The organism is Aurantiacibacter suaedae (assembly GCF_005434915.1).
GTDB lineage: Bacteria > Pseudomonadota > Alphaproteobacteria > Sphingomonadales > Sphingomonadaceae > Alteraurantiacibacter > Alteraurantiacibacter suaedae.
This window is the reverse complement of sequence record NZ_SKCG01000004.1, coordinates 1-112,224: the sequence shown is the minus strand read 5'-3', so window position 1 is coordinate 112,224 and position 112,224 is coordinate 1. Positions and strand designations below refer to the sequence as shown.

The 112,224-nt window shown below is 64.6% G+C and carries 108 protein-coding genes and 1 tRNA gene (1 of these 109 only partly in view); 50 read left to right on the top strand and 59 right to left on the bottom strand.

The window, feature by feature from the left end; translation table 11 throughout:
• Positions 1-712 carry the 5' end (the start) of an EAL domain-containing protein gene (locus E0473_RS14530; protein ID WP_137681640.1) on the bottom strand. Its footprint begins 1,679 nt before the window's first position, so 712 of the gene's 2,391 nt are visible here — the first part of the coding sequence; it begins with the start codon at positions 710-712; the stop codon falls past the left edge of the window.
• 152 nt (positions 713-864) lie between these two features.
• On the opposite strand from E0473_RS14530, the gene E0473_RS14525 reads away from it, so the two are divergent.
• The 3 genes from E0473_RS14525 to E0473_RS14515 are packed head-to-tail and all read left to right on the top strand — an operon-like array spanning position 865 to position 3,925.
• On the top strand, positions 865-1,530 hold the full coding sequence (locus tag E0473_RS14525) for a glutathione S-transferase family protein (RefSeq protein WP_137681639.1): 666 nt from the start codon (positions 865-867) through the stop codon (positions 1,528-1,530).
• A complete protein-coding gene (gene dapE, locus E0473_RS14520; protein ID WP_137681638.1) occupies positions 1,527-2,678 on the top strand; it encodes a succinyl-diaminopimelate desuccinylase in 1,152 nt (383 codons plus the stop codon). Before E0473_RS14525 ends, dapE begins: the two co-directional genes overlap by 4 nt.
• Positions 2,679-2,689: 11 nt before the next feature.
• Entirely contained in the window at positions 2,690-3,925 is a 1,236-nt protein-coding gene (locus E0473_RS14515; protein ID WP_137681637.1) for a dicarboxylate/amino acid:cation symporter, read from the top strand.
• Positions 3,926-3,952: 27 nt separating this feature from the next.
• Here E0473_RS14515 and E0473_RS14510 read toward each other — a convergent pair whose 3' ends face one another.
• Genes E0473_RS14510 through dapB form a run of 3 tightly spaced genes read right to left on the bottom strand, consistent with a single transcriptional unit; the run spans position 3,953 to position 5,861 of the window.
• Positions 3,953-4,528, bottom strand: coding sequence for a hypothetical protein (locus E0473_RS14510; protein WP_206663453.1), 576 nt, complete (start codon positions 4,526-4,528; stop codon positions 3,953-3,955).
• Entirely contained in the window at positions 4,483-5,133 is a 651-nt protein-coding gene (nth, locus tag E0473_RS14505) for an endonuclease III (protein WP_137681635.1), read from the bottom strand. The genes E0473_RS14510 and nth overlap by 46 nt, the downstream gene beginning before the upstream one ends.
• The gene (gene dapB, locus E0473_RS14500) at positions 5,130-5,861 is read right to left on the bottom strand and encodes a 4-hydroxy-tetrahydrodipicolinate reductase (protein WP_137681634.1); all 732 of its coding nucleotides are present in this window, start codon (positions 5,859-5,861) and stop codon (positions 5,130-5,132) included. The genes nth and dapB overlap by 4 nt, the downstream gene beginning before the upstream one ends.
• A 108-nt stretch (positions 5,862-5,969) precedes the next feature.
• Between dapB and E0473_RS14495 the strand changes: the two genes are divergently transcribed.
• Positions 5,970-6,677, top strand: coding sequence for an NAD-dependent deacylase (locus E0473_RS14495; RefSeq protein ID WP_137681633.1), 708 nt, complete (start codon positions 5,970-5,972; stop codon positions 6,675-6,677).
• Between the two features lie 81 nt (positions 6,678-6,758).
• Here E0473_RS14495 and E0473_RS14490 read toward each other — a convergent pair whose 3' ends face one another.
• From E0473_RS14490 to mutM, 7 genes are all read right to left on the bottom strand, one after another.
• Positions 6,759-7,082: a hypothetical protein gene (locus E0473_RS14490; RefSeq protein ID WP_137681632.1), complete on the bottom strand. Its 324-nt coding sequence runs from the start codon at positions 7,080-7,082 to the stop codon at positions 6,759-6,761.
• 26 nt (positions 7,083-7,108) lie between these two features.
• A complete protein-coding gene (locus E0473_RS14485) occupies positions 7,109-8,188 on the bottom strand; it encodes a calcium:cation antiporter (protein WP_137681631.1) in 1,080 nt (359 codons plus the stop codon).
• A 52-nt stretch (positions 8,189-8,240) separates the two neighbouring features.
• Complete coding sequence (locus tag E0473_RS14480) at positions 8,241-9,200, bottom strand: isoaspartyl peptidase/L-asparaginase family protein (RefSeq protein ID WP_241657542.1); 960 nt, start codon at positions 9,198-9,200, stop codon at positions 8,241-8,243.
• A gap of 1 nt (position 9,201) precedes the next feature.
• Entirely contained in the window at positions 9,202-9,984 is a 783-nt protein-coding gene (locus E0473_RS14475; RefSeq protein ID WP_137681630.1) for a HesA/MoeB/ThiF family protein, read from the bottom strand.
• A gap of 461 nt (positions 9,985-10,445) precedes the next feature.
• Positions 10,446-11,906, bottom strand: a complete 1,461-nt coding sequence (dnaA, locus tag E0473_RS14470) for a chromosomal replication initiator protein DnaA (protein WP_137681764.1) — start codon at positions 11,904-11,906, stop codon at positions 10,446-10,448.
• Positions 11,907-12,357: 451 nt separating this feature from the next.
• A complete protein-coding gene (rpsT, locus tag E0473_RS14465) occupies positions 12,358-12,618 on the bottom strand; it encodes a 30S ribosomal protein S20 (protein ID WP_137681629.1) in 261 nt (86 codons plus the stop codon).
• A 139-nt stretch (positions 12,619-12,757) separates the two neighbouring features.
• On the bottom strand, positions 12,758-13,573 hold the full coding sequence (gene mutM / locus E0473_RS14460; RefSeq protein ID WP_137681628.1) for a bifunctional DNA-formamidopyrimidine glycosylase/DNA-(apurinic or apyrimidinic site) lyase: 816 nt from the start codon (positions 13,571-13,573) through the stop codon (positions 12,758-12,760).
• Positions 13,574-13,643: 70 nt separating this feature from the next.
• Between mutM and E0473_RS14455 the strand changes: the two genes are divergently transcribed.
• The 7 genes from E0473_RS14455 (at position 13,644) to dut (ending at position 21,379) form a co-directional block, all read left to right on the top strand.
• The gene (locus E0473_RS14455) at positions 13,644-14,585 is read left to right on the top strand and encodes a DMT family transporter (RefSeq protein ID WP_137681627.1); all 942 of its coding nucleotides are present in this window, start codon (positions 13,644-13,646) and stop codon (positions 14,583-14,585) included.
• A complete protein-coding gene (locus E0473_RS14450) occupies positions 14,582-15,313 on the top strand; it encodes a class I SAM-dependent methyltransferase (RefSeq protein WP_137681626.1) in 732 nt (243 codons plus the stop codon). Before E0473_RS14455 ends, E0473_RS14450 begins: the two co-directional genes overlap by 4 nt.
• Before the next feature lie 46 nt (positions 15,314-15,359).
• Positions 15,360-16,919 (top strand): 2-polyprenylphenol 6-hydroxylase, encoded by a 1,560-nt coding sequence (ubiB, locus tag E0473_RS14445; RefSeq protein WP_170308149.1) that lies wholly within the window; start codon positions 15,360-15,362, stop codon positions 16,917-16,919.
• Positions 16,907-18,031, top strand: coding sequence for a hypothetical protein (locus E0473_RS14440; protein WP_137681624.1), 1,125 nt, complete (start codon positions 16,907-16,909; stop codon positions 18,029-18,031). Before ubiB ends, E0473_RS14440 begins: the two co-directional genes overlap by 13 nt.
• Positions 18,028-19,158, top strand: a complete 1,131-nt coding sequence (locus E0473_RS14435) for a hypothetical protein (protein ID WP_137681623.1) — start codon at positions 18,028-18,030, stop codon at positions 19,156-19,158. The genes E0473_RS14440 and E0473_RS14435 overlap by 4 nt, the downstream gene beginning before the upstream one ends.
• Positions 19,159-19,245: 87 nt before the next feature.
• Positions 19,246-20,892: a bifunctional phosphopantothenoylcysteine decarboxylase/phosphopantothenate synthase gene (locus E0473_RS14430; RefSeq protein ID WP_137681763.1), complete on the top strand. Its 1,647-nt coding sequence runs from the start codon at positions 19,246-19,248 to the stop codon at positions 20,890-20,892.
• Positions 20,885-21,379 (top strand): dUTP diphosphatase, encoded by a 495-nt coding sequence (gene dut / locus E0473_RS14425; protein ID WP_137681622.1) that lies wholly within the window; start codon positions 20,885-20,887, stop codon positions 21,377-21,379. Before E0473_RS14430 ends, dut begins: the two co-directional genes overlap by 8 nt.
• A gap of 7 nt (positions 21,380-21,386) precedes the next feature.
• On the opposite strand, the gene E0473_RS14420 is transcribed toward dut, so the two are convergent.
• The 5 genes from E0473_RS14420 to secB all read right to left on the bottom strand — a co-directional run bounded on the left by E0473_RS14420 (position 21,387) and on the right by secB (position 26,672).
• Positions 21,387-22,349 (bottom strand): carboxylesterase family protein, encoded by a 963-nt coding sequence (locus E0473_RS14420; protein WP_161981623.1) that lies wholly within the window; start codon positions 22,347-22,349, stop codon positions 21,387-21,389.
• A gap of 82 nt (positions 22,350-22,431) precedes the next feature.
• A complete protein-coding gene (locus E0473_RS14415; RefSeq protein ID WP_137681620.1) occupies positions 22,432-23,142 on the bottom strand; it encodes a DUF4136 domain-containing protein in 711 nt (236 codons plus the stop codon).
• 149 nt (positions 23,143-23,291) lie between these two features.
• Positions 23,292-24,320, bottom strand: coding sequence for a tryptophan--tRNA ligase (gene trpS / locus E0473_RS14410; protein WP_137681619.1), 1,029 nt, complete (start codon positions 24,318-24,320; stop codon positions 23,292-23,294).
• Between the two features lie 191 nt (positions 24,321-24,511).
• A complete protein-coding gene (gene murJ / locus E0473_RS14405; RefSeq protein ID WP_137681618.1) occupies positions 24,512-26,119 on the bottom strand; it encodes a murein biosynthesis integral membrane protein MurJ in 1,608 nt (535 codons plus the stop codon).
• Positions 26,120-26,144: 25 nt separating this feature from the next.
• Positions 26,145-26,672, bottom strand: a complete 528-nt coding sequence (secB, locus tag E0473_RS14400; protein WP_137681617.1) for a protein-export chaperone SecB — start codon at positions 26,670-26,672, stop codon at positions 26,145-26,147.
• 268 nt (positions 26,673-26,940) lie between these two features.
• On the opposite strand from secB, the gene E0473_RS14395 reads away from it, so the two are divergent.
• From E0473_RS14395 to E0473_RS14385, 3 genes are read left to right on the top strand one after another with little or no spacing between them, the layout of a single operon-like run.
• Positions 26,941-27,597, top strand: coding sequence for a Tim44/TimA family putative adaptor protein (locus E0473_RS14395; RefSeq protein ID WP_170308148.1), 657 nt, complete (start codon positions 26,941-26,943; stop codon positions 27,595-27,597).
• Between the two features lie 13 nt (positions 27,598-27,610).
• Positions 27,611-28,786, top strand: a complete 1,176-nt coding sequence (gene mltA, locus E0473_RS14390; RefSeq protein WP_241657541.1) for a murein transglycosylase A — start codon at positions 27,611-27,613, stop codon at positions 28,784-28,786.
• Positions 28,783-29,340, top strand: coding sequence for a Smr/MutS family protein (locus E0473_RS14385; protein WP_137681615.1), 558 nt, complete (start codon positions 28,783-28,785; stop codon positions 29,338-29,340). The genes mltA and E0473_RS14385 overlap by 4 nt, the downstream gene beginning before the upstream one ends.
• Positions 29,341-29,346: 6 nt before the next feature.
• Here E0473_RS14385 and E0473_RS14380 read toward each other — a convergent pair whose 3' ends face one another.
• From E0473_RS14380 to aroC, 5 genes are all read right to left on the bottom strand, one after another.
• Positions 29,347-30,918, bottom strand: coding sequence for a catalase (locus E0473_RS14380; protein ID WP_137681614.1), 1,572 nt, complete (start codon positions 30,916-30,918; stop codon positions 29,347-29,349).
• A gap of 146 nt (positions 30,919-31,064) precedes the next feature.
• Positions 31,065-33,287, bottom strand: a complete 2,223-nt coding sequence (gene katG / locus E0473_RS14375) for a catalase/peroxidase HPI (RefSeq protein ID WP_137681613.1) — start codon at positions 33,285-33,287, stop codon at positions 31,065-31,067.
• 351 nt (positions 33,288-33,638) lie between these two features.
• Complete coding sequence (gene ahpF, locus E0473_RS14370; RefSeq protein ID WP_137681612.1) at positions 33,639-35,228, bottom strand: alkyl hydroperoxide reductase subunit F; 1,590 nt, start codon at positions 35,226-35,228, stop codon at positions 33,639-33,641.
• A gap of 200 nt (positions 35,229-35,428) precedes the next feature.
• A complete protein-coding gene (ahpC, locus tag E0473_RS14365; protein ID WP_137681611.1) occupies positions 35,429-35,995 on the bottom strand; it encodes an alkyl hydroperoxide reductase subunit C in 567 nt (188 codons plus the stop codon).
• 300 nt (positions 35,996-36,295) lie between these two features.
• Positions 36,296-37,363 (bottom strand): chorismate synthase, encoded by a 1,068-nt coding sequence (gene aroC / locus E0473_RS14360; RefSeq protein WP_137681610.1) that lies wholly within the window; start codon positions 37,361-37,363, stop codon positions 36,296-36,298.
• Positions 37,364-37,531: 168 nt separating this feature from the next.
• Between aroC and ruvA the strand changes: the two genes are divergently transcribed.
• The 3 genes from ruvA to ruvB all read left to right on the top strand — a co-directional run bounded on the left by ruvA (position 37,532) and on the right by ruvB (position 39,854).
• Positions 37,532-38,143, top strand: a complete 612-nt coding sequence (ruvA, locus tag E0473_RS14355) for a Holliday junction branch migration protein RuvA (protein ID WP_137681609.1) — start codon at positions 37,532-37,534, stop codon at positions 38,141-38,143.
• A gap of 245 nt (positions 38,144-38,388) precedes the next feature.
• Positions 38,389-38,817: a hypothetical protein gene (locus E0473_RS14350; RefSeq protein WP_137681608.1), complete on the top strand. Its 429-nt coding sequence runs from the start codon at positions 38,389-38,391 to the stop codon at positions 38,815-38,817.
• On the top strand, positions 38,814-39,854 hold the full coding sequence (ruvB, locus tag E0473_RS14345) for a Holliday junction branch migration DNA helicase RuvB (RefSeq protein WP_137681607.1): 1,041 nt from the start codon (positions 38,814-38,816) through the stop codon (positions 39,852-39,854). The genes E0473_RS14350 and ruvB overlap by 4 nt, the downstream gene beginning before the upstream one ends.
• Before the next feature lie 713 nt (positions 39,855-40,567).
• On the opposite strand, the gene E0473_RS15655 is transcribed toward ruvB, so the two are convergent.
• Positions 40,568-40,984, bottom strand: coding sequence for a hypothetical protein (locus E0473_RS15655; protein ID WP_241657540.1), 417 nt, complete (start codon positions 40,982-40,984; stop codon positions 40,568-40,570).
• A gap of 19 nt (positions 40,985-41,003) precedes the next feature.
• Between E0473_RS15655 and E0473_RS15650 the strand changes: the two genes are divergently transcribed.
• Entirely contained in the window at positions 41,004-41,090 is an 87-nt protein-coding gene (locus E0473_RS15650; protein ID WP_241657549.1) for a hypothetical protein, read from the top strand.
• Positions 41,091-41,135: 45 nt separating this feature from the next.
• On the opposite strand, the gene E0473_RS14335 is transcribed toward E0473_RS15650, so the two are convergent.
• Together E0473_RS14335 and acnA are read right to left on the bottom strand one after the other, a co-directional pair.
• Positions 41,136-41,849, bottom strand: coding sequence for a 2OG-Fe(II) oxygenase (locus E0473_RS14335; protein ID WP_137681605.1), 714 nt, complete (start codon positions 41,847-41,849; stop codon positions 41,136-41,138).
• 26 nt (positions 41,850-41,875) lie between these two features.
• Positions 41,876-44,548, bottom strand: a complete 2,673-nt coding sequence (acnA, locus tag E0473_RS14330; protein WP_137681604.1) for an aconitate hydratase AcnA — start codon at positions 44,546-44,548, stop codon at positions 41,876-41,878.
• Between the two features lie 156 nt (positions 44,549-44,704).
• Between acnA and E0473_RS14325 the strand changes: the two genes are divergently transcribed.
• On the top strand, positions 44,705-44,908 hold the full coding sequence (locus E0473_RS14325; RefSeq protein ID WP_137681603.1) for a hypothetical protein: 204 nt from the start codon (positions 44,705-44,707) through the stop codon (positions 44,906-44,908).
• On the opposite strand, the gene E0473_RS14320 is transcribed toward E0473_RS14325, so the two are convergent.
• Entirely contained in the window at positions 44,905-45,777 is an 873-nt protein-coding gene (locus E0473_RS14320; protein WP_137681602.1) for a DMT family transporter, read from the bottom strand. The genes E0473_RS14325 and E0473_RS14320 overlap by 4 nt on opposite strands.
• A 126-nt stretch (positions 45,778-45,903) precedes the next feature.
• Here E0473_RS14320 and E0473_RS14315 point away from each other — a divergent pair, with 126 nt between their 5' ends.
• Positions 45,904-47,286: a L,D-transpeptidase family protein gene (locus E0473_RS14315; RefSeq protein WP_137681601.1), complete on the top strand. Its 1,383-nt coding sequence runs from the start codon at positions 45,904-45,906 to the stop codon at positions 47,284-47,286.
• 12 nt (positions 47,287-47,298) lie between these two features.
• Here the strand turns inward: E0473_RS14315 and E0473_RS14310 are convergent, their stop codons facing one another.
• From E0473_RS14310 to ispG, 4 genes are read right to left on the bottom strand one after another with little or no spacing between them, the layout of a single operon-like run.
• Positions 47,299-48,033 carry a murein L,D-transpeptidase catalytic domain-containing protein gene (locus E0473_RS14310; RefSeq protein WP_137681600.1) on the bottom strand — a complete coding sequence of 245 codons (735 nt, stop codon included), beginning with the start codon at positions 48,031-48,033 and terminating at the stop codon, positions 47,299-47,301.
• Between the two features lie 43 nt (positions 48,034-48,076).
• Positions 48,077-49,003, bottom strand: a complete 927-nt coding sequence (locus E0473_RS14305) for a hypothetical protein (protein WP_137681599.1) — start codon at positions 49,001-49,003, stop codon at positions 48,077-48,079.
• Complete coding sequence (locus E0473_RS14300; RefSeq protein WP_241657539.1) at positions 49,000-49,506, bottom strand: retropepsin-like aspartic protease family protein; 507 nt, start codon at positions 49,504-49,506, stop codon at positions 49,000-49,002. The genes E0473_RS14305 and E0473_RS14300 overlap by 4 nt, the downstream gene beginning before the upstream one ends.
• A gap of 50 nt (positions 49,507-49,556) precedes the next feature.
• Positions 49,557-50,693 (bottom strand): flavodoxin-dependent (E)-4-hydroxy-3-methylbut-2-enyl-diphosphate synthase, encoded by a 1,137-nt coding sequence (gene ispG / locus E0473_RS14295; protein ID WP_137681760.1) that lies wholly within the window; start codon positions 50,691-50,693, stop codon positions 49,557-49,559.
• Positions 50,694-50,975: 282 nt separating this feature from the next.
• On the opposite strand from ispG, the gene E0473_RS14290 reads away from it, so the two are divergent.
• Both E0473_RS14290 and E0473_RS14285 read left to right on the top strand, forming a co-directional pair.
• The gene (locus E0473_RS14290) at positions 50,976-51,989 is read left to right on the top strand and encodes a zinc transporter ZntB (RefSeq protein WP_137681598.1); all 1,014 of its coding nucleotides are present in this window, start codon (positions 50,976-50,978) and stop codon (positions 51,987-51,989) included.
• A gap of 12 nt (positions 51,990-52,001) precedes the next feature.
• Positions 52,002-53,777 (top strand): monovalent cation:proton antiporter-2 (CPA2) family protein, encoded by a 1,776-nt coding sequence (locus tag E0473_RS14285; RefSeq protein WP_137681597.1) that lies wholly within the window; start codon positions 52,002-52,004, stop codon positions 53,775-53,777.
• A 1-nt stretch (position 53,778) separates the two neighbouring features.
• Here E0473_RS14285 and E0473_RS14280 read toward each other — a convergent pair whose 3' ends face one another.
• Genes E0473_RS14280 through E0473_RS14240 form a run of 9 tightly spaced genes read right to left on the bottom strand, consistent with a single transcriptional unit; the run spans position 53,779 to position 62,747 of the window.
• Positions 53,779-55,014, bottom strand: a complete 1,236-nt coding sequence (locus tag E0473_RS14280) for a sensor domain-containing phosphodiesterase (protein WP_161981622.1) — start codon at positions 55,012-55,014, stop codon at positions 53,779-53,781.
• A 45-nt stretch (positions 55,015-55,059) separates the two neighbouring features.
• A complete protein-coding gene (locus E0473_RS14275; RefSeq protein WP_338325103.1) occupies positions 55,060-55,614 on the bottom strand; it encodes a GNAT family N-acetyltransferase in 555 nt (184 codons plus the stop codon).
• A complete protein-coding gene (locus tag E0473_RS14270; RefSeq protein ID WP_137681595.1) occupies positions 55,611-56,495 on the bottom strand; it encodes an RDD family protein in 885 nt (294 codons plus the stop codon). Before E0473_RS14270 ends, E0473_RS14275 begins: the two co-directional genes overlap by 4 nt.
• A complete protein-coding gene (locus E0473_RS14265) occupies positions 56,492-57,559 on the bottom strand; it encodes a stage II sporulation protein M (protein ID WP_137681594.1) in 1,068 nt (355 codons plus the stop codon). Before E0473_RS14265 ends, E0473_RS14270 begins: the two co-directional genes overlap by 4 nt.
• Positions 57,559-58,908: a DUF58 domain-containing protein gene (locus tag E0473_RS14260; RefSeq protein ID WP_241657538.1), complete on the bottom strand. Its 1,350-nt coding sequence runs from the start codon at positions 58,906-58,908 to the stop codon at positions 57,559-57,561. Before E0473_RS14260 ends, E0473_RS14265 begins: the two co-directional genes overlap by 1 nt.
• A 13-nt stretch (positions 58,909-58,921) precedes the next feature.
• Positions 58,922-59,899 carry an AAA family ATPase gene (locus E0473_RS14255; protein ID WP_137681592.1) on the bottom strand — a complete coding sequence of 326 codons (978 nt, stop codon included), beginning with the start codon at positions 59,897-59,899 and terminating at the stop codon, positions 58,922-58,924.
• Positions 59,896-61,128 carry a DUF4350 domain-containing protein gene (locus E0473_RS14250; protein ID WP_137681591.1) on the bottom strand — a complete coding sequence of 411 codons (1,233 nt, stop codon included), beginning with the start codon at positions 61,126-61,128 and terminating at the stop codon, positions 59,896-59,898. The genes E0473_RS14255 and E0473_RS14250 overlap by 4 nt, the downstream gene beginning before the upstream one ends.
• On the bottom strand, positions 61,125-61,808 hold the full coding sequence (locus E0473_RS14245) for a hypothetical protein (RefSeq protein WP_241657537.1): 684 nt from the start codon (positions 61,806-61,808) through the stop codon (positions 61,125-61,127). The genes E0473_RS14250 and E0473_RS14245 overlap by 4 nt, the downstream gene beginning before the upstream one ends.
• 30 nt (positions 61,809-61,838) lie before the next feature.
• On the bottom strand, positions 61,839-62,747 hold the full coding sequence (locus tag E0473_RS14240; RefSeq protein ID WP_137681590.1) for a prephenate dehydratase: 909 nt from the start codon (positions 62,745-62,747) through the stop codon (positions 61,839-61,841).
• A gap of 134 nt (positions 62,748-62,881) precedes the next feature.
• On the opposite strand from E0473_RS14240, the gene E0473_RS14235 reads away from it, so the two are divergent.
• Positions 62,882-63,538, top strand: a complete 657-nt coding sequence (locus E0473_RS14235) for a c-type cytochrome (RefSeq protein ID WP_137681589.1) — start codon at positions 62,882-62,884, stop codon at positions 63,536-63,538.
• Between the two features lie 88 nt (positions 63,539-63,626).
• Here the strand turns inward: E0473_RS14235 and E0473_RS14230 are convergent, their stop codons facing one another.
• From E0473_RS14230 to E0473_RS14220, 3 genes are all read right to left on the bottom strand, one after another.
• Positions 63,627-64,313: an RlmE family RNA methyltransferase gene (locus tag E0473_RS14230; RefSeq protein ID WP_137681588.1), complete on the bottom strand. Its 687-nt coding sequence runs from the start codon at positions 64,311-64,313 to the stop codon at positions 63,627-63,629.
• Positions 64,313-65,527 (bottom strand): Ppx/GppA phosphatase family protein, encoded by a 1,215-nt coding sequence (locus E0473_RS14225; protein WP_137681587.1) that lies wholly within the window; start codon positions 65,525-65,527, stop codon positions 64,313-64,315. The genes E0473_RS14230 and E0473_RS14225 overlap by 1 nt, the downstream gene beginning before the upstream one ends.
• Before the next feature lie 111 nt (positions 65,528-65,638).
• A complete protein-coding gene (locus E0473_RS14220) occupies positions 65,639-66,445 on the bottom strand; it encodes a sterol desaturase family protein (protein WP_137681586.1) in 807 nt (268 codons plus the stop codon).
• Between the two features lie 52 nt (positions 66,446-66,497).
• On the opposite strand from E0473_RS14220, the gene E0473_RS14215 reads away from it, so the two are divergent.
• Together E0473_RS14215 and E0473_RS14210 are read left to right on the top strand one after the other, a co-directional pair.
• Entirely contained in the window at positions 66,498-67,082 is a 585-nt protein-coding gene (locus E0473_RS14215) for a TIGR04282 family arsenosugar biosynthesis glycosyltransferase (protein WP_137681585.1), read from the top strand.
• On the top strand, positions 67,079-67,804 hold the full coding sequence (locus tag E0473_RS14210) for a glycosyltransferase (protein WP_241657536.1): 726 nt from the start codon (positions 67,079-67,081) through the stop codon (positions 67,802-67,804). The genes E0473_RS14215 and E0473_RS14210 overlap by 4 nt, the downstream gene beginning before the upstream one ends.
• On the opposite strand, the gene E0473_RS14205 is transcribed toward E0473_RS14210, so the two are convergent.
• Together E0473_RS14205 and E0473_RS14200 are read right to left on the bottom strand one after the other, a co-directional pair.
• A complete protein-coding gene (locus E0473_RS14205; protein ID WP_137681583.1) occupies positions 67,801-68,802 on the bottom strand; it encodes an SDR family oxidoreductase in 1,002 nt (333 codons plus the stop codon). The genes E0473_RS14210 and E0473_RS14205 overlap by 4 nt on opposite strands.
• Positions 68,796-69,842 (bottom strand): methyltransferase domain-containing protein, encoded by a 1,047-nt coding sequence (locus tag E0473_RS14200; RefSeq protein WP_137681582.1) that lies wholly within the window; start codon positions 69,840-69,842, stop codon positions 68,796-68,798. Before E0473_RS14200 ends, E0473_RS14205 begins: the two co-directional genes overlap by 7 nt.
• 63 nt (positions 69,843-69,905) lie before the next feature.
• On the opposite strand from E0473_RS14200, the gene E0473_RS14195 reads away from it, so the two are divergent.
• The 7 genes from E0473_RS14195 to E0473_RS14165 all read left to right on the top strand — a co-directional run bounded on the left by E0473_RS14195 (position 69,906) and on the right by E0473_RS14165 (position 75,679).
• The gene (locus E0473_RS14195; RefSeq protein ID WP_137681581.1) at positions 69,906-71,333 is read left to right on the top strand and encodes a dihydrolipoyl dehydrogenase family protein; all 1,428 of its coding nucleotides are present in this window, start codon (positions 69,906-69,908) and stop codon (positions 71,331-71,333) included.
• Positions 71,330-72,337, top strand: coding sequence for a radical SAM protein (locus E0473_RS14190; protein WP_137681580.1), 1,008 nt, complete (start codon positions 71,330-71,332; stop codon positions 72,335-72,337). Before E0473_RS14195 ends, E0473_RS14190 begins: the two co-directional genes overlap by 4 nt.
• 38 nt (positions 72,338-72,375) lie before the next feature.
• Positions 72,376-72,795 (top strand): DUF2147 domain-containing protein, encoded by a 420-nt coding sequence (locus tag E0473_RS14185; RefSeq protein ID WP_137681579.1) that lies wholly within the window; start codon positions 72,376-72,378, stop codon positions 72,793-72,795.
• A gap of 72 nt (positions 72,796-72,867) precedes the next feature.
• Positions 72,868-72,941 (top strand) — tRNA-Gln (locus E0473_RS14180).
• A 204-nt stretch (positions 72,942-73,145) separates the two neighbouring features.
• On the top strand, positions 73,146-73,577 hold the full coding sequence (locus E0473_RS14175; RefSeq protein ID WP_137681578.1) for a hypothetical protein: 432 nt from the start codon (positions 73,146-73,148) through the stop codon (positions 73,575-73,577).
• 100 nt (positions 73,578-73,677) lie between these two features.
• Complete coding sequence (locus tag E0473_RS14170) at positions 73,678-74,034, top strand: UrcA family protein (protein ID WP_338325102.1); 357 nt, start codon at positions 73,678-73,680, stop codon at positions 74,032-74,034.
• A gap of 61 nt (positions 74,035-74,095) precedes the next feature.
• Complete coding sequence (locus E0473_RS14165; RefSeq protein ID WP_137681577.1) at positions 74,096-75,679, top strand: tetratricopeptide repeat-containing sulfotransferase family protein; 1,584 nt, start codon at positions 74,096-74,098, stop codon at positions 75,677-75,679.
• A gap of 206 nt (positions 75,680-75,885) precedes the next feature.
• Here the strand turns inward: E0473_RS14165 and E0473_RS14160 are convergent, their stop codons facing one another.
• The 5 genes from E0473_RS14160 to E0473_RS14140 form a co-directional block, all read right to left on the bottom strand.
• A complete protein-coding gene (locus E0473_RS14160; protein WP_137681576.1) occupies positions 75,886-78,309 on the bottom strand; it encodes a TonB-dependent receptor in 2,424 nt (807 codons plus the stop codon).
• A gap of 192 nt (positions 78,310-78,501) precedes the next feature.
• Positions 78,502-78,876 carry a hypothetical protein gene (locus tag E0473_RS14155; RefSeq protein WP_137681575.1) on the bottom strand — a complete coding sequence of 125 codons (375 nt, stop codon included), beginning with the start codon at positions 78,874-78,876 and terminating at the stop codon, positions 78,502-78,504.
• Between the two features lie 440 nt (positions 78,877-79,316).
• Positions 79,317-80,255, bottom strand: coding sequence for a Vgb family protein (locus E0473_RS14150; RefSeq protein WP_137681574.1), 939 nt, complete (start codon positions 80,253-80,255; stop codon positions 79,317-79,319).
• Between the two features lie 31 nt (positions 80,256-80,286).
• On the bottom strand, positions 80,287-81,291 hold the full coding sequence (locus E0473_RS14145) for an MBL fold metallo-hydrolase (protein WP_137681573.1): 1,005 nt from the start codon (positions 81,289-81,291) through the stop codon (positions 80,287-80,289).
• 24 nt (positions 81,292-81,315) lie between these two features.
• Complete coding sequence (locus tag E0473_RS14140; protein WP_137681572.1) at positions 81,316-82,416, bottom strand: MBL fold metallo-hydrolase; 1,101 nt, start codon at positions 82,414-82,416, stop codon at positions 81,316-81,318.
• Positions 82,417-82,619: 203 nt separating this feature from the next.
• On the opposite strand from E0473_RS14140, the gene E0473_RS14135 reads away from it, so the two are divergent.
• The 11 genes from E0473_RS14135 to E0473_RS14085 all read left to right on the top strand — a co-directional run bounded on the left by E0473_RS14135 (position 82,620) and on the right by E0473_RS14085 (position 95,163).
• Positions 82,620-83,705, top strand: a complete 1,086-nt coding sequence (locus E0473_RS14135) for a putative urea ABC transporter substrate-binding protein (RefSeq protein ID WP_137681571.1) — start codon at positions 82,620-82,622, stop codon at positions 83,703-83,705.
• A 42-nt stretch (positions 83,706-83,747) separates the two neighbouring features.
• Positions 83,748-84,563 carry an ABC transporter permease gene (locus tag E0473_RS14130; protein ID WP_137681570.1) on the top strand — a complete coding sequence of 272 codons (816 nt, stop codon included), beginning with the start codon at positions 83,748-83,750 and terminating at the stop codon, positions 84,561-84,563.
• On the top strand, positions 84,560-85,378 hold the full coding sequence (locus tag E0473_RS14125; protein WP_137681569.1) for an ABC transporter ATP-binding protein: 819 nt from the start codon (positions 84,560-84,562) through the stop codon (positions 85,376-85,378). The genes E0473_RS14130 and E0473_RS14125 overlap by 4 nt, the downstream gene beginning before the upstream one ends.
• A gap of 12 nt (positions 85,379-85,390) precedes the next feature.
• Positions 85,391-85,927 carry a CopG family ribbon-helix-helix protein gene (locus E0473_RS14120; protein ID WP_137681568.1) on the top strand — a complete coding sequence of 179 codons (537 nt, stop codon included), beginning with the start codon at positions 85,391-85,393 and terminating at the stop codon, positions 85,925-85,927.
• Positions 85,924-86,760, top strand: coding sequence for an urea amidolyase associated protein UAAP1 (locus E0473_RS14115; RefSeq protein WP_137681567.1), 837 nt, complete (start codon positions 85,924-85,926; stop codon positions 86,758-86,760). Before E0473_RS14120 ends, E0473_RS14115 begins: the two co-directional genes overlap by 4 nt.
• Positions 86,761-86,780: 20 nt before the next feature.
• A complete protein-coding gene (locus tag E0473_RS14110) occupies positions 86,781-87,416 on the top strand; it encodes an urea amidolyase associated protein UAAP2 (protein ID WP_137681566.1) in 636 nt (211 codons plus the stop codon).
• Positions 87,413-91,015: an urea carboxylase gene (uca, locus tag E0473_RS14105; protein ID WP_137681565.1), complete on the top strand. Its 3,603-nt coding sequence runs from the start codon at positions 87,413-87,415 to the stop codon at positions 91,013-91,015. Before E0473_RS14110 ends, uca begins: the two co-directional genes overlap by 4 nt.
• On the top strand, positions 91,012-92,778 hold the full coding sequence (atzF, locus tag E0473_RS14100; protein ID WP_137681564.1) for an allophanate hydrolase: 1,767 nt from the start codon (positions 91,012-91,014) through the stop codon (positions 92,776-92,778). The genes uca and atzF overlap by 4 nt, the downstream gene beginning before the upstream one ends.
• Positions 92,779-92,947: 169 nt before the next feature.
• Positions 92,948-93,946 (top strand): sterol desaturase family protein, encoded by a 999-nt coding sequence (locus E0473_RS14095; protein ID WP_137681563.1) that lies wholly within the window; start codon positions 92,948-92,950, stop codon positions 93,944-93,946.
• Positions 93,947-94,083: 137 nt separating this feature from the next.
• Positions 94,084-94,773 carry a hypothetical protein gene (locus E0473_RS14090; protein ID WP_137681562.1) on the top strand — a complete coding sequence of 230 codons (690 nt, stop codon included), beginning with the start codon at positions 94,084-94,086 and terminating at the stop codon, positions 94,771-94,773.
• Positions 94,774-94,845: 72 nt separating this feature from the next.
• Positions 94,846-95,163 (top strand): 2Fe-2S iron-sulfur cluster-binding protein, encoded by a 318-nt coding sequence (locus E0473_RS14085; RefSeq protein WP_137681561.1) that lies wholly within the window; start codon positions 94,846-94,848, stop codon positions 95,161-95,163.
• Positions 95,164-95,177: 14 nt separating this feature from the next.
• On the opposite strand, the gene E0473_RS14080 is transcribed toward E0473_RS14085, so the two are convergent.
• Complete coding sequence (locus E0473_RS14080; RefSeq protein WP_161981621.1) at positions 95,178-97,397, bottom strand: O-linked N-acetylglucosamine transferase, SPINDLY family protein; 2,220 nt, start codon at positions 97,395-97,397, stop codon at positions 95,178-95,180.
• Between the two features lie 175 nt (positions 97,398-97,572).
• Between E0473_RS14080 and E0473_RS14075 the strand changes: the two genes are divergently transcribed.
• Positions 97,573-98,451 (top strand): LOG family protein, encoded by an 879-nt coding sequence (locus E0473_RS14075; protein WP_137681559.1) that lies wholly within the window; start codon positions 97,573-97,575, stop codon positions 98,449-98,451.
• On the opposite strand, the gene thiD is transcribed toward E0473_RS14075, so the two are convergent.
• The 3 genes from thiD to glmM are packed head-to-tail and all read right to left on the bottom strand — an operon-like array spanning position 98,448 to position 100,767.
• On the bottom strand, positions 98,448-99,206 hold the full coding sequence (thiD, locus tag E0473_RS14070) for a bifunctional hydroxymethylpyrimidine kinase/phosphomethylpyrimidine kinase (protein WP_137681558.1): 759 nt from the start codon (positions 99,204-99,206) through the stop codon (positions 98,448-98,450). The genes E0473_RS14075 and thiD overlap by 4 nt on opposite strands.
• A complete protein-coding gene (locus tag E0473_RS14065) occupies positions 99,203-99,430 on the bottom strand; it encodes a DUF1272 domain-containing protein (RefSeq protein WP_137681557.1) in 228 nt (75 codons plus the stop codon). The genes thiD and E0473_RS14065 overlap by 4 nt, the downstream gene beginning before the upstream one ends.
• Positions 99,430-100,767: a phosphoglucosamine mutase gene (glmM, locus tag E0473_RS14060; protein WP_137681556.1), complete on the bottom strand. Its 1,338-nt coding sequence runs from the start codon at positions 100,765-100,767 to the stop codon at positions 99,430-99,432. The genes E0473_RS14065 and glmM overlap by 1 nt, the downstream gene beginning before the upstream one ends.
• 162 nt (positions 100,768-100,929) lie before the next feature.
• Here glmM and E0473_RS14055 point away from each other — a divergent pair, with 162 nt between their 5' ends.
• The gene (locus E0473_RS14055; protein WP_137681555.1) at positions 100,930-101,541 is read left to right on the top strand and encodes a superoxide dismutase; all 612 of its coding nucleotides are present in this window, start codon (positions 100,930-100,932) and stop codon (positions 101,539-101,541) included.
• Positions 101,542-101,613: 72 nt separating this feature from the next.
• Here the strand turns inward: E0473_RS14055 and E0473_RS14050 are convergent, their stop codons facing one another.
• The 3 genes from E0473_RS14050 to E0473_RS15435 are packed head-to-tail and all read right to left on the bottom strand — an operon-like array spanning position 101,614 to position 103,557.
• The gene (locus E0473_RS14050; protein ID WP_241657535.1) at positions 101,614-102,777 is read right to left on the bottom strand and encodes an AI-2E family transporter; all 1,164 of its coding nucleotides are present in this window, start codon (positions 102,775-102,777) and stop codon (positions 101,614-101,616) included.
• 10 nt (positions 102,778-102,787) lie between these two features.
• A complete protein-coding gene (locus E0473_RS14045) occupies positions 102,788-103,423 on the bottom strand; it encodes a sigma-70 family RNA polymerase sigma factor (protein WP_137681554.1) in 636 nt (211 codons plus the stop codon).
• Positions 103,420-103,557, bottom strand: coding sequence for a NepR family anti-sigma factor (locus tag E0473_RS15435; RefSeq protein WP_241657534.1), 138 nt, complete (start codon positions 103,555-103,557; stop codon positions 103,420-103,422). The genes E0473_RS14045 and E0473_RS15435 overlap by 4 nt, the downstream gene beginning before the upstream one ends.
• A 252-nt stretch (positions 103,558-103,809) precedes the next feature.
• On the opposite strand from E0473_RS15435, the gene E0473_RS14040 reads away from it, so the two are divergent.
• The 4 genes from E0473_RS14040 (at position 103,810) to E0473_RS14025 (ending at position 107,692) form a co-directional block, all read left to right on the top strand.
• The gene (locus E0473_RS14040) at positions 103,810-105,537 is read left to right on the top strand and encodes a CHASE domain-containing protein (protein WP_241657533.1); all 1,728 of its coding nucleotides are present in this window, start codon (positions 103,810-103,812) and stop codon (positions 105,535-105,537) included.
• A gap of 100 nt (positions 105,538-105,637) precedes the next feature.
• The gene (modA, locus tag E0473_RS14035; RefSeq protein ID WP_241657532.1) at positions 105,638-106,381 is read left to right on the top strand and encodes a molybdate ABC transporter substrate-binding protein; all 744 of its coding nucleotides are present in this window, start codon (positions 105,638-105,640) and stop codon (positions 106,379-106,381) included.
• On the top strand, positions 106,378-107,079 hold the full coding sequence (modB, locus tag E0473_RS14030) for a molybdate ABC transporter permease subunit (protein ID WP_137681552.1): 702 nt from the start codon (positions 106,378-106,380) through the stop codon (positions 107,077-107,079). The genes modA and modB overlap by 4 nt, the downstream gene beginning before the upstream one ends.
• The gene (locus tag E0473_RS14025) at positions 107,069-107,692 is read left to right on the top strand and encodes an ATP-binding cassette domain-containing protein (protein WP_137681551.1); all 624 of its coding nucleotides are present in this window, start codon (positions 107,069-107,071) and stop codon (positions 107,690-107,692) included. Before modB ends, E0473_RS14025 begins: the two co-directional genes overlap by 11 nt.
• A 38-nt stretch (positions 107,693-107,730) precedes the next feature.
• Here the strand turns inward: E0473_RS14025 and E0473_RS14020 are convergent, their stop codons facing one another.
• From E0473_RS14020 to E0473_RS14010, 3 genes are all read right to left on the bottom strand, one after another.
• Entirely contained in the window at positions 107,731-109,941 is a 2,211-nt protein-coding gene (locus tag E0473_RS14020) for a xanthine dehydrogenase family protein molybdopterin-binding subunit (RefSeq protein WP_137681550.1), read from the bottom strand.
• Complete coding sequence (locus tag E0473_RS14015; RefSeq protein WP_137681549.1) at positions 109,934-110,407, bottom strand: (2Fe-2S)-binding protein; 474 nt, start codon at positions 110,405-110,407, stop codon at positions 109,934-109,936. The genes E0473_RS14020 and E0473_RS14015 overlap by 8 nt, the downstream gene beginning before the upstream one ends.
• Positions 110,408-110,600: 193 nt before the next feature.
• Positions 110,601-111,014: a hypothetical protein gene (locus tag E0473_RS14010; RefSeq protein ID WP_137681548.1), complete on the bottom strand. Its 414-nt coding sequence runs from the start codon at positions 111,012-111,014 to the stop codon at positions 110,601-110,603.
• Here E0473_RS14010 and E0473_RS14005 point away from each other — a divergent pair.
• Positions 111,013-111,779 (top strand): IS5 family transposase gene (locus E0473_RS14005; protein WP_137681547.1). Its coding sequence is split into 2 segments (ribosomal slippage): positions 111,013-111,325 and positions 111,325-111,779, totalling 768 coding nucleotides; the frame shifts between segments, so codons are not numbered across the junction. The genes E0473_RS14010 and E0473_RS14005 overlap by 2 nt on opposite strands.
• Before the next feature lie 160 nt (positions 111,780-111,939).
• Here E0473_RS14005 and E0473_RS15550 read toward each other — a convergent pair.
• Positions 111,940-112,224 (bottom strand): hypothetical protein (locus tag E0473_RS15550; protein ID WP_206663452.1); only part of this gene is annotated, 285 nt, incomplete at its 5' end.

Here is a 112,224-nt window from a genome sequence, read left to right as displayed (position 1 = left end):
TGGATTCCAGGTCGAAAAAGTAGCTGATCCAGAAGGGGCTCGCGATGGTGTCCGAGTTTCCTGCCAAACGGGCAGCAAGGTCGCCATGGATCTGGGACGTCGACGTTGTATTTGCAGCAGGTTGCTCCTGAAGAAAGTACCGAATCGGATAGGACTTCCAGACGATCCCGTAGATATAATCGGTCCAAATCACAGAGCCGACCTGATCGACGTCTTCACTGATGGCCGCAACGCTCATCATGACTTCTGCGGTGCCGTCGAGCGTTGTACGCCCCTTATCGACCAGCACAGCACGCCCTCTGGTCGCGAGCAGCGCCTCACGTAAGGCTGCATCACTCCCTGCTGCCGATACGCGGTCGAAGGTCAGATCGACGTAGATTTCCTTGGCGCCGGCACCGTCGAGGGCGGTGATGAAGCGGGCAAGGTCTTCTCGCCTGTGTGGATTTGCGGGGTCGGTCAGATCGTTCTGAGCGCCGACGAAGGCAATTTGGCCGGAGGCCTGAAAGCCGCCTTGCCTGTATTGGACAAGGTTAAAAAGCAGATCCAGCGGAACGAGCAGCGTAGAAAGTTGCAAAACCAATGCAATCAGGCCAGCCCAGACAAGATGCCTTAGCCGCTCCCTGTGCCCTCGTTTGGGCTTTGATCTCGCGTTCGTTCTGTGCACCCGTTTACCTTCTGGTGTGAACACCTTCGGCTTTCCGGGCTCTGTCATGACAGGCTGTGGTTAAAATTGTCTGATGGTAAGCTTCGCGTAACTATGTGGCTTCGCGTAATTGCGCGGTTTTGTCTTTCTTCCGTTCATACTCGACAGTTCGATCCTGAACGATTAGCAAGTGAACACGCAACAGGGGCAATGCGCGACAGATGAAGCTCATTATCGGGAACAAGAACTATTCTAGCTGGTCGCTGCGTGGCTGGCTCGCTGCCAGGCAAAGCGGGCTCGCCTTCGAAGAGCTGACCGTGGCGCTCTATGGCGAGGAATGGGAGGCGACCAAGCGCGAGCAGGGCGAATTCCAGCCTTCGGGCGGCAAGGTGCCGCTGCTTTGGGACGGCGATGTGGTGGTGTGGGACAGCCTCGCCATCCTCGAATATCTTGCCGACAAGGTCGGGCGCGACCGGTTCTGGCCCAAGGCCGACGAACCGCGCGCCATGGCCCGGGCGATGGTGGCTGAAATGCACAGTTCCTACTTCGCGCTGCGCCACCAGTGCCCGATGAATCTGCGCGCCCGCGCCAAGGTCAAGCTGACCGAAGACTTGCAGCGCGACATCGTGCGCATCCTCAGCCTGTGGGCCGAGGCACGCGCGCGGTTTGGCAGGGGCGGGCCGTTCCTGTTCGGCACCTTCAGCGCGGCCGACATTTTCTATGCCCCGGTGGTCAGCCGGTTCCGCACCTATGCCATCACCGTGCCCGGCTTCGCCCAGGCCTATATGGATGCGATCTGGGAACATACGTGGATGCAGGAATGGGTGGCGGCGGCCGAAGCCGAGGAATGGACTATCTCGGCCTTCGACGTGGGGGCCACAGCATGAGCGCCGATCCCATTGCCCTTACGCGCGCGCTGCTCGCCGCCCCCAGCGTGACCCCGGCGCGTGGAGAAGTGTTCGATGTGCTGGAGGCCATGCTTGTGCCGCTCGGCTTCACGGTCGATCGGTTCCTGCGCGGCGAGGGGGAGGAGGGCAGCGACGAGGAGCCGGTCGAGAACATGTTCGCGATCCGTGCCGGACCTGCGGGCAGCAAGCACTTCGCCTTTGCCGGTCATGTCGACGTGGTGCCGCCGGGAGAGGGCTGGTCTTGCGATCCGTTCGAACCGGAACTGCGGCAGGTTCCAGGCGGCGAATTGCTATACGGTCGCGGCGCGGTCGACATGAAGGGCGCGGTCGCCTGCTTCATCGCCGCGTTGGCTGAGATTCCGGCTGAGGCGGGCACCGTGAGCCTCATCATCACCGGCGACGAGGAAGGCCCGGCGCTCCACGGCACTCGCGCCTTGATCGACCACATGCGCGCCCGCGACACGATCCCAGACCTGATCCTCGTCGGCGAACCGACCAGCGTGAACCGGCTGGGGGATATGATGAAGATCGGGCGGCGTGGTTCGGTGAACATCTGGTTGGACGTCGAGGGCGCGCAAGGCCACGTCGCCTATCCGCACCTTGCCGACAATCCGCTGCCCAAGCTCGTCGCCATGCTGGCCGAATTGGACGCGCTCACGCTTGACGAGGGCACCGACTGGTTCCAACCGAGCAACCTCGAAATCACCGAGATCAACGTGCCCAACAAGGCGCACAACGTGATCCCCGGCAAGGCGAGCGCGCGCATCTCGATCCGCTTCAACGATCTGCACACGGGCGCGTCGCTCAGCGAAAAGGTCTGCGCCATTGCCGAGCGGCATGGCGGCACGGCGCGGCCGGTGATCTCGGGCGAGAGCTTCCTCACCCCGCCGGGCGCCTTTTCCGAGATGCTGGCGCAGGCAATCGAGGCCGAGACCGGCATCGTGCCCGAAGCCTCCACCAGCGGCGGCACCTCCGATGCGCGCTTCCTCAAGGATCTGGCCCCGGTAATCGAATTCGGCCTCGTCAACGCGACGATGCACAAAACGGATGAGGCCGTAGCGGTTGACGACCTGCGCACACTCACCGCAATCTACACAAGGATTCTAACCTCCGCCTTCGGTTCTTAGGAGATTCATGCATGCGCTTCTGGTTCGCCACCCCGCTCTGGCAGCGCGTGATTGCCGCCCTCGTGCTCGGCATTCTCGTGGGCTATCTGTGGGGGCCGGGTGCGGAAAGCATCAAGTGGATCGGCGATCTGTTCATCGCCGCGATCAAGATGCTGGTGGTGCCGCTGATCTTCTTCAGTCTGGTTTCGGGCGTCGCCGCGATCGGCGATCTGAGGAAGCTGGGCGCAGTCGGCGGGCGCGCGGTGCTGCTGTTCGTCATTACCGGGCAGATCGCGGTCTGGCTGGGGCTGGGCCTGGGCACGCTTTTTCAGCCGGGCGCGGGGCTCGACACGTCGGCAATCGACGTCGGCGAGGTGCCGCAAAGCAACTTCACCGGCTGGACCGACATGATCGTGGCCACGGTGCCCGCCAGCCCGGTGCAGGTGATGGCCGATGGCGCGGTCTTGCCGCTGATCGTCTTCTCGCTGTTGATCGGCATCGGCATCCTGATGGCCAAGGACGAAGGCACCCCGGTCGCGCGGGTGTTCGATTCAGGCTCGGTGGTCATGCAGAAGGTGACTGCCATCGTGATGGAGCTGACCCCGTTCGGCGTTTTCGCGCTGATCGCCTGGGTCACCGGTACGCTCGGCATTCCGGCGCTGCTCGCGCTGGGGCAAGTGGTGGCGCTCAACTATCTCGGCTGCTTCCTGATGATCGGCCTCGTCTATGTCGCCATGCTCAAATTCATGGCGCGGGTGCCGGTGGTGGCGTTCTTCCGCGGCATGGTCGATGCCCTGGTGGTCTCGTTCTCCACCGCCTCGTCGAGTGCGACGCTGCCCGTTACGCTGCGCTGCCTTGAGCGCAACGTGGGCGTGGGCCGCAGCGTATCGAGCTTCACCGCCTCGCTGGGCGCGACGATCAATATGGACGGGACCGCTATGTATCTGGGCCTTGCGACATTGTTCGGCGCGCAGATTTTCGGGATCGAGCTTGGTTTCAGCGACTACATCATCATCGCGGTGACGGCGACGCTTGGCTCTATCGGCGCCGCGGGCATTCCGGGCACCGGCCTCATCATGATGACGCTGGTGATGGGAAGCGTGGGCGTGCCGCTCGAAACCATAGCCTTCGTGGCAGGCGCGGATCGGATCATGGACATGATGCGCACCACCACCAACGTCACCTCCGATGCGACCATCGCCACCACCGTGGCGGCGATGACAGGCGCGCTCGATCGCGATGAACTGGTGAGCGCGGATGATGTTTAGCGAAGAATATCAAGCACTGCGAGAATGCTAGGGTTGCCCAAGGAAAAATCCCGCGCGATCGACATAATCTAGAAGAAACTCATGCTCGCTTCGCGCCCAATCAGCCGCACGCATAAAAAGGCTCAAGTCGATTATCTCCATAGCTAAATGGCCGGGCGGACCTTCCTGCTCAAATGGAAGAAAAATCAAACGGGTTGGATCAGATTTCCTGACTCCTGCGCATCTAGAATGCGCTATTCGTTTTCTATAGAATGCATGGTTAGGGTATGAATCTGCCATTTCTTCGATTCTCGAAGCTAGATCCGTCGCTCCATTCGAACGAAGCCTCTTTGCCGCCTTTTTAAGTTTGTCCGCGATCTCCTTTCTCCCGAAACGCTTCGCACCATCGTCTGGATTGAGGCCAGAAACTGATGAGAGAAAAAATGCGGTGACCATGTCGAGGTTCGCCCACATGAGTATCACGTCCAGGAGAACTTCGCGCACATCGCTCGGAAGTTGAGCTTCTAGGTCACCAGCGGCAACTGCAGCGACTTCATTTCTTTTCGTGTGAGACAAAGTTACCGCCCCTTCGGCTTCTCCAGCACCTTCTTCCGGAAGCTGCACAAGTCCTCCACCTTGCAGCGCCAGCACTCGGGCGTGCGCGCCTTGCAAACATAGCGCCCGTGCAAAATCAGCCAGTGGTGCGCGCCCAGCCGAAACGGCTGCGGCACCCGCTTCTCCAGCTTCGCCTCGACCTGCTCGGGCGTCTTGCCTTTCGCCAGCCCCGTGCGGTTGCCTACCCGGAAAATATGCGTGTCGACCGCAAAGGTCTCCTGCCCGAACCAGCAGTTTAGCACCACGTTCGCGGTCTTGCGGCCCACGCCGGGCAGGCGCACCAGATCCTCGCGCGTGCCCGGCACCTCGCCGCCGTATTCGTCGACCAACAGCTGCGAGAGCGCGATCACGTTCTTGGCCTTCGAGTTGAACAGGCCGATGGTCTTGATGTGCTCCTTCAGCCCCTCTTCGCCCAGTTCAATCATTTGTGCGGGCGTTGTGACCTTCGCAAACAGTGCGCGGGTGGCCTTGTTTACCCCCACGTCGGTCGCCTGCGCCGAAAGCGCCACGGCCACCACCAGCTGATAGGCATTGCCGTATTCCAGCTCGGTTTCGGGGTCGGGGTTGTCTTCGGCGAGGCGGCGGAAGAACTCGAAGATCTGGTCTTTCGTCAAAGCCCCAGCACGTCCTTCATTGAATAGCGGCCCGGTGCCTTTCCGATCAGCCACGTTGCGCCCTTGACCGCGCCCTGCGCGAAGATCGAACGATCCTCCGCCAAGTGGGTTAGGGTGAGCCGTTCCTTCTCGCCCGCGAGATAGACCATATGTTCGCCTGCCACGGTACCACCACGCAGCGCGGCAAAGCCGATGGCGCCCTCGGCGCGCTTGCCGGTGTGGCCGTGGCGGCCGCTCTCGGTGTTCTCCGCAAGGTCGATCCCGCGCCCCTTCGCCGCCGCTTCGCCCAGTAGGAGCGCGGTGCCCGAGGGCGCATCGACCTTCATCCGGTGGTGCATCTCCACGATCTCGATGTCCCAGTCCGGCCCCAATTTGCTGGCGGCTTCTTCCACCAGATGGGCGAGCAGGGTCACGCCTAATGAGGTGTTGCCCGTTTGCAGGACGGGGATCGCGCGGGCGGCGTTGTCGATGGCGGTCATCTCGCCTTCGCCAAGGCCGGTGGTGCCGATCAGCAGCGGAATGCCAGCACCAATGGCGGCGTGGAGGTTGGCCTCCAGCGCGCCGGGGGCGGAAAAGTCGACCAGCGCATCGCTCGCATCGGCCAGCGCGGCTACGTCGCCGCCATGGTCAGCGCCGCCTGCGCATTCATGCTCCGTGCTTGCCTCAAGCGCGGCGGCGATTGCCTGCCCCATGCGCCCGGCGCTGCCGATGATTCCGATTTTTGCCACACCCACTCCGTTCGTCCTGAGCTTGTCGAAGGACTGCTTTTCCTTCACCGCCCGTCTAGAAGGAAGGACGGCCCTTCGACAAGCTCAGGGCAGACGGAGACGGGTAGAATGGCAGAATTGCCGAAGAACATCGTGATCCTCACCGGCGCAGGGATCAGCGCCGAATCGGGCCTTCGCACCTTCCGTGCGGAGGATGGTTTGTGGGAGGATCACCCGGTGCAAGAGGTCGCCACGCCCGAGGGCTTCGCACGCGATCCCGACCTTGTGCAGCGCTTCTACGACGAACGCCGCGCGCAGGTGCTCGCCGCGCAGCCCAACCCGGCGCATGAAGCACTGGGGCGGCTTGAGCGCGAATTTGCAGGCGAGCTGCTGCTCGTCACCCAGAACATCGACGACCTGCACGAGCGCGGCGGGGCCTCGCGCGTGCTGCATATGCATGGCGAAGCGCTTTCGGCCTGGTGCCGCGCCTGCGACGCGCGCCACCCCTGGCAGGGCACATTGCGCGATGGCCCGGGCTGCCCCGCGTGCGGCGAAGTGGCGATGCGCCCCGATATCGTCTGGTTCGGCGAAATGCCCTATCAGATGGAGCGGATTTTCGACGCGCTCGCCGGAGCGGATCTGTTCGTGAGCATCGGGACCAGCGGCGCAGTCTATCCGGCGGCGGGCTTCGTGCAGCAGGCCGGCGAGCACGGCGCGCGCACACTCGAACTCAATCTGGAACGCAGCGCCGGTTCGCACTGGTTCGATGAGACACGGCTGGGCGCAGCCAGCGAACTGGTGCCGCAGTGGGTGAACGAAGTGCTGGCTGCGGGCTGAGGCCGGTCATTCGAGAGGGGCGGATCAGTTACCACGCCCGCTCAGCCTGAGCCTGTCGAAGGCGAGCCACCTTGTTTTCCGCTAACGCCCCTTCTTCGCCGGGGCGGCGTGAAAGTCGGGGTCTTTCTTGGCCACCCATTTCACGAACTTGTCGATCACCGGCTCGGCCAGGAACTGATCGACGTCCATCCCGATCCGCTCGAGCTGCGAGTTCGTGAAGTTGGCCGTCAGCGCATTCTGGCAGATTGCGTGCATCGGCACGGTTTCGCGCCCGCCGCGGCTCTTGGGCACGGGGTGGTGCCATACCAGCGTCGCCCCGGTCGGCCTGCCGCACAGCCAGCACGTTGGCGGCGGAGCCTGCTCTTCGGGTTCGTCGTCCCAGTCGTCGCGGCGTTTGCGGGCCATGTTTCAAATCCTTTCGGTCGGCTGGCTCAGGGGACAACCGTGGTGAACAGATAGACCCCGAAGATGACCAGATGGACCATCCCCTGCAGGATCGTGGTGCGCCCGGTGGCGAGCGATTGCGTCGCCACCAGCAGGCTCAGCAGCAACAGTACGATGCCCTTGCCCGAAAGCCCCAGCGCAATCGGCAGCTCGATAATCAGCGACAGCGCGGCGACCGTGGGGATAGTGAGGCCGATGGTCGCCAACGCCGAGCCCATCGCGAGATTGAGGCTCTTCTGCACCCGGTTGGCGAGCGCGGCGCGGATGGCGGCCACGCTTTCGGGCAGCAGCACCAGCGCGGCGATCACCACGCCGACCGTGGCGCGCGGCGCGCCGAGGCTGGCGACCAGATCGCTGACCGGTTCGGAAAGGTCTTTCGCCAGCAGCACCACCGCACCGAGCGAAACCAGCAGCAGCCCTGCCGACACCAGCGCCTGACGTTTTGTGGGCGCGGCATCGTGGATCGGCTCTGCACCGGGCGTTGCGGCACTTTCGGGGGTGAGGAAATACTCGCGGTGGCGCACCGTCTGCACGGTGACGAAAGTGCCGTACAGCAGCAGCGAGGTGACCGCGACAAAGGCCAGCTGCGCCGAGGAATAGACCGGCCCCGGCTCGGTAACGGTGAAGTTGGGCAGCACGAGGCTCAGCACGGTCAGGGCCGACAGCGTGGCGAGAGCGGCGCTGACGCCCGCTTGCTGAAACGACTGCTCGTGATGGCGCAGGCCACCGATCAGCAGGCAGATGCCGACAATGCCGTTGAGGATGATCATCACCGCCGCGATCACCGTATCGCGGGCGAGGGTAGCCGCTTCGTCGCCAGCGCCCGCCATCAGCGACACGATCAGGCCGACCTCGATAAAGGTCACGGCCAGTGCAAGTGTGAGCGTGCCGAACGGCTCGCCGATGCGGTGGGCGATCACCTCGGCGTGGTGCACCGCCGCAATCACGCAGGCTCCCAGCACCAGCACCACCAGAATCACCGGCACCGCGAATATCGTGCCGAGCGCGATCAGCGCCCAGGCGAGCAGCGGAGAAAGCCAGGTGAGAAGCGTGAGGGCGCTGGGCATGATATCCTGACTATGGCACGAAGCGGCGGGGAAGCGCGAGGGCGCGTATCGTCTATTCGTCGCCGTACATCGCCACCACCGGCTCGGCCCCGGCAGCGGCGACGCCGCGATACATGCCCTCGGTGTTGAAGCTCCACGCGGGCGTGCCATCGGCGCCGACCACGATCACGCCGCCCGTACCGCCGAGCGCCAGCGTCTCGGCCTGGACCGCGTCGGCGGCTTCCTGCGCGCTCTCGCCGAGGAAGCGCATCCTGGCGGCTATCTCGTGCGCCAGCCCTTCGCGGATATAGAACTCGCCCGCGCCGGTGGCCGAGACCGCGCAGGCGCGATCATCGGCATAGGTGCCCGCGCCGATCAGCGGGCTATCACCCACGCGGCCAAAGCGCTTGCCGGTGTGCCCGCCGGTCGAGGTGGCGGCGGCCAGCGCGCCGCTCTTGTCACGCGCCACCGCGCCGACTGTGCCGTGCTTCTCGTCGTTGATATGAGGCAGGCCTGCCGCCTCGCGCTCGTGCCAGCGGGCCAGTTGTGCCCGCGCGCGGTCGGTGGCGAAATAGTCCGGCTCGGCCTGTTCAAGGCCCCGTTCGAGCGAAAATCGGTCCGCCCCGGCGCTTGCCAGCAGCACATAGCGGCCATCGTCCAGCACCTTGCGCGCCAGCGACACCGGGCTGCGCGTACGGGTCACGCCGCAGACGGCTCCGGCGCGGCGCTGGGTGCCCTCCATGATGGCGGAATCGAGTTCAATCGTTCCCTCGGCGGTGAACACCGCGCCGTGTCCGGCGTTGAAGGCGGGGTCGTTCTCCAGCGCCTGCACCGCGGCCTGCACCGCATCAAGCGCGCCGCCGCCGCTTTCCAGAATGGCGCTGCCATCGGCGAGCGCGCGGGCGAGCGCGGCGCGGGTGCGCTCCTCGCGTTCGGGCGAGAGGTCGGGGCGCAGAATCGTGCCTGCGCCGCCGTGGATGACGAGCGTCCATTCGGGGGTGGGCGGCATGTGGCTGGCGGGAAGGGTGGTCATGTCAGTCTCTCATGGCCGAACAACCCTTGCAAGCAGGGTCTTTGGCGATGTTCATCGTGCGCATCGAGGGGGCGAGGCCATCCATCAGGTGCAGCTTGCTCCACAGCGGTTCGCCCATTTGCCCAGAACCGTTTTGCGCAACCAGTACGCGGATTGCCTGCATGGCGGCGAAGGTGCCGGCCCAGCCCGCCATTGCGCCAAGCATTCCGTCCTCGGCGCAGGTGTCGCAATCCTCGGCGTCGAAGGCATCGCCGACAAAGCAGCGGTAGCAGGCCTCACCCGCCAGGTTCCCGGCAAAGGCGCCGACCTGGCCCTGAAACCGGCCCACGGCAGCGGCGAGCAGCGGCACCCCGGCCGCCACGCAGGCGTCGGATACGGCGAGGCGCGTGGCGAAATTGTCGGTCCCGTCGAGCACGAGGTCGACCCCTTCGAGCACGGCGGGGGCGTTTTCGGGCGTGATCCGGCGGTCCGAAATGTTGACGACCAGTTCCTTGTCGAAATTGGCCACCCAGCGCCGCGCGGAGACGGCCTTGCCGTGGCCGACATCGCGCTCGGTGTAGATGGTCTGGCGCTGGAGGTTCGACGTATCGACATCGTCGTCGTCGACCAGTGTCAGCGTGCCGATCCCGGCCCCGGCGAGGTATTGCAGCGCGGGCGAGCCGATCCCGCCGAGCCCCATCACCAGCACATGCGCCTGATTGAGCAGCACCTGCCCGGTGCCGCCGAGTTCGGGCAGGACGATATGGCGGGCAAACCGGTCGAGACGGGCGGCGTCGAAGTTCATGGAGGCATCCCTAGGTGGCCGGGAGAAGGCGGGGAAGAGCTTTCCTACAACCGGTGGATAATGGCAGGGGCCGGGCTCGGTCTTTGATAGTGTGGATAGGTGCTCTTTGCGCGTGAGTGTCAACTTCGCGGTTGGGCCCGAAAGCTGCGCATTTCTGCGGGTTTCGCGGGTGACGCGGTGCCAACTTTGTCACCTTTACGAGCTGTGGGCAGAGCTGTGGATGACTTGTGGGCATGCCTGTGCACCGCGCCGGGAAAACCGGGACGGGGCGGCTGTGGGCAAATTTGTGGGGAAGCGCGGAAAAGGCGGTGGACAGATATCACCACACCCGCTCAGCCTGAGCTTGTCGAAGGCCACGCACCAAGGTTGGTCCCACTACGGGGCTGATGCGGTGGCTGTCCTTCGACAGGCTCAGGACGAGCAGGGAAAGGGCTCAGGCTGAGCGGGCAGCGGTGGCTGGTTCAGCTTTCCAGCTGGCGCAGCAGGCTGCGCACGTCGCCGTCCATATCGGCGTCGCGGGTTCGCAGGTCTTCGATCAGGCGCACGGCGTGGATCACGGTCGAGTGATCGCGGCCGCCGAACTTGCGCCCGATCTCAGGATAGCTGCGCGGGGTCAACACCTTCGAGAGATACATCGCCACCTGCCGCGGACGCACCACCGCGCGGGCGCGGCGCTTGCTGCTCATCTCCGCCCGGTCGATGCGGTAGAACTGGCAGACGGTGCGCTGGATCTCGTCAATCGTGATGCGCTTGCGGTTGGCCGAGAGAATGTCGGTCAGCTGCTCCTCGGCAAGCTGGAGAGACACTTCCTGACCCGTGAGCTGGGCATAGGCGATCAGCTTATTCAGCCCGCCGACCAGCTCGCGCACATTGCGGCTGACGGTGCGGGCGAGGAAGTCGATCACGTCCTCGGGCACGGCGAGCGGGGCGAACTTGGTCAGCTTCGATTCGAGAATCGCGCGGCGCAGTTCGATATCGGCGGGCTGGATGTCGGCCACCAACCCCATCGACAGGCGGCTGAGCAGGCGCGGCTCCACACCGTCGAGCGCCTGCGGCGCGCGGTCGGCGGCGAAGACCAGCCGCTTGCCCTCGGCCAGCAGCGCGTCGATGGTGTAAAGCAGCTCTTCCTGCGCGCTGGCCTTGCCGATGATGAACTGGATGTCATCCACCAGCAGCAGGTCGAACCCCCGCAGGCGGCCCTTGAACTCGATCATTTCGTTCGACTTCAGCGCCTGCACGAACTCAACCATGAAACGCTCGGCCGAACAGTAGAAGATGCGGGCGCGCGGGAACGTGCGCAGGTACTGGTGGCCGATGGCATGAAGCAGGTGCGTCTTGCCCTGGCCGGTGGCGGCCTTGAGGTAAAGCGGGGAGAACTGCGGCTTTTCGGCCTGCGCCATACGCTCGGCAGCATTCTTGGCCAGCACATTGCCGGTGCCGGTGACGAAGGCGGCAAACGTCTGCGTCGGGTCGAGGCCTACGCTTGAGGTGAAGCCGTCGTCGCCAATCGATTCCATCGCCAACGACGGATCGTTGGCGGCGACATTGCCGAAATGGTCCTGGCTCTTAAGCGAGATGTCGGACATCCGCCGGCGGCCGGGATGCACCTTCACATCGACCTGCCGCACGCCGCCGCGAATGATCTTCCACGCGAGCGAGAGGCGATCGAGATAGTTCTTGCGCACCCAGTTGGCGAGAAACTCGCTCGGCAGGAATAGCTCGAGCGTGCCGGTGGCCTTGTCGAGCTTGCCGAGCTGGATCGGCTTGATCCACTGCTGGTGCAGCTGATGGCCGAGATCCTTGCGCAGACCCTGGCTGATGTCAGCCCAGTCCGCCGCCAGGTCCAGGGCTTCGCTCTCCTCGATATTTTCCACTCTGTCCCCGTTCTTGTCTTTCCGTACGCGTCCTGCCTGTGGCCCCATCCGCATCATTGCTCCGTCATTCCTGTTCAAAATGCCAAACCGACAGATGTTGCCCCTCTCGCAGACACGACCTTCCCGCACGGCGCGGCTATATGCAGCGCCGCCGGTCGTGTTGCTATTGGATCTGTAAGCGGCCCGGGATGACCTCCCGCTGACCGCGAAAAGGACTATTGGCCGAGTTGGCCGGAGGGGCAAGGCCGAGCCTGTAAAAAATCCTAAATATACCGGCTTGACACCTTGGGGTGCCGCAGGCGTCCGTCCAAGTAATTGAAATTAATAAAGAGTTATATGACAGTCGTGCGAATCGTTGGATTCATGGCCTTTTGTCGAATGCCAATTCGGGCAAAGCCCTAGGCACGAAAAAAGGCCGGTGAAAGCATCACCGGCCCGTTCCAAATCTGTTCCGATTTTTGGCGTCGCGGCAACGAATCGTTACCGCCGGAAACGCGAATCAGAGAGCGGCGACGCGCTTGGTCAGCCGGCTCAGCTTGCGCGAAGCGGTGTTCTTGTGGAGCACGCCGCGGGCAACGCCGCGCGCCAGCTCGGGCTGGGCAGCCTTGAGAGCGGTCGAGGCGGCTTCCTTGTTGCCTTCGGTGCAGGCCAGTTCGACCTTCTTCACGAAGCTGCGGATGCGGCTCATGCGCGCGCCGTTGATCTCGGCGCGGTTGTTGTTGCGACGGATGCGCTTCTTGGCTTGCGGCGTATTGGCCATGTCTGTCCTTCGTCTCCACGAACGCTGGAGAGCGCCCGGATGTCTCTGTTGTAAACGTGCGGAAGCAGGCAGGAGCCCGCTGGAAAGCGCGCGCCATAGCTCCATGCAGAGATTCGGTCAAGCAAAGGCGCATATCGTCCTAGCGCTGGCAGCGGGGGCAATACCATGTGCTGCGCCCGCCCTGCGTCAGCCGCCGGATTACGCCGCCGTCCTCGCGCAGGCAAGGCTCGGCCGTGCGGCCATAGACGGCGAAGCGGGTGGCGAAGTAGCCGAGTTCGCCGCTCGGCGCGGCATAGTCGCGTAAGGAAGAACCGCCGTCGGCTATGCTCTGTTCGAGCACCTCGCGTATCGCCGGCACGAGCCGTTCAAGCGCAGGCCGTGAAACCTTGCCGCCCGGTTTGCGCGGATCGATTCGCGCCCGGAACAGCGCCTCGCACACGTATATGTTGCCGAGCCCGGCCACGATCGCCTGATCGAGCAGGCACAGCTTGATCGCCTGTTTGCGCCCCGCCAGCGCCGTCTTCAGGTGCACAGCCGTTAATTCGCTGCCGAGCGGCTCGGGCCCCATTGCGGCGAAAGCGCGCCAGGCATCGAGCCGGTCTGTGGCGACGAGATCGACGAAGCCGAACCGGCGCGGATCGTTCAGCGCAAAGCGATGATGCGCCGTTTCGAGCACGAGATGATCGTGTTTGTCATCGCTATCAGGATCGATTCGCCAGCGCCCGCTCATGCCGAGGTGGAAGATCAGGGTCGAATCGCGGTCGGTGTGGAGCAGGCCATATTTCGCCCGGCGCCCCAGCGAGGAAATCGTCGCGCCGGTCAGCACCTGCACGAGATCGGGCGGGAAGGCGAAGCGCATGTCGGGCCGGTTGACCTGCACCCTCGCGATCCGTTCACCTTCGAGGAAGCGGGCAAGGCCGCGCACGGTGGTTTCGACTTCGGGCAGTTCTGGCATTGCGCTGATTTAGGGCGGGTAAGGCTTTCTGTCATCGCCAAGCCATCGCTGCGCTCCTAACAGGGCGCGAATGACAGCCAATTCGAACTATCGCGCGATGGGGCTCCTTGCCCTGGTCATGGTTTTCTGGGCAGGCAATTCGATTGTCGGGCGGGCCGTGGCAGGGCAGATCCCGCCGCTGACGCTGGCCTTCATCCGCTGGACCGGCGCGCTGGCGTTGCTTGCCCCGTTTGCCATCAGGCCATTGCGGCGCGACTGGCCCGAATTGAAGCGCGGCTGGAAGCCGGTGCTTGTACTGGGTGTGCTCGGCATCGGCGCTTTCAACTCGCTGCTGTACTCGGGCCTCCAGTATACCACCGCGACCAATGCGCTGCTGATTCAGGCCGCAGTGCCAGGCGTGGTCCTGCTGCTCGACCGGGTCATCTTTCGCTTGCGCAGTGGAGCGGTGCAGATCGTGGGGACTGCGGCAACAATCGTGGGCGTGGTGTTCATCGTGTTCGAGGGCGATCCGGCGCGGGTGCTGGCGTTGCATCTGGGCAGGGGCGATGCGCTGGTGCTCGTATCGGTGCTGGTCTGGTCGCTTTACACCGTGTTCCTGAAACTTCGGCCCGAGGTCACCCCGATCAGCTTCGTGGCGATCACCTTTGCCATCGGTGTGCTGGCGAATGCCCCGCTGGCGCTGTGGGAATGGGGCGCGGGCCTGCGCATCGTGTGGAACACGGGCACCGTTCTGGCGCTTGTCTATGTCGCGCTGTTCCCCTCGCTGGTGAGCTACTTCATTTATAACTATGCGGCAGGGCAACTGGGCGCGGCGCGGGCAGGGCAGTCGATCACCTTGCTGCCGGTGTTCGGCGCGCTGCTTTCGGCGCTGTTGCTGGGCGAGGTGCTGCATTGGTACCACGCGGTGGGCATCACGCTGATCGGCCTGGGGATTGCGCTGGGCCTGTGGGCGCTGCGGCAGCAACAAGCCGGTGGCGCACTGCGCCCTACGCCGCTAGAGGGCAAACGATGAGCGAGCAGGTATCCTTCGGCTACGAAGACGTCGATCCCGCCGAGAAGACGAAGCGCGTCGGCGCGGTGTTTTCCGGCGTGGCCAGCAAATACGACATCATGAACGATGCGATGTCGGGCGGGTTGCACCGCTTGTGGAAAGACCAGTTCGTCCGCCGGGTGAAACCGCAGGCGAACGAGCAGATCCTCGATATGGCGGGCGGCACCGGCGACATCGCCTTCCGTATGGCCGACGAGGGCGCGAGCGTGATCGTCTCCGACATCAATCAGGAGATGCTGGACGTTGGCATCGAACGTGCGATGGAGCGCGGGATAGACGGCCTCGTCTGGTCACGCCAGAACGCCGAAGAGCTGACCTTTTCGGGCCGTCAGTTCGACGCTTACACCATCGCTTTCGGCATCCGCAACGTAACGCATATCGACAAGGCGCTGCGCGAGGCGCACCGGGTGCTGAAGTTCGGAGGGCGCTTCTTCTGCCTTGAATTCTCGACCATGACCTGGCCCGGCGCGAAGGAGGCCTATGACCTTTATTCGCACAAGCTGGTGCCGCAGCTGGGCCAGATGATCGCAGGCGATGCCGAGAGCTATCGCTATCTGATCGAATCGATCCGCCGCTTCCCGCCGATGCCCGAGTTTGAGCAGATGATCCGCGATGCCGGGTTCGTGCGCACCAAGGTCGAGCCGATCCTTGGCGGGCTGGTGGCGATCCATTCGGGGTGGAAGGTGTGAGAAACGCAGGTTTCGAGCATCCCCGCGCAGGCGGGGATCAAGCGCTTTGACCAAACCCGCCACGCATATCTGGCGCCTGCTTAAGTGGGGCCGCACGCTGGCGCGCCATGGTGCCTTGCGCGGGATCGAGGCCGATCCGAACACCCCGGCGCCGGTCAAGCGACTGTGCCGCCTTGCTCGCTTCGGCACGGTGCAGCCGCGTGAGCCTGACTATGCCGCCGCCTTTGAGGCCATCGGGCCTGCCGCGATCAAGCTCGGGCAGACGCTTGCCACCCGGCCTGATCTCGTGGGCGAGGATGCTGCCCGCAATCTGCTGAGCCTGCAGGACAGCCTGCCGCCGGTGCCCTTTGAAAAAATACGCGAACAGATCGAGCGCGGCTTTGAACGCCCGCTGGAGGACGTCTTCGCCGAGGTCGATCCGGTGCCGGTTGGGGCTGCCTCTATCGCGCAGGTTCATAAGGGCATGACCACCGATGGGCGTACCGTGGCGATCAAGGTGCTGCGACCCGGCATCCGCGAGAAGTTCGAGCGCGATATCACCACCTACGAATGGGCCGCCGCGCATCTGGAAGCCATGGGCGGCGAGGCGCAGCGGCTGCGCCCCCGGCTCACAATTGCCAATTTCAAGCGCTGGACCAACCGCGAGCTGGATCTTCGACGCGAGGCCGCCTCGGCTTCCGAACTGGCCGATGCGATGGTCGCCATCGACCGTTACGAAGTGCCCGATATCGACTGGGACCGCACCAATGGCCGGGTTTTGACCATAGAGTGGATCGACGGGGTCAAGATTTCGCAGATCGAAAAGTTGATCGAGGCGGGGCACGACTTGCCGGAGCTGGCCCGGCGGCTGGTGCTGGCTTTCCTCACCCAGGCGATCAGCGCGGGCTATTTCCATGCCGACATGCATCAGGGCAACCTGTTCGTGCGGGCAGACGGCACTATCGTTGCCATCGACTTCGGCATCATGGGGCGGATCGACCGCCGCGCGCGGCAGTGGCTGGCCGAGATCCTCTATGGCCTGACCACCGGAAATTATAAACGCGTGGCCGAGATTCATTTCGAGGCGCAATATGTGCCGAGCTATCACTCGGTCGACGAGTTCGCGACCGCACTGCGTGCCGTGGGCGAACCGATGCGCGGCAAGCCGGTGAGCGAACTCAGCGTCGGGCAGATGCTCGATGGGCTGTTTGCGATCACCCGCGATTTCGACATGCAGACGCAGCCGCACCTGCTGCTGTTGCAAAAGACCATGGTGATGGTCGAAGGCATCGCCACCCAGCTCGATCCGCAGATCAACATGTGGGATGTTGCCGCGCCCTATGTCCGCGACTGGATTCGTGACGAGCTTGGCCCGGAAAGCGCCATCGCTGACCGGATCAAGGAAGACACCGATACGCTGCTGCGTGTGCCCGCGCTCATCCGGCGGCTGGAAGAACTCTATCCGCCGCGTGGCGGCGCGCCCGAACCGCCGCCTTTGCCCGAGGTCGAACTGATCTGGGAACGGCGAGAGCGCGTGGGCGGCCGCGGATGGCTCGGTTACGTCGCGGCGGCGCTGGTGGGAGGCGCTCTGGTCTGGGCGGGGAGTTTGGCCGGATGGCTCGGCTAGGCGCACTTACGAAGAAATTCGATCGGTTCGCCAAATGGGCGCCTGGCGCAGCGCTGCTGGTGCTGGCAGGCTTTGCCCTGCTGCTTATCGCTGCGGCGCTAAGCGCCAGGCCGGTGCCCAACCGTGCTTCGGGCAATGCGGTGGCGAGCGCGGCTACGGCCCTCACCACCGATGCCGGCGGCACTGACGAAGACACTGCGCGCGACGCTTCCCTCAAGCTCTACGAGCGCGTCGCCGAGCGCGTGGGCGCAGGCGAGAATTACTATGTCGCAGCCATCGAGGAGCAGCGCGCACGCGATATTCCAGTGCGTCCGGGCGTGGCCGTGCGCTTGCCGACGCTGGCCTGGATTAGCGGCCATATTGGGCCGTGGGGGATGATGGCGCTGGCCTTCGTGCTGGGTGTCGCCGTGTTTATCGCCTGGTGGGACCGGCTGGAGAACGAGCCGGGCGGGCGCGACTATCGCACCTCTATTCTGCTGCTGGTGGCCATTGGCGCACTGGCCGGTTTCAAGCCGCACTATCTGGCTCTGCACGAGGTTTGGGCGGGCATGTTCGTGGCGCTCAGCCTCGGGCTTTATCGGCCCGGGCAGTGGGGCTGGGCGCTGGTTTTCGCCGCTGCCGCGCTGGCGCTGCGCGAACTGGCCTTGCCTTACGTCTGCCTGATGGGGGCGGTGGCGCTGCTACGCGGCGAACGGGCTGAGGCCGTGGCCTGGGGCCTTGTGGCAGGGCTGTTCCTGATCGGCCTTGCCGCGCACGCCAGCCTCGTCGGCGCGCTTACCGGCACCGCCGATCCGGTGTCACCCGGCTGGCTGGCCTTGCGCGGGCTCGGCGGGTGGACCGGCAATATCGTTGCCTCCAGCCCCTTGCAGCTGCTTCCCGCATGGCTGGCTGCGCCGCTGGCCTTGCTTCCGCTGATCGGCTGGGCCGGGTGGCGCAGCGATCTGGGCCAGACCGGCTTGCTGCTGTGCCTCGGCTATGGCCTCGGCTTCATGATTTTCGGTCGTGACAACAATTTCTACTGGGCGCTGGTGGTGATGCCGATCTGGTTTGTGGGCCTTGCCTTCGTGCCGCGCGCGCTTTCCAGCCTTTGGGCATCGGCGCGCGGACAATGAGGATGGCGGCAGACTGGCTTGCCCGCTGGTGCGCGCTCGACAGGCCTTTGCGCCATCTGCCGCGTATAGGGGCCTTGGCGGTGCTCCTCGCGCTAGTAGCCGCCCTGGCATGGAGCACGGTGGCCGTTCCGCAGATGCGTAGCGGTGAGGTGAAGGCGCAGGTGACCAAGGCCGAGAAAAACGGCAAGAAGGGCATCGGCGACTACGAACTCTATCGCCGGATCTACAAGCGCGTCGATGCGGGCGAGAACTATTACGCGGCCGCTGTTACCGAACAGCGCGCCAACCGCTATCCGGTGCGGCCCTTCGTGACCGTGCGCCTGCCGACGCTGGCCGTCGTGCAAAGCTGGCTTGGCCTTGAGACGCTGGGACATGTGCTGGTCGCCATGCTGGTGGTCTCGATCGGGCTTTATCTGCCGCTGACGCAGGATCGCACCGGCCTTGCCGAGCGGGTGGCGGGGGCCTTTGCGCTGCTGCTGGCCGGTGCAAGCCTGTTTGCAAAGCAAGGCCCGCTGTCGCACGAATCGGTCGCCGGAATCCTGCTAACGCTCGCCTTGCTATCCTATCGCACGACAAACTTCTGGCCCTCGCTCCTCTTTGCCGCGCTGGCGCTGGCAGTGCGCGAGCTGGCCTTGCCGTTCGTGCTCTTGTGGCTCGCCCTAGCCTTGGTGGCGGGGCGCTGGCGCGAGGCAGGCTGGGTGGCGGCCATCGTCGGCCTGTTCGCGCTTGGCCTGTGGCTGCATTCGATGGCCGTCACGGCCGTTGTGCAGGAAGGCGACCTCGCCTCTCCCGGCTGGAACGCACTGGCAGGCCCGGCGCTGCCGCTGATGGGGCTGGTGCGGATGACCCCGCTGCTTACGTTGCCCACCTGGCTGGCCGCGACGCTGGCGGTGCTGCCGCTGGTCGGCTGGGCATCGCTGGGCGGGAAACGGGCGGGGTTCGCTTGCCTTGCCTTCGCGGGGTTCTTCACGATGATGGCGCTGTTCGCGCGGGCCGAGAATTATTATTGGATACTCACTGTCCTGCCTCTCTATGCCGCAGGCCTTGCCTTTGCACCGCGGGCCGTGGCCGACCTGGTGGCCGCAGCGCGCGGGCGGGTTGTCAGCCGCAGGGAAGGGCATATTTAACCACAATCGGGCATGGCTGGAAAAGTGCTGGTCGGATGACTAGTGTTTGAAATGCAGCGATTTGGCCAGGAGGGCCACGAACAGGCAATGGCAGAGCCACGCATCCTGCTGGTGATCGGCGGCGGAATTGCCGCTTACAAGTCGTGCGAACTGGTGCGCCTGATCCGCAAGGGCGGGGGCGATGTCACCTGCGTGCTGACCGAGAGCGGCGCGAAGTTCGTCACTCCGATGGCGCTGGCCGCGCTATCGGGCAATCAGGTCCACACCACCTTGTGGGATCTGAAGAACGAAGCTGAAATCGGCCATATCCAGCTCACTCGCGAGGCCGAGCTGGTGGTTGTCTGCCCGGCGACCGCCAACCTGCTCGCCAAGATGGCGCATGGCATTGCCGACGATCTGGCCACCACGCTGATCCTCGCGACCAACAAACCGGTGCTGGCCGTTCCCGCGATGAACGTGCAGATGTGGCTCAACGAGGCGACCGAACGCAACGTTTACACCCTGCGGGAGAGCGGGATCCGGGTGATGCAGCCTGAGCTGGGCGAAATGGCTTGCGGCGAATTCGGACCGGGCCGCTTGCCCGATCCTGAGATGGTGTGGCTCGAAATCGCTGACATGCTCGGCCTCGATCCCAGCGTAGCCGGGGTCGACTACGAGGACGAAGACGGCAACTTGGGGGTCGATCATCCGGGCGGCCTGTCGGGCCTGCTTGCCTCGATCATCCCGCGCTCGTTCCGGGGCGGCGATCAGGACCAGGAGCCGGACGAGGGCGATGGTTTCGAGGGCGAACTCTCAGAGGGCCCCGATCTGCCCGAACCCGACTATTCCGACGCCGGCTCGCTGCTGGCGAAGAAGGGGATTGCCAAGGCCGCCCCGCCGACCGACCGCGAGGCTATCAACCACGAGGTCAACGCCCGCCAGAGCGCACCTCAACCCTTCGAAGGGGAAGACGCGGCAGCGCCCACGCTGGACTATCCGCTCGCCAATGCGCTCGATGCGCCGAGTGAGCTGACCCTCGATACCGCGCTAGACAGCTTCGACCCGCTCGCCGGACAGCCCGGTTTCGAACAGGCGGTGGAACACCGTCCGCTCTATGGCAAGCACGTGCTCGTAACCGCCGGACCGACGCACGAGCCGATCGACCCAGTGCGCTATCTCGCCAACCGCAGCTCGGGCAAGCAGGGGTATGCCATTGCCGCAGCAGCTGCCGCCGCAGGTGCGCGGGTGACGCTGGTGTCTGGTCCTGTAAACCTGCGCACCCCCCTCGGGGTCGACCGGGTCGATGTCGAGAGCGCGGAGGACATGGCCAAGGCGGTGAAGGCTGCGCTGCCTGCCGATGCTGCCGTGATGGTGGCCGCTGTGGCCGACTGGCGACCGCGCGATTATCGGGACGAGAAGATGAAGAAGCGCTCGTCCGCGCCGCCTGCGCTGATCCTCACAGAGAACCCCGATATCCTTGCCACCATCGCCGCCAGCCCGCAGCGGCCCGATCTGCTGATCGGCTTTGCCGCCGAGACCGAAAACGTGATCGAGAATGCGCGCAAAAAGCGCAAGAGCAAGGGAGTCGACTGGATCGTTGCCAATGATGTATCGGGCGATGTGATGGGCGGCGAGGACAATCAGGTGCATCTCATTCTCGAAGGCAAGGCCGAGGAATGGAAGCCGATGAGCAAGCAGGACGTCGCCACCCGCCTTGTCGCCAAAATTGCCGAGAAGTTGACCGCCGATGTCTGATCCCGTCCCCGTCCGTATCCGCCGCCTGCCGCATGGCCATGGGCTGGACCTGCCACGCTATGCCACTGCCGGCGCTGCCGGGATGGACGTTCTCGCCGCCGAGAATGTGATCTTGCGGCCTGGTATGCGCCATGCGGTTGCCACCGGTTTTGCCATGGCGATTCCCGAAGGGTTCGAGATTCAGGTCCGCCCGCGTTCGGGGCTGGCGCTGAAGCATGGAATCATGGTTCCCAACACGCCGGGCACCATCGACAGCGACTATCGCGGCGAGGTGAAGGTCATTCTCGTGAACCTGAGCGACGACAACTTCCACGTCCAACGCGGCGACCGCATTGCACAGCTGGTGCTGGCCCCAGTCACCCTCGCGCTGTGGGACGAGGTGGAGGAACTCGACGCAACCGAACGCGGCGCAGGCGGCTTTGGTTCGACCGGGGTTTCTTCCCAACCGACGGCATCGCCTGGCCGCGATTACGCTCCATTACGCTGAGCGCTCGTTAAAGCCCGCGCACCCACTCCAGAAACGGCCCAGACAGGCTCTGGTCGGTCGAGCCGATAGTCGCGCCTTCGGTGATGTGGTTGTGCCCTTTCAGAAGCAGCATCGTTGGGCAATTGCCGCTGGCGCCTTCACCACATAGCTGCGCTTCCACTGCCTCCGCAAAGCTGGTGAACTGCTCGGGATCGTGCTCGGCATAGACGAGCATCAGCGGAATTTGCACCGCGCCCAACCGCGTAATCGCCGCATCGGCCGTGTGTGCGGCGGTGTCGCTGCCGTAGTAGACGTGGTCCTCGCCCTCGGTCGCTGTGTAATAGGGCGAAAGCAGCAGTGCGCCGCTCACGCTGGCGAATTCTGGCCCGTGCAAGTCAGTGTGCTGGACATAGTCGGCCACGTGGCTCGCTCCCGCCGAATGGCCGAACAGCGCCACCTGATCAGGGTCGCCGCCATAGTCGGCGATGTTGTCGCGCACCCATTCGATCGCAGCGGCGAGATCGTCACGTCCGGCAGGCCATTGGGCTGCGGGGGCGAAGCGATATTCCATGTTCACGCCCACCATGCCGTTGCGCGCGGCAAAGGCGGTGACGTTCTGCGGGTAGAAGCCGTCGCCAGCCTTGCTCCCGCCCACGAAGCCGCCGCCGTGGACGAAAAGCAGAACCGGACGCGCGGCGTCCTTATCGGCTGAGTTTTCGGTATAAACGTCGAGGCGCTGGGCCGGATCGTCGCCATAGGCGAGGTCGCTTACCACGGTCACATCGTCATAAGGTGGGGCGTCGACCATGCCCTCAACCACCGCAATGCTGGCCGGAGGGTCGATCACGGGGCCGATCGCGGCAATCTGCGAGGCCTTTTCGGCGGGCAGGCCGGGCCATTGGGTCACATTCTCAGCCATGTCGTCCTCGACAGCTTCGTTGGCGCAAGAGACGAGCGACAGGCAGGCAAAGGCCAACAACCCGACTTTCATATGATTCTCCCCCGCAAGCATTATTTGAGGCAATTATGCCGCAAAGTGCCCGCGAGGGAAAGAGCCAAGCCCGGATTGAAGCCTAGTTGCGCTGGACCGGCTGATCCTCCGGCTTGACCGAGATACGCACCGTCTCGCCCGAGTTGCCGGGGAAGTCGGTGAACATCGCTTCGACCAGGTTCGGCACCAGATATTGCAGGCGGTTGGAAGTCGAGGCCGCCTCGGCCTTGCCTTCGAACAGCCGCTCGCCGCTTTTCGCATCGTCGATCTTCAGATCGATCCCGCTGGTAAAGACGGTGTAGCTGTCCACCCCGCCGTAGCCCGAGCCGCCGAAAAACGGATCGTACCAGCCATAGCCCCAGGCGCGGCTCGGCACATAGGCGACGCGCGGACGGCCATCGTAGCCGCGATAGACCACGGGCCGCGAATAGCCGTACCAGCTGTCATAGAATGGATCGCGGCGGAACCCGGTCGAACGGATCCGCTCGCGGCCCTGATCGACGCCATAGTCGAAGCGGACCAGCAAGGTCGCATCTTCGGGATTGGCGGCCTGAGTGTAGCCAAGCTGCGCCATCTCGGCCTCGACATAGTCGGCATAAAGCGCGAACTCGAGCCCACCGGCCAGCTCCGGATCTTCGGCGACGACCGCGAAGGTCTGCCCCTGAGGCGCGGGCAAGCGGCTTTCGAAGCGGCTCACGTCGGCGTTGAACGAGGTTGCGCAAGCGGAAAGCCCCAGCGCCAGCAGGGGCGCGGCAGCGAGCTTCACGAAGCGACGAAAGGTGGTATTTGCCATGGGTCTCTCACTCCGGTCTGCTCTGCACGCGGCCTCAGGGCCACGGGGCAGACCTTTTCTCTACGATAGACCGGTATCTGGCAAGGATGGGCTGAATGAGCCTTGAATGAACGGGCAGCGCGCGAAGGCCGCCCGTTCGGACCATGACTTCAGCCCCGGACCAGCCCGAGCGCCTTGTAAGTCGCATCGAGCGTGGGAACGCCCAGTTCGCGCGCCTGCGCCGCGCCGCGAGCGAGGATCGCGTCGAGCATCTCGCGGTCCTGCCGCAGCTCGACGAACCGGTCACGCACAGGGGCAAGGCTTTCGACCAGCAGCTCCGCCAGCGCAGGCTTGAATGCGCCGAAGCCCTGTCCGCCAAACTGGATCAGCACAGCCTCGTTCGTAGTGTCGGCGAGCGCGGCATAGATCGTCACCAGATTGAGCGCTTCGGGACGGCCCTCCAGCCCGGCCACTTCGCTCGGCAGCGGTTCAGGGTCGGTCTTCGCCTTCTTGATCTTCTGCGCCATGGTGTCGGCATCGTCGGCCAGTTCGATCCGGCTCATTTCGGAAGGGTCGGACTTGCTCATCTTCTTCGAGCCATCGCGCAGGCTCATGATGCGCGCGGCGGCGGGCGGCGTGATCGCATCGGGCAGGGTGAAGACAGGTTCGTCCTCGCTGGCGAAGTCGTTGTTGAACTTCTGCGCAATGTCACGCGCCAGTTCGAGGTGCTGGCGCTGGTCGTCGCCCACGGGCACGTGGGTGGCCTGATACAGCAGCACGTCGGCGGCCTGCAGCACCGGGTAGGTGAAGAGAGCCGCACTGGCGCCTTCGCGGTTCTTGCCCGCCTTGTCCTTCCACTGGGTCATGCGGTTGAGCCAGCCCATCCGGGCCGTGCCGTTGAGCAGCCATTGCAGCTCGGCATGGGCGGGCACCTGCGCCTGATTGAACAGGATCGAGCGCGACGAATCGATCCCGCAAGCGGTCAGCACGGCGGTCATCTCCAGCGTGGCGGCGTGGAGCGCGGCGGGCTCGTGCGGCATCGAGATAGCGTGAAGGTCGGCAAGGAAGAACAGGCACTGACCGCTCTCGCCATTGCCCGAGGCTAGGTTGTCCTGCATCCGCACCCAATTGCGGATAGCGCCGAGATAATTGCCGAGATGAAGCGAGCCGGTGGGCTGAATGCCGGATACGATACGCATAGGGTCAGGTCTTTCGAAATGGGAAACTGGCAGGATTATTGCCCGGACATGGTTGCCGGGCGCGCAGGATCAGTGCGCGAAGCGGCAGCCTCGCCAGGCCCAGGCTCCCCGGCCGATGCGGGCCGTGATGCATGTCTGCAGGTTCGTTTCCATCGCGCGCGGCATAGCAGGATTTGCCCGTCAGGAAAGTCTCAGCTTTTCGCTCGCTTGCGCTTGAGCTGCGCGATCAGGTCCTTGTCGAGCGCCCCGAGCACATAGGCTGCGGCGAAGAACACGATCCCGCCGCCCGCCACCAGCGCGCCGAGCGCCATGATCCGCCCCAGCGCGTCGCCCGACCACCACGGCTCCAGCGCCGGGGTCATGAACCACAGCGCCGCGCCCATCACCGCGCAGGCCGCGAGCTGGCGGATGATGCGGCCGGCAAGCTTGGCCGAGAAGTGGAACCACCCGCGCACCTGCAAAATGGTGTAGAGGCAGGCGACGTTGAGCGAGGCGGTAAAGGCGGTCGCGCCTGCCAGGCCGACGATCCCGTAGCGCGGCACAACCCAGAAATTGAGCGCGATGTTGATCGTCAGCGCTCCGGCTGCGACGAACACCGGCGTCTTGGTGTCCTCGCGGCTGAAGAAGGCGGGTTGGAACACCTTGATCAGCACATAAGCGGGCAGGCCCGCCACCAGCGCGATCACGATGCGGCCCATCAGCTGCGTATCTTCGAGCGTCATCTTGCCGCCTGCAAAGATGCCGGTGGTGAAGGCCTCGGCGCAGATCGCCAGCGCGACCACGCATGGCAGGCATAGCAAGGTGGCGATCTCGACCGCGTTTTCCTGCAGGCGCTGTGCCTCCCGGGCGTTGCCCGACTGGATGTGGCGCGCCAGCATCGGCAGGATCGCGGTGCCCAGCGCAATGCCGAAGACACCCAGCGGCATCTGGTTAAGCCGGTCCGCCATCTTGAGCAGCGTCAGCGAGCCTTGCGGCAGGCTGGTGGCGAAGAAGGTGTCGACCAGCTGGCTGATCTGGTAAATCCCCGCGCCGAAGGTGGCGGGCAGGATCAGCTTGCCCAGTCGCTTGACCTCGGGCGTGAATTTGGGTGCGGTCACCTTGAGACGAACCCCGGCGCGGCGCGAGGCCCAAATCATGTAGACCAGCTGCGCCACCCCTGCGAGCGCCAGCGAAATCGCCAGCGCCCAGGCCACAATCGTGTCATCGCCGCTGTCGCCGCGCAGATTCCAGCCGATGAGAATGCCGCCGATCATCACGATGTTCAGCAACACCGGCACCACCGCGCCGGGCGCGAATTTCGAGCGCGCGTTGAGCACGCCCGACAGCATCGCGACAAGGCTCACCAGCGCGAGATAGGGGAAGGTGACGCGGCTCAGCACCACGGCCAGCTCGAATTTGCCCGGCACGCTCTGATATTCGCGCGCGAGCAGCCAGACGATCCCCGGCATGGCGATCATGCAGATCGCCGAGAAGCCGAGCAGGACCCAGACGAACACCGACAGCACGTCGCTGGCGAACTGATCGGCGGCTTGCTGCCGCGCGTCCGGCCCGCTGCTGAGATCGCCGTCGCCATCGCTGTCGTGCAGGCGGCGCGTGTACATCGGCACGAAGGCGACCGAGAACGCGCCCTCGGCGAACAGCCGCCGGAAGGTGTTGGGCAGGGTGAAGGCCAACTGCCACGCATCCGCCGCCAGCCCGGCGCCAAGCGCGCGGGCCAGCAGCATGTCACGGACGAAGCCGAAGATGCGGCTCAGCAGCGTGAGGCTGCCGATAGTGCCGACGTTGCGAACCAGGCTCATCGGCCCGCTCCCAGCAAGGTGGCTATCAGGCCTCGCCGCTCGGTTCGCCGGCGGCGGGAGCCTGAGCGCCTTCCTCCGAGCGCCGCTGGGCGAGCTGCTGGAGGTAAAGGCCGTTGAAGTCGATCGGGTCGAGCAGCAGCGGGGCAAAGCCCGCATCGCGCACGGCGTCGGCAATAACCCGGCGGGCAAAGGGGAACAGGAGGCGCGGCGCTTCGGCGTAGGTGAAGGCGTGGATCTGCTCATCGGGCATGTTGCGCATACCGATCAGGCCGCAATAGCTCAGCTCGACGATATAGGCGACGCCTTCGCTGGTCTTGCTGGTGGCGGTGATTTTGAGCTCGACCTCGGTAACCTCGTCGCTGACCTTGTTCGCGCCGATATTGAACTGCACGTCCATTTCCGGCTGGCCGCGCCAGTTGAAGCTATCCGGAGCCTTCGGGTTCTCGACCGAGAGATCCTTCACATATTGCGAGATCACGCCGGCGACCGGCTGGTTGTCGGCGCCGTTGGGGGCGGAACCAAGGTTGGACAGGACGTTGCCTTCATCGGCCATGTTCGGGTCTCTCAAGTTTGCTGCGGGGGCTGGCCCTGCCAATCACGCAGCAGGAGGCACGCCCGGTTGATCCGGCGCGAGCGACTAGCAGCACTGGGGGCGCGCCGCAACGCATCCGGCGCAGGCGCGGTCGAAATGCCTTTGCTACGGGGCGAATTCGGCCTGAGGGAGGTTGTTCATTTGATATTGGGGACTATCTGCTACACAATAGCCAATTACTAAGACGGCAGGCGCCAATGTCGCCTGCAACCGCTGCGGGATAATTCGTGTGATACCTGAAATCATCATCCTCGCCATGATCGCCGCCTTCCTCGGCATGCGGCTGTATTCGGTGCTTGGCCGGCGGGCCGAGCATGAAGAGGAAATGGTGGCGAACCGGTTCGAACGGTCCGAAGATGCCGCTCCGCAACCGGCCCCCTCGGCCCCGCAGGTGGAAGCGCAGCGGACGGAAAACCTTACTGGCGGCTTTTCCCCGGCTATCGAGAATGGCCTACGCGATATCGCTGCGGCCGATCGCTCGTTCCAGTTGCTCCCTTTCCTCGAAGGTGCGCGCGGCGCTTACAGGATGGTACTAGAAGCCTTCTGGCGCGGTGACCGTGAGGAGCTGCGCCAGCTTTGCGACGATGACGTTTATGCCAGCTTCGATGCCGCCATCTCCGAACGTGAGGAATCGGGCCAGGTGCTCGACAACCGGCTGATCCGGATCGAGGATTCGACGATTCACTCGGCCATGCTCGATGGGCGCACCGCGCGCATCGCGGTGCGGTTCGTGTCCGATATCGCTTCGGTCACGCGCGACAAGGACGGCACCATGATCGCCGGCTCGCTCGACGACGCGGTTGAAAGCCGCGACATCTGGACCTTCAGCCGCAATGTGAATGCCGCCGGGCCTGACTGGCTGCTCGACGAAACCGACGTCGGCTGATAATCGAGCGGGCGTGTCCCTCGCGCCCCGCTTCCTTTTTGGCTTGAGCCTTTGCGCCGCTCTGGCGAGCTGCGCGCTGCCACCCGCGCGGCAGCCGGGTGTTCCGGCCGTGGCGGCCAATGCAGCCGCGCTTGGGGCCTTGCGCGCCACCTTGCCTGCTTCTGTCCGGGTCGATCCCGAGGATGCCGCCGCTGCGCTCGCCAGCTTCTCCGCCTCATGTAACTTCGCGCTGCGCCGCGAGGACGCCTCGGGCCTGACCCGCACCAGCGACTGGGAAGCGCCTTGCGCTGCCGCCACCACATGGCCGCGCGAGCAGGCCACCGCCTTCTTCGGACGCTACTTTCGCCCCGTGCGCGTGGGCGACGGCAAGGCCTATGCCACCGGCTATTTTGAACCCGAGATTCGCGGCAGCCGCACCCGCCGCCCGGGCTACGAAGCGCCGGTCTATGGCGTGCCCGACGATCTGGTGCGCTGCTGGCGCGACGGTACGCCCGAAAGAGAAAAGGTCGGCAATCCGCCATTGTCGCGCCGCACGGCTACCGGATCGTGCGTCCCCTATTACGACCGCGCCGAGATCGAGCAAGGCGCGCTTGCCGGGCGCGGGCTTGAGATCGGCTGGGCAGCGGACCCGGTCGAACTGTTCTTCCTCCAGATCCAGGGCTCGGGCCGGTTGCGCACCCCCGAAGGCGAGATCATCCGCATCGGATATGCCGGGCAGAACGGCCATGCCTACACCGGCATCGGCGGGCTGATGCGCGCGCGCGGGCTGCTGGGGAGCGGGCCGGGGCAGTATTCGGGCTCGATGCAGGGCATCATGCAATATATCCGCGAGAACCCGCAGGCAGGCGCGGCGCTGATGCGCGAGAATCGCAGTTGGGTGTTCTTCCGCGTGCTCGAGGGCGATGGCCCGCTCGGTTCGCTGGGGGTGCCGGTGCGTGGGCATAGCTCGGTGGCGGTCGATCCCAAATTCGTGCCTTATGGCGCCCCCGTTTTGCTGACGACCGACCGCAACGAGGCCAACGGCCTGTGGGTGGCGCAGGACACCGGCGGCGCGATCAAGGGCGCCAACCGGTTCGACACCTTCTGGGGCGCGGGCGAGCAGGCGCGCAGCATCGCTGGCGGGATGAGCGCGCGGGGCGAGGCGCTGATACTCCTGCCCAAGGCCGCCGCCGACCGGCTGCCGCGATGAGCCGTCACCCGCGTGGCCTCTCGCCCGAAGAGGCGGCGCTGTGGGACCGGCTGGCCGCCAGCGTGACTCCGCTTCATCCGGTCCGCAAGGTCGCGCCGAAGCCTGTTGTGCCGATACCCGAACCGGCCAAGGCCCCGGTCAGGAAGGCGAAGGGCCGGGTGCCGCCCGCTCTGCCGCCCAAGGCAGTGTCTCCACCACCGCCGCCTGCGCCGGGCCTCGATTCGCATTGGGAGCGCCGCCTTGCCCGCGCGGCGATTGCGCCCGATTTCACGCTAGATCTGCATGGCCACACGCTCAATCAGGCGCACGCGCGGCTCGATACCGGGTTGGCGCAGGCCAAGGCGATGGGTGCGCGCATGGTGCTGCTGATTACCGGCAAGCCGCGCCCTGCTGCCGCGGCAGACCGGGGCGACAGGCGCGGGGCGATCCGCGCCAAGATCCTCGACTGGCTCGCCGCGGGGCCGCACGCGAGCGACATTGCCGCGGTGAGAAAAGCGCACCGCCGCCACGGGGGCGAGGGTGCGCTTTATCTGGTGCTGCGGCGGCAGCGCTAGGCCAGATTAGACCTTGCGACTGCCCTCATCGATGCGGGCGATATCGGCTGACGCGGGAATGCCCTGATAGCCATCGATGCTTTCGGCGCTGGCCATGCCGGGCGCCTTCGATTCGCCGCCCAGCATGTCGCGCACCTTTCTCTCGATCCGCTCGCCGATCTTGTCATCGACGTTCTTCCAATAGTCGAACGCGCGGAGCAGAACCGGCTCGCTAACGCCATCGGCGAGATGGCCAGCCACATTGTCGACGAAGCGGTCGCGCTGGGCGTCATCCATCACTTCGCGCACCAGCGCGCCGGGCTGGCTCCAGTCGTCGTCGTCTTCGCGCAATGTGTAGGCCGCACGGACCATGTCGCCATCCGAATGCCAGGTAGCTTCCAGCTCGCGATCGGGCTGGGCATGCGGGCCGCCATAGGAATTGGGCGCGTAGACCGGGTCCACCGCATTGACCGTGCGGCCTTTGCCCGCGCGCGAATAGCTGTTCACCTCGGCATTCTTCGCCTGATTGACCGGGATCTGCTTGTAATTGACGCCCAACCGCGCCCGGTGTGCATCGGCATAGGAAAAGCCGCGCGCCAGCAGCATCTTGTCGGGGCTGAGGCCGATGCCGGGCACCATGTTGTTCGGCTCGAAAGCGAGCTGTTCGATCTGAGTGTCCCAATCGACCGGGTTGGTATCGAGCACGAGCTTGCCGACCTCGATCAGCGGATAGTCGTCATGTGGCCAGGTCTTGGTCAGGTCGAACGGGTTGATGCGGTAAGTCTTGGCATCCTCGAACGGCATGATCTGGAACTTGAGCGTCCAGCTCGGGTAATCGCCCTTGGCGATATGATCGAACAGGTCGCGGCGGTGATAGTCGCCATCCTGCCCGGCCATCTTGTCGGCCTCGTCCTGGGTCAGGTGCGCGTTGCCGTCGCCGGCATCGGTGTGGAAGTGCCACTTGACCCAGAACTTCTCGCCCGCCTCGTTGTAAAGCATGTAGGTGTGGCTCGAATAGCCGTTCATCTCACGCCAGTTCTTGGGCACGCCGCGATCGCCCATCAGATAGGTGACCTGGTGCGCGCTTTCGGGGCTCAGCGTCCAGAAATCCCACTGCATGTCATGATCGCGCAGGCCGTTGTCGGCACGCCGCTTCTGGCTGCGGATGAAGTGCTGGAACTTGAGCGGATCGCGGATGAAGAAGATCGGCGTGTTGTTGCCGACCATGTCGAAATTGCCATCGCCGGTGTAGAATTTCACCGAGAAGCCCCGCGGATCGCGCCATGTGTCGGGGCTGCCGCGTTCGCCGGCCACGGTGGAAAAGCGCATCGCGGTTTCCGTCTTTGCGCCGGGCTGCAGGAAGCTCGCCTTGGTGTATTTCGAAACGTCGCCGGTCACTTCGAAATGGCCGAACGCGCCTGATCCCTTGGCATGCGGCTGCCGCTCGGGAATGCGCTCGCGATTGAAGTTGGCCATCTGCTCGATCAGGTAATGATCGTTCAGCAGGATCGGCCCGTCCGGCCCGACGGTAAGCGAATGCTCTTCGCTGGCGACGGGGATGCCGGCATCGGTGGTGGTGTGGGGAAGCTTTTTGCTCATCGGGCCTGTCCTTCTCGTAAAACTCTCGGTGAGTTTACGGGTGGAGCGCGCAGCCGTTCCTCACGGCGAAAATATATCGCGGGGCGCAGATGCGAAAAAGCCCCCGGCATTGTTGCCGGAGGCTTTCGTGGCGCGCTGATGCGGCCTTACTGGTGATACTTCGCGTAGCTAAGGTCAAAACGGTCGGCTTCCATCACCTTGGTCCAGGCCCTGGCGAAGTCCTCTGCGAACTTGGCCGCACTCGTGTCCTCGGCATAGACTTCAGCAATGGCGCGAAGCTGCGAGTTTGAGCCGAACACGAGATCGGTGCGCGTGGCACGCCATTTCTCTGCGCCGCTGGCCCGGTCCTTGCCGACGAATTCCTCGTCGCCGCTGTCATCCACGACCACCCACTTCGTGCTCATGTCGAGCAGGTTAACGAAGAAGTCGTTGCTAAGCACGCCGGGTCGGTCGGTCAGCACGCCCACGCTGTTGCCATGCGTGGGATGGGGGCTGACCGCGCCCAGCGCGCGCATCCCGGCCACCAGCACCGCCATCTCGGGCACCGACAGGCCGAGCAATTGCGCCCGGTCGATCAGCATGTCCTCGGTCTTCACGTCGGCCTTGGTCTTCAGGTAGTTCCTGAAGCCGTCGGCAAAGGGTTCCAGCGGCTCGAAGCTTTCGGCATCGGTCTGCTCTTCGCTCGCATCGCCGCGCCCGGTGCTGACCTTTACGCTCACCGCGTGGCCGCCATCCTTGGCCGCCTTTTCGACCGCAGCCGCGCCCGCCAGCACGATGGCATCGGCCATCGACAGGCTGCCACGCAAGGTCTCTAGCTTGGCGAGAACCTTGGCCAGCTCTTCAGGCTCGTTGACCGCCCAATCCTTCTGCGGAGCAAGGCGGACATGCGCGCCGTTGGCGCCGCCGCGGTTGTCCGACTGGCGGAAGGTCGAGGCCGAGGCCCAGGCCGCTTTCACCAGCTCGCTCACCGACAGGCCCGAGCCGAGCACCTTCTCCTTGAAGGCGGAGGCATCGGCATTGCTGGCCGGCGTTCCGGCGGGGACCGGGTCTTGCCAGATCAGGTCTTCTGCGGGCACGTCCGGCCCGAGGTAGCGGACCTTCGGCCCCATGTCGCGGTGGGTCAGCTTGAACCAGGCGCGGGCGAAAGCGTCGTCGAGCGCGGCCTGATCGTCGCGGAAGCGTTCGGAAATCTTGCGATAGTCCGGGTCCATCTTCAGCGCCATGTCGGCAGTGGTCATCATGGTCGGCACCTTCTTCGAAGGATCGCGCGCATCGGGCGCCATGTCTTCTTCCGACTGGCCGATCGGCTGCCACTGCTTGGCCCCGGCGGGGCTGGTCACCAGTTCATAATCATATTTGAACAGCAGGCGGAAGTAGTCGCCGCCCCACTTGGTCGGGTTGTTCGACCACGCCCCTTCCAGGCCCGAAGTGGTGATATGGCCCTTGGCGATATCTTCCTCGCTTGTGCTCCAGCCAAAGCCCTGCATTTCAAGTGCGCCGCTTTCCGGGCTGCCCGAAAGCTGATCCGGCGGGACCATGCCGTGGGTCTTGCCGAAGGCGTGGCCGCCGGCAGTGAGGGCAACGGTTTCCTCGTCGTTCATGGCCATGCGGGCGAAGGTCTCGCGCATGTCGCGCGCCGATTTCAGCGGATCGGGGTTGCCGCCCGGGCCTTCCGGGTTGACGTAGATCAGCCCCATCTGGATCGCCGCCAGCGGGTTTTCGAGCGCCTTGCCCTCGTCGGGCACGATACGCGTTTCTGCACCCTGATCGACCCACTTCTCCTCGCTGCCCCAATAGACATGCTCAGGCTCGAACACGTCCTTGCGACCGCCGCCATAGCCAAACACCGGGCCGCCCATGCTTTCGATGGCCATATTGCCGGTGAGGATGAACAGGTCGGCCCAGCTGATGTGCTTGCCGTACTTCTTCTTGATCGGCCACAACAGGCGGCGGGCCTTGTCGAGGTTGCCGTTATCGGGCCACGAATTGAGCGGGGCGAAACGCTGCTGGCCGCTGGAGGAACCGCCGCGACCGTCGCCAGTGCGGTAGGTGCCCGCGGCGTGCCAGGCCATGCGGATGAAGAACGGGCCATAGTGGCCATAGTCGGCGGGCCACCAGTCTTGGCTATCGGTCATCAGCGCCTTGAGGTCTTCCTTCAGCGCGTTGTAGTCGAGCGCGTTGAAAGCCTCGCAATAGTCGAAGTCCGCACCCATCGGGTCGGCCGACTTGCCATCTTGCGTGAGAATTTCGAGGTCAAGCGCGTCGGGCCACCAATCCTTGTTGGTGCGGCCCAGCAGGCTGCGCATTCCTCCACCGTTACCGCCACCATGCATCGGGCAGCCACCTAGCGAACCGGTCTCAGCATCCATGTCAAAATCTCCTGTTGCGACTCATGGGTCGAGCCGCTTTCTGAAGAAAGAATGCGCCGAGGCGGCTTATAGGTCAAAACGATTGATTGGGCATTGGTGATCGGATTTGTCGTTAAGTGTGGAGTGGGACTCCATCGACTCGCATAGCCCTTCCCCGCTGGGGAAGGGTTGGGATGGGGGTTCCACGCCAGCCGAGGTCGAGCCCCCACCTCCAGCCCCTCCCCAAGGGGAGGGGAGTAAAGTGGATCAGGACAATGTCATCTGACTTCAAAAAGCGATCTCGGCGCCAAAACGAAAACCCGCGCCCGTCGGGTGACAGGCGCGGGTTTGTGTTGAGTACCGGCGTGAAGGTCAGGCGGCCTGCGCGATCTCTTCCGGGTTGGTGTTGCGGATCAGGAAGTCGAACGCGGAGAGCGCCGCCTTGCTGCCTTCGCCCATCGCGATCACGATCTGCTTGTAGGGGACCGTGGTGCAGTCACCCGCTGCGAAAATGCCGGGCAGGTTGGTGGCGGCATGGCCATCGATCTCGATCTCGCCGAACTTGCTCATGGCAAGGCCGCTGTCCTTCAGCCACTCGGTGTTGGGGACGAGGCCGATCTGCACGAACACGCCTTCCAGCTCGACCTTGTGCTCCTCGCCGCTCTCGCGGTCCTTGTAGACGAGGCCGTTGACCCGCTCGCCGTCGCCCGTCACCTCTGTGGTCTGGGCGTTTACGAGGATGTCCACGTTCTTCATCGAGCGCAGCTTGTCCTGCAGCACCTGATCGGCACGCAGCTTAGTGTCGAACTCGACCAGCGTCACGTGGCCGACTATCCCGGCGAGGTCGATCGCTGCCTCGACGCCGGAGTTGCCGCCGCCTATCACTGCCACACGCTTGCCCTTGAACAGCGGGCCGTCGCAGTGCGGGCAATAGGCAACGCCCCGGTTACGGTATTCGAACTCGCCAGCCACGCCCAGGTTGCGCCAGCGCGCGCCGGTCGAGAGGATCAGCGTGCGCGCCTTCAACTCGGCACCGTTTTCCAGCTCGACCGTGTGATAGCCGCCGGTCTGCTTGGCCGGGGTCAGCTTCACCGCCTTTTGTAGGTTCATCACGTCGATGTCGTACTCGGCGACGTGCGCTTCGAGCTGGCGGGCGAGCTTGGGGCCTTCGGTGTAGGGCACCGAGATGAAGTTCTCGATCCCCATGGTGTCAAGCACCTGCCCGCCGAACCGCTCTGCAGCGATACCGGTCGAAAAGCCCTTGCGCGCGGTGTAGACCGAAGCCGCTGCGCCAGCGGGGCCGCCGCCGACCACCAGCACCTCGAACGGGTCCTTGTCGGCAATCTTGGCGGCAGCGCGATCATTGGCGCCGCTGTCGAGCTTGGCGAGAATTTCCTCGACGCTCATCTTGCCGCTGGCGAACATTTCGCCGTTCAAGAAGGTGGCGGGCACTGCCATCACGCCGCGTTCGTCGACCTCGTCCTGAAACGCTCCACCTTCGATCAGCGTGGCGGTGATCTTCGGGTTGTAGAGCGCCATCAGCGTCAGCGCCTGCACCACGTCGGGGCAGTTGTGGCAGCTCAGCGAGAAATACATCTCGAAATCGTGCTCGCCCTCAAGCTGGGCGATCTGTTCGAGCACGTCGTCCTCGACCTTGGGCGGGTGGCCGCCTGCCCATAGCAGCGCGAGCACTAGCGAGGTGAACTCGTGGCCCATTGGCAGCCCCGCAAAGCGGACCCACTTTGAGGCGTCGGACGAGCGTCGGATAATGAAGCTGGGCTTGCGGGCGTCGTCACCCTCGAAGCTGGCGCTGACCTTATCGTGCAGCGCGGCAATCTCTTCGAGCAGTTCGCGAGTCTGCGCCGACTTTGCATCATCGCCGAGCGAGGCGACCAGTTCGATCGGTTCGCGCAGGTTGGCAAGATAGGTGCCGAGCTGCTGGGTCATTGTGGCGTCAAGCATACCTGATCTCCTTCAGAGCGGGCGATGAGGAAATTTGGGGGAAAAGCGCGTCGAAGGCCCGGGGCGAGGGGTAGGGGGGGAGCCCCGGGCCTTCTTGCGACCCGAGCCCCGAGGGGCCGGGATGTGCGCGGCGGGCCTTGTGCCCGCCTGCGCCGCATTGGGAGGTCGGCTCTAGCTGACCGCCCGATAATGTCGATTGCTTAAATCTTGCCGACGAGGTCAAGCGACGGGGCTAGGGTGTCCGAACCCTCTTCCCATGCCGCCGGGCAAACCTGGCCGGGGTTGTTGCGGACATACTGCGCGGCCTTGATCTTGCGGGTCAGCTCGGTGGCGTTGCGGCCCACACCCTCGCAGGTGATTTCCATGATCTGGATCACGCCATCGGGATCGACCACGAAGGTCGCACGGTCGGCAAGGCCCATTTCCTCACGCAGGACGCCGAAGTTCTTGCTCAGCGTGTGCAGCTGGTCGCCGAGGAAGGCATACTTCAGCTTGCCGATCTTCTCCGAGGTGTCGTGCCAGGCCTTGTGGCTGAAGTGCGTGTCGGTCGAAACGCCGAACACTTCCACGCCCATGCCCTGCAGCTCGTCGTACTTCGCGCCAAGGTCTTCCAGCTCGGTCGGGCAGACGAAGGTGAAGTCGGCCGGGTAGAAGAAGAACACCGCCCACTTGCCGGCGATGTCGCCTTCGGTGACGTCGAAGAAATCCTTGCCTGCCTGAAATGCGGTCGCCTTGAACGGTTTGATGGTGCTGCCGATGATACCCAAATGTCTTCTCCTGTTTGAGACTGCTGGTGTTGAACTGATGCAGCCCAGATAGCGATGGATTGTTCCCAGAGAAGCGGGTTGTTGCGATTTGCTTGATCGAGAAAGTCGATCATTGGGGATTTGAGTAAAAGGTTGGGACGATTTTTGCCCGCGCGATGGAACGATCGCGCCAGCGGTCGCCGGCTACTGCTCCCGATACGGGCGCACCGCAGCTACAAGGCCGACGGGCCGCCCGCAGCTACCCCGCAGTAAAGCGGAGGGATCAGCCCCGAGAAACTCGCCTGGATCGGCGATCGAAACTTAGCCCACCTGCCCCCGGTGCAGCAGCTTCTGATCGGCCAGCACCAGCGCCATCATCGCCTCCACCACCGGTGCGCCGCGAATGCCCACGCAAGGGTCATGGCGGCCCTTGGTGCGGACCTCGGTGGCCTCGCCATCGCTGGTGATGCTTTGGCGCGGGGTGAGGATAGAGCTGGTCGGCTTGAATGCCACCCGGCACACCACCGGCTGGCCGGTCGAAATGCCGCCCGCGATGCCGCCTGCGTGGTTGGCGAGGAACTCGGGGCCATCCTCGCTAGGGCGCATTTCGTCGGCGTTTTCCTCACCGGTGAGGCGCGCGGCCGCGAACCCATCGCCGATCTCGACCGCTTTCACCGCATTGATGCTCATCATCGCTGAAGCAAGTTCGCTGTCGAGCTTGGCATAGAGCGGCGCGCCCCAGCCTGCCGGAACGCCCAGGGCCACGCATTCGACCACCGCGCCAAGCGACGAGCCTGCCTTGCGCGCATCGTCCACCAGCACTTCCCAACGCTTGGCGGCCTCGGGGTCGGGGCAGAAGAACGGATTGTTGGCGATCTCGTCAGAGTCGATGTTTTCGCGGTCGATCGCGTCGCCGCCGATCTCGCACAGATAGGCAGCGATGCGCACTTCCGGCACCACCAGCCGCGCCACCGCGCCCGCTGCTACCCGCGCTGCGGTCTCGCGCGCGGACGAGCGCCCGCCACCTCGATAATCGCGCAAGCCATACTTCGCGTCATAGGCATAGTCGGCGTGGCCGGGGCGATAGGCCTTGGCGATCTCGCCATAGTCCTTGCTACGCTGATCGGTGTTCTCGATCATCAGGCTGATCGGGGTGCCGGTGGTCTTGCCCTCGAACACGCCCGAGAGGATCTTGACCTCATCGGGCTCCTGCCGCTGTGTGGTGAACCGGCTCTGTCCCGGACGGCGCGCATCGAGAAACGGCTGGATCACCTCGGCGGAAAGATCCAGTCCCGGCGGGCACCCGTCGACCACAGCGCCCAGCGCCGGACCATGGCTTTCGCCCCAAGTGGTGAAGCGGAACAGGCGGCCGAAAGTGTTAAAGCTCATGAGCTGCGCTTTTCACGATCACGCCAGTTTTGTCCACTTCGTCATTGCGAGGAGCCTTAGGCGGGGTCGCAATCCAGCTCTGGCGATGGATGGCTTCGCTTCGTTTGCAATGACGAAAACCCGGCACGAGGGCTGGACTGTTCCCGTTCTGTCCGTCAAACCGAGGGCATGATCGCGAAACTGACAGGGCGGCTGGACGAAACCGGCGAGGATTGGGCGGTGATCGACGTGAACGGCGTCGGCTACCTCGTGTTCTGTTCGGCGCGCACCTTGTCGTCGCTCGGCGACGTGGGGGATACCGCCCGCGTGTTCACGCAGATGCAGGTGAGCGAGAACGACATGCGCCTGCTCGGCTTCGCGGCGGGGGAGGAGCGCGACTGGTTCCGCCTGCTCACCGGGGTGCAGGGCGTGGGCAGCAAGGTGGCGCTGGCGATCCTCTCGGCCCTGTCCACCGCCGAACTGCGCGAAGCCTGCGCGCGGGTCGATGCGGCGAGCGTGGCGCGCGCGAACGGCGTGGGGCCGAAGCTGGCCGGGCGGATCGTGAATGAGCTGAAGGACAAGGCAGGCGCGATGCCGGGCACTGCTGGTGGCGGCGTAGGCGGGGTGGCTGTGGCGACGCCGGTCGGCGGGGCGAGCGCCGATGCGGTGTCGGCGCTGGAGAACCTTGGGTTCAAGCCCGGCGTGGCGGCGCAAGCCGTGGCCCGGGCGCTTGATGAACTTGGTGATGGCGCGGACGAAGGCGAGCTTATCCGCGTGGCGCTGAAGAAGGCGGCGGGGTGAGCTGGTTATCTAACATCGTTATTTGGCTGTATTATTGGCAAACTCTTGCTGCGGGCTTGTTAGCCTTAGGAGGCGCGTGGCTTACAGTCCGAAATATTCGTGAGCAGATTGATCAAGTAGACCGACATGAGCGTGAGCGCCTAGTAAGAGAGCATAGGGCGCACAGAGCTACGTTGCCTCTCACTTTAAATGGAATATGCCACTCCGTGCGCTGCTTGCTCAGAGAACTTGATCGAGCGAAGAGAGTGCTGGCGAATAAGTCGTATATTGATGATTTCTCTGCGCCTCCTCCGCCATCTACCCACATAGATGAGCTTAAGAGCATTGTTGCTTCAACTGAGGATAAGACCGTTACTGACCCAATCTCCGATTTAATTCGTGAGATTCAAACTCTATGGGCGCGAGTTGACATGCTTAACAATCGGACAGAGCAGAAGCGTCAAGCAGGAATTGTGATAAGTGTAAATAATTGGATAATCCAAGCTGCTAAAACTTATGCATTGGCGGAATCTCTCTTTGAATACGCGAGAGGAGAATCTGAAGAAGGGCCGTTGGAGGTGAAAGTTAAGCATCTCGAGTCTGTTATTTTCCGTTATCATCTCGAAGACGCTGACTTGTCTGCCATGATAAAAGTCCTGATGGAGAAATCCGAGCTGGTTTGGAGACGTGGATGACTGACCAACCCATCCACTCCCCCGAGCGCCAGCCGGAAGACCCCGATGCAGCGCTGCGCCCCAAGTCGCTCGGCGAATTCGTCGGTCAGGCCGCCGCGCGGGAAAACCTGCGCGTGTTCATCGAGGCCGCGAAGGGCCGCGGCGAGGCCATGGACCATGTGCTGTTCTTCGGCCCGCCCGGCCTCGGCAAGACCACGCTCGCGCAGATCGTCGCCAAGGAGCTGGGCGTGGGCTTTCGCTCCACCAGCGGCCCGGTCATCGCCAAGGCGGGTGACCTCGCTGCGCTGCTGACCAATCTCGAACCGCACGATGTGCTCTTCATCGACGAGATTCACCGGCTCAACCCGGTGGTCGAGGAAGTACTCTATCCGGCGATGGAAGACCGAGCGCTCGATATCATCATCGGCGAGGGGCCATCCGCGCGCTCGGTGCGGATCGACCTGCCGCCGTTCACGCTAATCGGCGCGACCACACGGCAGGGCCTGCTCACCACGCCGTTGCGCGATCGTTTCGGCATTCCCGTTCGCCTGATCTTCTACACCGAGGACGAACTGCTCAGCGTCGTCGCGCGCGGGGCGCGGCTGCTCGGTATGCGAATTGACGAATCGGGTGCGCGCGAGATTGCCCGCCGTAGCCGCGGCACCCCGCGCGTGGCGGGGCGGCTGATGCGACGCGTGCGCGATTTTGCACAGGTGAAGGGCGCGGGCACCGTCAGCGCCGCCGTAGCCGACGAGGCGCTGACCCGGCTGGAAATCGATTCGCTTGGCCTCGATGCCATGGACCGGCGCTACCTCACCATGATCGCCACCACATACAAGGGCGGGCCGGTGGGCGTGGAAACGCTCGCGGCGGGGCTCGCCGAGCCGCGCGACACGGTCGAGGAAGTGGTTGAGCCCTATCTGATCCAGCTCGGCCTGATCGCGCGCACCGCGCGCGGGCGTTGCCTTAACGACGGCGGCTGGCAGCATCTGGGACTCGCGCCTCCAGCACCAGCCCACGACGGTCCGCAAGGGGGCCTATTCGACGGCGAAAAGTAACCGCCGCGCGCCGTCCGATGTCAGACATTGCAGTCCGGGTGTTTCATATCGGGACAGGCGGCGCCATGCCGCGAAAAAAGCACGCGAAAATTGCTTCTGGTGCGTATGGAATTTGGTTAATTCAATTGCCGGTAAAGGATTTACAGGTCTCTGTGGCTCCAGCCGGATGAGGTGAGGCCCGTAAATCGTGTGCTGCCGCCTTTCCTAGAACGCAGGAAGAGATTGTTCATGTCGGTACGTTTGGCCATTGCAAAGCTCACCGCTGCTGCCGCAGGCGGCGCGGTTCTTGCCGGGGGCGCGGTGCATGTTGCCGAGCCGCAATCGGCACAGGTGGATTACAAGTCGAAGGGCGCAGAGCCCAGGCTGATCGACGTGAAGGAGCGTCACGTGGCCCGCCGCGCTGTACCTCGCGATCCCCCGCGCGTGCAGCGCCGCCTGCGCCGCACGATTGAGCGCGTGTGCGATGTCGGCGAAATGGGGCCGGACGGTTACTGCCACGAAACGCAGGTGGCCATGGCCGCAGTGCCAATGGCCCTGCCCCAATTGCCGAGTGCGCCGGTCGGCGGCGGATTCGGCGGAGATCCGGCGGTGATCGTTGGCGGCTCGGGCGGCTATGGCGGCGGGTTCGGCGGCGGCTTCTTCGGAGGGTTTTTCGGCGGCAGCACCGGCGGCTCGTCGGGCGTAAGCACGACCACCACGACAACGAGCGGGTCTTACGATCCGGGCAGCACCACCACGACCACCAGCGGCGGGACGAGCACCTCGACGGGTGGTGTCAGCACCAGCACCGGTTCGGTCAGCACCACGACCTCGACCGGCGGGGTGAGCACCTCGACCGGCTCGGTGAGCACGTCCACCGGTTCGGTCAGCACATCTACCGGCGGCTCGTCATCGAGTTCAAGCTCAAGCTCGTCGAGTTCCTCCAGTTCGAGTTCGTCCAGCTCGTCGAGTTCCTCTTCGAGCGGCGGCAGTGGCTCCAGCGGTTCGTCGGGCTCTTCCGGTTCTTCCGGCTCAAGCGGCTCGTCGACCAGCACCTCGTCAGGCTCTTCGTCGAGCAGTTCCTCGTCCAGCAGTTCGTCTTCGAGCAGCTCCTCGTCGGGCAGCTCGACTAGCAGCACCTCATCGGGCACCGAGGTGCCGGAACCGGGTATGCTGGTGCTGTTCGGTGCCGGTGCTGGCGCGTTGTTTCTCGGTCGCCGTCGCAAGGCAAGGCGCAAGGCGCCGGCCGCAGGCTGACCCCATCGTTTCCGGGGGGAAGGGCGGCTGTAACGGCCGCCCTTTTTAGCTCAGGTGAAGCGTCCAGGGATCCTGCCGATACCACTGGGTGATGACATATTTCACGCCCTTCACCACCGGCTTGCCAGCGTGCAGGGTGTTGCGGTTGGGCGTGCCGTCGCGCGCCATGTTGTTCCATGTCAGCAGAGCGCCCCCGACCGGTTTCACCGACAGGCCCAGTTCCGGCCAGTCGGTCTCGCCGCCTTCCTCAACATCGTTGAGAAACAGCATGGCGGTCCAGGTGCGTTGCCCGCCGCGGCGCCGCTCCTGCTGCCAGTAGGGCTCGCTGGCGAAGAAGTAGTCGTAATGGTGCTTGAACTGCTGTCCCGCCTCATAGCGCTGGCCCTGTGTGACCTCGGCGTGCTGGTGCGGGATGCCGGTGGCCGCGTCGATGCGCTTTTCCAGCGCGCGCGTGGCTGAATCGCCCTGCTCGAAATAGTGCGTGGACGAGGTGCGAAAGCCGTCGCGCTGGGTGCCTTCGAACAGCGTGGAGGGGCCGATCTTCTTGTCGATGATTTTGACGAGCCGGGCGCATTCGTCGGCGGTAAAGAAGTCGTGCAGCAGGAACATGTCGGCCTTGTCGCCGCCAAGGTCCTCGGCGCGCGGATCGGCGCGTAGCCGGGCGCGCACTTGCGCCCCGATCAGCGCCAGCTTGGCCGGGTCTTCCTTAGGGTCGCCGGGGATACCAGCGAAACGGGTCGAGGTGACGAAACCGTTCATGCGGAAATCCCCGGCGTATTAGGCCCTTACGAAGCGAGCTTGCGCAGCACGTAGTGCAGGATGCCGCCGTTGTTGTAGTACTCGATTTCGTTGGCGGTATCGATGCGGCACAGGGCGGTGAAGGTGAAGCTGGTGCCATCGGCACGAGTGACTTCGACTTCCAGATCCTGCGACGGCTTCAGATTGGCGAGGCCCTTGATCGTGAAGCTGTCGTCGGCCTTGAGGCCCAGCGTCTCGCGGGTGTCACCATCCTTGAACTGCAGCGGGAGCACGCCCATCCCGACCAGGTTAGAGCGGTGGATGCGCTCGAAGCTTTCGACGATCACGGCGCGCACGCCGAGCAGGATCGTGCCCTTTGCCGCCCAGTCACGGCTGGAACCCGTGCCGTATTCCTTGCCTGCAACCACCACCAGCGGGGTGCCGTCGGCCTGATGCTTCATCGCCGCGTCGTAAACGGCCATCTGATTGCCGTTGTAGAGCGTTTCGCCGCCTTCGACGCCGGGGACCATCTCGTTGCGGATGCGGATGTTGGCGAAGGTGCCGCGCATCATCACTTCGTGGTTGCCGCGGCGCGAGCCGTAGGAGTTGAAGTCCTTCTTCGGCACCTGATGATCGAGCAGGTAGCGGCCGCCGGGCGAATCTTCCTTGATCGAACCGGCCGGCGAGATGTGGTCGGTGGTGACCGAATCGCCGAGGATAAGCAGCGGCTTGGCCGAGATCACGTCGCCGACCGGGGCCGGGTCCATGCTCATGCCCTCGAAGTAGGGCGGGTTGGCGACGTAGGTGCTGCTCGGGTTCCAGCTGTATGTGTCCGACGCGTCGACCTTGATCGCCTGCCAGTGCTCGTCGCCCTTGTAGACGTCGGCATAGCGGGTCTCGAACATCGTGCGGTCGATGGCGCCGGCGCGGATTTCGGCCACTTCGGCGTTGCTCGGCCAGATGTCAGCCAGCATCACGTCGTTGCCGTTCTGGTCCTGCCCGATCGGGGTTGTCGTGATGTCTTCAGTGACCGTGCCCTTCAGCGCATAGGCCACCACCAGCGGCGGCGAGGCGAGGAAGTTGGCGCGCACATCAGGCGAGACGCGGCCTTCGAAGTTGCGGTTGCCCGAGAGGACCGAGGCGGCGACGATGTCGTTGCCGTTGATCGCCTGGCTAATCGGCTCGGCCAGCGGGCCGGAGTTGCCGATGCAGGTGGTGCAGCCATAGCCGACGAGGTCGAAGCCGATGGCATCGAGGTGCTCCTGCAGTCCCGCCTTGTTCAGATAGTCGGTGACGACCTGCGAACCCGGCGCGAGCGAGGTCTTGACCCAGGGTTTGGGCTTGAGGCCCTTTTCGTGCGCCTTCTTCGCCACGAGCCCTGCGGCGACCAGCACATCAGGGTTGGAGGTGTTGGTGCACGAGGTGATCGCGGCGATTACCACGTCGCCGTCGCCGACATCGTGATCCTTGCCTTCGACTGCGACTCGGGCGGGCTCGCTCTTGCCGTAGACCTTGGCGAGATCGGTGTTGAACAGCTCGTCGACCAGCGGCAGGGCGACCTTGTCCTGCGGGCGCTTGGGTCCGGCGAGCGAGGGCACCACGGTGCCCATGTCCAGCTCCAGCGTGGAGGAGAAGACCGGCTCGTTCGCCGGATCGAACCACATGCCCTGCGCCTTCGAATAGGCTTCGACTAGCGCGATGGATTCCTCGCTGCGGCCGGTGAGGCGCAGGTATTCGATGGTCTTGTCGTCAATGCCGAAGAAGCCGCAGGTGGCACCGTATTCGGGGGCCATGTTGGCAATCGTGGCACGGTCGGCCAGCGACAGCGTGGCAACGCCGGGGCCGTAGAACTCTACGAACTTGCCGACCACCACGTGCTCGCGCAGCATCTGCACGCAGGTCAGCACGAGGTCGGTGGCGGTGATGCCTTCGGCCATTTCGCCGGTCAGCTTGAAGCCGACTACTTCGGGGATCAGCATCGAGATCGGCTGACCGAGCATCGCGGCCTCGGCCTCGATCCCGCCCACGCCCCAGCCCAGCACGCCAAGGCCGTTGATCATGGTGGTGTGGCTGTCGGTGCCGACGCAGGTGTCGGGATAGGCGACCAGTTCGCCGTTCTGGTCTTCGCTCGACCACACGCCCTTGGCGATGTTCTCGAGGTTCACCTGGTGGCAGATGCCGGTGCCCGGGGGCACGGCGTAGAAGTTCTGGAGGCTCTTGGCGCCCCACTTGAGGAAGTCGTAACGCTCGGCATTGCGCTCGTATTCGAGTTCCATGTTCTTTTCGAAGGCCTTGGGGTGGCCGAACTCGTCGACCATCACCGAGTGGTCGATCACGAGGTTGACCGGAACCTGCGGGTTGATCTTGGCGGTATCGCCGCCGAGCGAGCGAATCGCATCGCGCATGGCAGCAAGGTCGACCACGCAGGGCACGCCGGTGAAGTCCTGCAACAGCACGCGCGCCGGGCGATACTGGATTTCTTCGCCGGTCTTGGGGTTTTTCTGCCAGTCGACGATGGCCTGGGCGTGGTTCTGGCCCACGGTGAAGCCTTCGTCTTCAAAGCGCAGCATGTTCTCCAACAGCACCTTGAGGCTGAAGGGCAGGCGGCTGATATCGCCCAGTTTTTCTGCGGCCTTATCGAGCGAGTAATAGGCGTAAGAGGTGCCATTGACGTCGAGTGAGGTGCGGGTTTCGAGCGAGTTGGAGCCGACCTGAGTCATGGATGATGGGGTCCCTTTGCTGTTGCTTGCGTGAGCGTGCTCGTGCGAGAAGCCCGCCGTTCGGGTGCGAACTGCGCGTTTGTGCGGGATTGGTCAAGGCCTCGCGCATTCGGACAGGTTATGAGTCATGCAAATCGCGTGGGGGCAATTCGGATTATGGTGCTGGTCAAGCCATCGCAGGGTGAGCGGTCGCTGGGCGCGATCAGGATCGCGCTGGCGCTGGCGATCGCGGCCTTTCTCGGCGCCTCGCTGGGCATGGTGTGGCACAGTTCCGGCATCGGTTCGGGAGAGTCCGAGGAGGAAGAAACGCTCGTTGCTGACGAACCCGCAAAGGCGCCCGAATCTGCGCAGGCGCATTAGGTGGCGGCACGCCGTGGCCGGGCGATCCAGCTTGCCGCCACGATCATGGCAAGCCCCGCGAAGGTCGCCAGCGTGACCTTCTCGCCGAACCATTGCCAGCCGATCCATGCCGCCCACACGAAGCCGGTGTATTCGAGCGGAACCAGCGCCTGCGTTTCGGCCCGGGCATAGGCCCAGGCAATCGCCATCGAACCCAGCACGGTGAGCGCCCCGGCCATGCCGATTGCGCCGAGCACCGCCGCTGAAGGCATGGTGAAGGCAAAGGGCGCAGCAAGCAGCAGCACCAGCCCGCCGATGCCCGAATGGAAGGTCGCCACCTCAATAGGCCCGGCCAGCTGCGACTGGCGGCGGATCACGATGAAGCTGTAGGCATAGCACAGCGCCGAGCAGGCCATCGCGGCAAGGCCGAGCGCCAGATCGTGCGTCAGCCCGGCCGCGCCGATGCGTCCGGCTACGATCACCAGTGTGCCCGCAAAGCCCAGCAGCGAGGCGAGCATCGCGCGGCGGCTGATCGTCTCGCCCAATAGCAGGCGCGCGAAGTAGAGCGTTACCAGCGGGGCGACGAAGCTGATCGCCAGCGCTTCGGCCAGTGGCAGGCGGGTGAGCGCGAAGAACCAGGTGAGCGACATCGCTGCGGTCACCACGCCACGCTCGATATGGAGCCTGAGCAGGTGCCCGCGCGGCCAGCGGGGGCGGCGCGCAAGCCACAGCGGGGCAATCAGCACTGCGCCGATCAGGCTGCGCAGCAGGGTGGCGGTATAGGCCCCGGTTAGCAGTGCAGCGTGCTTCATGAAGCCGTCCATCACCGCGAACAGGGCGATCCCGCCCGCGGCCAGCAAATAGGGGAGGATAGGTTGGCGCTCGGGCATGGCGCAGCGCCATGCTTGCTTGTATTATGCGGCGCAACCGGTTCATGCGCGCGTCATAGCCGGTGCGCGATAGGAGGCAGGCTCAAGGCGCGCCTGCCCCTGCGCGTTTGTGCTAGGAAGAGTTTTATGAATCGTACCCGTCTCCTTCTCGCTTCGAGCTTAGCGCTCGGAACACTCGCCAGTCTTGCCGGGCCTGCCGCGGCGCAGACTTTGTCGGCGCAGGCCGAGCCGAAGAAGGATGCCGACAAGGTCGCCGCGCCAAGCGGATCGTCAGCCTTTGAGCGGGCCTTCACTTCGGAAGAGGTGGTGCAGGCCGATCCGCGCCACTTCGAGGCGATGGACTGGACCAATGCTCAGGCCGAAGAACTGCTCGGCGTGATCCGCGCTATCGATGCCGAGGGGCTCGTCCCCGCCGACTATCTGCCCGAGGAACTGGCCGCTGCTTTGCAAGCCAATGACGAACAGCAGATCGACGAACTGGCGAGCACCGCCTTTGCCTGGTTGGTCGAAGACCTGCGCGACGGGCGCACGCCGATGGCAAACCGCCGTCAGTGGTTCGTTCTCGATCCGGATGCCGACCGCAACCCCACTGCCACGGTGATGGCCAATGCGCTGGAAACGGGCGACATTGCGGGCACGCTCGAAGCGCTGAAGCCGACGCACCCCGACTATGCCGCGCTGCGCGACAAGCTTGCGCAAACGCCTGCCGGCGACACCGAGGAGCGCCGCCTGATCCGCGCCAATATGGACCGCTGGCGCTGGCTCGCCCGCGATCTGGGGCCGCAGTATCTGATCACCAATGTGCCCGAGTATCAGCTGCGGCTGACGGTCAACAACCGGATCATCCGCACCTATCGCACCGTAGTCGGCAAACCGGGCCGCACCGCCACCCCGCAGCTGGCGGAAACGGTTTCAGGCGTGGTGTTCAACCCGACCTGGACCGTGCCGCAATCCATCGTGCGCGGTGAGGGGCTGGGCGAGCGGGTGCTCAACAACCCGAGTTGGGCCGCCCGGCAGGGCTATCGCGCCACGCGCGGGGCCAACGGCTATATCTCGGTGGTGCAGCAGCCGGGGCCGGGCAATGCGCTGGGCGTGATGAAGCTCGACATGCCGAACCCCCATGCGATCTTTTTCCACGACACCCCGAGCCGGAACATGTTCAATCAGGACGATCGTGCGCTCAGCCACGGTTGTATCCGCACCGAGCGGGCGCTGGAGCTGGCGATGACCGTTGCGATCCTCGGCCAGGGCGCGACGCGTGATGAGGCGGTCGAGATCTCCACCAGCGGGGAATATACCCGCGTGCCGGTGAAGAAGACGATGCCTGCCTACATCACCTACTTTACCTACGGCGTGGATATCGACGGCAACCTGCGGCAGTTCGACGATATCTACGACCGCGACGAGCCGGTCTTTGCCTCGCTCGACGCACCGCGTGTGCGCGACCGGGCAAGGGTGTCTAGCGAGGAAGTGATCGAGGTTGTCGACGACCCGCGCGATACGCTCTGAGCGGCTGCTGCCTTAGGGCAGCTGCTCAGCGGGATCGATGATATCGGGCGATACGGGTGCCAGTTCAGGCCCGTTCGTAGCGGCCATTCCGGCAAAGTCGGGCGTGCGCTGCGGCGGTCGGGCCACGTCTTCCCCATTCGCGCCGATCCCTAGCGCATCGGCATAGAGCAGCCGCCCGCCCATCAGCCGGGTGAGCGCCTGTGGGAACACTTCCGGTCCGAAGGCAAAGCAACCGTTCGACCGGCCCAGCCTGCCCCAACGCGCGACGTGTTCGGGCGTTGCATAACTTGCAGGATGCATCACGATCGCGCGCGGAAAGGCGTTCGAATTATCGGGGTCGAGCCCGCCGAGGCGGACCGAGGTGCCGTAGCGGCCCTCGTACCATTCCCAGGTGATATAGCCGCCACGGCTGCTGGCCCAGCTGTCGGGAACATTGGAAAAGCCGTTCAGCCAGCCATCGTGCTCGGGATCGGACCCGGCGCCGTGCGTGACCAGCACTGAATCGACCTTTCCCGCCACCAGATCGACGAAATGGAAGCGCGGCTCTGCGGAATGGAGGCCGTAGTCGGCAATCCCGACCACGTCGGTATGCCAGAGGCTGCCACTGGCGCGCTCCGCCTGTTCGCGCGCCACATCGAGCAGGCGCCGCGTGCGCAGGTCGGGTCCGGCCTGCGCAAACAGTTTTCCCGGCGCGGACACGGTGGCAGCAGCAGCAGCGGAGCAGGCGAGGAAATGGCGGCGGTCCATGGTGCCTCTTATAGACCGGGGCACCTGAACCTTGTCCATACCGTCATTGGCCGTGAAGGGCCTCGATGGCGTTCTGGCTGGCTTCGGCATAGTGCCCATCGGCGTGGGGATCCTCGCCGCCAAAGCGCAGGAAGCTGGCGTTTTTGTCGCAGCCTTCGCTGCCGGAGTGGCGATAGTGCTCGCGCGGGAGGATTACGGTGCGGCTCTCGCTGGCCAGCAGAAGATTGGCCGCGACTTGCGCCGCCCCATCCTCGCTCAGCGCTTCGGCTCCCACCAGCTGTTCCAGATCGGCCCGGCTTGCTGTGGCATAGCGCAGGCCCGGTCCACCGGCGGCAAAGCCCATCAGCCCCATATCGCCCTGGAAATAGCGCCAGTTGCCGCGATTGACCGCGGCAAGGCGGCTTTCGAGCCGGGCCGTGATATTGCCCGTAGTCGGCCCATCGGGGTAGGCCAGGCGGCAGAAGTCGCCCAGCGGGCGGGCACTTTCGAGCGCCCCTCTTCCCGGTAGAACGACACTGGCGTTGAGCGCAACGGCCCGCTCGACCTCGGGCACCGGGCCGAGGGTTACACTGTCGTTCGAGAGCCACAGCCAGTATTCGCTGTTGCGCCGTTCGAGCAGGGTGCTCAAGGCGCGCCAACCCGGTCCCTCGGGAAGGGGCCTCTCGCCCTTGTTCGCCGGTGCGATGATTTCGGGATCGCCGCAATGGTGTGCCAGCAACGCGCGGTCGCTGCCGATCAGCGTGCCATCGTCGAGCAACGCGACCCGCCCTTTGCCGAGCTGGGCGTGCAGGCTCTTGACCGCCACGAGGCAGGACAGCAGCTCTTCGTTTCCGATTTCGGCGAACAGCACCAGGCCGTCGTTGTGCGATGTGATCGGCGGGGTATCGAGAATGCCCTTGATCGCTTCGGCATGGCGCGCCGATTCGACAATGCGCAGCCAGCGCCGGGGGAGGGGAGGCATATCGCTCATTGGCTCAGCACCATCGCATCGCCTTCGATGGCGACCTTGTTGACGTGGGTGAGGAACGACTGGCCGAGCAGCGAAATCGGCAGCCCTTCCGGCACGACCACGGCGGCGACGTCCTGCGCCTCGATCCCGCCCAGCGACACTTGCGGCAGCGTGACGAACACGCCGCGTACCGGGCCGGACGCGCCGCGCGCCACCGTCGTCAGCTCGGCCTGATCCCAGTAAAGCCCGGCGGCGAGAGCATCGTCCTCGGTCAGCGCAATCATGCTGGCGCCGGTATCGACCAGCATCCGCGCCGGTGCCGCGTCGAGCTGAACCTCGGCATAGAAGTGCCCGTCACCCGCGCGAGCAAGAGTGACGTCGTCGCTCCAGTTCGCGGCTGTGGCATCGGGCCGGAGCGTCGGGGCTGCCTGGGCCGGAGCCGGTTCACCCTGCTCCATCGGCATACCGAAGCCGATGGCGAGGCCAACCAGACATGTCGCAGCGAGTGGTGGCCCCATGTTCATGGGGCCGGATTTTATCGGCGGGTGCTTATCGCGAAGTAAACGCGTGGCCCCTATTCGGCGGCAACCGTCGCATTTCCGGCATCACTCATCCCGTCTTCGATCTCGGCCGCCTTGGCTTCGACGAGGCGCACGATGTGATCTAGCATATCGGCGCTTTCGATGTGATGGTCCTTAACTCCTGAAAGATAGACCATATGCTTGCCGTTGCCGCCACCGGTAAGGCCGATGTCGGTCTCCCGCGCCTCGCCGGGGCCGTTAACGACGCAGCCGAGCACCGAAAGGCTCATCGGCGTCTTGATGTGTTCGAGTCGCGCTTCGAGCGCTTCCACGGTGCGAATCACATCGAAGCCCTGCCGCGAGCAGGAAGGGCACGAGACCACCCGCACGCCGCGCGTGCGCAGGCCCAGCGCCTTGAGCATCTCGAAGCCGACCTTCACCTCGCGCTCGGGCTCGGCCGAGAGCGACACGCGGATCGTATCGCCAATGCCTGCCCACAGCAGGTTGCCGATGCCGATGGAGGACTTCACCGTCCCGCCGATCAGCCCGCCCGCCTCGGTGATGCCGAGATGCAGCGGGCAATCGACTGTTTCGGCAAGGCCCATGTAGGCGGCGACGGCCAGGAACACGTCGCTGGCCTTCACCGCCACCTTGTATTCGTGGAAGTCGTGATCCTGCAGCAGCTTGATGTGGTCGAGTGCGCTTTCGATCAGCGCTTCGGGGCACGGCTCGCCGTACTTCTCGAGCAAGTCCTTCTCCAGCGACCCGGCGTTCACGCCGATGCGGATCGAGCAACCGTTGGCCTTGGCCGCGCGCACCACCTCGGCCACCCGGTCGGACGAGCCGATGTTGCCGGGGTTGATGCGCAGGCAGGCCGCGCCCTTGTCAGCCGCTTCGAGCGCGCGCTTGTAGTGGAAGTGGATGTCGGCAACGATCGGGACGTTCGCCGCGCGCGTGATCTGGTCGAAGTTCGCGGTCGCCTCTTCGGTGGGGCAGGAGACGCGCACGATATCGGCGCCTGCATCCTCGCAGCGGCGAATCTGGTCGATGGTGGCGGCCACGTCCTCGGTGGGCGTGTTGGTCATGGTCTGCACGCTGATCGGCGCGCCGCCGCCCACCGGCACCTTGCCGACCATGATCTGGCGCGACTGGCGCCGTTCGATCATGCGCCAGGGGCGGACGGCGGAGATGCTGTCGGAACTCATGTCTCTTCCTTAGCCTGGCCCCAAGGTGTGACAGGTGCGACAGTGTCCTGGGGCAAAAATTCGAGGCGGCGCAAGCGCGGCCCGCAGCCAAGCATATGGCCACAATATTGCAGGATTGCGAGGGGCTGCGTCATCTCGCCGCATTCCTAGCAGGCGCGACCCTTGTAGGAAATATCGCTGGTGCAGGATCAAAGCCCTTCCCCAGGGGGAGCGGAGCAAGGCGGGGGAGGCGAGGTGACTTGCTAGGCAAGCGGCCTCGCTTGCGCCATGGTTGCGGCCATGAACTTCGATCAGGACAAAGACCTTGATGGGCCGCTGCTGTTTGCGCGCGTGCTCGACGGCAAGGGAGCCGGGCGCGCTATCGACTGGCAGGAGGCCAGGCGCTGGACGCCCGAGCGGCCCGGCGAAGTGATGTGGCTGCACCTTTGCCGCAATTGCGAGGGTGTAACAGGCTATCTCGAAAGCCTCGGCATTCCCGAGCCGACCGTGGAGCTGCTGGTGTCCGACCGCACACGCCCGCGCGCCTTCCGCGAGGGCGAGGCGCTGGTGGTGACGCTGCGCGGGATCAACTTCAATCCCGGTGCCCAGCCTGAAGATATGGTCTCGATGCAGATGTGGTGCGATGGCACGCGGCTGATCACGCTGCGCAAGGAGCCGCTTCAGACCCCGCGCGAGGTGCTGGCCATGGTGGACCGGCGCGAGCTTGGCCCGACCGACTGCGGGGCGCTTATCACCGAGCTGACCGAAGCAATGATCGCCCGCATGAGCCACGCCATCATCGACATGAACGACCATATCGACCTGCTTGAAGAGCGCGATCTGGAAGACGATGATACCGATGAGGTGCTGGGCGAGATTTCGATCATTCGCCGCAATTGCCTTGCCCTCAAGCGGCACATGGGCCCGCAGCACGAGGCGCTGGAGACGATATCGCGGCAAGCTCCGCCATGGTTCGAGGACCATGATCGGCGCGAGATATCCGAAAGCATCGACCGGCTGCGGCGCTATCTCGACGATCTCGACATCTCGAAGGAAAGCGCGGTGGTGTTGCAGGACGAAATCCGCGCGCGATCGGTGGCGGGTAGCGAGCGGGCGACCTATATGCTCACCATCGTGGCGGGAATCTTCCTGCCGCTGGGATTTCTGACAGGGCTGCTCGGGGTCAACGTGGGCGGGATGCCCGGCATGGATGATGCCGATGCATTCTGGGTCGTTACCGGGCTGTGCGGCGCCATCGTGGCCGTGCAGCTGGCGTTGTTCTGGAAGTGGCGCTGGTTCTAGGAGACACGGCCGATGGAAGGTCACGACACAGGGTTCGTGCTGCAGGACGGCGCACTGATGCTGGCCTTTGCGCTGGTGGCGGTGATTGCATTCCGCCGCGCGGGGCTTGGCGCAACGCTGGGCTACCTCGTGGCGGGCGTGCTGATCGGGCCGCAGGTGCTGGGCCTGGTCGGCAATGCCGAACAGATGGCCGAGATCGCCGAACTGGGCATCGTGATGCTGCTGTTCGTGGTCGGGCTGGAATTAAGCCCCGAGCGGTTGTGGCGGCTGAGAAAGGCCATTTTCGGGCTAGGCACGGCGCAGGTTGCGATCTGCGGCATTGCGGTCAGCCTGATGGTGGCCGTGCTCACCAACTATTCGCTGGCCGCGGCCTTTGCCATCGGCCTGCCTCTGGGCCTGTCGTCCACCGCGCAGGTGTTGCCGATGCTGCAATCGGCGGGCCGTTTGCGCACGCCGTTTGGTGAGAAGGCATTTGCGATCCTGCTGTTTCAGGATCTCTCGATTATTCCGCTGATCACCATCGTCACCGCGATGAGCCGCAACCCCGCCGATGCCGATGCGCCTTCGGGCCTCGTTCTGGTGGGGCTGTCGCTGGCGGCCATCGCGGGCCTGATCGTGGCCAACCGGCTGGTGGTGAAGCCGCTGTTCCGCCTCATCAGCCGCCTGGGCGAGCGCGAGCTGTTCGTGATGGCGGCGCTGTTCACGGTTTTCGCGAGCGCGGCGGTGATGGAGCTGCTTGGCCTTTCGGCCGCGCTGGGTGCCTTCATCGCGGGCGTGATGCTGGCCGATACCCGCTATCGCCACGAGCTTGAGGCCGATATCGAGCCGTTCCGCTCGATCCTGCTGGGCATGTTCTTCCTTGCCGTGGGTATGATGCTCGACCTTTCGGCCATCGCTTCGCAGCCATGGACCGTGATCGGCTTTGCCGCGCTGCTGATCGTGGTGAAAACCGCCGTGATCGCCGGGCTGGGCCTTGCCATGAAGATGGCCTGGCGTTCGGCGCTGGCGCTGGGCCTGCTGCTGTCGCAGGGGGGTGAGTTCGCGTTTGTGCTCTATTCGCAGGCCGAGGGCGCGCTGCTGCTGGCCGAACAGTCGGTCAGCGTGTTCTCCGCCGTGGTCACGCTGTCGATGGCGACCACGCCGTTTCTTATGATGCTCAACAGGCGTATTCGTACGCCGCAGTTGGACGAGGAAAAGCGCGAAGGGCCGCGCAACGATGGCGCCAGCGCGGTTATCGTCGGCTTCGGCCGCTTCGGCCAGACGGTGGCGCAAACGCTGATGGCAGGCGGCGTCTCGGTCACGATGATCGACAGGAAGGTCGACCAGATCGACACCGCCGAGGAATTCGGCTCGACGGTCTATTTCGGCGACGGAACCCGCATCGATATGCTCCGGCAGGCCGGGGCGGGGGAAGCGCAGCTGATCCTGTTCTGCCACGACGAAATGCCCGACGCGGCGCTAATCGAGTCGGTCAACGAGGCCTTTCCGCAGGCGCAGATCTATATCCGGGCCTTCGATCGGCGCGGGCTCATAGAGTTGGCTGATACCCCTTCGGCGGGGGTGGTGCGCGAGGTGTTTGCCGGGGCGATCCGCATGGCGCGGCTTGCCCTTGCCGGGATCGGCGAATCGGAAGAAAGCGTTGAGCGGGCCGAGGCGACCTATCGCCGGATCGACAAGGAGCGGCTGCAACTGCAGCTTGATGGCGGCGACATCTATGCAGCGCGCGAACTGTCGCGCAAGCAACAGAGAGAGCTGCGAAAGTTCGGCGAAAGTCGCAACCTGGAGTAGCTCAGGCGACGATCCCGGCCAGGTGCTGGGCTGCGGCGACCATCGGCATCGGGCGCGCGAACAGGTAGCCCTGTGCGTGGCTCACCCCCAGCGATTGCATCGCCTCGGCCTGCGCGCTTTCCTCGATTCCCTCGGCGACCACGGCGCCGTTCCATTCGCTGACCAGCGCCACAACCGCGCTGACCAGCGCGCGGGCGGCAGGATCGGTCGCCACGTTGCGCGCCAGCGCCATGTCGAGCTTCACGAAATCGGGTTTCACCAGTGCGGCAAGCTGCATCGAGGCGTAGCTAGTGCCGACCATGTCGATGGCCACGCGCGCCGTGGGACGGATTGCCTCAAGCGCCTGAACCAGCGCGAGTTTGTCCTCGGCGGCGGCATATTGGGTGAGGGTGACGATTACGTCGGCGGGGGCCTCTGCTTCGAGCGCGGCCCGCACCGCGCCGCTCACTACACACCGCGCGGGGGCCTTGATGGCGGCGAAGAAGCCTTCTGGCACGCCGGCAAGTGTCTCGATTGCGCCGCGCACGGCGGTCATCTCAAGCTCTTCGCCAAGCCCCGTGCTTTCGGCATCGCCGAACCATGCACCGGGGCTGCGCTTGTTCACATCGGGGAAACGGGCGAGGCATTCGACGCCGACCGGCTTGCCATCTGCAAGCTGATGGATCGGCTGCTGGAAAATGGTGACGGCATCGCCTTCGAACATGTCCTCGATGCGCTGGCGGGTCTGCTCGCGCCGTGCCGCCTCGGCGATCAGCGTGTCGATCCGCTCGGCAGCCATGGCCGCGAAGCCTTCGAAGATGGCGAGGTCGCGGCCGGTGAGGGTGGGATCGGGTGTCCGGCCCATCGCGCAGAAGCTGCCCCACACGGTGCCATCGGACAGGCGCAGCGGAACCGAGAAATGCGTGCCTACCGGCAGAGCCTCGGTGATGTGAAGCGCCAGCGCCTTGGGATAGGGCGCGGGGTCGGCAATCATTTCTGGCAGTTCGCCGGTCAGCACGTGCCAGCAATAGGTCTCTTCGCGGTGCTGGCGCAGGCCCGGTTCAAGCGGCAGATCAAGCAGGCTGTCGACATGGGTGATCTCGCGCGTTTCGTCCGCGACCCAGCGGCCGATCAGGCCGATCTCCAGCCCGAGATGCGCGCGTGCAGAATGCAGGAAACCCGCAATCTGCGGGTCGCTCGCCAGCTCGTCGTCAAGCGGCGGTTCGGGTGCCTCGTGTGCGGGCAGGATAAAGGTCATGTCCCCCATAACAGGAGGGGATGCCACAAAGTGCCTAAATCGGTGTTAACCCGGTGATGTTGCAGGCGGCGCGCTGAACCGCAGTTCGTAGAGAAATTCCTCGTCGCGCTGGTCGCCCACGTCGAAATAGATGTCAGCGATCTTGGCAAAGCCATAGCGGGCATAGAAGCGCTGCGCGCCGTAGTTCTCGCTATAGACCGAAAGCTGCAGCGCATCGTGGCCGCCGGCCCGCGCCTCGTCCATGGCCCAGTCCATCAGCCCGGCGCCGATCCCTATGCCCGTGTGGTCAGGATCGGTGTACAGCTGGCACAGCGCCATCGGATTGGCCGCGTCGGAATATTCGGAATAGTAGCTCGGCACGCGGATCTTCACATAGCCCAGCAGCGCCCCGCTGGCCGGATCGACTGCGAGGCGGTGGCGATGCACATCGTCGCTCACCTCTTCGGCTACGGCGGCGGGGGCATAGCATTGTTCGAGGAAAGCGGCGAGATCTTCAGCCCGGTAGAGAGTACCAAAGGCAGCGCAAAAGCTGTCGCGGCCCAGCTTCGAGAGGCTTTCCACATCCTCCAAAGTGGCCGCGCGCAGCACCACTTGCGTCATGAAAACTTGTCCTTCTTGCGTTTGCCGAAGCGCATGCCGCTTTCAAGATGGGCGCGCAAGGCGGCATAAAAGGTGGTCAGGAACTCGCGCTCGTCACCGCTGCCGATGTCCCACCCGATCTTGCGGCAGATCGCCTCCGCCACATCCTGCATGGCTTGTTCGTCGCCTGTTCGCAGGACACCCTCAAGCACCTGCAATTCGTGTTCGCCATAGACCGCCAGCTCGGCCTCGCCGAAGCGGTAGGTCTGGCTGTGGTCGGGCGCGAGCGAGATCGCGTCTTGCAGCTTGGCCCGCCGGGTCTCGACCACGAAAGTGCCCGCGACCAGATCGCCCGCGCGCAGCGCATCGCGGTTGCAGAACGGGAACAACACGAAGACCGCCAGCCACACGAAGGCCGCCGCCCCAGTCAGCCCGGCGTCGAAGCCGTTGCCCATCAGGAAGAAGGCCGGGATGAACACCTCGACATCGCGCATCAGGTTGCGCGCAATCACCATCTCGGTGGTGAGCCGTTGCCCCCCTCTCGCCGCCACGCGCATACCGAGCAGCCGCTTTCCCGGCGTTGCCCCGCGCGCGCCCAGTTCGAACCAGAGGAAATATCCGTAGCGTGAGAAGAACACCGCGAGGATGACCACGATGCCGACCAGTTCGCCCGCCGGGGTTCGGCCTATCCCTTCAATCGAACCGAGGTTCAGCCCGATCAGCCCAAGGCACAAGATGAACACGAGAAAGCCGACAAACAGGAAGAACAGATCGAGCAGCAGCGCCAGCGCGCGCGATCCCCGGCTGGCAATGCGCAGCGGCAGCGCGAGGCCCTCGGGCGTAATCAGTTCGCGCTCGCGCTTGGCATTGGCCGTAGTGATGGCGGTTTGCAGCTTGGTCATGCCGCCCGATCCTGCCGCCTGCGCATACCGGCGAAATAGAGGCACCAGAAGGCCAGCATCGCCCCGCCGATGGCCAGCCGCGCTGATGGTTCGCCGACCAGCTGGCGCACGAAGCCTTCGAGCAGGCCTGCCACAACCAGCATGATCGTGGCCCCGGCCATCACCTGCGCCGCGCGCACCCCCGCGTTCTGCGCAGCGGCAAGCACCGAGCGCTGGCCGGGAAAGGCCATCGACCGCCCTACATGAATGCCCGCTGCGCCCGCCAGCAGGATCGCGCCCAACTCAGTGGTGCCGTGAACCGAAAGCCAGGCGACGAATTCGTAACCCAGCCCCGCCTCGGCGAACACGAACAGCATCGCCCCGAGCAGCGCCATATTCGAGATCAGCAACAGCAGCGTGGGAATGCCGAAGGCGAAGCCCAATGCAAAGGCGAGGATGGCGACGCCGGTGTTGTTCGAAAACAGATAGGTGGCGAAGACCGAAAGCCCATCGGCGTTGGCGGTCGGTTCGAGCGACTGGCGCAACACTTCCGGGTCCGCACCCGGCTCGCGTCCGTCCGACATCGCGCCCGGCACCAGGGCATAGAACCAGTCGGGCTCGCGGCTGACCAGCAGCCAGCCGACGGCGGTGCCTGCCACCATGAAAAACAGCGCAATGCAGATGTCGAGCCAGATCGTGCGCACGGCCCGGCTCCAGCCGCCGCCGAGGAAGCCGCGCAGCCAACCGGTCAGCGTTTCGCGCGGGCCGTAAATCTGGAACCAGGCGCGCCGCACCAACGCATCGAGATAGGCGATGGCGGCGGCATCGAGGCTGGTTTCGCGGGCCACGGCGAGGCTCGATGCGGCCTTGCGATAGAGCACCGGCAGATCGAGCAGGTCATCGTCGGTAATCCGCTTCGGGCGCCCTTTTTCCAGCGCGGTGACGATCCGTTCGAGCCGCTGCCAGTCGACCTCGCGTTCGAGCCGGAACCGGTCGGAGCGCAGCGAAGCGGCCTCGATTTCGGCCGAAGGGGCGATCTCGGCCTGCCGGAACCACGGGATCTTGCGGAGATAGTCGAGCGCCATCAGCCAATCGCCTCATGCCGTTTCGCGGAAAGGTAGGCGTCGATCAGGCGGTAGCCGATCTGGTCGTGCTTCGCCTCGATCACGTCCACGCCCAGCCGCCGCAACCGCGAAAGCACCAGCGCGCGCTGGCGGGCGAGGGCATCGGCCCCAACGGCCACGGCCAGATCGCCGATGTTCTCGGGCTCGGCATCGGTCAGCTCGGCCAGTTCCTCATCGGCCATGGTGACGAAGATCACCAGATGATGGCGCACCAGCCGCTCGACGCTTTCGACCATCAGTTCGGCGCTGGTCGGGTCGCTGAAGTCGGAAAACAGCACCACCAGCGAGCGCCGACGAAGCCGCCCGGTGAGGGTGGAGAGCGCAAGGGTGAAATTGGGTTCGCGCGCGGTGTAATCCAGTTCGGCGGCGGCGGTTTGCAGGCGGTAGAAGGCGCGGGTGTCGGTGACGAAGGGTGTCATCAGCTGCGGCTGGTCGGCAAAGCCGAACAGGCTTACGCGGTCACCGCCCTTCAGCGCGACATAGGAGGCGACCAGCGCGGCCGAGACGGCGCGGTCGATCCGGGGCAGGCCGTCGATCGGCTCGCACATCGACTGGCCGCAATCGAAAGCGAACACGATCTGGTTGTCGCGCTCGGTCTCGTTCTCGCGGGCGAACAGCCGGGTGTGGCGGGCCGAGGCCTTCCAGTCGATCCGGCGCCGGTCCATCCCCGGTTCGTATTCGCTCAGCGCCTCGAACTGCGTGCCTTCGCCCCGGATGCGGCGGGCGACGAGGCCGAATTGCGAGTCGCGGAAGAAGGTCTGCAAGACTGGTGAACGCACCGGCGAGAGATCGGGCCAGACGCGCACTTGCTGGTCGAGTGCGCGATAGACCTGCCGTGCCGCCAGCCCCAGCGGACCGCGCCAGCGCAGCCACAGGCCGCTCAGCGCGCCGGTGCCCCGGCGTTGCGGAACAAGATCGGCGCTGCCCGCGAACTGGCCGTCTTCTCCGGTTGGCGCCAGCGCGAAGTGCAACGCCCCATTGGGGCCGAGGCGCGGGTCGAAGCCGATGGCAGCTTCTGGCGGTGAGGCTGCGGCATTGCGCCGAAGCGCGGCGGTGACGTGCAGCGGCGAAGGCTGACCGACTTCGCAGTCAGCCGGGGCGGAGAGGTCGAGCGTGGCAAGACCTCCCGCCAGCACTCCATCGAGTACCACCACGAGCACCAGCGCCAGCCCTGCAGCGGGCGCGATGGCCCAGGCGCTCGGCGCAGTCGCCGCCAGCACCACGGCCAGCGGCGCAAGCAGAGCCAGCAGCACCAGCGCGCGCCCTGTCGGCACGAAGGGCAGGCCGGGAAGCCGGGGAAGTTTGGGCAAGCGCATCTTAGGCTTAGCGCGGGGCCTCGGTCTGCTCGATCAGCTGTGCGACCAGATCCTCGACCTTTCGCCCTTCAATCTCGGCGGCGGGGCTGAGCAGCAGACGGTGGCGCAGGGTGGCCGTGGCGAGCGCCTTCACATCGTCGGGCACCACGTAGTTGCGCCCTTCCAACGAGGCGCGCGCCCTTGCAGCATTGGCCAGCAGCACGGCAGCGCGCGGGCTTGCGCCGCTGGCGATATCGGCATGATCGCGCGTGGCGCGGATCAGGGCGACGGTATAGCCGACGATCTCGTCCGACAGGGTGACGGTCTTTGCGGCCTCCTGCGCCGCCGTGATGGCCTCGGCACCCGCCACCATGGCAATGCCGTAGTCGTCCGCCTTGGGCGCGCCGCTGCGCGCGCCGAAGCGGGCGACGATCTTCGCCTCTTCCTCAGGCGACGGGTAGGGCACCAGCAGCTTGAAGGCAAAGCGGTCGAGCTGCGCCTCGGGCAGCGGATAGACGCCCTGGCTTTCGATCGGGTTCTGCGTGGCCACCACCATGAAATTGGGGCTGAGCGGGTGCGCCTCGCCGTCAAGCGTCACCTTGCGTTCCTGCATCGCCTCAAGCAGCGCGGCCTGCGTTTTGGGCGGGGTGCGGTTGATCTCGTCGGCCAGCAGCAGCTCGCAGAAGATCGGGCCGCGGGTGAGCGTGAAGCTCGAGGTCTGGAAGTTGAACAGGTTGGAGCCCAGGATGTCGCCAGGCAGCAGATCGGGCGTGAACTGGATGCGCCCGAAATCGAGCCCGCTGGCGCGCGCGAAGCATTGGGCGAGGAAAGTCTTGGCGGTGCCGGGCGGGCCTTCGAGGAGGACGTGGCCCTGCGCAATCAGGCCGATCAGCAGGTGATCGACCGCCTCGTCCATGCCGACCACGGCCTTGGCCACCTCGGCGCGGATAGCGCTTGCCAGGTCGGCGGTCTGTTCGAGCGTGAAGGTCATGGGCGTCGTGCTCATGGGGTCAGCGTCCTTTCGATTGATCGTAGTGCGCGGCTGGCGCGAAGGATGTCGGCGGGCTTGCGCGCCTGCCGCAGCAGGTTTGCCCAGTGGCCAAAGCTCTCGCCCTGATAGTCGGTACGGGTGAGCGCGTTGTCGATGGCACGCTCTCGCGCTTCGCCTTCCGGCTCGCGCAGCGACAGGCGGCTGGCGATGCGCCGGGCCACCAGCGCCGCATAGGGCGCGCCCAGCAGGTGCCAGCGCTTGAGCCGGGCGAGCAGCGCCGCGCCGTTCATGGCGAGCTGGCGCTTGCCCTGCGCCATGGCCGAAGCCTCGGCAAAGGGTGGGCCGAAGCGCTGGAACGCGCGCCATGCCACCAGCAGTGCGGCGAGGATCAGGCACAGAGTCGCGGCAAGGAAGGGCGGGGTGAAGGCAAGGGTGAGCAGGTTCTGCGTCTTGGCGAGGCCGGGCAGCGTCATGTCGAAAGTGATGTCGAGATCCGCGTCCTCGGAGGCCTCGTGAACAAGCGCATCGGCGAGCCGCGCGCGGGTTTCGTCGGCCATGCCCCAATTGTTCACCAGATCGGGTTCGAACACGATCACCAGCGGCCAAGCATCCCCATCGGCATAGAGCGCGCCCGCCAGCATATCGCCCTCGCTGTCGACCACCAGCGGCTCGATCGTGCTGTCGCCCGTTTCGACCAGCGCCATGGCATTGGTGCCATCGGGCAGCGTGCCCTCGTAGCCGAGCCCGGAGAAACCGCCGGTCTCGCCGATGGCCAGCTCGGCCCCTTCGCCGATGTCGAGCGCGTCGAACCATGGCGGGGGCATGGCGTGGGCCAGCAGTACCCAGCCCGGCTCTGCCTCCACAGGCACCGAATCGGGGATCGGCATCGCGATCCACTTCGGCAGGACCAGCATGGTCGGCCCTGTATAGCGTCGCCGTTCGATGATCTCCGCCAGTTCCTCGCCATCGGCATCGAAACGGGGGGTGAGCACGAGCAGGCCGTAGTCGTCGAGATTGCCTTCTGAGAAGTTCAACGACACCGCGTGTCCGCTGTTCTCAAGCAAGTTGACGAACCCGGAGTAGCCGTCGAGCCCCGGCGATTTCGCGTGCGCTCGGCCATCGCGCTCGCTCGAACCGTCAAGCCCGTGGGCCATGGCGTAAAGCAGCAGCAGGAACGAGGCCGCGCCGACCAGCAGCACCAGCGCTACCGCACCGGGGCGGAACGGGCCTTTCGCGCGGCTCACAGCGCGTTGCCTTTCAAGCGGGCAAGCGCGAATTCTGCATAGGCATCGCGCGCGGCTTGCCAGTCGTCCTGCCCCAGATGCTGCAAGGCGAACAGGCTGCGCTCGACCCGCTGGGCGATCACGCCAAAGGCCTTGCGTGCCCCATCGGGCAGCGCCGGTTCGGCGGCAAGTTCGCGCGCCGTGCTCGATGGATCGACAAGGTCGGGCCGCGCGGTGGCGATCTGGTCGACCGAACGTTGCAGCAACAGGTGCGTCGCCTCGTCGAAGCGGCCTTCGGCAGCGAGCCGGTCGGCATCTTCGAGCAGCGCCATCGCCGCCTTGCTGTCGGGCACCCAACCGGCCTGCTCAGTATCCTTGCGCGAGCGGCGGGCGAAAAGGTCTGGCCCGATCAGGCGCCACAGCAGGAAAGCCAGCACCAGCACGCCGATCCCGATCAGTACCCATTTGATTGCCGGCCAGCCCTCGACCAGCGCTTCCGCAACCGGGCGGAACAGATTGCCCAGCCATTCGAACAGCTCCCTGATCCAATCGGGCGGTTCTTCGCGAGCGGGCATCTCGACCGGTGCAAACTGCGTCTGCTGATCGGCGCGCATCTGCGCATAGGCCTGAGCCAGCTCATCGCCCTGCGGCGCCAGCGCCTCGCTTCCCGATACCGTGCTCACGTTGTCCTCCTGTGGCATGGCGCCACGCGAGAGGCAATGACCGGTCGCTTATCCGCGCACCTGAGCCTGGCGGTAGGTGCCGAACATGCGCACATCCTTGGCGTGGAAGTTCAGCTCCTCCAGCGCCCTGTCAACCGCCGCATCGCCCGGCGAGCCTACGATATCGGCGTAGAACTTCGTTGCCGCGAAGCTCGCGCCCTCGTGATAGCTTTCCAGCTTGGTCATGTTAACGCCGTTGGTGGCGAAGCAGCCCAGCGCCTTGTAAAGCGCGGCAGGCACGTTCCTCACCTCGAACACGAAAGTCGTGATCGCGTCCTGCCCCTTGAGGCTTGCCGGATCGAGCGGCTCCTTCGCCAGCACCACGAAGCGGGTGGTGTTGTCGTCGGCATCCTCGACGCGGGTATCGACGATCGACAAGCCATAGAGGTCGGCCGCGATGGCGGGCGCGATGGCGGCGACCGAACGATCCCCCAGTTCGGCCACGTGCGCGGCGGAGCCGGCCGTATCGGCGTGGCTCAGCGGCACCATGTTGCGCTCCATCAGATAATGCCGGCTCTGGCTAAGCGCATGGGGATGCGAAAAGGCGGCCGTAAACGGGCCAAAGCTGCCATCGGCCTGCGGCAGAGCCATCAGCGCATGGTGGATCGGCATGAAATATTCGCCGACGATGAACAGCCCGCTTTCCGGAAGCAGGAAATGGATATCGGCCACACGGCCCGCCTGCGAGTTCTCGATGGGAATCATCGCGCACCCGGCGCGCCCTTCGGACACCGCATCGAGCGCGGCGGCAAAGCTGAAGCAGGGCAGCGGCAGGAACTCGGGCGCATATTCCATCGCCGCGCGATGTGAATTGGCACCTGGCGCGCCCTGAAAGGCGATGGCGCGCTCAGCGTTTTCGGCGGCGGCGGCGCGCATCTGTTCGACCAGGCGCAGGGCGGGAGCGGGGAAAGAATCCATAGCGGCACAGCCGGTAGCCGGGCGTGGCGGCGCTGCCAAGCGCGTAGAAGCGCCTTTCGGGTCTTGCACATAGGGCAAGCAGCCCCTAGAGCGCCTACGAAATCGGGCAACACAAGCAGAAACGCGACCGGACTATGGGCGATCGTCTCAACACTATCTTTGGCTGGGTTCTTTTCTCCGGCGTCATTGCACTCGGGCTGACTGCGATCAGTTCGCGTGTTTTCCATGCTGACAAAGCAGAAACGCCGGAAAATCCGGGCTACGTTATCGTCGCCGACGAGGGAGAAGGCGGGGCCGATGCCGGTCCGTCTCTGGCGACGCTGCTCACCACCGGCGATGCCGGCAAGGGCGAGGCGGTTTTCGCCAAGTGCATGGCCTGCCACACCATCGCGCAGGGCGGTGCCGACGGTATCGGCCCGAACCTCTATGGCGTGCTGGGCAAGCCGATTGGCCAGCATGAGCCGGGCTTCGCCTATTCGAGCGCGCTCTCGGGCCACGGCGGTGACTGGACCTATGAGAACATGGACCACTGGCTGACCAGCCCGCGCGGCTTCGCCGATGGCACGAAGATGAGCTTCGCGGGCCTGTCCTCGGCTGAGGATCGCGCGAACGTCATTCTTTATCTGCGTGCCAACGGCGGCGGCCCCGATCTGCCCGAGCCGGAAGCAGAGGAAACCGAAGAACCCGATGCTGCGCTCGCGATGGAGAACGAAGGTGCAGATGCTGAAGCTTCGGCCGATGAGCCATCCGAAGCCGCGCCCGAGGAAGACGAAGTGGTCGTGGCCGACTGACCTGTTGCGCCAGCCACGCTAGGCTTTGCTGACAATGAAAAAAGGGCCGGGATAATCCCGGCCCTTTTTCTTTGCGCTATGCGAAAGCTCAGGTCTCGCTGTCCTCCGTTTCGCTCCGGCCCTTGAAGCCCTGCGCCACCACGAACCACTCCGAGCTGCCCTTGCGGCTAGCGGGCGGCTTGGCGTGCTTCACCGTTTTGAAATGGCGCTTGAGCAGGGCGAGCAATTCGGCATCGGTGCCGCCGGCAAACCCCTTGGCCACGAAGCTGCCGCCCTCGGCCAGAACCTCGACCGCGAAGTGCGCCGCCGTTTCCACCAGCGCCATGGTGCGCAGGTGGTCGGTCTGCTTGTGGCCCACGGTGTTGGCGGCCATGTCGGAAATCACCAGATCGGGCGGGCCGTCGAGCGTGTCGGTCAGCAGGCCGGGCGCCTCGTCGGCCATGAAGTCGAGCTGGAAGATCGTCACGCCGTCGATCGGTTCGACCTCCAGCAGATCGATGCCGACCACCGCCGCGCCCGGCGCGCGCTTGCGCACCACCTGCGACCAGCCGCCCGGCGCGCAGCCGAGATCGACCACCCGCTTCGCGCCTTTTACAAGGCCGAAGCGGTCGTCGAGTTCGATCAGCTTGAACGCGGCGCGGCTGCGCCAGCCCTGTTCCTTGGCCAGTTTGACGTAAGGATCGTTCAGTTGCCGCGTAAGCCAGCTGTTCGAGCTGGCCTTGCGCTTCTTGTTCGATTTCAGCCGGCGAACCGAATCCTGTCCTGCCCGTGCCATCAGTGGTTCTCTTTCTGGCGCAGTAGATACAGCGCCTGTTTTGCCGCTTGCCCTTCGGCATCGGCGGCCATCAACGAGCGCAGGATGCCTTCGCGAATGCCCCGGTCGGCCACGCCCAGCCGCTCGGCAGGCCAGATGTCGAGTATGGCTTCGAGGATCGCGCAGCCTGCCACCACCAGCTCTGCCCGTTCGGTGCCGATGCAGCCCAGCCTGCCGCGCTCGGCTGGCGACATCGAAGCGAGCCCGGAGGAGATCGCGCGCATATCGAGGGCGGGCACGATCAGCCCGTCGACCGCCTTGCGATCGTATTGCGGCAGCTTGAGGTGGACGCTGGCAAGCGTGGTGACGGTTCCGCTGGTGCCGAGCAGGCGAAGGTCGTCGGTGCGGCGGCTTTCGATACGTTCGGCAAATTCGGCGAAGCTGTCGCGCACCAGGCTCCGCATGTCTTCGTAGCGGGCAACGCGGCCGTCCTTGTCCTTCGGTTCCAGCCCGACCGTTTCGGACAGCGACACAACACCCCAGGGGACCGACTGCCAATCGAGGATGCGCGGCACGGGGCCGCCCGATTCGATCAGCACCAGCTCGGTCGAGCCGCCGCCGATGTCGAAGATCACCGCTGGGCCGCGCCCGTCTTCTAACAGGATATGGCAGCCCAGCACGGCCAACCGCGCTTCCTCCTCGGCGGTGATGACATTGAGGGCAATGCCGGTTTCGCGGCGTACCCGCTCGATAAACTCATCGCCATTGCTGGCCCGGCGGCAGGCCTCGGTAGCGACCGAGCGGGCGAGGTAGACCTTTCGCTTGCGCAGCTTGTCGGCGCACACATGCAAGGCGCCGAGCGCGCGGTCCATCGCCTCGTCGCTCAGGCGGCCCGTTTGCGCCAGCCCTTCGCCGAGCCGAACCACCCGGCTGAAAGCGTCGATCACCGTGAAGTTTTCGTCTTCGGGGCGGGCGATCAGCAGGCGGCAATTGTTGGTGCCAAGATCGATCGCGGCATAGGCCTGATTGGCGGTTTGCGGGCCGCCCGGATGCGGCTGTGCCGGCTGGTCTGGTTCAGCGCGCCTTGCAGCTGGCGCTTGTGCCTCGGGGGGCTTGCGTGGTGTGATGCCGGACTTGCGGGAGGACGCTCTCCCTCGGTGGGGGCGCCGACGCCGCCTCCCCGATGCGGGGCGTGCAGCGCTGTCGCGCTTGTCCGGCGGGCCTGTCTCCGCCATCGCTTGATACTTTCCAAAACTTCAAAACCCGCAGCAGCTAAGCCGCGGAACCTGACAAGAGGCTAGACCAGACCGGCAGCTTGCACAAGTCGGACGGGGCAGGGCGGCCTTTCAGGCAAGCGCGCGGATTGCGGGCCGAGGCGCGAAGGGCGCCTTGAGGGCGGGCAGCAGGGGGATGTCGCGCTCTGCCAGTGGATCGTCGACGCCGATGGTGATGCTGTGGGCGGGCACATCGTTGCGAAAGGTTCGGTGCAGGTGGTCCCACCAGGCGATCCCGGAGGACCAGTTGGAGTCCATCTCGCAAGGGGTCTGGCTGTGGTGGATGCCGTGCATGCGCGGGGTGGTGATGTGTTTGCTCAGCGCTTCATCGAGCCCGCGCGGCAGACGCCAGTTGGAATGGTGGAACAGCACCGAGAACAGGAAGAACTTGCGCCATGCCGCGAGCCCGCGCGGGCCGATGCCCGAGACGCGCACCTGCACCAGTCGCCAGGGCAGCGAGACGACCATGTCGACGAAGTGGAAGCGGATTGCGGTCGAGGCGTCCATGTCGGGGTCGACGTGGTGGACGCGGTGGAAACGCCACAGCAGCGGCACCTTGTGGGTGGCGACGTGCCAGAGGTAGAACCCGTAATCCATTGCGAGGAAGGCGAGAGCGCCGCCGAGAATGCCGCCGCCGAACAGGCCTGATAGCCCGCGCCTGCGTGCGGCATTGCGGGTGGCGATGCGCTCGGTCAACGGAATCTCGGCGGCCATGATTGCGGCCTGGCAGGCTGCGCCCATCGTCACATTGCGGGCGATACGCGGGGCGGCCTTGCGAGTTTGTCGGCGCAAGGGGCGGGCGCGTTCGGCATAGAGCAGCGCGCCCACGGCTCCCGCGCCGAGCACCATTCCGGCAAGTTTGACGAGTCGCGAGGCCATCGCGCAACGATGAGCCTTCGCCTTGCGCGCGACAAGCCGCTAAGGCTCGGTGATGGATGCATTGCGCCCGACCGTTGCCCTGTTCGCCAAGTATCCGCGCGCCGGAGAGGTCAAGACGCGGCTGATCCCGGCCCTGGGCGAGGAGGGCGCGGCACAGCTGCACCGAAGGCTGGTCGAGCGTACCATTGCCACGGTGCGCGAAAGTGGACTGGACCTGGTGCTCTATGCCAGCGGCGCGGCGCTTGGCGATTTCACCGCATGGCTTGGCGAGGATGTGCGATTGGCCGAACAGGGCGAGGGTGACCTTGGCGCGCGCTTGGCGCGGGTGCCCGCGCCCGCGATCCTGCTCGGCGCCGATATTCCCGATCTTGCGGCAGACCACCTGCGCGCGGCCGCAGCAGCGCTGGCCGAGGTGCCGGTGGCCATCGGTCCGGCGGAGGACGGCGGCTACTACCTGCTCGCTTTCTGCGAGCCGGTGCCGTTCCTGTTTGGCGGCATGGCCTGGGGCATATCCACCGTGCGTGCCGAGACCGAGCGGCGGCTGGCCGAGCGCGGCGTTGAATGGCGCAGCCTGCCAATGCTGGCCGATTGCGACCGGCCCGAAGATCTCGCCCGCTGGCCGGACCTGTCCGCGTGAGCCGCCTCACCATCGCTATCCCGATGCTCAACGAGGCCAAAGCCCTGCCTGCGCTGGCGGCCAGTCTGGCAAGGCTCGACCCGCCGCCGCACGAGGTGCTGTGCATCGACGGCGGCAGCGAGGACCAGTCCGTGGCGCTGGCCGAGGCGCAGGGCTGGCGGGTGATCTCCACGCAGCGCGGTCGCGGTCGCCAGATCAACGCGGGCGTAGAGGCGGCGCAGGGCGAGCATGTGCTGATCCTCCACGCCGACACCGTTTTACCAAGCGATGCGGTGCAGGTGGTGGAGGCCGCACTGTCCGATCCGAAGGTTTCGCTCGCCAGCTTCACCCCGATTATTCGCGGGCCCGAGAAAACGCGCTGGGGCACCACCGCGCACAACTGGGCGAAGACCTGGTACGCCCCGCTGCTGTTCTATCCTAGGCTATTCTTTCGCGGGGCGCGGTTGCTGTTCGGCGACCACGCCATGTTCTTCCGCCGCGAGCAGTTCCTGGAGGTGGGCGGCTGCGACCCGCAGGCGATGGTGATGGAGGAGGCCGATCTGTGCATCCGCCTTGCCGCGCTCGGGCGGGTGCGGATGGTGCCGCGCGCGGTCGAAACCTCCGACCGGCGGATCGCCGAATGGGGGGCGCTCAAGGCGAACTGGATTTATTTCAGGGTCGGGCTGAGCTGGGCTCTGGGTGCGCGCGAGGGGCTGGAGCGGCATTATCCGGACGTGCGTTAGGCCAGTGGCGGGCTGGGCAGGTAGTCGCGGGTAAAGGCATAGGCGACCAGCCGGTCGATCCACGCGGCATCGGTGGGCGGGCAGGTGAGGCCGGTCAGCCGAGTGATGTTTTCAGCAACGAAGCGCGGGTCGCGGGTGAAGTAGGAGCCGTAGGTCGCTAGCATCGCCTGCGCCACGCGCGGGAGGACCGCGATGTCGAACTGCGCCGGATCGACCACCTCAGGATGCTGCAAATGCGGATGGCGGCACACGGCATCGGCCAGTGCGCGGGCCGGGAGCGGGCTGTCGGCGGTGAGGTGGACATGGTGGCCTTGTGCTGCGTCGAAATGCTCGGCCAGCCGCGCGATCCCTTCCGCAACATGGCATATCGGCACGAGGTCAAGCGTCGCCCCTTCCGCCGCCGGGAACTGCGTCAACCGTCCGCGTGCCATCAGGCGGAACACGTTGCACAGGGTGGGAAAGTCGCGGATCGTGCCGGTGGCATGGTCGCCCAGCACGATCGAGGGGCGGGCGATCACGAAGGGCAGGCCCGACTGCTCGACCGCCGCTTCGCCGCGCGCCTTGCTCGCTTCGTAGTTGTTCGCGAATTTCCTTCCGGGCGGCACCGGGGCCTCGGCAATCGCGCCTTGCTCCAGCCCGCAGACATAGGCGGTGCTGACATGGAGAAATCCTGCGCCCGCCGCCTGTGCAAAGGCAAGCGCATTGCGGGTGCCCTCGACATTGATCGCCTCCAGCACCGGCTCTGGCGCATCGAACACGAGGCTGGCGGCGCAGTGAATGACCACGTCGCAGCGCAGCTCCGCCGGATTGAGCCCCATCAGCGGCGCGGTGATATCGCCGTCCACCATGCGGGCCAGCGGCACCGGCGTGCCATCGTTGCCGAGCACCTCGCCGCGGCGGTGCACCATGCCGATCACGCGGTGTCCCCGCGCCGCCAGTCGCGCGCAGACCTCGCCGCCGATCAGGCCAGCCGCACCCGTGACGAGGACGGTCAGCAACAGGCTGTTTCGCTCTTGGCCGGGTTGGTGCCCGACTGGCCGAAGGGCATAGCCGTGCCGCAGCCGGGAAACACGCCGTAGTGCTTCGAGAAATCGCCGATGAACTCGAAATGCGGGGCAAAGCGGGTCTGTTCGAGCATCAGCCAGCTATTGCCGCAGACCGGGAAGGTCTTCCCAGCTTCGATGGCGTGGTGCGCGTCGAGGTGGAACACATCTTCCTCCCCCGCCACCGTGCCATTGTAGCGGACGGCCTGCCCATAGTCCTCGCACTGCGGCTCCAGCCCGTCGAGCTTGAACAGCCGCCAGGTGGCCGAGACGAAGCCGATGCCCGTGAGCTTGGCGGCCACCGCGCGGTCGTTGATCGCCAGCGGGCGGTCGGTGACGAGGCGCGGATCGGCAAAGCCCGCCTCCTTCGCGAGCCGATCGAAGTCGCCCCAGTAAAGCGCGCCCGACAGGCACTCGCCGTGCAGAACGGGATCGTCGAGCAGGTGCGCGGGGACGCGGCGGTCGGCATAGACGTCGGAGAAATACAGCTCGCCGCCTGGCTTCAGCAGCCTGTGCGCGGCGCGGAACACCGCGGCCTTGTCAGCCACGAGATTGATCACACAGTTGGAGACGATCACGTCGAAGCTCTCGGGCGCGAGGTCGAGCGCGTCGAGCTTCTCGATATCGCCCTCGACGAAGCGGACATTGGCATAGCCGAATTTGTCGGCGTGCCAGTCCTTGTGCGCCTCGGCCACGGCGAGCTGTTCGGGTGTGGCGTCGACCCCGGTGACCGAACCTTTTGCGCCGACCATTTGCGCCAGCAGATAGGCGTCCTGCCCCGCGCCCGAGCCGAGATCGAGCACATGTGCACCTTCGATGGCCTGCGGAACCACCAGCCCGCAGCCATAGTAACGTGCGCGGACATCTTCGTGGACATTGGCCAAGGCGCGGCGCACCGTCTCTGAAGGCATCTCGGCGGTGCAGCAGGCATCGGTGCGCAGGTCGGCCGAGCCAGACAGCACCTTGCCATAATAGTCTTGCGCGTTTTCAAGCATCGCGGGTTCCTTCGTTGGTTCCCCTGTAGCAATCCCCAATGGCGACGTTACATTCATCGCGCAATGCCCTCACAAACCTATACCCATGACGTAATCGTGATCGGCGCCGGTGCCGCTGGTCTCACGGCGGCTGGCGGCTGCGGCCTGTTCGGCCTCAAGGTCGCGCTGGTCGAGCGCGGCGCCTTTGGCGGCGAGTGCCTGAACAACGGTTGCGTACCGTCGAAAGCCCTGATTGCGGCCGCTCGGCGCGCTTACGAGGCAAGGCGCGGCGCGCGGTTCGGGGTGAGCGTGAACGGCGCGCGGATCGACTGGGACGGGGTGCGCGTGCATGTAGAGACGAGCATCGCCACCATCGCCCCGCACGACGATCCCGCGCGATTCGAAGCCATGGGCTGCGAGATATTCCGGGGCACCGCGCGGTTGACGGGGCCGCGCACGGTCGCGGTTGCGGGTCATACCCTTGCTGCACCGCGAATCGTGCTGGCGCTCGGCTCTGAGCCTGCGGTGCCGCCGATAGAGGGGCTGGCCTCCTTGCCCTTCCTTACGAATGAGAACCTGTTCCAGCTCTCCCGTCTGCCTTCGCGGCTGATCGTGCTCGGCGGCGGCGCGGTGGGGATGGAGATGGCGCAGGCCTTCTGCCGCCTCGGCTCGCAAGTGACGCTGATCGAGCGCGGCGAAATCCTGTCGCGCGATGACCGCGAATCGGCGGCACTGGCCAAGGCGGCGATGGAAGCGGACGGGGTGCGCTTCGTCAGCGGAACAGCCGTGCGCGCGATGGGCACCGATGGCGCTATTGCGCTCACGCTGGATGACGGCGCGGTGATCGAGGGCAGCCATGTGCTTGTCGCCACCGGGCGCAAGGCGCGGGGGGCGGGAATGGGCCTAGCGGAGTTGGGTATGAAATTCGGCAGCAACGGGATTGCCGTCGATGCGCGCCGCCGCACCAGCCTGAAGCATATCTACGCCATCGGCGACTGCCGCGATGGGCCACGGCTGACCCATGTCGCGGGCTATGAAGGTTCTAACGTGGCGCTCGACATATCGCTTGGCGTGCCCACCAAGGTGGACTGGGCCGCGCTGCCCTGGTGCACCTACACCGCACCCGAGGTGGGTCAGGTGGGTCTGACCGAAGCTCAAGCGCGCAAGAAATTCGGTGACAAGGTGCGCATCGTGCGGGAGGACTTTTCGCACAACGACCGCGCCGTGACCGAGGGCGCGATGGACGGCCAGCTCAAGCTGGTGATGAAGGGGCGCAAGCTGGTCGGCGCGAGCGTCTGCGGCGAGGGGGCGGGCGATATGCTCCTGCCGCTCGCGCAGACGATCACCGGCAAGGCAGGTACCTTTGCGCTGGGCTCGGCGATCATCGCCTATCCCACGCGCGGCGAGATCACCAAGGCCGGAGCCTTCGCCGCGTGGGAACCGCTGGTGTTCAGCGCCCCGGTCAAGCGGATCGCCCGCGCGCTGGCGGCGCTGCGGCGGAGGTTTGGATGAGCGTGCGTTCGAAGAGCCGCAGCGCGCCGCAAGGACAATCGCCGTTCACGCTGACCGACAAGGTGCCGCTCGCGCCGGGCAAGTTTGCCGACCCGCAGGTCACCGCCAAGGGTGAGACCCGCGCCGTGGTCGCGCCCGAGGCGATGCGCACGATCTGGCTCAACACCGGCACGCTGTGCAATCTCGCCTGCGCCAATTGCTACATCGAAAGCTCGCCCACCAACGATGCGCTGCAATACCTGACGCTCGCCGAGGCGGAGCGCTTTCTGGCCGAAATTCGCGCCACCACCGATCCGCTGCTGGCGCACCTGCCCGAGATCGGCCTCACCGGCGGCGAGCCGTTCATGAACCCCGACATCATCGCCATGCTGCAAGCCGCGCTGGAGGCCGGGTTTGCCGTGCTGGTACTAACCAACGCGATGGCCCCGATGCAGCGCCATAAGGCAGCGCTGGAGGCGCTGCGGGCCAGCCATGGCGACAGGCTCACCCTGCGCGTGAGCATCGACCACTATAGCCAGCCGGTCCATGAGGCCGAGCGCGGGCCGCGTAGCTGGGAGCCGATGCTGGCGGGTCTGACATGGCTGTCGGAAAGCGGCTTTGCGCTGGCGGTGGCGGGCAGGCACCTTGCAGGCGAAAGCGAGGCCGATGCCCGGCGCGGCTATGCGGCTCTGTTCGCTGAGCATGGCGTAAAGGTCGATGCGGCGGACCCCGCGGCGCTTGTGCTGTTTCCCGAGATGGATGAAGAGGCCGACGTGCCCGAAATTACCGAGGCCTGCTGGGGCATTCTCGGTCAATCGCCATCGGCGATGATGTGCGCGACCAGCCGTATGGTCGTCCACCGCAAGGGCGAGGACGAGGCGCGCGTGGTCGCCTGCACGCTGCTGCCGCACGATCCGCAGTTCGATCTTGGGGCGACGCTTGACGCGGCGTTGCGACCCGTCCCGCTCAATCACCCGCATTGCGCGCGCTTCTGCGTACTGGGCGGGGCGAGCTGTTCGCAGTGATCAGCCACGGTTCATCTTCGCGAGTGCTTCTTGCGAGGATGACCGTTCGCAAACTTGCGCTTCTTGCGCCTTTCGCCCTCGCTTTCGCCGCCTCGCCCGCGCTTGCTGTCGATGCGATCGATGGGGTTTACATCGATTCCGGGGGTTATGTGGAGATCACCGTGGCTCCTTGCGGGCAGGCGCGGTGCGGCAAGATCAGCCGTATCATCCGGCGCAAACCCGGTGAACCGGACCATGATGCACATAATGAGAATCCCGCGCTGCGCGACCGCCCCATCCTCGGCCTGACGCTGCTGAGCGGCCTGCAATGGCGCGATGGAGCCTGGCGGGGTGAAGTCTACAACCCGGAGGACGGCAACACCTATCGCTCGGTGGTGCGCGCCGGATCGAATGGGGCGCTTGAGGTGGAGGGGTGCCTCGGCCCGTTCTGCCGCAAGCGCATCTGGCCCGCCAAATAGCGCTGATGCAAATTCGCTGCGCAAACCCCCTTGATTATGCGGAGCGCCCGCGATAGAGGCGCGCCCCTGCGTTGCCCCGTCCTCTAATGGTAAGAGAGCGGACTCTGACTCCGTCAATCAAGGTTCGAATCCTTGCGGGGCATCCAGTTTTCCCTTCCATCACCTGATTAGCACTGGTCTGCGGAGCGGATTGTCGAGCCGTGCTCGGCGTCTTTCGTGCGCCGATGGTCCACCTCGGCGCTTGACGATCGCACCGTTATGCCTAAGCTGCCCGTCAGAAAACAAACAAAGTTCGCAGGAATCTCGTCGTATTGCGCTGCCTATTGGCGTGCGCTGATTGGAGATTCGTTATGTTTGCCAATTTTCGTGATGGTTTCCAGCTTCGTAAGTTTGCTTTCGGAGGCTTGGTGAAGATATCCTGCGTAGTGCTGCTTTCTGCCGGAGCCGCCCTCGCATCCCCTGCCGCCGGTCACGACATACCGACAACCCGACTTGTAACCTGCGGGGAGCACAGTTGTCTGCGGATCGAGGGGCATCGGGATAGTGTCGGCACGATGGTTGCGATCAATGGCCAGCCGATGGCGGTCGATGGCGGTGAGAGCTGGCGTGTCACCTTGCCAATGCACATGGTGAGGCAGATTGCGGGGGATGGTGCCCGCAGACTGGAGGTGACGCTGCGACATCCGAGCGCCAGCCGCGAAAGCCGCAACTACGCTCGGCTGCCCATAGGATTGCTCGGCGATACCACCGAACTTGAAGTGATCCGCGTCACCGCTTCCTGATTGCCGCAATCTTCCTGCCACTTCTTGCGTGACATCGTGCAAAGTCCTAGATGCGCCGAGAGCCGACAAAGATCGGCGTCATTGGACACAGGAGATTACGATGATGAAGGCAGGCCTCATGGCCGTGGCCGCAGTCGCCCTGGCGACGCCGGCTTTGGCAAATACCGCTTCCGATACCACCAATGCCGACCCGTTCACCGCTTCGTCGGCCACGCTGCGCCTCGACGGGCTGAACCTTGCCACGGTCGACGGTCAAAACCGCCTTGCGATCCGCATGGACGCTGCCGCGCGCGCCGTCTGCGGCGAAGGTCTCGACACCGTGCACCTGCAAGCCGCAGCCAATGCACGCGAATGCCGCACCCGCGTTCATGCCCAAATCCGCGATCAGATCGAGACTCGTCTCGCTGCCGCGCGTTCGGAAGATGCAGCTCCGGTGCAGCTGGCGATGAATCGCTGAGTGCCAAAAGCCTCTTTGCCCGCCTCTTGAGCGGGCGGGCCAGAGGCGGCATGAGGCTCGCATGAGCCTCGAATCCAAAGCCAGAAAATCCCTCAAACAGGGCGATTTTGCGACTGCTTCGGCGGCAGCGAAAGAACTGGTACTCCAAGATCAGAGCAAGCCGACCGGCTACTTCCTGCTGGGAATTGTAGCGGCGGAAATCGGCGACATGGCAAATGCGCTGGCCTTGCTTGAAGCAGCGGTGCAGCGCGGACCCCGGGCAGAACATCTGGCGCAACTGGCGCGGGTGCTGAGCCTGCTTCACCGCGAAGGTGATGCCGCAAGGGCGGCGCGCGCGGCATACGACCTTAATCCGGAAGAGGCGATCACGCTCGACACGATCGGCTGCGTCTTTACCCGGCTGGGCGACCACGAGGGATCGCTTGCGCCTTTCCGCGCTGCGGTTGCCAAGGCCCCCGCTAATCAGGACTATCGCTATAACCTAGCAGCGGCCTGCGGCTTCACCGGCAAGGTCGATGAGGCGAGGGCGCTTTACGAAGAGATTCTCGGCGAAGATCCGGTCAATGCGCGGGTGCATTATGCGCTGGCCTTGTTGTCGCGGCATACTGCGGACAACCATCATGTCCCCCGGTTGGAGGCGGCGCTGGCCGAAGCGAACAGCCCCGATGATCGACTGCGCATTCGCTATGCTCTGGCAAAGGAGCTGGAGGACCTTGGCGATGCGCGCTCTTTCACCTTCCTGAAGGCCGCCAACGACGAGCACAAGCGCACCATCGGATATGACTTCGCGCAGGACCAGGCGGTGTTCGATGCGCTTGAGCAGCTGTTCCGCAAGGGGGAGGGTGCCTTGTTCACCAGCACGGGCGATCCCGCGCAGGCACCGATCTTCGTGATCGGGATGCCGCGCACCGGCACCACGCTGGTTGACCGGATCCTGTCCTCGCATCCCGAAGTCGGCTCGGCAGGAGAGTTGCAGGCCATGCCGGTGGCGGTGAAGCGGCTTGCGCAGACGCGCTCGCACCAGGTGATCGACGCCGAGACGGTCGCGGCCAGCGGTTCTAGCGATGCAGCGGCTATCGGCCAGGCCTATCTCGCTCAGGCGGAGCATCAGCGCCCGCAAGGCTCGCCCCGCTTCATCGACAAGCTTCCCGCCAACTTTCTCTATGCCGGACATATCGCGCGCGCCTTGCCCGAAGCGCGGATCGTGTGCCTGCGGCGGCAGCCGATGGATACGATCTGGAGCAACTATAAGAACCTGTTTGCCAGCCAATCGGCCTATTACGCCTACTCCTACGATCTGCTCGATACCGCGCGCTATTATGCCCGGTTCGACCGGCTGATGCGCATGTGGGAAGAGCTGATGCCAGGCCGCATCCTGCAACTGGGCTACGAGCAACTGGTGGCCGATCAGGAGCGGCAGACGCGCCGCTTGCTCGCACATTGCGGGCTTGAGTGGGATCCGGCTTGCCTCGCCTTCCATGAGAACCGCGCGGCGGTGGCAACCCCCAGCGCGGCGCAGGTGCGTCGCCCGCTCAATGCCGATGCCATCGGCAAGTGGCGCACCCATGCCGAGGCGCTGGAACCCGCGCGCGCGTGGCTGGCGGCGCAGGGGATCGACCCGGAAGCGGCTTGGAAAAGCGATTAGTTAGGCTGACGCAACTTGCTCACCTCCCTGGAGGAGGGGCCGGGGGTGAGGGCGCGACGCTGGCGTGGAAGTCCCATCCCAACGCTTCCCGATGGGGGAATGGCTTTGTGCGTCTATGCTATGTCATCCCGTTATAGCCTCAACGCAAGCGGGGCGACTGTCACTGATGACAGACGCCCCGCCCGCGAGGAAATTTGTGGCTCAACTCAGAACTTCATGCTGGCTTCGATCCCGACAGTGCGCGGATTCAGCACGGCCTGGCGATAATAGCGCAGCAAGATGCCGTCGTTGTAGCCGGTCTGCGACAGGTTATTGCCAGTTGAGACCACCGCATACTTGTCAAAGATATTGTTGGCGTAGAGGCGGAAGGTGTAATTATCCATCTCGTACGCAACTGATGCGCGGTGCAGGGTGTAGCTCGGAATGACCGTGCCGGATGCGCGATCCCAGCCAAGCCGCGAAACCACGTTGCCGCGATAGGTTGCGGTCCAGTTCAGCACCAGATCGTTATCACCGACGGGCAATATATAGGTCGCGCCCAGCGAGCCAGAGTGCTTGGCCGAACCGGGGAGGCGATCGCCTGGCAGCGCAGCGGTTCTTTCCGGTGCGCTAGGATAGGTTCCGGCCGGGCTGTTGGTGGCAATGACGTTGGGAACGCCCTCGGTCAGGTGGGCATCAACATAGGCGAAGCTGCCCTGGATGCTTAGCTCGGGGATGGGGCGTGCCTGGAAGGTTGCCTCTATGCCCTCCGAAAGAGCCTTGCCGCCGTTGATGGTGACGCCGTTCCCACCATAAACCGTGACCGTGTCCAACTGTATGCTTTCCCAATCAATGTGGAAGTAGGCCAGGTTCAGGTTCAAGCGACGATTGAACAACTCCAGCCGGGTGCCGATTTCGAGGTTCTTGGTCGAATCCGGTGCATACTGGATTTCGTTCGGCAGGGCGCAGATGAGCTGGGGCCCTTCATACTCCTTGGGATCGGTCGGCGTTCCTTCGAGGCAGGGAGCAACTCTGTTCGGCCCTCCGATACGATAGCCCTTCGAGTAGGTTCCGTAGAACATCAACTCGTCGGAGACGTCGAACGATGTGTTGAACTTCCACACCCAGCCATCTTCGCCGTTCTCGCCGCCGCCGGCGGTACGGTCGTAAGGGCTGAAGGGCTGACCGAGCAACGGAAGAGTCGACGCACCCAGGATTTCCGAGTCATAGTTGAAGTAGCGTGCACCGGCGGTGACCTGCCACTGCGGGATGATTTGTAGTGTCGCTTCGCCAAACACCGCCTTCTCCTTCACCTCGGACGTGATGAAGCTCACGTATTCGAGGCACTCAGGATTGGTTGCCTGGTCACACCACGGGTGGTTCGGAGTGAGTTCTGAGTAGTCGCTCTGGTAGTTATTCTTGTTGAAAAAGCCGCCGATTACCCAGTTAACTGGGCCACCGTGAGCCGAGACAAAGCGAACCTCTACGTTGTGCTGTTTGCGCACCCGCTCGGAATCGTTGAAGGAAGCGAAAGCTGGATAGCTTTCGTAACCGAAGTCAAGATCAAGCAACAGATCGGTGTTATCGGTCATGCTAGTGAATTTGCTCACCGTATAGGCGGCCGTTGCTACCAAATCGACGACGTCCGCAATGTTGGCGTTGACCTCGAGGCTGGCCAAGTGCGCGTAGCGATCGACTGGCTCGGCGAAGCGGCTCGCATTCTCGAATAGGCCAGTGCCCATCACGCCGAAGCTGTTGGTCTGCGAACCTTCGGTCTTGGTTTGCTGGAAAGCATAGGTGAAGTTGAAGCTGAGATCGTCGCTCGGCGCGACCAACAGCTGATTTCGCGTGGTTACCGTGCGCTCGTAGTTGAGGTTGTCGCGGCGGTAGAGGTTGGCATCGTACTGTTCCGGGGAATAGTTGGGGTTGTTCAGGCCGCCCGGCTGCGGGAGCGAGATGCCCGGCTCCTGCACCAGCAGCGGATAATCGATAAAGCCCGGATCGAAGGTGTATTCGGTCGCTGACCGGAAGGCGATGTGATCGCGCATGATCGGAACGTTGATCACTCCGCCGGTCTTGAAGCCAACGTCGTCACCGTGTGCCTTGAGCGACAGGCCGCCGTTAACCTCGCCTTCGAAGCGATCGAGATTGGGGCGATTAGGAATATACCGGATCGCACCCGCGAGCGTGCCGAGGCCATACAGCGTGCCCTGCGGGCCGAGCAGCGTTTCGACGCGGTCGATGTCAATGAACTTGAAGTCGTAGTACATCGGCACTTCGCCGAGGTAGATGCCCATGGCGTTGTCGTAGAGGGAGCCGCCGGCGCCGACGTCGGAGGCGCTCAGGCCGCGCAGCACGATCGTGCCGGTTGATCCCGCTCCGGTGTCGGAGACGGTCATGCCGGGGGTGAAATCGGCGATGTCGCGGATGTCTTCGACCTGCTGCCGCTCAAGCTCTTCGCTCGAAAGCGCGGTGATGTTGATAGGCGTGTCCATCAGCGTGGTCGCGCGGCGCGTCGCGGTGACAACGATTGCGTCACTGGTCGTCGCCGCCGAAATTTCCTGCGCGAAAGCCGGCGTGGCAACGGTCGCGGTGCCCGTTATGGCGGTGGCCACCATCAGCTTCAGCTTGATTTTGGAGCATTGTTTCATCGTGCAATCCCTCATGCTTTTGGTTGTGTTCGTCCGGGCTCCGGAGCGCGCCGAAACCTGAGTGTTTCAAATTGTCGTGGCGTGGCGCTGGCTGGCGGTTCTTCCCTGTTGGAACCGCGATGGCCGTTGCTTGCCGCTGTGCGTTTGCAGTCCCGATTTCTGGTAGGCCGTTTGCTCCCCTGCCTTGCTGGATTAGCCGTCTGCGTCGGCGGTTTTCGCCCGCGCAGCGCTGGCCTCGTCGAGCAGCGGCTGGAACGGGAACATGAATTGCTCATAGATGCTCAGCCGCCAGCCCGGGTGCCGTTCGAGCACGAATTCCAGACCGAGGATGAAAAGGGTGATAGCACTGGTGACGATAACCAGGCTCCATTCGCTGGTGGTGAAGGAGCGCGGAGCCAATAGCCAGAAGGCGACCACGGCCAGCAGTGTTGCCAGCGGCACAGCGTTGATTAGCGCAAGCTTGATGCGGCTGGCGAAACCTTCGAGCGCGGTCGGAGTGTCGGCGTCGAGCGTAACTGCCGTCAGGGTGGCTTCGCCCCCGGTCTGGCTGTTCGTCGCTCGCTCCATAGACAATCTCCAAAAATGGCAGCCATTCGGCCTCCAGTTGCAGATCCTCCGCTCCGAACTTTTCGCAGTTCTATGCTGCGATGCGATGCAGGCTATAGATATTACTTAATCGGTCAAGAGTATTAATGCTGTTGTGCAGCATGGTTTGGGTTTCCTTCGAAAACGTTGGAAAACCTGATGATATAAGTCGCGTAATGGAAATTTGTCGCGGAATCTTAAAATGGATATCGCTACAATGTGCTCGAAGTGTAATCGACTCGAAGTGTAATCGAGATGCCACAGGTCGGGCTTAGGCGTGGGCGAATCGGTCTGTGCCTTGGTTAACACCGCGCCCCCGGCCACGGTCTTCCCGGCCCACGACGCAGCAAGGCGATGAGCTGCAATCCGCGCAGGACTGCTGCTCATCGCCTTGGCCTTGCGGATAATTGGACGCGGCGGGCTTAGTCTTTGCCCGGCGTCCACCATGTCAGCGAATGGACGTCGTGCGCGCTGGTCCAGATGCCTTCGGGCGTATAGCGCAAGGCTCCGCTGCCCTCGGCCCGGCCGACGCGCGCGACCACCTCGGCAGTGGCGGCGTCGATCACCACGAAGGTCTGATCGTCGGTGGTGCGCAGGAACACCTTGCCTTCGCCGGTGTCGATATCGCCCCACTTGAGGTTGTCGCCAACCTTGGTGCGACCGACCACCTCGCGTGTTTCCGGATCGATCCGGGCCAGCGTGCCGTCGCCCTGTTCCTGAATCCACACCATGCCTTCGCCCGCGACGAGGAAACCGGGGGTGTCGCCCAGCTCGATCGTGTCGGTGACCTCGTTCGTCTCGGGGTTGATCCGCTGCATGGTGCCGCCTTCGCCGCTCGCCGCCCACAGCGCGTCGAAGCCATAGGCCAGATAGGTGGTGCCAGCGGCAACCGGGATGCTGGCGATCACGGTATTCGTTTCAGGGTCGATGCGCGAGATGGTGCCATCAGCCTGGTTCGGCGCCCAGACCGATCCTGCGCCCGCCACCACGTTCTGCTCGCCGCTCGGGCCGATACCGGCGGGGATCTTTTCGAGCACCTCACCGGTGCGCGGATCGACCCGGTACAGCTCGCCGCCGTCGCAATTGCCGACCCACAGCGATTCGGCTGCCATGGCCATCGTGCCGCAGGGGCGCGGCACCTCGACCGATGTCACCTTGCCCATGGTCGACCACTGCTCGATCCGGCCCTTGTTGGTGGTCCAGACTGTGTTGCCGTCGACCAGCAGGAAGTCGGCAAAGTCGGGCACTTCGATCACCTCTTCGACATAGCCCGCATTCGCCGCTTCGCCATCGTCGGGATCGGCATCGGCAGTGGAACAGGCGCCGAGCAGCAGAGCGGCAAGGGCGATGGATCTCTTCATGAATAGGCTCCTCAAATGAACCGCCAGGGGCTCAGCTGTAGCGATAGGGGTTCACGTCGATAGTGGTGGTGCCGCGCGTCTGGTTGCACAGAAACACGGTGCCGGTGAAATAGATGCCCGGTTCGGTGATCGTCTTGGCGAATTCATACGTCTCGCGCAGCTGCTCCACCGTCATCTGCACGGGCGCTTCGTTGGGTTGCCAGGTCATACCGTAGGGGTAGTCCTGGCCGTCCTTGCTGATCTCCACGTGGCAGCCCATCACATGGGTCACCGGGTGGGTGTTCACGAAATCGATCAGCCGCCCCATGCTTTCGAACCACGGCTCCCAGAAGCTGATGTAGCAGCGGCCGCGGTAGAACATGTCGCCGGTATAAAGGATCTGGGTGTAGCTGTCGTAGTAGGCGAATTCGGAGATCACGTGGCCGGGTGAGCCCCAGATCAGGATATCGCGCCCGCCCAGATCGAGCGTGACCTGCTCTTCGGGGAAGTTGGTCATGCCCCAGAAGCCGACCATTTCTTCATGCGTCAGACCCATATACCGGGTCTTGGGCCGGTCGGCGAACTGGTTGACGGCGGCATAGTGATCGGCGTGCAGGTGGCTGAAGGCGACCAGCAGTTCCATATCCTCCGGATCGCGCCCGTTGCGTGCGCACCAATCGTTGATGCATTCGTCGACCACGCCGCGCAGGTCCCAGTCGTTGCGCCAGGTGGTAAAGCCTTCGTCCAGCAGCAGCACCCGGTCGTTGCCGAAATAGAGCGGGGCGAACGGCGCCTCGTAGCTGTAAGCCTTATTCTGCCGCAGGATCGCGGTATGGGCATTGTACCAGTGGACCTGGACCGGCGGATCGGTGTTATCCATCAAGGATTCCGAACCGCAGATCCACTTGTCCGGAAAACCGCCGGGCGCTGGCAAGTTGCTGGTGAAGTCGATCGGGTCCGGGGTGGTGGCGGCCTTGGCCGCCTTGCTGAAAGTGGTCAACGCCGTCGGCACGGCGACCGCGGCGGCATTGTATGACAGGAAGGTGCGACGATCCATCTGCTTGGGTATCCTGCGACTATCTTAGTAAGGCCGGGGCGGGGTGATATCGGGCACGCCCTCTGGCCATTCGCCCGCGCGGGCATCGGGGCTGACACCGTTAAACAGGACGAAATCGGGCCGAATGAACTTGGCCTCGCGGCCCTGAACCTCGCGCGCGCTGGCCAGCGCGTCGTCGATCATGGCAGGCGTCATTTCGAGCACCCGCTCGTAGGGCTTGTAGCTGGCAAAGCGGGGGTAGTGCTTGCCGGGAACGAACATCATGTCGATGTGTCCGCCAAGAATCCATTCGACCGGATTGGCCGCCGCAAAGCTCTGCAAGCGTTCCAGCGAGGTGATGAAATCGCCCTCATTGCTGATGTTGATGCAGCCGGGGAACAGCAAGTCGCCGGTGAACAGGATGTCGCAATAAGGATCGTAGAAGCTGACCCCGTCCTTGTGCGTTCCCGGCGTGGGGATGACGGTGATTGCACGATCGCCGAGGTCGATGGTGCCAGTGCCGCCTGGCCAGCTCGATGACAGCCCATAATGCTGCTTCATCAAGCCCAGCGGCTTGGGCACGATGGTGGTGTCGGGCCGGTCCATGAATTGCACAAGGCCCTGATTTTGTGCCACGTCTTCGCCGCTGGTCATGGCGATGGTCAGCGGCACGGTCTTGCGCCCGCGGGCATCGGCCCAGCGCCCGATCACCGCATCCACGGTTTCGCGAAAGGGGTAGTAATCGGCATTTGCGGTCGCCCCGGTATCGATCAGCAGCGCCGCTTCGTTGCCGAACAGCAGGTGGGTGAAGGGGGCCTGCCAGTCGATGCAGACGTTCTGGCGCATAACGAAGGTATCTTCGTTGTATTGCACCACTTGCACGCGCGGATCGCGGTTCTTGGCGGCGACGTTGCTGCCGTAGGTCCAGCGGAAGCCCAGTCGGCCGGCCGCAGGGCCCTCGGCATCGTAATTGTGGACGACCGGCTCGGCAGGGTGGAGCGGAAGCGCCGAATCCGTGTTGCGTACACCGTGCGGATTATAGCTCCCATCCGGATTGCCGTTGGGATAGCTGCGCAAGGTCGTCGACTGCGGATTTCCCGATAGCGCGGGATTGTATGTGGGTTTGGACTGCGGCGTCTGCGGCATCGAAAACTCCTGCTGGCGCCGCCGGATAAGCGGCCATGCCTGTGCCTTCGATGCATTCCCTCATGGTGCGTAAGGCGCGCGGCCGTCACGTCTGATTGGCCGCGAGCATATGGATATTACCCAATATGACAATAGTAATAATTTACGCTGGACATGCCTTGCGTTTGCGGCAATGCTGCGAGTGCGAAAAAGGAGTTGTGCCGATGATGAGTGCTGTACGCCGCCTTGGTTCTATCGCGATGATGGCAGGCGCCTTGCTGCTGGCTTCGTGTTCGTCTGGAGGGGAAGAGGCAGCCGAGCCTAAGACCTCGTTCAAGATCGGCTGGTCGATTTACGCCGGGTGGATGCCCTGGCCTTATGCCGATCAGGCCGGGATCGTGAAGAAGTGGGCCGACAAATACGGTATCGAGATCGAGATCGTGCAGGTCAACGACTATGTCGAATCGGTGACTCAGTATGCCGCTGGCCAGCTCGACGGCGTGACCGTGGCCAATATGGACGCGCTCACCATTCCGGCGGCGCAGGGGCATGATACCACCGCGATCATCGTGGGTGACTATTCGAACGGTAACGACGGCGTGTTGCTGAAGGGCAGCGATCAGCTTTCCGCGATCAAGGGGCAGCAGGTTAATCTGGTCGAGCTTTCGGTGTCGCACTATCTGCTCGCCCGCGCGTTGGAAAAGGAAGGCCTCGCGATGACCGACGTGCGCACGGTCAACACTGCCGACGCCGATATCGCCAGCGCCTTCACCTCGCCGCAAGTGACCGCGGCGGTGGCCTGGAACCCGCAGCTCACAACGATGATGCAGCAGCCCGATGCGAACCTCGTGTTCAGCTCGAAGGATATTCCGGGCGAAATCCTCGACTTGCTGGTGGTTGACACCGACACTGTCGAAGCCAACCCCAACCTGGGCAAGGCGCTGGCCGGTATCTGGTACGAGACGCTGGCGCTGATGGAGCAGCAGAACGAAGCCGGTGCACAGGCCCGCGCGGCGATGGCCAAACTGGCGGGCACCACGCCCGAGATGTTCGACGGCCAGCTGGCGACCACCTTCCTCTATGTCGATCCGAAGGCTGCGGTCGAGGCGACTCGCTCGCCCACGCTGATCGAGAACATGACCCGCGTGCGTGATTTCAGCTTTGCGCAGGGCCTGTTCGGGCAGGGCGCCAGCTCGGCCGATGCGATCGGCATGGCGTTCCCCGGCGGCAAGACGCTCGGCGACACCAACAACATCACGCTCCGCTTTGACGACAGCTTCATGCAGATGGCCGCCGACGGTGCGCTCTAAGGCGAACCTTCTGCGAATGTGCACAAGCTATCAGGAGTTTCCATGCGCTGGGTAAATCGCCATGTAAGCCGCAGCCGTTCGGTGATGATGGGGGCCATCCCGATCGTGCTGCTGGTGGTGCTCTATCTTGTGATCGCTGCCGAGCGGCACGCGGCTAACCCCAGCGACAAGATCCTCCCACTGCCCGGCGCGATGGTCGATGCCATGTGGGGCCTGCTGTTCGTGCCCGACCAGCTTTCGGGGCGGCTGCTGTTCTGGGCCGATACGCTGGCCAGCTTGCAGCGGCTGTTCCTCGGGCTGGGCATCTCTACGCTGAGCGCCCTGTTGGTGGGGCTGCTGCTAGGCCTACTCCCGCCGGTGCGCGCGACCTTCGGCACGCTGGTGACGGGCATTGCAGTGATCCCGCCGATTGCACTGCTGCCGATCCTGTTCATTGCCTTTGGCCTCGGCGAAACGGCCAAGGTGGCACTGATCGTGATCGGTATCGCACCCTTCATGATCCGCGATATTGCTGGTCACGTTTCGACCCTTCCGCGCGAACAGATTCTCAAGGCGCAGACGCTCGGGGCGAGCACCTGGCAATTGATGATCCGTGTGGCCCTGCCGCAGGTCTTGCCGCGGCTGATCGAGGCGGTGCGGCTGTCGCTTGGCCCAGCCTGGGTGTTCCTGATCTCGGCCGAGGCCATCGCCGCCGACATCGGGCTCGGCTACCGCATTTTCCTCGTGCGCCGCTATCTGGCGATGGACGTGATCCTGCCCTATGTCGCTTGGATTGCGCTGCTTGCCGCGATGATCGACTTCGTCCTAGTCTGGACCAATCGAAAGGCCTTCCCCTGGGCGCATGGAGGCCGCCGATGACCCCGCTGCTGACATTCAAGGACGTCTGGGTCGAGTATGGCGACAAGATCGTGCTCGAGCAGATCAACCTCACAATCGAGGAGGGGGCCTTTGTCTCGGTGATCGGGCCTTCGGGCGCAGGCAAGAGCAGCCTCCTGCGGCTCGCGCTCGGGCAGGAGGCCCCTTCGCGCGGCACGCTCATGCTCGACAGCGTGCCGCTGCCCCCCGAATGCGGGCCGGATCGCGGCGTCGTGTTCCAGCACTATTCGGTGTTCCCGCACCTCACCGCGCTGGGCAACGTGATGTTCGGCCTGGAATGCGCGCAGTCGCCGCTGCTGGCAAAGCTCACCGGCGCGGCGCGGCGACAGGCGCGCGAAGAGGCCGAAGCCATGCTGGCGGAGGTCGGGCTGAAGGAGGCTATGCATTCCTATCCGGCGCAGATGTCGGGCGGGATGCAGCAGCGACTCGCCATCGCTCAGGCGCTGATCAAGCGGCCGCGGATCTTGCTACTCGACGAGCCGTTTGGCGCGCTCGATCCGGGTATTCGCAACGATATGCACCAGCTGATCACCCGGCTGTGGACTGATTATCAGCTGACGGTGATCATGGTCACGCACGATATCGGGGAGGCCTTCAAACTCGGTACACGGGTGCTCACGCTCGATAAATGGCGGCATGACCCGCACGCCCCGCATCGCTACGGTGCCAAGGTCGTCTACGACATCCCGCTCGAACGCAACAAGCAAGAGACCTTGCCCGAAGCCGACGCCGCAACCCCTTTGTCGATAGTGCCGGATGATGCCGGTATTACGATTGACAGATTCGATAATAATTGAGAAGAGGCAGAGATGTCCACCGAACCTACCAGCCTTGCCCGCCTGAGCATGAGCCTGCCCGCCGAACTGTTCCGCCAGCTTGATGCGATGGTGGAAGAGCGCGGGCTGCCTTCGCGCTCGCAACTCATCGCCGAACTGATCCGCCATGCGCTTGTCGCGCACGAGGCGAACGTCCGCCCCGATGAGACGATAGCGGGAACGATTACATTGGTTTACCGCGGCGATCGCGGCTCCATTCGCCAGCAACTGGCGAAGACGCAGACCGACTATCTGAAAGAGGTGATTTCCTCGCAGCACGTGTTTCTGGAAGAGGATCAGTCGCTGGAGGTTCTGCTGGTGCAGGGCCCGGCGGTGCGTTTGAAGGAACTGTGCGATGCCTTGCGCAGCATTCGCGGCGTGCATCAGTTGCAGCTCGTCTCGACCACCGCGCTGCTCCCGCCGCTGCACGATCATACCGATGACGATCTGCTCGAGGAGGGCGCGGAAGCTGCCGCTACGGCCAAGGTCGTGCCCGTCAAGAAAGGCAAGCGCAGGAGGGCCGCAGCATGAGCGATACGGCAACCAGCCCGCTCGCCAACCCGCTGGCCGCGCGCGACCATGCCCGCGCCATGGCGGGGACGAAGGTCGAAGCCATGCCGATGCTCCCGCCCGAGGCGGACGACCTGCCCGAGGGCGTGTCGGTTGACGACCTGCTGTGGGAAGAAACCGTCGCCGCCGGGGGGTATTCCTCGCGCAAGCTGCCGCGCGGATCGCGCCTGCGGCTGATCGACCTTGCGGGCGATGCCTGCGCCTCGCTGCTGATCTACAATGCCGAAATGCCGACCGAGCGGCTCAACGTGGCCGACACGGTGAAGGTGCAGTGGAACGCCTATCTCGGTGAGGGCAAGCTGCTGCTCAGCGACATGGGCCGGGTGCTGATGAGCATCACGGACGATAGCGCGGGCACCCACGATGCCTTCTGCGGCACCTCGAACGCCGCCACCAATGAGGCGAAGTATGGCGAGGGCCGCAACAGCGGAGCCTATCCCAACGGGCGCGACCGGCTGTTGCTGGGTTCGTCCAAACATGGCCTGCTGCGCCGCGACGTTCACCCTTGCGTGAACTTCTTCAAAAGCACGGCCATCGAGCCCGATGGCACCATCACCCCGCAGATCGGCCCGTTCGAGGGTGGTCGGCAGGTGGTGCTGCGCGCCGAAATGGACGTGATCGTGGTGATCGCCAATTGCCCGCACGTGCTTGACCCGCGCGACGCATGGAGCGTCAGCCCGCTGCGGCTCACGGCCTGGCGCGGGGCGACCACGCCGCTCGACGATCCCATTCGCCTCGCCACGCCCGAGGGCCTGCGCGCCTTCGAGAATGTCGAAGACTACTACCGCCGTTAAACGGAAAGGTTTGCCCAAAGATGACTGTTGACCCGGGAACTGAAGGCCTTTCCGGCACCATAATTCACGACGAACTCGTGCCCGCCCGCGCGCCTTGGCTGCACCATATTGCTGCCGGGCAGACGCTGCGCATTGTCGATGTCGAAGGCAATCAGGCGGTCGACTTCCTGCTCTATTCTGCCGCCGACGATGTGGAGCGCTACAGCGCGCAGGACACCGTCTCGGCGCAGGGCAACCTGTTCCTGCGCAAGGGCAGCGTGCTGCGCTCGAACGAGGGGCGGGCGATGGCGACGATCACCGGCACCTCGGTCGATTATCACGACACCATCGGCGGCGCCTGTTCCTGCGAATCGAACACGCTGCGTTATGGCCACCACACCAAGGCGCAGCATGCCTGTGTCGACAACTTCCTCGAAGCGAACCTCACCGAAGGGCGGGGCAAGCGCGACATGGTGCCCAACATCAACTTCTTCATGAACGTGCCAGTCGAAGCCGATGGCTCGCTTGGCATTGTCGATGGGATTTCCGCGCCCGGCCTCACGGTCGATCTGCGCGCCGAGATGGATATTATCGTGGTCGTTTCGAATTGCCCGCAGATCAACAACCCGTGCAACGCCTTCAACCCCACCCCGGTGCGGATGATCGTCGCAGCATGAGCAAGGGTACGGTTCTGATCGCCAACCGTGGAGCGATCGCCACCCGCATCATCCGCACGGTCCGCCAGATGGGGCTGCGCTCGGTCGCGGTCTATTCCGAGGCCGACGAGGAATCGCTTCACGTGGCGCAGGCCGATGCCGCCGTGTGCATCGGCCCGGCAGCGGCGGCGGAAAGCTATCTCAACGTGCCCGCGATCCTCGCCGCCGCCAAGGAAACCGGCGCGACGATGATCCATCCGGGCTACGGGTTCCTTGCCGAAAATGCCGAATTCGCCGAGGCCTGCGAAGCGGCAGGCATCGCCTTCGTCGGCCCGCGCCCCGAGCATATCCGCGTGTTCGGCCTCAAGCACAGCGCGCGCGCCTTGGCGGAAGAACACGCGATCCCGCTCGCGCCCGGCACCAACCTCCTCACCGACGAAGATGAGGCGGCGGCGGCGGCCAATGCCATCGGCTATCCGGTCATCCTCAAGGCGACCGCTGGCGGCGGCGGCATCGGCATGCGCATCTGCCAGAGCGAGGCCGAGGTCCGCGAGGGTTTTGCCGGGGTCGCGCGGCAGGGCGGGGCCAGCTTTGGCGATGCGGGGGTGTTCCTCGAACGCTACATCGCCAAGGCGCGCCACATCGAGGTGCAGATTTTTGGCGACGGCGAAGGCCGCGTCATGGCGCTGGGCGAGCGCGATTGCTCGCTGCAACGGCGCAACCAGAAGGTGGTCGAGGAAGCGCCTGCGCCGCTTCTGCCGCAAGCAGTGCGCGAGAGCCTGCTCGCGGCGGCGGTGCGGCTGGCCGAGGCGGCCAGCTATCGCTCGGCGGGGACCGTGGAGTTCCTCTACGATGCCGAGCGTGAGGAATTCTACTTCCTCGAAATGAACACCCGGCTGCAGGTCGAACACGGCGTCACCGAAGAGGTGATGGGGATCGACCTCGTCGAATGGATGCTGCGCGGCGGGATGGGCGACTATGCCTTCCTCGACGGCCCCGCGCCCGAGCCCAACGGCCACGCGGTGCAGGTGCGCGTCTATGCCGAAGACCCGGCGCTCGACTATCGCCCGACCACCGGCACGCTCACCGCGCTGCAATTCCCGGCGAACATCCGCGCGGACACCTGGTGCGAGGCGGGCAGCACGGTCAGCGCCTGGTACGATCCGATGATCGCCAAGCTTATCACCCATGCCGAAAGCCGCGAGGCGGCCATCGCGGCCATGCAAAGCGCGCTGGGCGAAAGCCGGATCGACGGCATCGAGACCAACCTGCGCTGGCTGGGCGAAGTGGTCCGCGACGAGCGCTTCGCAAGCGGTCAGGTCTACACCCGGATGCTCGACACCGTGGGATATCGCCCGCGTTCGGTCCGCGTGGTGTCGGGCGGCACGGCGACCACCGTGCAGGACTGGCCCGGCCGCGAGGGGCTGTGGTCGATCGGGGTGCCGCCGTCAGGGCCGATGGACGATAACTCGTTCCGCATGGGCAATCTGGCGCTGGGCAATCCCGAGGGCACGGCAGGGCTCGAAGTCACCTTCACCGGCCCGACCCTTCAGTTCAACTCCCCCGCAACGCTGTGCCTGACCGGAGCCGATTTCGGCGCCAAGCTTGATGGCGAGCCGGTGACGCGCGGCGTGCCCTTCGACGTTGCCGAGGGGCAGACGCTGGCGCTTGGCCGCGTGAGCGGCGGCGGGATGCGCGGCTATATCCTGTTTGCGGGCGGGCTCGATATCGCGCCCTATCTCGATAGCCACGCGACCTTCGAACTGGGCCAGTTCGGCGGCCATGCCGCGCGCCGTTTGCTCGCAGGCGACACGCTGCACCTTGGCGATGCGCCGGTCGATCAGGCGCTGGCCGAGGGCGTAGGCGCGCAGGAGGACTATGGCCAGCGCTGGGAAATCCGCGTGATGTACGGCCCCCACGGCGCGCCCGATTTCTTTACCGAGAGCGACATCGCCAGCGTGGTCGAGGCTGAGTGGAAGGTGCACTATAACTCCAACCGCACCGGCGTGCGGCTGGTCGGCCCCAAGCCCGAATGGGCGCGCAAGGACGGCGGTGAGGCGGGCCTCCACCCCTCCAACATTCACGACAACCCCTATGCCATCGGTGCGGTCGACTTCACCGGCGATATGCCGATCATCCTCGGCCCGGACGGCCCCTCGCTGGGCGGGTTCGTCTGCCCCTTCGTGGTGATCGCGGCGGACCGGTGGAAAATTGGCCAGCTCGCGCCGGGCAACCGCCTGCGCTTCGTGCCGGTCGATATCGCCACGGCGGAGGCAGCCAACCGTGCGTCACTGAGCTTCGGCAAGCCCGAGGTGGGTGAGGGCGGCAAGGCCGTGGCCGACCTTTCGCCGGTGCTGGCCGAGACCGAGGCCAGCGGGCACCGTCCGCGCACCGTCTACCGCCAGCAGGGCGACCGCAATATCCTCGTGGAGTACGGCCCTATCGTGCTCGATCTGGAGCTGCGCATCCGCGTTCACGCGCTGATGACGGTGCTGGAGGCCAAGGGGCTGGCAGGCGTGATCGACATCGTGCCCGGTATCCGCTCGTTGCAGCTGCACTTCGATGGCAAGCAGCTCGATCAGGCCGCCGCGCTTGCGGCGCTGATGGCGGCGGAAGAGGAGCTGGGCGAGCTCGACGATTTCACCATCCCCTCCCGGATCGTCCACTTGCCGCTGAGCTGGCGCGATCCGGCGACGCTCGAAACCATCGAGAAGTATATCGCTGCCGTGCGCAAGGATGCGCCGTGGTGCCCCGACAACATCGAGTTCATCCGCCGCATCAACGGGCTGGAGGACGAAGACGCGGTGCGCTCCATCGTCTTCGACGCTAGCTATTTGGTGATGGGGCTGGGCGATGTGTACCTCGGCGCGCCGGTCGCCACGCCGGTCGATCCACGCCACCGGCTGGTGACGACCAAGTACAACCCCGCGCGCACCTGGACCCCGCCCAACGTAGTCGGCATCGGCGGGGCCTATATGTGCATCTATGGGATGGAGGGGCCGGGCGGCTATCAGCTTTTCGGGCGCACCATTCAGGTGTGGAACACCTATCGCCAGACCGACGCCTTCGTCGACGGCAAGCCGTGGCTGCTGCGCTTCTTCGACCAGATCCGATTCTACGAAGTCAGCGCCGAGGAGCTGGAGGAATGGCGGCGCGATTTCCCCGCCGGACGGCGCAGCATCGAGGTCGAGCAGTCGGAGTTCAGGCTGGCCGACTACCGCCAGTTCCTCGCCGATAACGCCGAATCCATCGAGGCCTTCCAGGAGCACCGCCAGGCCGCCTTCGACGCCGAACGCGCCGAGTGGGAGCGCAACGGCGAATTCGCCCGCGTGTCCGAGCTGGTCGAGGATGCAGAGGGCGCGGTTCTGGACGAACCCGCTGTCGAAGTGCCCGAGGGCTCCGAGGTGGTCGAGGCCCCGTTTGGCGGCAACGTGTGGAAGCTGCTGGTCAAGCAGGGCGACACGGTCGAAGAGGGGCAGACCATCGCTGTGATCGAGGCGATGAAAATGGAATGCCCGCTCGAAAGTCCCGCTGCGGGCACGATCTCCGCGCTTTACATCGAGGAGGCGCAGAATATCACTCCCGGCGCGCCGTTGCTGGCGCTGGAGGCGGAGGCATGAGAACGCTAGAACGCCAGAGCGCGGGGGGCATAGCCGCTGCCGTCAACGCCGGGAAAACCTCCGCGCAGGACGTGATCGCCGATGTGCTGGAACGGCTCGCGATCTATGACAAGGTCCAGCCGCAAGCGTGGATCAGCCGCGCCGAGCCTTCGGCCTTGCTGGCGGCGGCGCAGGCGGTCGATGCGCGGATTGCGGCAGGCCAGAACCTGCCGCTGGCGGGGGTGCCTTTCGCGGTGAAGGACAACATCGACGTCCTTGGTTTCATGACCACCGCCGCCTGCCCGGACTTCGCCTACGAACCTGACGATTCGGCAACGGTGGTGCGCAAGCTGCTGTCGGCGGGTGCGATCTGTATCGGCAAGACCAATCTCGACCAGTTCGCCACCGGGCTTGTCGGCACGCGCAGCCCCTATGGCATTCCGCGCAACACCTCGAACCTCGCTTACGTGAGCGGCGGGTCGAGCTCGGGTTCGGCGGTGGCCGTTGCGGCGGGGCTGGTGGCCTTTGCCCTCGGCACCGATACAGCGGGTTCGGGCCGGGTGCCTGCCGCGTTCAATCACTTGGTCGGCTTGAAGCCGAGCAAGGGGCGCTGGAGCACGCAAGGCTTGGTCCCAGCCTGCCGCACACTTGATTGTATCTCGGTGTTTACCGACAGGCTCGATGATGCCGCGCTGGTCGATCAGGTGATCGCCGGGTTCGATCCGGGCGACGCCTATTCGAAGCCACTGGTGGACCGGACGCTCCCCTCGACGCGCATCGGGGTGCCCATGCGCCACCAGCGCCAGTTCTTCGGAGATGCCCGCTCGGAATATCTCTACGACAAGGCGCTGGAGCGGCTGGCGGGGCGGGGCGATGTGGTCGAAATCGACACCGCCTTCCTCTCCGAAGCGGCGGCCTTGCTCTATTCCGGCCCATGGGTGGCCGAGCGCACCGCCGCCATCGAAAGCCTGCTCAAAAGCAACCCCGTGGCCATCGACCCCACCGTGCGCACCGTGGTCGCGCCGGGGGAGGACATTTCGGCGGTGGCGCTGTTCAACGGCATGTATCGCCTCGCCGCGCTGCAACGGCAGGCCGAGCAAATGTGGCAAGACATCGGGATGCTCGCCTTCCCCACCACTGGCACCACCTACCGCGTGAGCGAGCTTGCCGCCGCGCCAATCGCGCTCAACTCGAACCTCGGAGCTTACACCAATTTCGTGAACGTGCTCGACATGGCGGCGCTCGCGCTGCCGGCTGGCCAGCGTGCCAATGGCACCGGCTTCGGCATTACGCTGATCGGCCCGGCTGGCAGCGACCTGGCGCTGGTCGAGGCCGGAAAGACCTATCTCGCCGGAGCGGAGCTGCCTGCTCCGCCGCCGCTCGACATGGAGGGAAAGATGGAAACCGTGAAACTGGCCGTCGTCGGCGCGCACCTCAAGGACATGCCGCTGCACTGGCAGCTTACCTCGCGTGAGGCGACATTCGTCTGCGCCACCGAAACCGCGCCCAGCTATCGCCTTTATGCTATGGCCGATTCGGTCCCGCCAAAGCCCGCGCTGGTCTACAGCGGGGACGGCGCGGCCATCGCGGTCGAGGTTTACGAGCTGGATGTCGCCGCCTTCGGCAGCTTCACCGCCGAAGTGCCCGCGCCTCTCGCAATCGGCACCGTGACGCTTGCCGACGGTACCAGCGTGAAGGGATTCGTTGCCGAGCCGCGCGCCACTGATGGAGCGGAGGATATCACGGCTTTAGGCGGCTGGCGTGCTTATATCACACGCGGTTAAGCCGTGATCGCTTTGGCTTGAATCACAGAAAGTCAATTTTCTTTCGTTATTACGCTTGACCTGATCTTTAATACCTATAGCCTCTCTCTCAAGCCATTAGAGCATAACGTTCGCCGGGAGAGATTCTGCAATCGCCCGGGCCGCAAGGCCCGGCCAATGGAGAATAGGCATGGCCGGGGTTAAAGTAGGAAACAGGATGATTGGCACCCAGGCACCGGTAACGGTGGGCTGGGAGAACATACCCAAGGTGCAGGGCGGGCCGTGGAAGCTTGCCTTCTTCACGTATTTTCAGCCCGTGAGCCTCATCGCGCTGCTGGCCTTCTGGTATTATGCGCCAAACTCCATTGCCACCGCGCAAACGGCGATCATCATCAGTCTTGCCTTCCGCGCCTTCCTGATTGCGCTGGAATTCATGGCACCGCGTCACCGCAGCTGGATGTTGACCTGGAAAGAGGCGGTGACCGACCTGTTCTATGTGGGGATGGGCTACACCATCGTGCGCATGATGGGCGCCTATCTGGGCGATGACGTCATCATCGAGGCGGTGCAGGGCGCCGCCGACTGGAGCAAGCTGGACTGGTTTGCGGGTATGCCGCTGCTGATCCAGGCGCTGGCGATCTCGCTGCTGTTCGATTTCGGCCAGTACTGGATGCACCGCGGAATGCACAACTGGTATCCGCTGTGGCTGACCCATGCGCCGCACCACTACATCACGCAGCTCAACATCAATAAGGGCGCGGTCGGCAACCCGGTGGAGCTTTTCCTTATCGGCCTTGGTATCGGCGGCTTCTTCGACTTTCTCCCGCGTGCAGCGCTGCTGGCGGGCACCTTTGGCCTGGCCATTGGCACCTATCAGCACATCAACGTGCGCTTCAACACGCCGCGCTGGTGGAGGTTCTTCTTCAACACCACCGAGCACCATAGCGTGCACCACTCGCAGGATTACGAGGCCAGCCGCAGCAATTACGGCGCGACCTGGATCATCTTCGATCGCATGTTCGGCACCTGCATCGATGGCGAAGCCGAGCAGCTGGGCATGGAAGGCGGCCGCCGGATGACGATCAAGGAAGCCATGCACTATCCGTTTAGCGAGGGTTATAATTCCGCCCGGCAGTGGCTCCGCTCGAAGTCGAACAAGCAGGGCAGCAGCGCTGTACCTGCCGAATAAGCTACCCCGCCCCCGGTCCGGTACGCGGGCCGGGGGCACCTTCCCAAGTCATCGCAAGCACGCAGTCACCACCTTGCCCCCTGTCGGGGCAGGACGGTCGGCCTGTGCCTGCTCGCCAAGAGCCGGAGAATGCCACAGTGAACCTGCCTTTTATCGACTGGGCCTGGCGCAGCCGCGGCGAAATCGCGATCGAGCCGCCCTTGACGACCGAAGAGACTTTCGCGCGGCTCCGGCCACTGGTCGACAAGGAAACCACCGAGTGCGACTACGGCGATAACACGTTGACGTACATCAAGGGCAACCCGGCGGCGCAGGATCGGCTGGCGACTTTCTCGCAAGGCACCCTGACCGTCGAACAGCAGGGCGGGCTGACCAAGCTTCTCTATGATGTGAAGAGCAACGCGCTGGCCCTCGTATTGCTGGCTCCGCTGTTTTTCGTGGGGTTCGCGCAGATTGCCGTTGCGATCAACCAGTGGGAAGACCGCAAGGCTGAGGTGGCGAAGGCCGAGGGGGCATCCGAAGAGGAAGCCGACGAGGAGGAGGAACCCGCGCCGCATCACTGGATCGACGAGGCGCTGGGAGCCCCGGCTCCGGAAACGCTGGAGCAGAAGAAGCAGCGCATGGAGGAAGAAGGCGAGCAAAAGAAAGAGAAGCTCCCGACCACGCCTTCCTACGTTCTCGCAGGCCTGTTTCTTGCGCTTTATGTTCTTGGTCGTTTCCTCGAACCCTATCTGTTCAGGCGCACCCTTAAGCGCGCTCTCAATCTGGAGCTGGCCGAGATGAGATCGGTCGCGCCAGAGGCAGCGCAGCCCGGTCGGGCGAGCTGAGCCCAGACCCACACATCGTTTTTCCTATTCCACCAGACCCGGCGCGATCCGCGCCAGCAGGAGCATTGTGAGATGATTACGCTTACCGTTACCGATCGCGAAGGTAAGACCCACGCCGTCAAGACAACGCCTGACGGCACGCTGATGGAGGCGATCCGCGACTATGGCCTCACCGATGGCTTCGCGCTGTGCGGCGGCCATTGTTCGTGCGCCACCTGCCACGTGATCCTCGATGAGGCCGTTCTGTCATTGCTTTCGCCGGTGTCGGACGACGAAGACGGCCTGCTTGACGGCTCGGACCATCGCGAGGCGGGCTCGCGCCTTGCCTGCCAGGTTCCGCTCACGGCCAAGCTCGATCTTGCCGATGTAAAGATCGCCCCGGCCGACTAAGCGGGGCAGCCCAGTCAGTCGATCGTCATGTGGTCGGGTGCGAGCCCGGCCACTTGTCGTTGGTGCATCCCGGCAAAGGCGGCTTCAAGCTGGCGCGCGTATGGCGCCGAGCGGAATAGTGGAGCCTGAGTGCGTCCTGCCGCCAGCTGCTGGCGGATCTGCGCCATGGCTTCGGCGTCGGTCGCCAGTTCCAGCGCTTTCGCCTCGTATTCGGCGGCGTCGCTGGTGGCGAGATCAGGCACACCCGCCGCAGTCACCAGGCTGGCGGCGACGCGCGAGAGGAACTGCCGTCCGGCCATCGTTAGTACGGGAAGCCCTGCCCAAAGCGCGTCGGAGGCGCTGGTGTGGGCGTTGACCGCGAAGCTGTCGAGAAACAGGTCGGCGTGGGTCAGGCGGCCGAGATGTTCGTTGTGTGGCAGATCGGGTGCGAAAACGATCCGGGCCGGATCGATCCCGCGCTCTGCCGCTTCGCGGGCAAGGTTGCCCTCGGCCCACTGGTTCGAGCGCAGCAGCCACAGGACCGATCCCTCGATCTCGCCCAGAAGACGCATCCAGATATCGAACTCTTGCGGTCCGATCTTGTAGGTGTGGTTGAACGAGCAGAACACGAAGCCTTGCTCGGGCAGTCCGTGGTCGGCGCGGCTACGGATGTCGGCGATGATCGCGCGCTGGTCGTCGTTGGGCTGGTAGCAGTTCGGCAAACGCACCAGCTTCTCGGTGAAATACTGTTCGTAGCCCGCGGGCGTGGTGACGGGATCGGCGATCAGATAGTCCATCGCCGGATGGCCGAGCGATCCGGGGTAGCCCAGATAGTTGACCTGCACCGGGGCGAGCCGGTGGCCAAACATCCCTGAACGGGTGAAGCGGGTATAACCCTTGAGGTCGACCGCGATGTCGAGCTCATCGGCGCGGGCTTTCTCGGCCACCTGCGCATCGGAAAGGTTGCCGATCTCGGTGAAGCTATCGCACTGGGCGCGGGCGTGGGCGCGCATGGCATCGCCTTCGCGCGGCGGGCCGTAGCTGTAGGCATGGATGGCGAAGCGGCTGCGGTCGTGCTCGCGAAGCAGCCCCGCCATCAGGTACATGGTGGCGTGATCGTGGAAGTCGGCGGAGAAATAGCCGATGCGGATGCGGCCATCGCTCGATGGGGCAGGGGTGGGCGCAGTGGCCGTCACTACCGGGAACACCTTGGCCGCGTGAGCCTTGGCATGGGCGAGCTGGCGCGCTGGATCGTCGGCAAAGGGAAAGGCGGCGAAGGGTTGCAGCGAGCCTAGCTGCGAAGGTGGCAGATGGTCGAATTCGCCGCGGCCGTGCCAGTCGCAGATGTGCGCTTCCTGGAACAGCGCGTGAAGGTGAGCCTCGGCGTTCAGCGGTTCGTGCCGCAGCACCGTGCGGAAGCTGCTGATGGCATCGGGCAGCGCGCCGGTCGACACCTGCGCCTTGCCCCGGTTGAGCAGCACCTTCGTATCGTCCGGTTGCAAGGCCAGCGCGCGGTCGTAGGCGGCGACAGCTTCGTCGGGCTGGTGCAGCGCCTGTAGCTCGGCACCCATGTTATTGTGCGTGTCGGCGTGGTCGGGACGGACGCGGGCGGCCTCGCGGAATTGGGCAAGCGCCTCCTCGTGGCGCTTCTGCGCGGCGAGCAGGTTGCCGAAATTGTAGTGCGCATCGGCGTGATCGGGCGCCATTGCGAGGCATTCGTTGTAAGCCGCTTCAGCCTGTTCGTCGTGCCCGCGTTCCTGCAACACGTGCGCGAGGTTGTAGCGCGCGTCGATATAGGCCGGATTGATCGCCACGGCTTCGCGATAGAGTTGCTCGGCTGCCTCTTTCTCGCCCATGCGCGACAGCGTGATGCCCAGGTTGTTGGTGCAGGCCGCGTCACCGGGGGCGAGGTCGCGGGCGCACTGGAACGCATCGCGTGCTGCGGCAAGGTCGCCCAGTTGCAGCAGCGCCGCGCCGCGCAGGTTGTGAATGGCGTGCTTGCCCGGATGGGTGCGGCACAGCGCCTCGCCGATCCGCGCCGCATCGGCCATCTCACCCGCCTTGTAGGCAGCCACCATCTTGTCGAGCGCAAGCTGCGCATCGTTGCCGGTGTCGAGCTGGTCAAGCGCGAGGCGCAGCCGCTTGTTGCGCGGATAGCGGGCCAGCGCCTCTTCATAGAGGGTGCGCGCCGTGTCGGCATCCCCGCGCTTCAGTGCGCCGTTCGCCTTGATGAGCGTGCTTTCTAGTCCTGCCATGCGCGCCTGGTCCTTCCGCAGTATGTCACGCATCGGCGCTAACCATTCATGGTTGAGGAGCGGGAAGAGCAGGCTAGGTGATTCTCCTTATAATAAGGATCTCCGCCATCTTCTCTTCCGTCTTGTCCGGCGAACCTCTAGGCGGAATACGAAAGAAACGAGAAGAGGACCGCCTGTGAGCGAGAAGCCCCGAGACCGCGATCTGGTCGACCACAAGTTCTACCATGCCGATGCCGAGGCGGACTTTGCCGAAAGCGCGCCTGACGATACACCGCAAACGCGCCACCCCAGCTACAAGCTGGCCTTCCGCGACACCGAGTTTCTTCTGCGCGAGGAACTGCGCCCGGTGCGCTTCCAGCTTGAACTGCTCAAGCCTGAGATGGTGCTGGAAGAGGCACGGGTTGGCTCGACGCTGGTGATGTACGGCTCTGCCCGCATCCCGGCGCCTGAGCAGATCGACGATGTGATGGCGCGCGCGAAGACGCCCGAACAGAAGAAAATCGCCGAGAAGCTGGCGGAAAAGTCGCGCTATTATGTGGAAGCGCACAAGCTGGCGAAGCTGGTCAGCGAGAAAAGCATCATCGAGGACGGCCTGCGCCAATTCGTGATCTGCTCGGGCGGCGGGCCGTCGATCATGGAAGCGGCCAACCGTGGCGCGAGCGAGGCCGGGGCCGAGAGCGTCGGGCTGAACATCGTGCTGCCGCATGAGCAAGCGCCCAATCCTTACGTGACGCCTTATCTGTCGCTCAACTTCCACTACTTCGCCTTGCGCAAGATGCACTTCCTGATCCGCGCGCGCGCCGTGGCGGTGTTCCCCGGCGGCTTCGGCACCTGCGACGAGCTGTTCGAGCTGCTGACCCTGATCCAGACGGGCAAGATGAAGCCGATCCCCGTGCTGTTGTTCGGCAAGAATTTCTGGGACCGGGTGATCAACTTCGAGGCGCTGGTAGAGGAAGGCACGATCAACGCCGCCGATCTAGACCTGTTTCAGCGGGTGGAGACAGCCGAGCAGGCCTGGAAGCACATCGCCCAGTTTTACGAGCTGGACGGCTAGCCTAACCGCACCGCCTGATGCCCCATCGGCCCTGCGCCGCCGCCATAGCCGGGCGCGGCGTGAAGCGCCTCGCGCACGAACTGGCGTGCGTTGGCGATCGCGTCCTCCAGTGGAATTCCGCGCGCAAGGTGGGTGGCGATAGCGCTGGATAAGGTGCAGCCGGTGCCGTGGGTGTGCCGGGTGACGATGCGCGCCTCGCTCCACAGCTTGTCGGGCTGGCCGGGGCGCACGAGCCGGTCTTCCACCATCGGGCCGTCGGCATCGCCGCCCTTGGCAAGGAACGCGATCCCCTTGTCCGTCAGCGTCGCCGCACCGCCGAGCGCTTCGAGTTCGGGCACGTTGGGTGTCGTCAGCGTGGCTAGCTCCATTAGCCACTCGAACACGTCAATCGTCGCTTCATCAGCCAGCACCGAGCCGCTGGTTGCGACCATCACCGGATCGAACACGATCGGGCAGGGCAGGTCTTCCAGCCGGTCGGCCACGACTTCGGCGATGTCGGCGCTGCCGAGCATGCCGATCTTCACGGCCTCGACCCCGATATCCTCCATGCAGGCGTCGATCTGCGCCGCCACGAAGTCGGGCGTCAGCGTCTCCACCTCGCTTACCCCGCGGGTGTTCTGCGCGGTGACGGCGGTGATCGCGGTCATCGCATAGCCGCCGAGCATGGTGATGGTCTTGATGTCGGCCTGAATGCCAGCGCCGCCGGAACTGTCCGACCCGGCTATGACGAGGACGCGGGGTGGGCGCGCGCTCATTTGGGCTTGTGGTGCCGGGTGGTGGAAGCGGGATATTGCATCAGCATCTCGCCAGTGCGCGTGGGGCGCGGCAACAGCTCGCCGCCGCAATTCGGGCACAGATTGGCATGGGCCAGCGCGCACTCCTCGCAAAAGGTGCACTCGAAACTGCAGATGTGCGCACCGAGGCTGTTGGGGTGGAGATCGACCCCGCAGGCTTCGCAATCCGGGCGCATTTCGAGCATTATGCTGCCGCCTTCACTGCGTCGCAGATGCGGTCCACCACCGCCTCGACTTGCGCCCCGTCGTCGCCCTCGGCCATGACACGCACCAGGGGTTCGGTGCCCGACTTGCGGATCACCAGACGCCCCTTGCCCGACAATTCGCGTTCGGCCTCGGAAATCACCGCCTGCACGCTGTCCGCTGCCAGCGGGTCGCCGCCATCATAGCGCACGTTCTTGAGCAGCTGCGGCACCGGATCGAACAGGTGGAGCAATTCGCTCGCAGGCTTGCCGCTTTGCACCAGCGCTGCCAGCACTTGCAGCGCAGCCACGGTGCCATCGCCGGTGGTGGCATGGTCGAGCAGGATCATATGGCCGGACTGTTCGCCGCCGACGTTGTAACCGCCCGCCTTCATCGCTTCGAGCACATAGCGGTCGCCTACCTTGGCGCGCACCAGCGACAGCCCGCGCGCATCGAGAAAGCGTTCGAGCCCGAGGTTGCTCATCACCGTGGCGACCACGCCGCCGCCCTTGAGCTGACCCTGCTCGGCCAGGCGCGAGCCGATCAGCGCCATGATCTGGTCGCCATCGACCGCCTCACCTTGCTCGTCGATCACGATCAGCCGGTCGGCATCGCCATCGAGCGCAATGCCAAGGTCGGCCCCTTCAGCAACCACGCGCGCCTTCACCGCATCGAGCGAGGTCGAGCCGACGCCGTCGTTGATGTTCAGGCCATCGGGTTCGACTCCCATCGCGATGACCGTCGCGCCCAGCTCCCAGATCGCGGTGGGCGCGACCTGATAGGCCGCGCCGTGCGCACAATCGACCACGATCTTCAGCCCGTCGAGCCGCACATCGTTAGGCAGCGACTGCTTGACCGCGTGGATATAGCGCCCGCGCGCATCCTCGATCCGGCGGGCGCGGCCGATGTCGGCGCCTTCGGCCAGGGTCTGCTCTTCGCCCAGCAGCTTTTCTATCTGCGCTTCGTCTTCGTCGGAAAGCTTGAAGCCATCGGGGCCGAACAGCTTTATGCCGTTGTCGCCGAAGGGATTGTGGCTGGCCGAAATCATCACGCCAAGGTCGGCGCGCATCTCGCGGGCGAGCAGGGCCACGGCGGGGGTGGGCAGCGGCCCGGTCATGATAACGTCCATGCCCACGCTGGTGAAGCCGGCCACGAGCGCGTTTTCCATCATGTAGCCCGACAGGCGCGTGTCCTTGCCGATCACCACCCTGTGACGGTGATCGCCGCGCAAGAAGTGCTGCCCTGCCGCCATGCCGACCTTCATCGCCAGCGATGCAGTTAGCGTCTTGCCGTTGGCGCGGCCACGAATGCCGTCGGTTCCGAAGTAGGTGCGTCCCATTGAATTTCCCGAACTTGCCGAAATGCGCGTGGTGGGCCTGCTTTGCCGCTTGAAATCAGGCTTGTCACGCCCGAGATGGCTCATTGTCTTGCTTATGCAACCCGACAGCGGTTCACGCGTTGGGATATCAGTTACGACCCGAGAGACAGGAAGGACCCTCACATGGCATTCACCCTTATCGATCTGCCCTACGACAGTGAAGCGCTCGCCCCCGCGATCAGCGCCGAGACGCTGGGCTATCACCACGGCAAGCACCACAAGGCCTATATCGACAAGACCAATGCCGCGATCGAAGGCGACGAGCTTGACGGCAAGCCGCTTGAAGATGTTATCGTGGCGGCGCGCGGTTCGAACCAGGGCCTGTTCAACAATGCAGCGCAGAGCTGGAACCACGGGTTCTACTGGCACTCGCTCGCGCCTTCGACCAGCGGCCCTTCGGGCGATCTCGCTGGCAAGATCGACGAAGCCTTCGGTTCGCTCGACGAGTTGAAGACCAAGCTGAAGGATCGCGGTGCCGGCCACTTCGCCAGCGGCTGGGTGTGGCTCGCCGAGAAGGGCGGCAAGCTCTCGATCGAAGAAACCCACGATGGCGATACGCTGGCTGACAGCGGCTTCAACCCGCTTCTGACCATCGACGTGTGGGAGCACGCCTATTACCTCGACCACCAGAACGCCCGCCCGAGCTATCTCTCGGCGGTGGTCGACGATCACCTCAACTGGGATTTCGCCGCCGACAACCTGGCGCGCGGTTCGGCCTGGACCTATCCGGCCTGATCCTAGCTAGAACATAGCTTCGCGAAGACCCGCTCCGGCATCCGCCGGGGCGGGTCTTTTCGTATTAGGATTTCAGTCTTCGTTTTGCAGGTCGAGCACGTTGGCCGCAAAGAGAGGTTCGCCGAACAGGAAGCCGATGAAGTTGGGCCGGCCGAGGTGATCGACAAGCGCCGTGAGCGTCAGCAGAATCGGCACGGACAGAAGTGCACCGGCCACGCCCCAGATCCACCCGAAATAGGTCAGCGCAAGCAGGATCAGCACCGGGTTCATTGTAAAACGCGCGCCGAGCACTGCCGGGGTCACGATATTGGCCTCGACCGTGTGGAGCCCGAGATAGGCAGCGGCGGGGATAAGGCCGACCAGAAAGTGGTCCGCCGAACCGATACCGAACAGCGAGAGCAGGCCGATCATCGCCAGCGGGCCTACATAAGGCACGAAGTTGAGCAAGGCGGCAAGACCACCCCACATCAACGGCGCTTCCAGGCCCATGAGCCATGCCCCAAGCGTTACCACCACGCCGACGCCCGTATTGATGAGACCGACGGTGAGGATGTAGGCTGCGACCCGATCCTGCACCTCGCGCATGGCGCGCGCGGCCTTGAGGCTGGCACCGACCTGCTGGCGATCCAGCAGCAAGCGGCGGCGCAGTCGGATGCGCGCCTCGATCATGAAAAAGGCCATCATGAAGGTGAGCAGTACCTCAAGCAGCACGGTCGGCGTGGCAAAGGCCAGTTGTTCCAGGAAACTGGGCGTTGCGAGCACCACCTCGCGCACTTCCTCTCCCTCGTCGAAACCGCCGATTTGCTGATTGAGGTCGGCTATCCAGCTAAAGGTCACACGCAGGTCTGCAAAGTGCTTCTGCACCTGTGCGACCATCGCGGGCACATCGTCGAACAGCGATATGGCCGGTTGCAAAACAACCGTAAGCGCAACCGCGAGAACGCCGAAAAAGGCCAGCAGCGCGAGCAGCGAAGCAAGGAAGTTGGGCACCCCCCAGCTCGACAGTTTGTCGGCCAGGGGGGAAAGGATGATCGTGAGGATCAAGGCCGAAACCAGCGGCAGGAACACCACAGAACCGATCGACAGAACAAACGGCAGGGCGAAGAATAGCCCCACCGCCATCAGAAACACCAGCGCCGAAATAAGGCGCAGCTCCTGAGCTGCGAAGCTCAGTTGCTGACCCGGCAACGGTTCGGGATCGGTCTCGGCCCTGGGGCCGCTTGGCTCGACGCTCACCCGTCTCTCGTCATCGGGTCGGTTCGGCGATGCCCATGCCCGCGGCAACGCGCCCGAGCTCGTCGAGAATGGCGCGATGAGCAGATGGGTCGTCGGTAGACCGGTCTGGGATGTCACCACTTTCAAGCATGGCAGAAAGCGCAGACCGCGCACGGCCCACCCGGCTCTTGATGGTGCCTACGGCGCAGCCGCAGATTTCGGCCGCTTCCTCATAAGAAAAACCGCCCGCGCCAACCAGCAGCAACGCCTCACGCCTTTCGGCGGGAAGCGTGAGCAACGCGCGGTGCATGTCCGAAAGGTGCATTGGCTCTTCTTGCCCGGCTGGAGCAGTCAGCGTGCGTTCGGCCACGCCTTCGTCGTACTCGCCGCGGAAGCGATTGCGCCGCATGTCGGTGAGATAGGCGTTGCGCAAAATCACGAAGGTCCAGGCACGCATGGAGGTACCCGGTTCGAACCGCTCCTGCGCGGCCCAAGCCTTCATCAGCGCTTCCTGCACCAGATCGTCGGCCATGTCCGGCCTGCCGCACAGTCCGCGAGCAAAGGCGCGCAGGTGCGGGATGACTTCGGTCAGTTCGCGTTTGAAATCGTTGCGATCGGTATCGCTACGCGCGCCCCTAGGCGGCGTCCCCCTCTCAGATGCGCTCATTTGCGTGCGCTGCTTTCCCCTTGAGCGCCGCCTTCGAGCTTCGCCAGAAGGTCGCGAAAGGTATCGGGCAAGGGTTCATCCACGACGGAGTCATAGAGTTGTTTGAGCCCATTGGCCCATTCTGGTTCTTCCATCGTTTTGTCCTTGCCTGGCTGGCCTTTCGTCATCGCTGGTCCGCACTTTTCCGTTTGTAGGTATGCGCCCGTTGCTGATCGGGCAATTGAATTGGCTTTGTTGGAACGAAACGGCTTTCGTCTGGTTCCCCGAAATGATCATGGATGAAACGCGACCGGTGAAATTGCCTGTAGGGCTGATCCGGCTATGGGCAGTTGTAGGATGGCACGATTGTTTTTTGCAGGTGCATCCGCGACGGTGAAGGGCGCTTGGTGAAGTACCAACAGCAGGTTAGACGCAAGGGCGCGAAGCGGTGGCTTGTCCAGTTCCCGCGCGCCCTGCCGGTCGGCATTTTCCTGCTTATTACAGCCATCGCCGTGGTCAGCGCTTTTGCTATCGAGCGCGGCGAAGCACAGCGAGCCGAAACGCAGCTGAGCGCACGGACTGATGCCATTGCTTCCGCGCTTGAGCGACGCGCCAACGCATCGAGCGCTTACCTGCGCGCGGGTGCCGCCCTGCTATCCACGCTTGGCGACATCCCGGAGGGCGAATTCCGCCGTTTTGTATCCGAACTGCGGCTCGATTCCGATTTTCGCGGCAACGACGGCATCGGCTGGGCCGAGGTGGTGCGGCCGGGCGAGGAAGAGGCATTCGACGCCCTGATGGAGCGCGACTACGGGGAGCCGCATCCGCTACATCCGCGCCCCGACGGCAGCCAACCCTTTGCCGTTCCTGTCACTTACCTTCATCCGCAAAACGAACGGGCACGCCGGGCGCTCGGGTTCGACATGTATTCCGAGCCCATCCGCCGTTCGGCCATGATCGAGGCTGCCGTCTCGGCCACGCCCACTGCAAGCGATGCCGTGGTTCTGCAACAAGATGCAGGCGAAGATGTGCCTGGCTTCCTGATCTACATGCCCGTTTATGCTCCAGCCCCGGGTGGGCGGGCACTGAAGGGCTATATCTACAGCCCGTTCAATGCCGACCAGTTTCTGATTGCGGCGCTTGAGCTGGAAGAGGCGGGCCAGTTCGGTGTGCAGCTGTTCGATGGCGACCGGACAAACCCTGGCACGCTGATGGCGAGCACGATCGCGCAAGAGGCACCCGGCGCGCGTCTCAGCCGCCGCGAAGTTACGATTGCCAACAACACCTGGCTGCTGGTGGTGAGCCGCAGCGACGGGGGGCTGCTTTCCGGCTTGGCCCTGGCAACGCTGATTTTTGGCTTGCTGGTGGCGAGCCTGCTGGCCGTCGTGGTGCGATTGCTTACGCAGCAGGCGGAGGAAGATGAAGCGACGCTTGCCTGGTATGGCGAGCAGGCTTCGATCCGCAATTCGCTCACGCGGGAGCTGAACCACCGGGTCAAGAACACGCTCGCCAATGTCCTCTCGATCATCTCGCTCACCCGGCGCCGCAGCGAGGATCTCGACAGCTTTGCCGATTCGCTCACCGGGCGTATTCGCGCGCTTTCGGCGACGCACGATCTCCTCACCCAGTCAGATTGGGGCTCCACCCCCGTTGGCGCGGTGATCGAAGCCGAGCTGCTGCCCTATGCCACCAGCGGCGATCACACGCTGATTATCAAAGGCGAGGCGGTGAACCTTGCGCCTAACGAGGCGCTGTCGCTGGGGCTCGCAGTGCATGAGCTGGCTACGAACGCTGCCAAATATGGGGCACTGAGCGTGCCCGACGGCAACCTGCGGGTGACGTGGGAGCTTGTGAGCGAAGAGTTGGTGCGTATCGAGTGGCTGGAACGCGGCGGTCCTCCGGTGAGGCAGGACCGTGGGCGCGGGTTCGGCACCGATCTGATCCAGCGCATCGTCGCTCACGAGTTGAGTAATCCAGTGGACCTTTCTTTCGAGCCCGAGGGCGTACGCTGCGTGCTTTGCGTGCCCATCCGGCGGCCCCGCGAATTTGCCCTGCGCGCGGGAGTGCTGACCAGAAAAGGCAGGCGCGGGCGCAAGGGCCGCATCGCATCGCGGGTAGAAGCGCAAGGGGAATAAACGGCAGGCGGCAAGCCTTCGTTTGCCATTTACGCGCTATATACAAGCATATATAGCGCGTAACGACATGCCCCGTTTTCCGCCAGTTCTTGCGATTATTTTGCTGTTGGGCAGCGTGCTGCTGGCCGCTTGCGGGAGTGAGCGCGAAGGGAGCGATGGTCCCCCGGTGGTTCTCGCTGCGGCAAGTATGCAGGAAGCGCTAGAAGCGGCTGCCGACGGCTGGGCGGCCCAAGGCCACGCGCGGCCGCTGCTATCATTTTCCTCGAGCGCGGTTGTCGCCCGTCAGGCGGCAGAGGGTGCGCCTGCCGATCTGGTCGTGACTGCGGATCAGCAGTGGATGGACTGGATGGAGCAGCAGCATCTGCTGCGGCCCGGAACCCGGCGCACTATCGCGGGCAACACTCTGGTGCTGGTGGCACCCGGCGAGCCGGGCGAGGGCAGGTCCGATGTGCGCGCCGTGCTGTCCGGCTTTTCCGGCCACCTCGCCCTTGCCGAGCCGGAAACGGTGCCAGCGGGGCGCTATGCCATGGCAGCGCTCACCCGGATGGGGCTGGCGGAGGATCTCGCCACCCGTATTGTTCCGGCCGAGAATGTGCGCGCCGCGCTGGCTTTGGTCGAGCGGGGCGAGGTCGATCTCGGAATCGTCTACGCCACCGATGCACTCGCTTCGGACAAGGTTACCGTGCTGGCGTCGTTCAATCCCGAACTCCATGCGCCGATCCGCTATCCGCTGGCGGTGCTCGCAGAATCGGCCCAACCAGAGGCCGAGGCCTTTGCCGACTACCTCGAGTCTTCCGCTGGGCAGGCAATACTTGCCCGCCACGGCTTCTCCCCAAGCCGATGAGCGGGGTGTTATCGGCAGCCGAATGGGCGGTGATCGGCCTCTCGCTCAAGGTGAGCCTGGTAGCGGTGCTGGCGAGCTTGCCGCTGGCCTATGCACTGGCCTGGCTGATCGCGCGGCGGCGGTTTCCGGGGCGGATGCTGCTCGATGCCGCCGTCCACTTGCCGCTGGTGCTGCCGCCGGTGGTAACCGGGTGGCTGTTGCTGTTAGCCTTCGGGCGCAATGGGCCGATTGGCCACTGGCTTCAACAGGCCTTCGGTGTGTCGCTGGTGTTCACCTGGCTTGGTGCGGCGCTGGCGGCGGCGGTGATGGCACTGCCGCTGATGGTGCGCGCGATGCGGCTTTCGATCGAGGCGGTGGACCGCAAGCTTGTCGAGGCGGCGCGAACGCTTGGTGCCTCACCGTTGCGAGCCTTTGCCACGATCACCTTGCCGCTTAGCCTGCCGGGGATCGCGGCGGGCGCGATGTTGGGCTTCGCACGCTCGCTGGGCGAATTCGGCGCGACCATCACCTTTGCCGCCAATATCGAGGGGCAGACCCGCACCCTGCCGCTGGCGATCTACACGGGCTTGCAAGTCCCCGGCAGCGAGGGCGCGGTGGCGCGGCTGGCGATCATGGCTATCGTGCTGTCGCTGGGAGCGCTGATGGTCTCGGAATGGCTGGTGCGCCGCTCGGGTGGGAGCCGCGCCCATGTCCTTTGAGGTGCGGTTGGGTTTGCAACTGGGTGAGGCGGAGGTGTTTGCCGAGTTCTCGTCCGATGCCCGGCTCACCGCGCTGGTCGGGCCATCGGGTGCGGGAAAGACCAGCGTACTCAACGCGATCGCCGGGCTGCTTCATCCGCGCGAGGGGCGGGTGGTGGCGGCAGGGCAAGTGCTGTTCGACAGCGCGCAGCGGATCGACCTCGCGCCTGAGGCGCGCCGCGCGGGCTATGTGTTTCAAGACGGTCGGCTGTTCCCGCATATGAGCGTGCGTGCGAACCTTGCCTATGGCGAGCGGCTGGCTCCTGCGTCCGAGCGCTGGATCACACGCGATGAGGTCGCAGGGTTGCTCGACATCGGCGACCTGCTTGACCGGCGGACCGCGAACCTGTCGGGTGGCGAAGTCCGCCGCGTCGCCATCGCCCGCGCCTTGCTGGCTGCCCCGCGCTTCCTTTTGCTTGATGAGCCAACCGCCTCGCTCGACGCCGCGCGCGCCGAGGCGCTGCTCGGCCTGATCGAGCGCATTCGCGATGCGATGGACGTTCCGATCCTGCTCGTCAGCCACAGCCGCGCCGAGGTGGAGCGGCTTGCCGGGCAGGTGGTCGAGATGGCCTAAACGGTGCCCCTCCCGCGCGGGGAGAGGCACCGATTGGATCAGGCAAACAGGCTCGTATCAATCGGCAGGCTGCGCACGCGCTTGCCGGTGAGGGCGAACAGCGCGTTGGTCAGCGCCGGGATCACCGGCGGCAGGGCCGGTTCGCCAAGCCCGGTCGGCGAATTGTCCGACTTCACCCATTCGACGTGGATCTGCGGCGTCATCGGCATACGCGGCAGCGGGTAGTTGTGGAAGTTCGACTGCTTGACCGCGCCGCCCTCGATCTCGACTGCGAGCTGCAAGGCCTGGCCGATGCCGTCGATAATCGCGCCTTCGACCTGGTTAAGCGCACCGAACGGGTTGATGATCTGGTTGCCGACATCGCCCGCACACCAGACATTGTGGACCTGCACCTTGTTGCTGTCCGACAGCGAGACCTCGACCACCTCGGCGAAATAGCCTTGGTGGCTCCAATAGTAGCCGAAGCCCAAGGCGTGGCCACCGGTCACCGGCTTGCCCCAATCGGCCATCTCGGTGGCCTTGCGGGTCACCGCGCGCAGGCGACCGGGGTTGAAGCCGGGGGTCGGGCCGGTGAAGCCCATGGTGGTCGGCTCGGGCTCGGCGCCCTCGACAATCTCCATCAGCAGCGTCGGCAGATCCTTGCCCGTCTCGTGGGCTACTTCATCGAGGAAGCTCTGCGTCACGAAAGCCAGCGCGTTGCTGTTGGGCGCGCGCAGGGCACCCATCGGGATCGCCGTGCGCAGCATGTCCTGCTCCAGCAGCAGATTGTCCATCAGCTTGGCAGGGAAGGTATCGGGCGCCATCAGCGCCGGATTGAACGGGCTTTCGCCCAGATCGAAGGTGACGAAGTGGTCTTTGAGGCCCGTCATCTTGCCCTCGGAATCGACCGAGGCGGTCAGGCGGTGCCAGCCGGCCGGGCGATAGAAGTCGGTCTTGACGTCGTCCTCACGGCTCCAGATCAGCTGCACCGGCGTGCCGGGCATTTCCTTGGCGATGGCCGCGACCTGCACCATGTAGTCGTTATTCAGACGCCGGCCAAAGCCGCCACCCATGCGGGTGATGTGCACGATCACCTTTTCCGGCGGCACGCCGAGATATTCGGCCACAGAGGCAAGCCCGCCCTGCGGGGTTTGCGAGGGGGCCCACATCTCCATCACGCCATCGTCACGCATCAGCGCGGTGCAGTTCATCGGCTCCATCGGCACGTGGGCGAGGAACGGGTAAGAGTAGTCGGCGGTCACGACCTTGGCTGCCGAGGCGAGCGCCCCCGCCATGTCGCCGCGTTCGCCGAACACTTCGGCCGCCTGCCCGCCGTCCATCAGTTCCTTGGCCTTCGCGGCATAGCCTGCGGTCGAGTGGCTGGCCCATTCGCCGTTGTCCCATTCAGGCTTCAATGCGCTGCGGGCGCGGTTGGCGAGCCACCAGTTCGAAGCGATCACGGCCACCCCGTCAACCAGCTCTTCGGGGTTGCCGTTGCCGCGCACGATGAAGGCGTCGATCACGCCGGGCTGCGCCTTGGCGGCTTCCACATCTGCGGTCTTGAGCGTAGCGCCGAACACGGGCGAGCGCTCATAAGCGGCATAGACCATGCCCGGCAGCTGCGTATCGACACCGAAGATCGGCTCGCCGCGCACGATCTTGGGGCTGTCGATCCCGCCGATGGCGCGGCCGATAATGCGGAAATCGGCCTGATCCTTCAGCGTCAGGCTTTCGGGATCGGGCACCGGCATGGTGGCGGCAAGGCTCGCCAGCTCGCCATAGGTTGCCGAACGGCCCGAGGCTTTCTCCACCACCTTGCCCGGTTCGGTGCCGAGCGAAGCGACGGGAACGCCCCACTTCTGCGCGGCTGCAGCGATGAGCATCGCGCGGGCGGTCGCGCCGGTCTGGCGCATCGGCATCCAGTTCATCGGGGTCGAGAACGAGCCGCCTGCGAGCTGCGGGCCGTATTTGGCCATGTTGGTCTCGGCCATCTCGATCTTGACCTGATCCCAGTCGGCATCGAGTTCTTCGGCCACGATCATCGGCAGCGAGGTCTTGATGCCTTGGCCGATCTCGGGGTTCTTGCCGATGATGGTGATGGTGTTATCGGGCGCGATGGTGACAAAGGCGGTCAGCTCCGCCGGTGCGCCAGCCTCGGCGCTCACGGCGCGGGCGACCATCGGCATGGTAGCGCTCAGCGCGAAGCCGCCGCCGGCAAGCGCCGATACTTTGAGCAGGCTGCGCCGCGAAAGGGTGGTTGCCTCAGACATTGGCCGTTTCCTCATTGCGCGACACCTGAGCGATGGCGGTCTTGATCCGTTTGTAGCAGGCACAGCGGCAGATGTTGCCCTGCATGGCTGCGTCGATCTCGTCGTCCGAGGGGGTGGCGTTGCTGTTGAGCAAGGCGGTGGCGCTCATCAGCTGACCGGCCTGGCAATAGCCGCACTGCATCACGTCTTCATCGAGCCATGCCTGTTGCAGCGCCTGCCCGACTTCTGACTGTGCGAGATGCTCGACGGTGGAGACCTTCTTGTCGCCGATGGCCGAGAGCGGCAGTGAGCACGAGCGCACGGCCTGCCCGTCGAGGTGGACGGTGCAGGCACCGCACATGCCGATGCCGCAGCCGAACTTGGTGCCGACCATTCCGAGTTCCTGGCGCAGGGCCCAGAGCAGGGGCATGTCGCCCGGCGCGTCGATCTCGCGCGTTTCGTTATTGATGGTGACCGTGATGGCCATGTTGCTAGTCTCCCGCTAAGCCGTCCGCCCGGGGCTGGGCACACTGTTTCCGTATCAGCCTACCGGAAGAGCATCAGTAAGCCAACGGGCAGACTAAAACCTTTTGTCTTGGACGCCCTAGCGGGGCAGTGCCTTTATCTAGGTCGTGAACTCATAAATTGAGCCGGATTCTCGGGCGAGCGCCAAGTCTTTGCTACCGTGGCTGGTGTCGCCGTTCTGACCGCTTGCGCGCCTGCTCTTCGTGCCATGAGGGCCGGGCATAGCCCGTAAGCCATCGCCACGCTTGAAAGGCGCCGATAAGCAAGCGCAGGACTCCTGCGATTCCAAAACCCCAATAGTAGCCTGGGCTTCCCGGTGGAATATCAACGACCATGCTTACGATGCCGAGCAGCAGGAGCGGTGAGAGAAAGAGCAACTTTTGCGCGAATGCGAATGTGGGAATGTAGCTGTGCCGCTCCCAAGCGCGGTCGACCCACTCGCGCAATGCTTTGAAAGGATTCACCATCATCTCCCGCTTTCCGATAGCAGCACGGCCGGAATTTTGCCATCGCTGCGTCTGCGAGATTGTACTTTCATCCTGCTTCGATCTCTGATTCAGCATCGGCATGAGCCGATATGATCTGACCGAATTCGAGTGGCGCGTGATAGAGCCACTGCTGCCCAACAAGCCCAGAGGCGTGCCGCGTGTCGATGATCGCCGCGTGCTGAACGGCATATTCTGGGTGCTGCGTTCTGGTGCGCCGTGGCGCGACCTGCCGGAACGCTATGGTCCACGCACCACCTGCTACAATCGCTTCGTTCGTTGGCGTAAAGCTGGTGTGTGGGATCGAATGATGTACGCCATCACCGCCGCGCATGATGGCGACATCCAGATGATCGACAGTACTTCCATCCGGGCGCACCAACAGGCTGCGACGGCAAAAAGGGGGATCGAGATCATTGTCTCGGTCGCTCCCGAGGTGGGCTCACGACCAAAATCCACGCGGTCGTCGATGCGCAAGGTCTCCCGATCCGGCTGAGCCTGACCGCTGCTCAAGCCCATGACGGCCAAACCGCTGACGATCTGCTCGATCATGTCGGCGCTGGAACAATCGTATTGGCGGACAAGGCCTACGATGCTGATCGCACCCGGGCGTCTCTCCGCGAGAAAGGGGCGTTCGCCAATATCCCGCCCAAGGCCAATCGTCGGTCAAAGCCATACTTCAGCACTTGGCTCTACCGGGAGCGGAACCTCATCGAGCGCTTCTTCTCCAAACTCAAGCACTTCCGCCGGGTTGCCACCCGCTACGACAAGCTGGCCGAGAACTTCCTCGCCATGGTCCAGCTCGCCTCAATGCGACTGTGGCTGCGCGCTTATGAGTCTACGGCCTAGTTAGAGCCACCGAGCCCCTTAGAGCCAGCGAGCCCCTGTCTGGCCCTCTAGTCCCGCAATCCGAAGCATTCGATAAAGGGCGCCTCCCATCACGCGCCGTTTTTCAAAGCTCGCTACCGGACCGACACTCGGACCGCGCCAAGCCACATTATCTGTGTCCTTAGCTCGATTCGGGCCGGGTTCGATTCGGATTTGCAGCGCAATTCGCGGCCTTCTGGCGGATCGCGCGGCTATCCAGTTGGCGCGAAACCGTCACATTTCCCTGATAATCCGAGAGTTTCATAAAAGTCTCAATTTCGCTGTTGACCGAATCCGGAGTGGGGCCTAGATGGGCTCCACCGACGCGGTGCAGCGGACTTCCGCCACTGAGTTGGTCGCCAAATTTGACGGATAGCCGGCTCCCCCGGTGAAAATCGGGGAACCGATCGCTGTCCGCTTTTGAGTT

Excerpts from the sequence above, each read along its gene's own strand:
- E0473_RS14525 (WP_137681639.1), top strand. The coding sequence starts at position 865 with ATGAAGCTCATTATCGGGAACAAGAACTATTCTAGCTGGTCGCTGCGT.
- dapE (WP_137681638.1), top strand. The coding sequence starts at position 1,527 with ATGAGCGCCGATCCCATTGCCCTTACGCGCGCGCTGCTCGCCGCCCCC.
- E0473_RS14515 (WP_137681637.1), top strand. The coding sequence starts at position 2,690 with ATGCGCTTCTGGTTCGCCACCCCGCTCTGGCAGCGCGTGATTGCCGCC.
- E0473_RS14495 (WP_137681633.1), top strand. The coding sequence starts at position 5,970 with ATGGCAGAATTGCCGAAGAACATCGTGATCCTCACCGGCGCAGGGATC.
- E0473_RS14490 (WP_137681632.1), bottom strand. The coding sequence starts at position 7,082 with ATGGCCCGCAAACGCCGCGACGACTGGGACGACGAACCCGAAGAGCAG.
- E0473_RS14485 (WP_137681631.1), bottom strand. The coding sequence starts at position 8,188 with ATGCCCAGCGCCCTCACGCTTCTCACCTGGCTTTCTCCGCTGCTCGCC.
- E0473_RS14480 (WP_241657542.1), bottom strand. The coding sequence starts at position 9,200 with ATGACCACCCTTCCCGCCAGCCACATGCCGCCCACCCCCGAATGGACG.
- E0473_RS14475 (WP_137681630.1), bottom strand. The coding sequence starts at position 9,984 with ATGAACTTCGACGCCGCCCGTCTCGACCGGTTTGCCCGCCATATCGTC.
- dnaA (WP_137681764.1), bottom strand. The coding sequence starts at position 11,906 with ATGGGGCCACAGGCAGGACGCGTACGGAAAGACAAGAACGGGGACAGA.
- rpsT (WP_137681629.1), bottom strand. The coding sequence starts at position 12,618 with ATGGCCAATACGCCGCAAGCCAAGAAGCGCATCCGTCGCAACAACAAC.
- mutM (WP_137681628.1), bottom strand. The coding sequence starts at position 13,573 with ATGCCAGAACTGCCCGAAGTCGAAACCACCGTGCGCGGCCTTGCCCGC.
- E0473_RS14455 (WP_137681627.1), top strand. The coding sequence starts at position 13,644 with ATGACAGCCAATTCGAACTATCGCGCGATGGGGCTCCTTGCCCTGGTC.
- E0473_RS14450 (WP_137681626.1), top strand. The coding sequence starts at position 14,582 with ATGAGCGAGCAGGTATCCTTCGGCTACGAAGACGTCGATCCCGCCGAG.
- E0473_RS14440 (WP_137681624.1), top strand. The coding sequence starts at position 16,907 with ATGGCTCGGCTAGGCGCACTTACGAAGAAATTCGATCGGTTCGCCAAA.
- E0473_RS14435 (WP_137681623.1), top strand. The coding sequence starts at position 18,028 with ATGAGGATGGCGGCAGACTGGCTTGCCCGCTGGTGCGCGCTCGACAGG.
- E0473_RS14430 (WP_137681763.1), top strand. The coding sequence starts at position 19,246 with ATGGCAGAGCCACGCATCCTGCTGGTGATCGGCGGCGGAATTGCCGCT.
- dut (WP_137681622.1), top strand. The coding sequence starts at position 20,885 with ATGTCTGATCCCGTCCCCGTCCGTATCCGCCGCCTGCCGCATGGCCAT.
- E0473_RS14420 (WP_161981623.1), bottom strand. The coding sequence starts at position 22,349 with ATGAAAGTCGGGTTGTTGGCCTTTGCCTGCCTGTCGCTCGTCTCTTGC.
- E0473_RS14415 (WP_137681620.1), bottom strand. The coding sequence starts at position 23,142 with ATGGCAAATACCACCTTTCGTCGCTTCGTGAAGCTCGCTGCCGCGCCC.
- trpS (WP_137681619.1), bottom strand. The coding sequence starts at position 24,320 with ATGCGTATCGTATCCGGCATTCAGCCCACCGGCTCGCTTCATCTCGGC.
- murJ (WP_137681618.1), bottom strand. The coding sequence starts at position 26,119 with ATGAGCCTGGTTCGCAACGTCGGCACTATCGGCAGCCTCACGCTGCTG.
- secB (WP_137681617.1), bottom strand. The coding sequence starts at position 26,672 with ATGGCCGATGAAGGCAACGTCCTGTCCAACCTTGGTTCCGCCCCCAAC.
- E0473_RS14385 (WP_137681615.1), top strand. The coding sequence starts at position 28,783 with ATGAGCCGTCACCCGCGTGGCCTCTCGCCCGAAGAGGCGGCGCTGTGG.
- E0473_RS14380 (WP_137681614.1), bottom strand. The coding sequence starts at position 30,918 with ATGAGCAAAAAGCTTCCCCACACCACCACCGATGCCGGCATCCCCGTC.
- katG (WP_137681613.1), bottom strand. The coding sequence starts at position 33,287 with ATGGATGCTGAGACCGGTTCGCTAGGTGGCTGCCCGATGCATGGTGGC.
- ahpF (WP_137681612.1), bottom strand. The coding sequence starts at position 35,228 with ATGCTTGACGCCACAATGACCCAGCAGCTCGGCACCTATCTTGCCAAC.
- aroC (WP_137681610.1), bottom strand. The coding sequence starts at position 37,363 with ATGAGCTTTAACACTTTCGGCCGCCTGTTCCGCTTCACCACTTGGGGC.
- ruvA (WP_137681609.1), top strand. The coding sequence starts at position 37,532 with ATGATCGCGAAACTGACAGGGCGGCTGGACGAAACCGGCGAGGATTGG.
- ruvB (WP_137681607.1), top strand. The coding sequence starts at position 38,814 with ATGACTGACCAACCCATCCACTCCCCCGAGCGCCAGCCGGAAGACCCC.
- E0473_RS15650 (WP_241657549.1), top strand. The coding sequence starts at position 41,004 with ATGCTGGTGCTGTTCGGTGCCGGTGCTGGCGCGTTGTTTCTCGGTCGC.
- E0473_RS14335 (WP_137681605.1), bottom strand. The coding sequence starts at position 41,849 with ATGAACGGTTTCGTCACCTCGACCCGTTTCGCTGGTATCCCCGGCGAC.
- acnA (WP_137681604.1), bottom strand. The coding sequence starts at position 44,548 with ATGACTCAGGTCGGCTCCAACTCGCTCGAAACCCGCACCTCACTCGAC.
- E0473_RS14325 (WP_137681603.1), top strand. The coding sequence starts at position 44,705 with ATGGTGCTGGTCAAGCCATCGCAGGGTGAGCGGTCGCTGGGCGCGATC.
- E0473_RS14320 (WP_137681602.1), bottom strand. The coding sequence starts at position 45,777 with ATGCCCGAGCGCCAACCTATCCTCCCCTATTTGCTGGCCGCGGGCGGG.
- E0473_RS14315 (WP_137681601.1), top strand. The coding sequence starts at position 45,904 with ATGAATCGTACCCGTCTCCTTCTCGCTTCGAGCTTAGCGCTCGGAACA.
- E0473_RS14310 (WP_137681600.1), bottom strand. The coding sequence starts at position 48,033 with ATGGACCGCCGCCATTTCCTCGCCTGCTCCGCTGCTGCTGCTGCCACC.
- E0473_RS14305 (WP_137681599.1), bottom strand. The coding sequence starts at position 49,003 with ATGAGCGATATGCCTCCCCTCCCCCGGCGCTGGCTGCGCATTGTCGAA.
- E0473_RS14300 (WP_241657539.1), bottom strand. The coding sequence starts at position 49,506 with ATGAACATGGGGCCACCACTCGCTGCGACATGTCTGGTTGGCCTCGCC.
- E0473_RS14290 (WP_137681598.1), top strand. The coding sequence starts at position 50,976 with ATGGTTGCGGCCATGAACTTCGATCAGGACAAAGACCTTGATGGGCCG.
- E0473_RS14285 (WP_137681597.1), top strand. The coding sequence starts at position 52,002 with ATGGAAGGTCACGACACAGGGTTCGTGCTGCAGGACGGCGCACTGATG.
- E0473_RS14280 (WP_161981622.1), bottom strand. The coding sequence starts at position 55,014 with ATGACCTTTATCCTGCCCGCACACGAGGCACCCGAACCGCCGCTTGAC.
- E0473_RS14275 (WP_338325103.1), bottom strand. The coding sequence starts at position 55,614 with ATGACGCAAGTGGTGCTGCGCGCGGCCACTTTGGAGGATGTGGAAAGC.
- E0473_RS14270 (WP_137681595.1), bottom strand. The coding sequence starts at position 56,495 with ATGACCAAGCTGCAAACCGCCATCACTACGGCCAATGCCAAGCGCGAG.
- E0473_RS14265 (WP_137681594.1), bottom strand. The coding sequence starts at position 57,559 with ATGGCGCTCGACTATCTCCGCAAGATCCCGTGGTTCCGGCAGGCCGAG.
- E0473_RS14255 (WP_137681592.1), bottom strand. The coding sequence starts at position 59,899 with ATGAGCACGACGCCCATGACCTTCACGCTCGAACAGACCGCCGACCTG.
- E0473_RS14245 (WP_241657537.1), bottom strand. The coding sequence starts at position 61,808 with ATGCCACAGGAGGACAACGTGAGCACGGTATCGGGAAGCGAGGCGCTG.
- E0473_RS14240 (WP_137681590.1), bottom strand. The coding sequence starts at position 62,747 with ATGGATTCTTTCCCCGCTCCCGCCCTGCGCCTGGTCGAACAGATGCGC.
- E0473_RS14235 (WP_137681589.1), top strand. The coding sequence starts at position 62,882 with ATGGGCGATCGTCTCAACACTATCTTTGGCTGGGTTCTTTTCTCCGGC.
- E0473_RS14230 (WP_137681588.1), bottom strand. The coding sequence starts at position 64,313 with ATGGCACGGGCAGGACAGGATTCGGTTCGCCGGCTGAAATCGAACAAG.
- E0473_RS14225 (WP_137681587.1), bottom strand. The coding sequence starts at position 65,527 with ATGGCGGAGACAGGCCCGCCGGACAAGCGCGACAGCGCTGCACGCCCC.
- E0473_RS14220 (WP_137681586.1), bottom strand. The coding sequence starts at position 66,445 with ATGGCCTCGCGACTCGTCAAACTTGCCGGAATGGTGCTCGGCGCGGGA.
- E0473_RS14215 (WP_137681585.1), top strand. The coding sequence starts at position 66,498 with ATGGATGCATTGCGCCCGACCGTTGCCCTGTTCGCCAAGTATCCGCGC.
- E0473_RS14200 (WP_137681582.1), bottom strand. The coding sequence starts at position 69,842 with ATGCTTGAAAACGCGCAAGACTATTATGGCAAGGTGCTGTCTGGCTCG.
- E0473_RS14195 (WP_137681581.1), top strand. The coding sequence starts at position 69,906 with ATGCCCTCACAAACCTATACCCATGACGTAATCGTGATCGGCGCCGGT.
- E0473_RS14190 (WP_137681580.1), top strand. The coding sequence starts at position 71,330 with ATGAGCGTGCGTTCGAAGAGCCGCAGCGCGCCGCAAGGACAATCGCCG.
- E0473_RS14185 (WP_137681579.1), top strand. The coding sequence starts at position 72,376 with ATGACCGTTCGCAAACTTGCGCTTCTTGCGCCTTTCGCCCTCGCTTTC.
- E0473_RS14175 (WP_137681578.1), top strand. The coding sequence starts at position 73,146 with ATGTTTGCCAATTTTCGTGATGGTTTCCAGCTTCGTAAGTTTGCTTTC.
- E0473_RS14170 (WP_338325102.1), top strand. The coding sequence starts at position 73,678 with ATGATGAAGGCAGGCCTCATGGCCGTGGCCGCAGTCGCCCTGGCGACG.
- E0473_RS14165 (WP_137681577.1), top strand. The coding sequence starts at position 74,096 with ATGAGCCTCGAATCCAAAGCCAGAAAATCCCTCAAACAGGGCGATTTT.
- E0473_RS14160 (WP_137681576.1), bottom strand. The coding sequence starts at position 78,309 with ATGAAACAATGCTCCAAAATCAAGCTGAAGCTGATGGTGGCCACCGCC.
- E0473_RS14155 (WP_137681575.1), bottom strand. The coding sequence starts at position 78,876 with ATGGAGCGAGCGACGAACAGCCAGACCGGGGGCGAAGCCACCCTGACG.
- E0473_RS14150 (WP_137681574.1), bottom strand. The coding sequence starts at position 80,255 with ATGAAGAGATCCATCGCCCTTGCCGCTCTGCTGCTCGGCGCCTGTTCC.
- E0473_RS14145 (WP_137681573.1), bottom strand. The coding sequence starts at position 81,291 with ATGGATCGTCGCACCTTCCTGTCATACAATGCCGCCGCGGTCGCCGTG.
- E0473_RS14140 (WP_137681572.1), bottom strand. The coding sequence starts at position 82,416 with ATGCCGCAGACGCCGCAGTCCAAACCCACATACAATCCCGCGCTATCG.
- E0473_RS14135 (WP_137681571.1), top strand. The coding sequence starts at position 82,620 with ATGATGAGTGCTGTACGCCGCCTTGGTTCTATCGCGATGATGGCAGGC.
- E0473_RS14130 (WP_137681570.1), top strand. The coding sequence starts at position 83,748 with ATGCGCTGGGTAAATCGCCATGTAAGCCGCAGCCGTTCGGTGATGATG.
- E0473_RS14125 (WP_137681569.1), top strand. The coding sequence starts at position 84,560 with ATGACCCCGCTGCTGACATTCAAGGACGTCTGGGTCGAGTATGGCGAC.
- E0473_RS14120 (WP_137681568.1), top strand. The coding sequence starts at position 85,391 with ATGTCCACCGAACCTACCAGCCTTGCCCGCCTGAGCATGAGCCTGCCC.
- E0473_RS14115 (WP_137681567.1), top strand. The coding sequence starts at position 85,924 with ATGAGCGATACGGCAACCAGCCCGCTCGCCAACCCGCTGGCCGCGCGC.
- E0473_RS14110 (WP_137681566.1), top strand. The coding sequence starts at position 86,781 with ATGACTGTTGACCCGGGAACTGAAGGCCTTTCCGGCACCATAATTCAC.
- uca (WP_137681565.1), top strand. The coding sequence starts at position 87,413 with ATGAGCAAGGGTACGGTTCTGATCGCCAACCGTGGAGCGATCGCCACC.
- atzF (WP_137681564.1), top strand. The coding sequence starts at position 91,012 with ATGAGAACGCTAGAACGCCAGAGCGCGGGGGGCATAGCCGCTGCCGTC.
- E0473_RS14095 (WP_137681563.1), top strand. The coding sequence starts at position 92,948 with ATGGCCGGGGTTAAAGTAGGAAACAGGATGATTGGCACCCAGGCACCG.
- E0473_RS14085 (WP_137681561.1), top strand. The coding sequence starts at position 94,846 with ATGATTACGCTTACCGTTACCGATCGCGAAGGTAAGACCCACGCCGTC.
- E0473_RS14080 (WP_161981621.1), bottom strand. The coding sequence starts at position 97,397 with ATGGCAGGACTAGAAAGCACGCTCATCAAGGCGAACGGCGCACTGAAG.
- thiD (WP_137681558.1), bottom strand. The coding sequence starts at position 99,206 with ATGAGCGCGCGCCCACCCCGCGTCCTCGTCATAGCCGGGTCGGACAGT.
- E0473_RS14065 (WP_137681557.1), bottom strand. The coding sequence starts at position 99,430 with ATGCTCGAAATGCGCCCGGATTGCGAAGCCTGCGGGGTCGATCTCCAC.
- glmM (WP_137681556.1), bottom strand. The coding sequence starts at position 100,767 with ATGGGACGCACCTACTTCGGAACCGACGGCATTCGTGGCCGCGCCAAC.
- E0473_RS14055 (WP_137681555.1), top strand. The coding sequence starts at position 100,930 with ATGGCATTCACCCTTATCGATCTGCCCTACGACAGTGAAGCGCTCGCC.
- E0473_RS14045 (WP_137681554.1), bottom strand. The coding sequence starts at position 103,423 with ATGAGCGCATCTGAGAGGGGGACGCCGCCTAGGGGCGCGCGTAGCGAT.
- E0473_RS15435 (WP_241657534.1), bottom strand. The coding sequence starts at position 103,557 with ATGGAAGAACCAGAATGGGCCAATGGGCTCAAACAACTCTATGACTCC.
- modB (WP_137681552.1), top strand. The coding sequence starts at position 106,378 with ATGAGCGGGGTGTTATCGGCAGCCGAATGGGCGGTGATCGGCCTCTCG.
- E0473_RS14025 (WP_137681551.1), top strand. The coding sequence starts at position 107,069 with ATGTCCTTTGAGGTGCGGTTGGGTTTGCAACTGGGTGAGGCGGAGGTG.
- E0473_RS14020 (WP_137681550.1), bottom strand. The coding sequence starts at position 109,941 with ATGTCTGAGGCAACCACCCTTTCGCGGCGCAGCCTGCTCAAAGTATCG.
- E0473_RS14015 (WP_137681549.1), bottom strand. The coding sequence starts at position 110,407 with ATGGCCATCACGGTCACCATCAATAACGAAACGCGCGAGATCGACGCG.
- E0473_RS14010 (WP_137681548.1), bottom strand. The coding sequence starts at position 111,014 with ATGCCGATGCTGAATCAGAGATCGAAGCAGGATGAAAGTACAATCTCG.